Source organism: Arthrobacter sp. Leaf234 (assembly GCF_001422665.1).
In the GTDB taxonomy this organism is placed as follows: Bacteria; Actinomycetota; Actinomycetes; order Actinomycetales; family Micrococcaceae; genus Arthrobacter_D.
In genome coordinates, this window is record NZ_LMLU01000001.1 from 1,299,159 (window position 1) to 1,411,962 (window position 112,804).

A 112,804-nucleotide genomic window follows, 5' to 3' on the forward strand; every position below is an offset into this window, starting at 1 on the left:
GAGAAGACCATCGTCGTCGAGGTCGAGGACCGCGTGAAGCACGCACTGTACGGCAAGGTGCTTCGCCGCAGCTCCAAGGTCAAGGCGCACGACGAGAACAACACCGCCGGCATCGGCGACATGGTCCTCATCAGCGAGACCCGCCCGCTGTCCGCCACCAAGCGGTGGCGCCTGGTCGAGGTCATCGAGAAGGCCAAGTAGCACCTGAGCACCACCAGGGACCGGCGCGCCGGCTCCCGACCGGGATGCCCCGGACACGATTTCGTGTCCGGGGCATTCTCGCGATACCATGAGAATCTTGTCTGTCTGGTGGGTTGGCGCATGCCCTCACGAGGTTCCCTCGCGGGTGACCCTCACACCGGGCAAATAGGCAAAAGCCCGATGATCTTGTTCACCACCCCACGCAGGTATTCTGCAGGACCGTGCGCCCAGGCGCACGCGTGGTGAGGACCAGTATCTCGGGGCCCACCCATATCCGTTCCGCAAGGCTCGATGAGAGAACCGGCGCGACGACAGGAGTAATCAGTGATTCAGCAGGAGTCGCGGCTAAAGGTCGCCGACAACACGGGGGCCAAGGAAATCTTGACCATCCGCGTTCTCGGAGGATCCGGGCGCCGCTACGCAGGCATCGGCGACGTCATCGTCGCCACGGTGAAGGACGCCATCCCGGGCGGCAACGTCAAGAAGGGCGACGTCGTCAAGGCGGTCATCGTCCGCACCAAGAAGGAACGCCGCCGTGCGGACGGTTCCTACATCAAGTTCGACGAGAACGCAGCAGTGATCCTGAAGAACGACGGCGACCCCCGCGGTACCCGTATCTTCGGCCCTGTCGGTCGCGAGCTCCGCGACAAGCGTTTCATGAAGATCATCTCGCTGGCGCCGGAGGTGCTGTAGTCCATGGCACAGAAGACAAAGCTCAAGATCAAGAAGGGTGACCTCGTGCAGGTCATCACCGGAGCCAAGCAGGAACGCGGCGGAGACCGCGGCAAGCAGGGCAAGGTCCTCAAGGTGTTCCCCGAGTCCAACCGCGTCCTCGTGGAAGGCATCAACCGGATCACCAAGCACACCAAGGTCGGGCAGTCGCAGCGCGGCACCAAGACCGGTGGCATCGAGGTCGTCGAGGCGCCGGTGCACATCAGCAACGTGGCCGTCGTCGATCCGGAGACCAAGAAGCCGACGCGCGTCGGATACCGCACCGAGACCGTCGAGCGCGACGGCCGTGAGCGCGTTGTCCGCGTCCGCATCGCCAAGTCATCAGGGAAGGATCTGTAATGACTGTCGAGACCACAGAGACCAAGGTTCTTCCCCGTCTCAAGGCCCGCTACGCGGCCGAGATCAAGGCGACCCTGCAGGAGCAGTTCAACTACTCCAACGTGAACCAGGTCCCCCGCCTGGTCAAGGTCGTCGTGAACATGGGTGTCGGTGACGCCGCCAAGGACTCCAAGCTGATCGACGGGGCCGTCAAGGACCTCACGGCGATCACGGGCCAGAAGCCCCAGGTCACCAAGGCCCGCAAGTCCATCGCGCAGTTCAAGCTCCGTGAGGGAATGCCCATCGGTGCACACGCGACCCTGCGTGGAGACCGCATGTGGGAATTCACGGACCGCCTCATCTCCCTCGCACTGCCCCGTATCCGCGACTTCCGCGGCCTCAACGGCAAGCAGTTCGACGGCAACGGCAACTACACCTTCGGCCTCACGGAGCAGTCGATGTTCCACGAGATCGACCAGGACCGTATCGACCGTGTACGTGGCATGGACATCACCGTCGTCACGACCGCCAAGACCGACGCCGAGGGCCGCGCGCTCCTCAAGGCGCTCGGCTTCCCCTTCAAATCCGAAGATTAATCTAACTACGTTGCAGGTCCGCTCCAGCCGGCACCCTGAGTGCCGGACGGAGACCGGAAACCGTTTCGAGGAAGGGCAAGAGCCCACATGACAATGACAGATCCTGTCGCAGACATGCTCACGCGTCTGCGCAACGCAAACTCGGCTTACCACGACTCCGTGTCCATGCCGTACAGCAAGCTGAAGGCCCGCGTCGCGGACATCCTGAAGGCCGAGGGCTACATCGCCGGCTGGAAGGAAGAGGAAGCGGAGGTCGGCAAGAAGCTGACCATCGACCTCAAGTTCGGCCCGGACCGCCAGCGCTCCATCGCCGGCATCCGCCGCATCTCCAAGCCGGGCCTCCGCGTGTACGCCAAGTCCACCAATCTGCCGCACGTGCTCGGCGGACTCGGCATCGCCATCCTGTCCACGTCCTCCGGTCTGCTCACGGACCGCCAGGCATCCAAGAAGGGTGTAGGTGGGGAAGTCCTCGCCTACGTCTGGTAACGGGAAAGGGAACAGAACATGTCACGTATTGGACGTCTCCCCATCACCGTTCCTGCCGGTGTCGACATCACGGTCGACGGCAACGTCGTCTCGGTCAAGGCCGCCAAGGGCGAACTGAGCCACAGGGTGCCCAGCCCCATCGAGGTCACCCTCGACGGCGGGATCCTCACCGTCTCCCGGCCGAACGACGAGCGCGAGTCGCGCTCACTGCACGGCCTGACGCGCACGCTGATCTCCAACATGATCGTCGGAGTCACCGAGGGCTACAAGAAGAACCTCGAGATCGTCGGCACCGGTTACCGCGTGCAGGCGAAGGGCAGTGACCTCGAGTTCGCCCTGGGCTACAGCCACCCGGTGGCCGTCAAGGCTCCCGAGGGCATCACCCTGACCGTGGACAGCCCCACCAAGCTCTCGGTCGCGGGCATCAACAAGCAGCAGGTCGGCGAGGTCGCTGCAACCATCCGCAAGCTGCGCAAGCCCGACCCGTACAAGGGCAAGGGCATCCGCTACGCAGGCGAGATCATCCGCCGCAAGGTCGGAAAGGCTGGTAAGTAACCATGGGTCTGAGCATCAACAAGAAGCGCAGCTCGAAGAGCAAGTCCGCCTCGCGTGGACGTCGCCACCTCCGTGTACGCAAGCGCGTCTCGGGTACGGCCGTGCGTCCCCGCCTGGTCGTCAACCGTTCGGCCCGCCACGTCTTCGTGCAGGTCGTCGACGACACCAAGGGCATGACCGTCGCCTCGGCATCCACCCTCGAAGCGGACCTCCGGTCCTTCGACGGTGACAAGACCGCCAAGGCCAAGCGCGTCGGCGAGCTCGTCGCGGCACGGGCCATGGCTGCCGGCGTCGAGGCCGTCGTCTTCGACCGCGGTGGCAACAAGTACCACGGTCGGGTTGCAGCCATCGCAGACGGTGCACGTGAAGGTGGGCTGTCACTGTGACCGAGGAAACCAAGGCAAAGGAAGCCCCATTGAATACGGCTACAGAGCAGCCCGCGGCCGAAGCTCCGGCTGTAGGCGCAACCGACACCGCGTCGGCTGACGCCAACCGCTCCAACGCGCGGGGCAACTCGCGCGGCGGTGACCAGCGCGGCGGCAACGCCCGCGGTGGCGAGCGCGGCGGCCGTGGCGGCCGTGACGGCGGTCGGAACGACGACAAGGACAAGTTCATCGAACGCGTCGTCACCATCAACCGCGTCGCGAAGGTCGTCAAGGGCGGCCGTCGCTTCAGCTTCACCGCCCTCGTGGTGGTCGGCGACGGCAACGGCATGGTCGGCGTCGGTTATGGAAAGGCGAAGGAAGTTCCCTCCGCCATCCAGAAGGCCGTCGAGGAAGCCAAGAAGACGATGTTCCGCGTTCCGCGGATCGGTGGCACCGTCCCGCACCTGGTACAGGGCGAGGCCGCAGCCGGCGTCGTGCTGCTCCGTCCCGCGTCCCCGGGTACCGGTGTGATCGCCGGCGGTCCGGTGCGTGCGGTGCTCGAGTGCGTCGGCATCCACGACGTCCTCTCGAAGTCGCTCGGTTCGGCGAACGCCATCAACATCGTTCACGCGACCGTCGATGCCCTGAAGCGCCTCGAAGAGCCCCAGGCAGTCGCGGCCCGCCGTGGCCTGCCCCTCGACGAGGTCGCATCCCACCAGATGCTGCGCGCGATCGCAGCTCAGAAGGCAGGTGCGTGATGACCGCCATCACTCCGAAGCGCGTAGTCGTGAGCACCAAGCAGCTCTCGATCACACAGATCAAGTCCGCCATCGGCGGCAAGCAGAACCAGCGCGACACGCTGCGGTCGCTCGGCCTCAAGCGGATCGGCCACACCGTGGTCCGTGAAGCGGACGCCGTCACCGTCGGCATGGTCAACACGGTTCCGCACCTCTTGAAGGTTGAGGAGGCCAACTAATGGCAGAGAAGAACACTGCGGCTCCGGCCGCCAGCGAGGAGCGCGTCCACGCCCTCAAGGTCCACCACCTGCGTCCCGCCCCGGGTGCCAAGACGGCGAAGACCCGTGTCGGCCGTGGTGAGGGTTCGAAGGGTAAGACCGCCGGACGTGGAACCAAGGGAACCGCAGCGCGCTACCAGGTGAAGGCAGGATTCGCGGGTGGCCAGTTGCCCCTGCACATGCGCCTTCCGAAGCTGCGCGGTTTCAAGAACCCGTTCCGCGTGGAGTTCCAGGTCGTCAACCTGGACAAGCTGTCCGAGCTGTACCCCGACGGCGGCGACGTCACGGTGGACAGCCTGGTGGCGAACGGTGCGGTCCGCAAGAACCAGCCCGTCAAGGTGCTGGGCACGGGCGAGATCACGGTTTCCGTGAACGTCTCGGCCGACGCCTTCTCCGCCTCCGCTGCGGAGAAGATTGTCGCTGCGGGCGGAACCGTCACCGAACTGTAGGCCACTGGCCGTCTCCTTTCCCGTGTGTCGGGGGAGGGGACGGCTGTGATCGACAGCACTGAGGAACTAGACTTCTGGTGGGCAGGACCGAATCGGCCCACCAGGAGTCTTTTTTCGGCTCCGGCCACCCCAGGGCCGGCGTGAGTCTCGCGCCGGCGACCAACCGTTAGACTCGGTTGTTGTGCACGGTCCGCCACAGGACCAACAGACCTTCAGGAGGACGCTTGCTTAGCGCTATTGGCCGGGCATTCCGGACGCCAGACTTGCGGCGCAAGCTGTTGTTCACGCTGGGAATCATCACCATCTTCCGCCTCGGGGCCTTCATCCCCGCCCCGGGAGTCGACTACGGCAACGTCCAGCAGTGCCTGGACCTCGGCAACACCGACGGCGGCCTGTACCAGTTCGTCAACCTCTTCAGCGGCGGAGCCCTCCTGCAGGTCTCGATCTTCGCGCTGGGCATCATGCCGTATATCACCGCGAGCATCATCACCCAGCTCCTCCGGGTGGTCATTCCCCGCTTCCAGGAGCTGCACCAGGAAGGCGCCCAGGGCCAGTCCAAACTGACCCAGTACACGCGTTACCTGACGATCGCCCTCGGTCTCCTCAATGCCACGACCCTCGTCTCGCTGGCGCGCTCGGGAGCATTGCTCGGCAACTGTCCCGTCCCGCTGATCCCGGACGATTCGCTCATCACGATCATCCTCCTGATCATCACCCTGACTGCCGGCACCGGCCTGATCATGTGGATGGGCGAGCTCATCACCGAGCGCGGCGTCGGCAACGGCATGTCGCTGCTCATCTTCACTGCGATCGCGGCCGGGTTCCCGACCTCGCTGGGTGAGATCTTCCGTACCCAGGGTGCCACCGTGTTCGCGTTCGTGCTCCTGATGGGCGTCGTCGTCGTCGCCCTCGTGATCTTCGTGGAGCAGTCGCAGCGCCGCATCCCGGTCCAGTACGCCAAGCGGATGGTCGGCCGCCGCACGCTCGGCGGCAGCAGCACGTACATCCCCATCAAGGTCAACATGGCGGGTGTCATCCCCGTGATCTTCGCGTCGTCGATGCTGTACCTGCCGAGCCTGATCGCACAGTTCAACACGCCGCAGGACGGGACACCGCCCGCCGACTGGGTCAATTGGATCACCACGTACCTCACCAGTGGCGACCACCCGCTCTACATGGCGATGTACTTCCTGCTGATCGTCTTCTTCACGTACTTCTACGTCGCCATCACGTTCAACCCGGACGAGGTCTCCGACAACATGAAGAAGTACGGCGGCTTCATCCCGGGCATCAGGGCAGGCCGGCCCACGGCCGAGTACCTGCAGTACGTGCTCTCCCGCATCACCCTGCCGGGCGCCATCTATCTCGGTCTCGTGGCGCTCATCCCGCTGATCGCCCTCGTGGCGATCGGCGCCAACCAGAACTTCCCCTTCGGCGGCACGTCGATCCTGATCATGGTGGGCGTGGGGCTGGAGACCGTCAAGCAGATCGACGCGCAGCTCCAGCAGCGTCACTACGAAGGGTTGTTGCGTTGACGAGAATGCTCATCATCGGTCCTCCGGGTTCCGGCAAGGGAACCCAGGCGGCCCGGATCTCGGAACGTCTCGCCGTCGTGGCAATCTCGACCGGGGACATCTTCCGCGACAACGTCAAGCGCGAGACCCCGCTGGGACTCGAGGCGAAGAAGTTCATGGACGCCGGGGACTTCGTTCCCGACAGTGTCACGAACAGCATGGTGCGCGATCGGCTCGCGGCGGAGGACGTCCGGGAGGGCTTCCTCCTCGACGGGTACCCGCGCACCGCCGTCCAGGTGACGGAGCTCGACGACATCCTGCGGGAGAACGCGCTCGACCTCGACGTCGTCCTCCAGCTCACGGCCGATGACGAGGAACTGGTCACGAGGCTCCTCGGACGGGCGCAGCTCGACGGACGGTCGGACGACAACGAGCGGGTCATCAGGCACCGCCTCGGGCTCTACCACGACCAGACCGAGGCCGTCGTGTCGAGGTACGAGGAGCGGGGGATCGTGACGAAGGTGGACGGGATCGGCTCGATCGACGAAGTCACCGAGCGCGTCATGGCAGCGCTCAAGGTCGCGAGCTAGGACCGCATGTTCCGTCAGCCGAAGGTCGAGTACAAAACCGGCGAGCAGATGCTCGTCATGCGCGATGCCGGCCTGGTGCTGTCCAGGGCGCTCGACGAAGCAGTCGCCGCCGTGCGGGTGGGCGTGACCACGGCGGAGCTCAACGGGGTGTTCGAGGCCGTCCTGCAGGAGGAGGGCGCGACGTCGAACTTCCTCGGGTACCACGGGTTCCCGGCCAGCATCTGCACCTCGGTGAACCACGAGGTGGTCCACGGGATCCCGGGCGGATATGCACTGCAGGACGGGGACATCATCTCGATCGACGGCGGCGCCGTCGTCAGGGGCTGGCACTCCGACTCTGCGCGGACCGTGATCGCGGGGACGCCTCGGCCGGAGGACGTCCGGTTGTCCCGCATCACCGAGGAAGCCATGTGGCGGGGTATCGCAGCGCTCGCCTCCGCGCGGTTCGTCGGCGACATCGGCGCGGCGATCGACGACTACGTCTCGTCCGTCCCGGGGCCGGCACTCGGCATCCTGGAGGACTACGTGGGGCACGGAATCGGCACCCAGATGCATCAGGCGCCGGACGTCCTCAACTACAGGAGTTCGAATCGCGCGCCGAAGGTGCGGCCGGGCCTGTGCCTGGCCATCGAGCCGATGCTCGTGCAGGGCGGGTTGCAGACCACAGTGCTCGACGACGACTGGACGGTCGTGACCACGGACGGCAGGCGCGCCTCGCAGTGGGAGCACAGCGTCGCCGTGCACGACGCCGGCATCTGGGTGCTCTCCGCGCCGGACGGCGGAGCTTCCCGCCTGGAACCGCTCGGCGTCACACCGGTTCCCCTGCACGCGTGAGACAGGGGCTGCGCTCCGGCGCAGCTCGGCTCGATCCGCACGCCGCTCACTCCCCAAGGCCCTGCAGCCCGCTGCAGGGCCTTCGTCGTCCGCAGCGCGAGCCCCGGACGTGATTTAACCATTCGTGAAGAATGGAGTAGAGTCGTCTGTTGGTTGTCTCTGCTTTTCGTGCCCAATGGGCCCCGGAGACCGTTCTGCGGGACGAGCCCAGGCTCCCCGCAGGTCAGGCGATCAAAACCCCAAACCCGCCCACCGTACAAGTGGTGGGCATCGACGTTAGCGGAGGATATGGCCAAGAAAGACGGTGTCATTGAGATTGAAGGCACTGTGAACGAGGCGCTGCCCAATGCGATGTTCCGCGTTGAGTTGGCCAACGGTCACATTGTTCTCGCCCACATCTCGGGAAAGATGCGCCAGCACTACATCCGGATCCTTCCTGAGGACCGGGTCGTAGTGGAACTCAGCCCGTACGACCTCACCCGGGGCCGTATCGTCTACCGCTACAAATAAGAATCAACTCGAAGGAAAACCATGAAGGTCAACCCGAGCGTGAAGCGGATCTGCGAGAAGTGCCAGGTGGTTCGCCGCAAGGGCAACGTTCTCGTCATCTGCGAGAACCCGCGCCACAAGCAGCGCCAGGGCTGAGAACCTCTTCCAGAGGTTCTTCCCGCGCGTAGAAGTACATTCAACGGCAGAACAGCGTCCCGCAGGGGACGTACACCCCCGGCTCGGAGGCCGGGGACCGGAACGCAGGTTCCGGGCACGTTCTGCTCCACACCTCCGGCACCACTGAAGGAGCACCGCCACCATGGCACGTCTCGCTGGCGTAGACATCCCCCGCGAAAAGCGGGTAGTCATCGCGCTTACCTACATCTACGGCGTGGGCAAGACCCGTGCGGAGAAGACGATCGTCGACACGGGGATCTCCCCGAACACGCGCGTCAAGGACCTCTCCGACGTCGAGCTCGTCCAGCTCCGCGACTACATCGAGGGCAACTTCAAGGTCGAGGGTGACCTCCGCCGTGAGGTCGCCGCCGATATCCGCCGCAAGGTCGAGATCGGCAGCTACGAAGGCATTCGGCACCGCCGCGGCCTTCCCGTACGCGGACAGCGTACGAAGACCAACGCTCGCACCCGCAAGGGCCCGAAGCGCACGGTCGCAGGCAAGAAGAAGGTCGGACGCTAGATCCCCACCGGCTCCCTAACATGACTCGCTAGCGCTCGTCAGGCCAGGGGACCCTCGCCGGCGGAGGCCCCTGTTTGCGGGACCTCCAGCAGGATTCGATCCGACTCAATGCTTTACCCAATACCTTCGTAGGAGAAGTAATGCCCCCCAAGACTCGTGGAGCGGTGCGTAAGCCGCGTCGCAAGGACAAGAAGAACATCGCGCTCGGCCAGGCGCACATCAAGAGCACGTTCAACAACACCATCGTCTCCATCACGGACCCCAGCGGAGCAGTCATCTCCTGGGCCTCCGCCGGTGAGGTCGGTTTCAAGGGCTCGCGCAAGTCCACCCCGTTCGCTGCACAGATGGCTGCAGAGGCCGCTGCCAAGCGTGCGCAGGAGCACGGCGTCAAGAAGGTCGACGTCTTCGTGAAGGGTCCCGGATCCGGTCGCGAGACCGCGATCCGCTCGCTGCAGGCCACGGGCCTCGAGGTCGGATCCATCCAGGACGTCACCCCCAGCGCCCACAACGGATGCCGCCCGCCGAAGCGTCGCCGCGTCTGATCGGCCTGCCGTCACCGCACCGCCTTGCAGGAACGAGAGTTCCGGCAGGGCGGTTCGGTGCCGTTCCCGGTGGCTCCAGAGCCGGCTGACCAGCAGTCCCGCCCCACTGAGAAGCGTCATATAGCGGATGCTTCCTGAAAGGAAATGTACGTGCTCATTGCACAGCGCCCCACCCTGACTGAAGAAGTCGTCGCCGACAACCGCTCGCGGTTCGTCATCGAGCCCCTCGAGCCCGGCTTCGGTTACACCCTCGGCAACTCGCTCCGCCGCACGCTCCTGTCCTCGATCCCCGGCGCAGCCGTGACGAGCATCCGGATCGACGGCGTGCTGCACGAATTCACCACGGTTCCCGGTGTCAAGGAAGACGTCACCGAGATCATCCTGAACATCAAGAACCTTGCCGTCTCCTCGGAGCATGACGAGCCGGTCGTCGCCTACCTGCGTAAGCAGGGTCCCGGCGTCGTCACCGCGGCGGACATCGCGCCTCCCGCCGGCGTCGAGTTCCACAACCCGGACCTGCACATCGCGACGCTCAACTCGAAGGGCAAGTTCGAGCTCGAACTGACCATCGAGCGTGGCCGTGGCTACGTGTCCGCCTCGCAGAACAAGTCCGGCGACTCCGAGATCGGCCGGATCCCGGTCGACTCGATCTACTCGCCGGTCCTGAAGGTGACCTTCCGCGTGGAGGCCACCCGTGTGGAGCAGCGCACCGACTTCGACAAGCTGATCGTCGACGTCGAGACGAAGGATGCCATCGCCCCCCGCGACGCCGTCGCGTCCGCCGGCACCACCCTGGTGGAACTGTTCGGGCTCGCCCGCGAGCTGAACACCGCCGCCGAAGGCATCGAGATCGGCCCGTCGCCGACGGACGCCGCCCTGGCCGCCGACATGGCGCTGCCCATCGAGGACCTCGAACTGACGGTCCGCTCGTACAACTGCCTCAAGCGTGAGGGCATCCACTCCGTGGGTGAACTCGTTGCACGCTCCGAGGCCGACCTCATGGACATCCGCAACTTCGGTGCGAAGTCCATCGACGAGGTCAAGGCGAAGCTCGTCGAGCTCGGTCTGTCCCTGAAGGATTCCCCTCCCGGGTTCGACCTTGCCGCCCGCGCTGCCGCCATCGAAGAGGACGACGCCGCCTACGGCGACGAAGAGCTCTAACAACGCTATCTGCCCGCCCGCTGCTCCCCGGAGCGGCGGGCGGACACCCTAATGAGGAGAAAGAACCATGCCCACACCCACCAAGGGCCCACGCCTCGGAGGCGGTCCGGCGCACGAACGCCTGATGCTCGCCAACCTGGCCGCCTCACTGTTCGAGCACAAGCGCATCACCACCACGGTGACGAAGGCCAAGCGCCTCCGCCCCTACGCCGAGCGTCTGATCACGTTCGCGAAGAAGGGTGACCTCGCGTCGCGTCGCCGCGTCCTCGGCGTCATCAGCAGCAAGAGCATCGTCCACGAGCTGTTCACGGACATCGCGCCGGCCGTCGCCAACCGCGAGGGCGGCTACACCCGCATCACGAAGATCGGCAACCGCAAGGGCGACAACGCCCCCATGGCCGTCATCGAACTGGTGCTGGAGCCCATGTCGGCCAAGCAGTCCGTGGTCGCCGAGGCCGAGCAGGCCAAGGCTCCCGCCGCTGCCGCGCCGGTCGCCGAATCCGTCGACTCGCCCGAGTCCGCTGATTCCGTCGACTCGGTGGATTCCGCCGAGTCCGCTGAGTCCGCCGCATCTGCCGAAGAGGTAGCTGCGGAGGACACCACGGTCGACGCCGAAGCCGGCACCGCCGACGAGGTCGTCGTCGTCGAGGGCACCGTCGAGGACGAGAAGAAGTAATTCTTCCCACCCGACGAACGCCATGACCAGCCAGGAGCCCGCCGTACCCGAGAGGGACGGCGGGCTCCTGCGTGTCCGCCTCGATATCGCGTACGACGGATCGCCGTTCTCCGGCTGGGCACTGCAGCCCGGGCTCGTCACCGTCCAGGGCGTCCTCGAGGACGCCCTCTTCACACTGCTGAGGCGTCCCGTCCGGCTGACGGTCGGCGGGCGTACGGACGCGGGCGTCCACGCACGGGGGCAGGTGGCCCACGCCGACCTCACTGCCGGGGAATGGACCGGCATGGGGAGGGGACGTGAGGTCGACCCGGCGGACGCCTTCCGCCGCCGCCTGACCGGGACGATCAACCGCGTCCTCACCGACGGCATCAGCGGCAGGGGACGCTCCGTGCGGAACTCCGTCCCCGTCGTCGTCGTGCGTTCCGCTTCGCGTGCTCCTGAGGGATTCGACGCTCGCTTCTCGGCACTCTGGCGCCGGTACAGCTACGGGATCGCCGACGCGATGACGGGCCAGGACCCGCTCCACCGGCACACCACCCTGTGGTATCCGGCACCGCTCGACGTGGAACTGCTCAACGAGGGCGCCGCCCACCTGCTCGGCATGCAGGACTTCGCGGCCTTCTGCAAGCCGCGGGAGGGGTCCACGACCATCAGGGAACTGCAGCGCTACGAGTTCGTGCGGGGGCACGACGGAGCCATCACGGCGACTGTCCAGGCCGATGCCTTCTGCCACAACATGGTGCGCGCGCTGATCGGCTCGACGCTGCGGGTGGGTTCGGGGGAGATGCCGCCGGTCTGGCTGGCACAACGGCTCGCCGCCCGCCTCAAGGACGCACGGTCCATCCTCGCTGCCCCGCACCCCCTCGTGCTGGAGGAGATCGCCTATCCGGGGGAGGGCGAGCTCGCCGGCCGGGCCGCACTGACGCGTGCGCGCCGTACCTCCGGACACCTCTCCGACGGCTCATCGCAGGTCGTCGACCCGGACCAGGACTGAGACCGCCGGGGGCCGTTCCACTTCTTTTCGTCATCCTGCATCCAGGGCGGCCCTCCGGCCGGTAGTACGGGTGTAAGGATCAATCGGAGGCTCCACGGAGCCCGAACGAGGAGAAGAACATGCGCAAGAGCTTCTATGCCGTCGGTGCGGTCGCAGCACTGGGTGTCGCCGGTGTCGCCAGCCCCGCGATCGCGGCGGAGACGGCGGACACGGCCCAGCTGTCCGTCCTCCACGCCGTCCCCGATCTCACGGTGGACGTCTACGTCAACGGCGACCTGACCCTCGACGACTTCGCACCCGGAACCCTCGCCGGGCCCCTCGAGCTCCCCGCGGGCGACTACGAACTGGCCGTGACGGCAGCGGATGCCGCCGACGCCAGTGCCCCCGTCATCGGCCCGGTCACCGTGACCCTCGCAGCCGGCGGGAACTACACCGCCACGGCCAACCTCGACGCCGAGGGCGCGCCCACCGCGAACTTCTACACGAATGACGTCTCCGCGGTCGAGGCCGGGAAGTCGCGCCTCACCGTGCGGCACACCGCCGCCGCTCCCGCCGTCGACGTGCTGGCCGGCGGCGCGCCCGTGGTCGAGAACCTGAGCAACCCCGATGAGGCGACGCTCACGACGGATCCCGGCACGATCTCTGCAGCAGTCGCCGCCACGGGAACCACCGCGCCCGTGATCGGCCCGGCCGACCTCACGCTCGCCGAGGGCACCGCGACGATCGTGTACGCGTGGGGCAGTCTCGAGGACGGCAACCTCGCCCTCGCCACGCAGGCCATCGAGGGGCTCCACTCCGATCCCGCCGCCGTTCCGGGCGCCCAGGCAGGACCGGCGCAGGACAGCTCGGGGATGCTCCTGGGAGCGGGCGCGGTAGGCCTCGTACTGCTCTCCGGCGCCTTCGTGGCAGCTCGCGTGCGGGGTTCGCGCACGGCCGCATGAGCCGGCCGGCGGGGCTGGAGGCCCCTCCATCCTCCCGCCCCGCCTGGTCGCCCCTTCCTCGACCGAAAGTGAAGTCCGTGACTCGACTGCCCCATCGCATCGCCGTCCTGCTGCTCAGCGCCGGCCTCGGCCTGCTCTCCGCCGGATGCGCACAGCCCGCTGCGGCACCCCAGCCCACGCCGTCGTCGGCGGACGGCGCAAGGCAGGACACCGGCACATCGCCAGCAGCCGACGCAGTACCGGCTCCCGGCGGGACGCAGGGCCCGGAAGCGGAGAAGGACGCCTCCGCGTCCGCCGCTGCGGTCCCGGGCGGGACGTCGGCGGCCGGCATCACCCTCTGGCCCGCCACCGCAGCGCAGACGGAGGCCGCTCCTCCACCGGTCTCCCTGGACATCGAGGGCACGGACATCCAGGTGGACGTGATCGACGTGGGGATCGCGGACGACGACGAGATGGAGATCCCCTCGAGCTTCTACGAGGCCGGCTGGTACCGGTACGGCCCCGCACCGGGCGCCTCGTCGGGCAACGCCGTTCTCGCCGCGCACATCGACATCGGCACGGAGCAGATGCCCTTCGCGCGGCTCAAGGACGTCGCGATCGGTACCGAGATCACCGTGGGGCGTGAGGACGCCGAGCCCGTGCGCTACCGGGTCACGGATGTACGCAACGAGCCGAAGGCGGCCCTCGACACCGACGAGATCTTCCGGCGCGACGGCGACCACCAGCTCGTCATCGTGACCTGCGGCGGGGACTGGCTCTCGGACCGCGCGGACTATGAGGATAATGTGGTCCTCACGGCAACGCCGCTCTGAAACGCCCCGACATCGAGATGTGGACGGGCGCGACGGAGTCGACGCAGGAGGCCGTCGTCCAGCGTCCCCGCCCGAAGGAGAGCACCGTGGCATCCTCAGGTCGAGGGCCGGCCGGGACTCCCGAGCTGCAGTTCGCGACCGGTGGTGAGGAAGGGCTGGCCCTGGCCTACCGCGCTCATGCGCCGCTGGTGTTCAGCGTGGCCCTCCGCGCTCTCGGAGACCGCCAGGCCGCATCGGACGCGACGCAGGAGGTCTTCATCCGGGCGTGGCGCTTCCGGTCGGGGTTCGACCCCGAGGCCGGGAGCCTGCCCGCCTGGCTGCTCGGCATCAACCGGAACGTGATCGCCGATGCCCTCGCTGCGCGCCGCCGGCGCGAGCGCCTGGACCATCTGGCGACCACCGTGGCCGATCACCGCTCCGCCGGTCCGGGCAGCGAGATCATGGATGGACTGGCGGATCGGGTGGTCCTCGATTCCGAGCTGGAGATGCTCGGGGAACCCCAGCGGTCGATCCTGAAGCTCGCCTTCTACGACGACCTCACGCACCAGGAGATCGCCACGCGGCTGCGGCTGCCCCTCGGGACCGTCAAGAGTCATATCCGCCGAAGTCTCACCCACCTACGACGCCGATTGGAGGCCTGGCATGCAGCACCTTGACCCCGAGTCCATCAGCCTGGCCGCCCTCGGGGAGGACCTCGACGAGTCCGGCCGTGCCCACCTCGAGGGATGCGACACCTGTGCCATGGAGGTCGAGGATCTCCACGAGGTCGTCCGGCTGGCCCGCGCCGGCGATGACGACCCCCTCGAGTCGCCGGATCCGGCGGTGTGGGCAGGCATCCACGCGGAGCTCGGCCTCGAGCCGGCGCAGCTCGGGGACCCCCTGACGCGGACGGTTCCGACCCATGACGCACTCCGGGCCGTCGGGGCGGGCTCGCGGACCGCGGACGGCGCGTCGATGAGGGGCCGATCGTCCCGGCGACCCCTGGGTGTGCGTCACCTGGCGGCCGCGGCCGCGGTGGGCGTGCTGGTCGGCGGTGGCGCACTGTGGGCCGTCCAGGTCTTCGCGTCCCCACCCGGACCGGAGGTGCTCGCGGAGACGGTGCTCGAACCCCTCGACGGATCCACGGGGGAGGGGACGGCGACCGTCGTGTCCGGCGAGGGCGGCGTGCGCTCGCTCGACGTCCGGTCGACGGCGGGCGAGGCCGGCGGCTTCGAGGAGGTCTGGCTGATCGCACCCGGACTGGACCGCATGTACAGCCTGGGTGTGCTGCACGGCGGTGACGGCTCACTGACGATCCCCGACAGCGTGGACCTGGCGGAATTCCCCATCGTCGACGTCTCGGACGAGCCGCTCGACGGCGATCCCACCCACTCGGGGGTGAGCGTGCTCCGGGGGACACTGCCGGCCGGATCTGACCGGCAGCAGGACTAGCCGAGGAGGACGAGCCCGGCGAATGCCGCAAGGAGCATGCCGGGACCGAAGGGGAAGGTGGTGCCGCGGGTGCCGCGCCGTAGCGCCAGGACGAGGACGCCCGCGAGGCCACCCAGCAGGAATCCGCCGAGCAGCGTGCACATCCACGCCGCGTAGCCGGCCCACCCGCCATAGAGGCCGAGGACCGCGGCGAGCTTCACGTCGCCCATCCCCATGCCCGCGGGTGAGACGAGCGCCAGCAGGAGGTAGACCGCGAACAGGGCCAGCCCTCCGCCGAGGGCGCCGAGCAGGCTCCACCACGATCCGCTCGCGACAGCCGCCACGAGCAGGACCGCGAGCGTGCCGAGGGCGAAGGGCAGGACGAGGGCGTTCGGCAACAGCTTGGTCCGCGCGTCGATCGCTGCGAGCACGACGGCGAAGGCGGCGAACACCGTCACCAGGAGATCGTCCCACCACGCCTCGAGGAGCAGGCTCCCGCAGGCGGCGGCCAGTCCCGCGAAGGCGGCGAGCGGAGCCCGGCCCGAGGGCGGGAGCGCCGTACGGGGATCGCGTCCAGCGCGGTCGACGACCACCAGGGCCAGCAGCGAGGCGAGGACTGCAGCGAGGACCGCCCCGAGGACCGATGCGTCGAGAACCTGCACCTAGGCCGATTCCTCCAGGGAGTGTTGGTGCACCCGACCCACCTCACCGTTGACCGGGAGCGTCACCGTGAAGCGGCTGCCCTTGCCCGGTGAACTCGCGCAGCGGATGGAGCCGCCATGGCTCTCGACGATGGACCGGGTGATGGCGAGGCCCAGGCCCGCGCCAGCTATGTCCGCGCGCCGCGCGGACGGGGTGCGGTAGAAACGCGAGAACACCTGCTGGGCCTCCTGCTCGGTCATGCCCATGCCGCGGTCCTCGACGTGCAGCGCGATGGCCGACTCCGACTCCTCCGCGTGCACCGTCACGATCCCGCCGTCGGGCGAGTACTTGATGGCGTTGGACAGGAGGTTGTCGAGCACCTGGGAGATCCGCAGCGGGTCGAGGAGGGTCCAGAGCGGCTCCTGGACGTCCGACCGCAGCTTCACCCGGTTCTTCTGCGCCCGCAGGCGATTGGAACGCACACTCATCTCGATGAGCGCCGCGAGATCGACGGGCCGAGGGTGCACCCGGACCTGGTCACCCGCGGTGGAGAGGAGATCGGCGACGAGGTGCAGCACACGCTCCGCGTTCCGGCCGGCGACGTCGACGTAGCCGCGGAGGTGCGGCGGCAACGGGTGCTCGTCCTCGAGGACCAGCTCGAGGTAGCCGAGGACCGAGGTCAGCGGCGCATGGAACTCGTGGGAGATGTTCGAGATGAAGGTGTCCTTGGCGGTCACCGCCTCCACCAGTTCGGTGACGTCGCTGCAGGCGATCAGGGCGCCGGTGAGCTCGCCCTGCGCATTCGTGATCGGCCGCGCGGCTGTCGAGAGCGCACGCTGGGCGTCGCCGTCGCCCACCCACACCAACTCGTCGGCGAAGGTCTCACCCGTCAGGGCTCGGTAGATCGGCCGGCGGTTCGCCGGCAGACAGGTGGTCCGGTCCGCGCCGAAGACCAGGCTGGGCGCTGTGCCGCCGTCGTCGTCGGGCCCGGCAGCGAGCCGGTTGAACAACTCCTGCTGACGATTGGTCATGGTGGTGGTGCCCTGCGCATCCACGGCGGTGAGCCCGACGTCGACCGTGTTCAGGATGGCCGTGAGGACGCGTTCGCGGTCGATGGCGGCGCGCAGGAGCTCATTGAGCTCCCGGTCCTTCTGCTCGATCTCGATCTCGCGGGCCCAGGCGTTCAGGCTCATGATGCGCACGATCACGCCGATGCAGAGCATCACGATCGGGAGCAGGAGCACGCCAAGGTAGGAGTGGGCAAGGGCTGGGTCGAAGGCGCCGAGCAACGGCCAGGCCGTGATCAGCAGCGAGCCCCCGCTGGCCAGAGCCAGTGCCGCCCACGTGGGGAGCGACGAACGCATGAGCCAGAGGACCGGGAAGATGGCGAGCACGCCGAGCGCGGGCTGGGACTCCATCGCCCCTGCCCGGATCAGCGCGATCGCAGGGAAGTCGAGGACGGGTATCAGCAGGAGGCTCCCGCGCGGCAGCTCTCGCCACGGGACGAGGACGGAGACCGCCAGGAGCACGAGGATCGCCGAGAACCCGAGTTCGAAGGTCGGATCCGACATGAGCCCTGGCCGGAGGATGGGGCCGGTGATGCCGATGACGACCACGATCACGGACAGGGGGATCTGGCAGAGCACGATGGATCGGTGGACGGTGATCTTCGACGCGACAGCGCGCAATCGAAGCGCCGTGGTGTCGCTAGGCACGTGTTGGCCGGGGGTAGGGGGAGAACCGCATGTGAGAGACCTTTGGACGCTGAGACCTACGTACTGCGTACCATTATGTAGCCGACTCGGCATTTTGCGGCAGTAGCCGACACCAAGAGGGGATGACGGCAGGCACAATGGGGTTCATGACGAGTCGACAGAGCCTCAGCGCAGGTCAGACGGGGGGCGCCGCGTGAGTGATCCGGGAGTGGCGGTGGTCATCGAGGACGATGCCGACGTACGGAATCTCGTGAGCGCGGTCCTGCGGCAATCGGGGTTCGACGTCCATGTGGCGCCCGAGGGGAAATCCGGGGTGGACCTGGTCCGGCAGCATGAGGCGACGGTGGTGACGGTCGACGTCGGTCTGCCCGATATCGACGGGTACGAGGTCCTGCGGCGGATCCGCAATTTCAGCAACTGCTATGTGGTGATGCTGACCTCGCGCGGTGATGAACTCGACACGCTGACGGCGTTGCAGTCCGGGGCCGACGACTACCTGACGAAGCCCTTCCGGCCGCGTGAGCTCCGGGCCCGCATCGCAGCGATGCTCCGCCGTCCGCGCGCCGTGCCCGAGACCCCGTCCGCCGTCGTTGTCCCTGCCACCCCAGCTGTTCAGGCCGCCGCCCCTGCTGCCCCGTCGTCGGTCCTGCAGCACAATGGGCTGGCGCTGGATGCCTCGGCGCGGACCGTGGTCGTCGACGGGCGGGACCTGCTCCTCACCCGTAGTGAGTTCGACCTCCTCCACGAGATGCTCCGCAGCAACGGCGCCGTGCGGACGAAGTCCGACCTGGTGCGTGTGGTGCGGGGCGACTACTACGGCGAGGACACCTACATCAGCGACTCCGACGAGCGCGCCATCGAGGTGCACGTCGGTAACCTGCGGCGGAAGCTCGAGGAGGATCCGAAGAGCCCGCGGTGGCTGCAGACCGTCCGCGGTGTCGGCTACCGGTTGACGCCCGCCCGCGCGTGATCGCCGTGTCGGCGGTCAGGCCGGGGCGAGGTATCGTTCCTCGAGCTCGCTGATGGTCGCCAGGCCGCACAGTTCGATGGCGGGCAGGGTGCGCCGCGCGGTGTCCAGATCGGCGGAGACGACGGCGAGCTCGAACGTCTCGGCCATGGCGGAGAGCCGGGCCGCGCCCACCATCGCCGACGAGTTGCGCAGGCTGAGCGCGGCGTCGAGCGCCGACGGGAGGTCCCGGTTGCCGATGGCCCGCGTCAGGCGCAGGAACCTGTCCTGGAAGCCGGCGATGTAGTCGCGGGCGAAGGCGCGGGCGGGCCGGGGATCGTTGAGCTGGCTCTCGAGGAGGGAGAGGACGGCGAGGTCCACGATCGGGAGGACCATCGGGGCGGCGTTCACTGGCACTCTGTCAGGCTACGGCCACTGTCTGACCATCTGCAGGGCATTCGCTGATACTGAGCGATAACTGCGCCTTCCCTTGAGCATGTCAACCGTTCAGCGTAGTGACGACGTTGATCGCAGCCGGTCCGAGCAGCGCGATGAACAGCACCGGCATGATGCACACCATGAGAGGGAACAGGACCTTCACCGGTATTTGCATCGCCTTCTCCTCGGCGCGCTGGCGGCGGCGGATGCGCATCTCGCTTGCTTGCGTGCGGAGCACCGCCGTAATCGAGATACCGTACTTGTCCGCCTGCAGGATGGCGTTGACGAAACGACGCAGATCCGGTGCAGATGTTCTGTGCGACAGAGCCAGGTAGGCCTCACGCCGTGACATGCCCAGCTGCATGTCCTGGAGCGTGCGGACCAGTTCCGCAGCCAGCGGGCCCTTTCCGTTCTGCCCGGTCCTGGCCATGGCGCTGTCGAAGCCTAACCCGGCCTCGACGGCGATCGTCATCTGGTCCAAGGTGTCCGGGAGCTCCTGACCGATCTGCACCTGGCGTTCGTTGCCCTTGCTGTAGATAAGCAGATCGGGGACGAAGTAGGCGACGACGACCACGAAGAGGGCGAGGACATTGGTCCGTGGGCCGGGGCTCGCGTTGACAAGGAGCGTTGCGATCAGGGCGGCACACAGGGCGGCCAGGATCTTGGCCACAATGAGCCGTCTTAGGGGCCAGGCAGCGGGCCGTCCGGCGAGCGCCAGCCGCCGCTCGAGATTTGCGGTCAGGCGCGCCGGGGTGAATCGCTCCGCCGACGCCGACAAGCGGCCTGCCGACTTCGGGGGACGCCGGCTTTCCTCCCTGACGCCGCTCCGGAGGTGCTTCCGGATGGCTGCCCGGTAAGGCGTCCGAGACGCTATGAGCAACCACGTGCCCAACGCGAGGCCGAGAAAGATCGACATCGAAGCGATCATGATGAGGGGATCCACGGGTCCGCCTTCCTGCCGGCTCCTCCTAGAAGGAGAAGCTGACGACTTTCTTGAGCCAGAGGCCACCGAGGATCAGGAGGACGGCCGATACGACCATCATGATGAGCCCGAGCGGGTGTTCGAACATCGGGTTCATGTATCCGGGACTGATGACCAGGAGAATCCCTGACAGAGCGAACGGGAGGGCCATGAGGATGAGCGCCGAGATCTTGCCCTCGGCGCTCAGGGCCTTGACCTGTCCCCGGACCTGATTTCGTTCCCTGATGGTGTGCCCCACCTGGTCGAGGACGTCGGCCAGGTTCCCGCCGACCTCACGGTGGATGGCGATCGCCTGGGCCACCCAGGAGAAGTCGAGCGACCGCATCCGTGCTGAAGCGTCCTCGAGGGCCTCACCGAGATCGCGCCCCAACCTCGTCTCGTTGATGATCCGGGTGAATTCCTCGGACGTAGGGGCTTCGGACTCGTCTGCGGCGGCATCGATGGCCCGCAGGAGACTGTGTCCGGCACGGAGTCCGCCGGCCAGGAGCTGCAGCGTCTCGTCGAGCTGGTCCGCGAACCGGCCGCGTCGACGACCGGAGAGGACCTGGAGGAGCACACGGACGGCAAGGGGGGACGCGATGCAGACGACGACCGCGAGGAACGGATTGGTCAGCATCAGGGTGGCGAGCCCGGCAAGGGTCGTTCCGACCACGGCGAAGACGATGAACTCCGCGGGTTTCACCTTCAGCCCGGCCTGCTCTAGGGAGGTTGCAAGGGAGACGGAGAGGTTCCGGCGACGCAGGATACCGGCGATCCGGTCAGTGATGAGCTGCCCGAAACCCGCCGATGGCGTCCCTGCGACGCGGAAGGGCGCGTCCTTCCGCGTGAGCAGGTTGGCCCGCCGGGGACCGAGCATGATCAGCCAGCCGGCGAGCCCGATCGATCCGTACATCATGAACATCCCGAGGGCCAGAAGCGTCATAGTTTCTACCGGCCCTTTCCGATGGGAACGGCGCCGAACACAGCGGGGGACAACTCGATGCCCAGGTCACGGAACCTGTCGGTGAAGCGTGGGCGCACACCCGTTGCGACGGGCTTTCCCAGGAAGCGCCCGTCTGCATCGACACCGGCGCTGTAGTCGAACACGAAAGCGTCCTGCAGGGTGACGATCTCGCCCTCCATGCCCTGGACCTCCGTAACGTGTGTGACTCGTCGCGTGCCGTCCCTGAGGCGCGTCAGCTGGACGATGACGTCCACCGCCGAGGCGATCTGCTCGCGCACCGCCCGTAACGGAAGATCCATGCCCGCCATGAGGACGAGTGTCTCGAGCCGAGCGACGGCGTCGCGGGGCGAGTTGGAGTGGACCGTCGAGAGGGATCCGTCATGGCCGGTGTTCATCGCCTGCAGCATGTCGAGGGTTTCCCCACCCCTCACCTCGCCCACGACGATGCGGTCGGGGCGCATTCGGAGCGAGTTGCGCACCAGGTCGCGGATCGTGATCTCGCCCTTGCCCTCGATGTTGCTCGGGCGGCTCTCGAGGCGGACGACATGCTCCTGTTGCAGTTGGAGCTCCACGGCGTCCTCGATCGTCACGATGCGCTCGCCGACGGGGATGAAGGACGACAGCACGTTGAGCAGGGTCGTTTTACCGGTGCCTGTGCCGCCCGAGACGATGATGTTGAGCCGCGCCTCGACGCAGGCATGCAGCAGCTCGGCCATCTCCGGGCTGAGAGTGCCGAAGTTGATGAGGTCGCTGACCTGGAAAGGATCGGTCGCGAACTTACGGATGGTGAGGGAGGACCCGTTCACGGCGAGAGGCGGTACGACGGCGTTCACCCGTGAGCCGTCCGCTAGCCTGGCGTCCACGAGTGGTGACGATTCGTCGATGCGGCGCCCTACCCGCGCGACGATGCGTTCGATCACCTTGCGGAGGTGTGATTCCGATGCGAATCGGACAGGGCTGCGCTGTAGTTTCCCCTTCTGTTCCACGTAGATCATGTCCGGTCCGTTCACCATGATCTCGGTCACGGTCTCGTCGTCGAGCAGTTGCTGCAGCGGCCCGTACCCGAGGACGTCGTCACTCACGCCGCGTATGAGCCGCTGCCGTTCCTCGCGGGAGAGAGGCACTTCCTCGGCAGCGACGACGTCGACGAGTTCCTCCTGCACGAGGGCGTGCAGTTGCTCCTCGGAGAGGTTCGTGTCGAGCAGCCTCGATCCGAGGCGCTCGAAGAGAATTGTTCCCGCCCGATCCTTCAGCTTGGCCAGCGCGTCCTGCGCGGGTACCGCTTCGAGCTGCGGCTGCGGCGTCTTCTGCAACCGCGGCGGCCCGGTGATCCGCTGGTCGGGCGACGGCGTGCGGCGCGCTTGCTCGCCGGCAGCGGAGGATCGTGCGGGCGCGACGGGAACAGCAGGGGACGGTGGTACCGGAACCGGTGCTGTCCCGGGTCCACGGGCTGCTTCGAGACGTTGTGCGAGATTCATCAGGTCCCGACCCGATGCCTGGCGCCGTGCCTGCGCACGACGGCAGGAGGACTGGAGAAGCGCTGGACGAGGGACCGCATGGCTCGCGCGGCGGTGTCCTTGCTCCGGCCCTGCAGGAGGGGCACGCCCTGGTTGGTGGACAGCCTGACCGCCCGCGACGATGGGACGACACAGTCCACGTCGACGCCGAGCGCATCGCGCGCGTCCTTCACCGTGACGCCGTCACGAGGGTTGACGTGGTTGAGAACCATGTGGCGGGTGGCGGGAATCATCTGCAGTTCGTTGAGCACATCGATCTCCTTGCGCATGCCTCGGATGCTGGGCACATCGATGCCGCTGACGAGGACGACGTCCGTTGCCTCGTCGAGGGCGGCCAGTGTGTGGTCCGACAGGCCCGGCGAGGTGTCGACGACGACGAAGCGGTATTCACCGGCCAGCTGGGTGAGCAGGTGCGAGATGTGGTCGGCGGTGAGCGACTCCGCCGCGTCGGGCTGCGGCGGAGCGCACAGCGCGTAGAGATCGGTCGGGTGTGCGCTGAGGAAGGATTTCAGGACCATGGTGTCCTGCCGTGCGGGGCCGTGCACGGCGTCGTGCACCGAATGCTCGGGAATCAGGGAGAGAGCGGTGGCGACATCGCCGAATTGGAAGTCGAGATCGACGAGAACGACGCCGTGCGGGACCTGCTGGGCCAGACCCACGGCGATGTTGGTCGCGAGGGTCGTCTTGCCGACACCTCCTTTGGGTGACGCGACGACGATCACCCGTCCGCGGGACGAAGCGGCCCTGGCTTGTGGATCGAGTGCCGCGCGACGCGTTTGAGTGCTCCTCACCGCCCGGTTCAGGAAGACCCCGATCTCGGCGGGCCCGCTCTCGGGCTCGACGATGTCACGGATTCCTGCGCGGATGGCCGTGAGAAGGACCTCGGGCGTGGGTTGAGCCACGAGCAGCACGGCGATATCGGGTCGCTGCATCTCGAACTCGCCGGCCAGTCGGTACGCCTGGTCCAGAGGGATTCCTGGTCCGAGGACAAGCACGTCTAGGAATGCAGGGTGCGCGAGCTGGGCAATCACCTCGTGGGGATCCCGAGGGAACTGGGTGCCTGCCCAGACATGGACCTCGCCGGAGAGGACCCCCGTAGTGACGAGGGCGAGGCGGTCGGCGAACGACGGCTCGGTGGTGATGACGACGTAACGACTCATTGATGCACGTTCTCCCTGGTGATCTGCTGGGTGCCGTCCTCGATGGCGTCCTCCGGCTCGAGTGAGAGCCAGATGGTGCCGAACTCCTGTCCCCACACGACCTTCTCCGCTTCAGCGCTGGTGAGGGCCAGCGTGAACATGAGCGCGTTCGAGGGCAGGGCGTCACTCGGTGCTGTGGGCCCCTCTGCCGTCGGCTCCGGAGCGGCATCCTCACCGATGAGGGGTGACGATCCGCCCTGGATGTCCGTGATGAGGACCTTGTGCAAGGTCAGATGGGTTGCCGTCGGACCGGTCTCTGTTTTGTTGCCGATCGAGATGAAGACGCCGACTGTGTCTCCCGCGGCCAACTTCCCGCCTACGGTGCGTTCGGCGTCGAGGCTGATCGACAGCTCCTGGTGCCCGGGCGGCAGGTCGACCACGGGTGCCTCTGCCTTGTCGTCCGCCTCCTCAGGGAGAGCGAAACGCGTGGAGAGGAGCTGCTCCCCGGGGACGAGATCAACCGTGGTGATCTGCCCGGCGAGTGACGCCGTGTCCACGACGACGCCCTCGGCAATGGCTTTGGCGGGAAGCTCCTGCTGCTCGACGGAGCGGAGCGCGACGTCGGACGTGGTTCCGGCAGGCACGGCCTCGGTCACCACGAGCACGGCCGTCGTCTCGACGCCCGCCCAGGCGCGCTCTTCCGCCCCGCTGACGTAGGTCATCATCAGCCAAGTGCCGAAGACGGCCAGCAGTACTGCTACGCCGGCTCCGAGTACACGGGATCTCACGGTACTGCTCCTAAAGATTCAAGCTGACGAAGAACGCGTTATACGACTCGCCGCCGAGCTCCTCGACACCGTAGGACTGGAGGTCCGCCAGTGACACGAGGGTGATGAACGTGCCACGGATCCCCGTGCACCTGTTACAGCCGGAGACCGTCAGCTGCTCGCTTGGCCAGCTGTGAGCGGTGACCTTGAAGGCCGCGAAACCGCTGATGGTGTAGTAGACGTTGTTGCCCTGTTCGGCCCGCGAGTCGTAGACAGGCAGCAGGATCGTTTTCCCGTCTACGTCGCAGTCGGGTCCGCTCTTACCTGGTTCGCCGGTGATGATCTGGTCGACGTCGACCGTCGCTTGGCAGCTCTTCTTGCTGGTCTCGTCCAGCCAGCCGAAAGCGCCGGGCAGCCTCTTCGTGGGCGGACCGCAGGATGTGGTGCTCGTGATCCATAGCTCGGTGTTCTGCGCTGCTTCCGTGAACACGCATTCGGGCGCGGTAAAGGGGAAGACTGTCGCACGGGACGGGCTGCCCCACGACGCTTTCGACTTCGCCGCGACGGCCGTCGAATCGATGCCGATGATCGGCGCGAACCAGTGCTTCACCGCCGGATTCCCCTTGGCGTCCAACGCCCGGGTGGTGACGCTGATGGTGTTTCCGGCGCGCGTCGCCTCGGCCCTGGCGCTGCCGTCATTGCTGTTGGCCCGGGCGTACTTCATGGCTTCGGACGCAAGGTCCGGACACGTACCGGCGGCACACTGCTGAGCGATAGCCAGGGCGGCGGCATCAGCCCCGTTCTGAAGCTGATTGCGTTCGAAGTAGACCATCCCAACATCGACGACGATGGCGGTGATGCCGAGGAGGACGACCATGAGTAGGGCGGTCATGACCGCAACAGCCCCGTGCTCCTGGTCCGCCAGCCGGCGTCCTGTCAGCCGCCGCATCGCATGACCGCCTTAGCCTGCAGGGGAATCGTCTTGACGAACAGGCCCGAGATGAGGCTGACCGAGTAGGTGATGGTTACCGTCGCATCGGGTGTGCCGCTGCATGGAGTCGCAGGGATGACGATGTTGCTGTCGGTGAGGCGAGGATTGAGGTTCGGGGCGGCCAGCTTGGCCGTCGAAATGGCAGGATCACGCTGCTTCTGGATGGCGAGTACGCGCACCGATTCCCGGGCCGCCGACGTGAGTTGCAACTGTGCGTTGAACACTCGGCCGAATTCCACGATGCCCAGGAGAAGGAGGAGTAGCAGCGGGACAACCAGAGCGAACTCGACCGCTGATGCTCCTCGCTCGCCTCGTAGTCGCAGCATCTGAGATTCTTCCCTGACTGATAATCGATGGACTTCGATTCGCCGGCGCGTTCTGGCGCCGATGAAGCAGTGGGAGTGCATCAATGATCCGTAGCACTCCCACCACTTCTGTTCCGCTACGGCGCGGCGGGTGCTGCGGGCGCGATGTTCAGCTGCGCACCGAGCCCCTGGAAGAAGCCGCTGAGCTGCGGCCCGAAAACGGTGAGGCCGCCGATAAGGACAACAGCAATGAGCCCGACCATCAGGGCGTACTCGACGGCCGTGGCGCCCGTCTGCTCGCTGCTGAGACGGTGACGTGCAGCTGCGACGAAGGTGGCGAAGAATGCGGCGACGTGATCGAACATTATGAGACTCCTGAGGGGGACGGTGCGGCTGGCCCAGCGCCAGCACTGCCAGAAAAGTAGCAACGCGATGCCGGCAGGAACCGGATCTGCCCTGATCCTGAGTGAACGCTCGCAAAGCTGCACTGCTCCTGAGCAGAACCTGCGCTCGCGCTGCCCAAGCATCGTCGTCCGGCTCCTCGCAGCCGCGCGCGGCTGTGAAGCCCACCGCCTCCCGCCTTCTAGGGCTCCCGGGTAGGGCAGACGCACCCGCTGTTTTGCCTATGGGAGCGGGGCACGCTAATCTTGGTAGTCGTTGTGCGTATCCCTGCTCGATACGTCTGCGCCCACCGGAGCGGTTCAGTTGCAGAACCACCTGGCCCGGGGGCGGAGCCGAGTTTTACGGGATGACTGGTCGTATTTCAGCCCTCACCTGAAGTTCCGGTAGCGCATGAATAAGCTGAGCCCTCGGGCACGGAGCACTCCGTGGATGTGGGCGACACCGAAATAGAAACGAAGGCCATAACCGTGCGTACGTACACCCCGAAGCCAGGCGATATCTCCCGCCAGTGGCACGTAATCGATGCAACCGACGTTGTGCTCGGCCGCCTCGCCAGCCAGACAGCCATCCTGCTGCGCGGAAAGCACAAGGCGACGTTCGCCCCCCACATGGACATGGGCGACTTCGTCATCATCATCAATGCCGAGAAGGTGGCCCTCACCGGCTCCAAGCTCGAGCAGAAGCGCGCCTACCGCCACTCGGGTTACCCGGGCGGCCTGAAGTCGACCAGCTACGTCGAGCTCCTGGACAAGAACCCGGAGCGCGCGGTCGAGAAGGCCATCCGCGGCATGCTTCCCAAGAACTCGCTCGCCGCTCAGCAGATCGGCAAGCTGAAGGTCTACCGCGGCGCGGAGCACCCCCACGCTGCGCAGCAGCCCACCACGTACGAAATCACCCAGGTCGCCCAGTAGTCCTGGCCACCAACACTAAGAAATCACTTCAAGGAGAACCGTGGCTCAGAACACTGAAGAGCTGAACGAACCGACTGAGGAGCTCACGAGCTACACCTCAGAGTCCACCGAAGGCAGCGAGACCGCCGTCAAGGAGCGCCCCGCCCTGACCGTCGGCGGCGGAGCCGTCGGACGCCGCAAGGAAGCAGTCGCCCGCGTGCGCCTCGTCCCCGGCACGGGCAAGTGGATCGTCAACGGGCGCGAGCTCGCCGACTACTTCCCGAACAAGCTGCACCAGCAGGAAGTCAACGATCCCTTCAAGCTCCTCGAGCTCGACGGCGCGTACGACGTCATCGCCCGCATCCACGGTGGCGGCCCCTCGGGCCAGGCCGGTGCGCTGCGTCTCGGTGTCGCTCGCACGCTGAACGAGATCGACCGCGAGAACAACCGCCCCGCCCTCAAGAAGGCAGGCTTCCTGACTCGTGACGCCCGCGTCATCGAGCGCAAGAAGGCCGGTCTCAAGAAGGCCCGCAAGGCGCCCCAGTACTCCAAGCGCTGATTTTTTCACCGCATTTCGATGCCCGTCCGGGCCTTCCGGGCGGGCATCGTGCTTTAACCTGATGGAGGCCCACCTGAGCGGTCTCGAGTTCCTCACTTAGGATGATCAACGATGAGCAAGTTATTCGGCACCGATGGCGTGCGAGGTCTGGCCAATGGCCTGATCACCGCCGAACTGTCCCTGCAGCTGGCACAGGCCGCCGCGGTCGTCCTCGGGCACAACGTGGTCGACGGCGGTCGCCGGCCCACCGCGGTGATCGCGCGTGACCCCCGCATCAGCGGTGAATTCATCGCGGCCGCCGTCGAGGCCGGCCTCGCGAGTTCCGGGGTCGACGTGTACGACGCCGGGGTCCTCCCCACACCGGCAGCCGCGTTCCTCGTCGCGGACCTGGACGCCGATTTCGGCGTCATGATCTCCGCTTCGCACAATCCCGCGCCGGACAACGGCATCAAGTTCCTGGCCCGTGGCGGCAAGAAGCTCAGTGACGCGCTCGAGGACGCCATCGAGGCGGAGATGGCCAACGAGAACCGTCGTCCCGTCGCCGGCGACGTAGGACGCATCCAGCGGTTCGCCGACGCCGAGGACCGCTACGTGGTGCACCTCCTCCAGACCCTCCCGCACCGCCTCGACGGACTGACCGTGGTGCTGGACTGTGCCCACGGTGCTGCGAGCGGCTGCTCGCCCGAGGTGTTCCGCAACGCGGGCGCCGAGATCGTGGTCATCGGCGCGGATCCCGACGGCGTGAACATCAACGACGGCTACGGCTCCACCCACCTCGAGAAGCTGCAGGCCGCCGTCCTCGAGCACGGCGCAGACCTCGGGATCGCCCACGACGGCGACGCCGACCGCTGTCTCGCGGTCGACCACGAGGGGAGCATCGTGGACGGCGACGAGATCATGGCCGTCATGGCGCTGGCCATGCGGGACGCCGGGAAGCTCCGCGACGACACCCTCGTCGCCACGGTCATGAGCAACCTGGGCCTCAAGATCGCGCTGCGCGAGGCCGGCATCACCCTGAAGGAGACCGGCGTCGGGGACCGTTACGTCCTCGAGGGGATGCGCGACGGCGGCTACAGCCTCGGCGGTGAACAGTCCGGCCACGTGATCTTCGCCGAGTATGCGACGACGGGCGACGGCGTCCTCACGGGCCTCCAGCTCGCGGCGCGGATGGCCGGTACGGGCAAGACGCTCAAGGAACTCGCCGCCGTCATGACCAAGCTCCCGCAGGTGCTTATCAACGTCAGGGGCGTGGACCGGACGGCGGCCGGCTCCGACGAGGGCGTCCAGGACGCGGTGCGCGAGGCCGAAGCGGTGCTGGGGGAGACGGGACGCGTCCTGCTGCGACCCTCCGGCACGGAGCCGGTGGTGCGTGTCATGGTCGAGGCCGCGGACACGGACACCGCGCAGCGCATCGCGGAGGACCTCGCCGCGACGGTGCAGGAGCGCCTGTCCCTCGAACCGGTCGCCTAGCAGCGCCGCACCACCCGTGCGCAGGCGGGCACGGAGGGGCGAACGCACATCTGCTGCCCGGGATGGACCGACCTGCTGCCCTCCGTCCCGAGTCGGCCGGCGTACCGGCGACCCAGGACAGGGTCGGTGCTGCTGCGGGCCAGGCCACGGCAGCCGTCGCCCTCGCCACGGCCGGCGCCGCCCAGCGGACTACAGGGCGGCGAGCACCTGCTCCATCGCGTCGATCTCGGCCTGCTGGGTCTCCACGATGGTCGCTGCGAGTTCGAGAGCCTCGGGGTACCGGCCGTCGTCGAGCTGGTCCTGCGCCATCCCGATCGCGCCCTCGTGATGGGCCGTCATGGACTCGAGGAAGAGGCGTGACGCGTCGGGACCGTCAGCCGAAGCGAGCTCGGCCATCCGGTCCTCGCTCATCATGCCGTTCATGGTTCCCGAGCCACCCATGTCACCCATGTCGTGGCCTTTCATGCCGTCCTCGGATTCCAACGGCTCSCCCCAGGCCCCGAGCCAACCCGTCATCGTTTCGATCTCGGGGTCCTGGGCGTTCCTGATCGTGGTCGCCAGCCCGGTGACCTGCGGCTCGAGGCCGTCCTTGGCGAGGATCATCCCGCTCATCTCCACTGCCTGCCGGTGATGCGGGATCATCATCTGCGCGAACAGGACGTCCGCGTCGTTGTGCTCGGTCGAGGCCTCGTCAGGGGCACCCGACGAAGCCCCGGCGCCGGACCCGGCGGTGGGGGCGGCGGAACTCTCCTGGGCCATGTCCATCCCCTCCATGGTTCCGCCGGAGGAGGAACCGCAGGCGGAGAGGGTGATCAGGGCGGTCAGGGACAGGGCTGTAAGGGGGAGTGGACGCTTCACGATGGTCGGATCCTTCGATGGTCACGGGAAGGGATGACCGGCCTGGGCCGCCGCGGCACCTGCGGCATTTGAGGCTACTGAGCGACGAAGGCGCCGAGCCCGGCCAGGAGGCGGTCGACGTCGTCGTCGTCGTTGTAGGGAGCCACGCCGATGCGCAGCGCGGCGCTGTCCTCGAGATCCAGCCGGCAAAAGGCCTCGTAAGCGTAGAAGGACCCTGCCGGCGCGAGGACGTCGCGATCCGCGAGATATCGGTAGGCGTCGGCGGAGGACCGCCCCGGGAATGTCACCAGCAGCGTCGGTGTCCGCTCCCGTGCCCGGCTGTGCAGCGTGACGGCCTCGCCGAGCTCGGCCAGCCCTGCCTCCAGGCGGTGCCGCAGCGTGAGTTCGTGCGCGTCGAGTACCTGGGCGGAGGCGAGGAGGCGCGCGCGGCGCCCGGTCGCCGTGCCCGGCGCGATCGCGGCGAGGAAATCGACGGTGGCCGTGACCCCGGCCATGATCTCGTACGGGAGGGTGCCGAACTCGAACCGCTCGGGCACCTCGTTCGTGGAGGGCAGCAGCTTGTCCGGCCGCAGCGACCCCAGCAGTTCCGGGTCGGCCACCAGGACCCCGCAGTGCGGCCCGAGGAACTTGTAGGGCGAACAGGCGAAGAAGTCGGCTCCCAGCTCCTGCACATCGACCGCGGCATGAGCGGTGTAGTGCACGCCGTCGACATAGACCAGGGCGCCGACCGCGTGCGCGGCATCCGCGATGCGGGGCAGCGGCGGTTTGGTGCCGAGGAGGTTCGACGCGGCGGTGACGGCCACGAGCCTGGTACGCCCGGTGATCGCGGCTGCGACGGACGCTTCGTCGATCTCCGTGGTCCCCGGATCGAACTCGATCCACCGTACGGTGGCGCCGACCGCCTCGGCGGCCTGCAGCCAGGGGCGAATGTTCGAGTCATGGTCCAGGCGCGACACGACGACCTCGTCACCGGGCCCCCAGGACTTGGCGAGGTGGCGGGAGAAGTCGTAGGCGAGCTGCGTGGCGCTCCGCCCGTAGACGACGCCGCGGGGATGGGCGCCGAGCAGGTCGGCCATCGCCTGCCGGAATCCGCCGACCGCTGCGTCTGCGTTGGTCTCCGAGAGCACGCCGGAGCCGCGGTTGGACAGCGGCCCGGTGATGGCCCCGGCCATCGCCGCTCCCACGGCTGCGGGGGCCTGCGTTCCGCCCGGCCCGTCGAAGAAGGCGATGCCGGTGAGCAGGGCGGGGAAGTGCGCACGGAATGCGGCGATGTCGAGGTTCATCCCAACACTGTGTCAGGTGGGGGCCGGCGCGGGAAGGAGGGCGGGGTGGCGTGGCTGATGCCGGCGCTGATTCCTCGGACACGCCCGTGCCCGGGGAGCGAAGATCGGCGCCGGGGTGTCAGGCGGTCTGCAGCGCTGCGCTGCGCACGCAGGTCGGGACCAGCGCGCGGCAGGGACGTGGACAGGGCGTCGTCGCGCGGGCCGGACCGGGGATGAGCGCGACGGCGTCGTCGTACCGCGCCACCGCGAGCTCGGCGAGGAGGGGGCTCGGCAGCAGGGGAGCGGTGACGACGTCGGCCTGTGCCCGGGCCAGCTGGTCGTGGAAGTATCCGGGAGCCAGGAGGTAGGAGGCGAGCGCCACCCGTTCCTGCCCGGCCGATCGGAACGCGGCGACCGCCGCCGGCACGGACGGCGAGGCCTTCGACCCGAAACCGGCGCTCACCGGCCCGGTCCGGAGGCCGGCGAGGACCGCGAGCACCTCGCCCACGTCCTCCGCCGCGCAGGCATCCGAGGATCCGGCGGCAGCGAGGACCACGGCGGCATCGTCGGGCACCCCCGCGTCGGCGAGCCGCTCCTGCAGGACCCGGGCCAGGCGAGGGTCCGGGCCCAGCGGCAGGGCGGAGACCGTTCCCGGCCTGCGGGCGGCCGCCCGCGCGATGTCCACCTTCACGTGGTAGCCGACCGAGAGGAGCAGGGGGACGATGACGGCGGACCGCCCCTCGGGGAGCGCGGCGATGACGTCCACGAGGTCGGGCTCCTGCACGTCCACATAGGCCTCGACGACGTCGAGGTCCGGTCGGAGGGCGGAGATGCCGGCGCGGACGGCATCGATCTCGCGGCGTCCCTGCGCGTTGTCCGTCCCGTGCGAGCAGGCGATGAGGACCGGCGGACCGGCGGCGTCGAGGATCATGGGTGACATTCAAGCATCCGGCCCGGCATCACGCAGCGCGGCCGACCTGGACGACGCCGTCCACGCTCCGGACGGGATAGGTCAGGAGGCCCTCGCCGCCCGAGAGGCAGGCGCCGGTCGCGAGGTCGTACACCTCCTTGTGCAGCGGAGAGGCGATGGTGGGTGCTGCGCCCCTGGACCCCACGATCCCGCGGGCCATCACCGCCGCGCGGGTCCGGGGGTCGATGTTGCCGACGGCGTGGAGCCTGTCGCCGGGCAGCCGGAACAGGGCGATCTGCTCGCCGTCCACGAGGGCGGCCTCGCCCCAGCACTCCTCGAGGTCGTCGAGGCGGCACACCGGACGCCAGGTGGGCTCCGTGGTTCCCGCGTCCACGGCACGCTGCAGGACGAGTTCGGTCATGTCGGTTCTCCTGTCGGGCAGAGGTCGGGCAGAGGTAGGGCTGCATCCCACGCTAGGCACCGCGCGTGTCGGGTGCGTCCCGCCGCTGTTGCGCGCGGGTAACTTCGGGCTCACCGCGGTCGGGCTGCCGCGTGAGCCGGAAGTTAACGTTGCGACACATCGGTGACACACGGGAGAAATTGCCCGTTCGTACTGTGGGAGCCAAGGAACGGGACACCAGGTCCGGACGGAAGGCACCCATGAGCGAGACGCGATCACCACGGCCCGCCGGGGACTCCCCGCAAGGAGCGGAGCGCCGCATCGTCGTCGTCGGTGGCGGCCCGGCGGCCCACCGCTTCGTCGAGGCGCTCTGGCGGCGCGGCACGGACGGACTGCACATCACCGTCCTGACCGAGGAGGAGCACGCGCCCTACGATCGCGTGGCGCTGAGTTCGGCGCTCACGGGCGACGTCGATCTCACCCTCGGTGAACCCCTCATGTGGCGCGAACCCACCATCCGCCTCGTCACGGGTGAGCGCGCCGTGCGGCTCGACACGGCGGCACGCTGTGTCATCGGCGCGTCCGGGACGGTCTACGCGTACGACGACGCCGTCCTCGCCACAGGCTCCGATGCCGTGCGGTTGCCGGTGCCCAACGGCGAGCACGCTGCCGTCTACCGCACGCTCGACGACGTGCAGTGGCTGCGGACTGAGACGGCGAGACTCGCGGAGGACCTCGGGCGGCCGCCGCGCGCCGTCGTGGTGGGCGGCGGGCTCCTCGGGCTCGAGGCCGCGGGCGGGCTGCAGGTCCTCGGCGCCGACGCCACGGTGGTGAACCGCGCCGGCTGGCTCATGAACGCACAGCTCGACCAGGGCGGCGGCCAGGCCCTCGGCCGCCTCATCGCCGCCAAGGGGCTCGGCCTCCACTGCGGCGGGGCTCCGACCTCGATCGACAGGGACGACGACGGCCGGGTCACGGCCGTGGGCCTCAGCGACGGGGCGGTGCTCCCCGCGGATCTGGTGGTCTTCGCCGTCGGTATCCGCCCCCGGGACGAGCTGGCCCGCGATGCGGGCCTGGCCACTGCACCGCGCGGCGGCGTGGTCATCAGCGCCTCCTGCGAGACGTCGGTGCCGGGCGTTTGGGCGATCGGCGAGGTGGCCAGCTACGGTGGCGTCAGCATGGGGCTGGTGGCGCCGGCGAACGCCATGGCCGAGGTCTGCGCCGACGGGATCCTCGGCGGGGTCTCGAGCTTCGCGGGCTTCGACACGGCGACCAAGCTCAAACTCTCCGGCGTGGAGGTGGCGAGTTTCGGGGATGCGCTCGCCGACACCGAGGGCAGCCTCGAGATCGTCTACGCAGATCCCGCACGCGGGCTCTACCAGAAGCTCGTGGTCACCGACGATGCGAAGACCCTGCTCGGCGGGATCTTCGTGGGCGACGCGGCCCCCTACTCGGCGCTGCGACCGCTCCTCGGACGCGAACTCCCCGCCGAACCCGGCGCGTACCTCTCCTCCGCGGGCGGCAGCGAGGCGCCGCAGTCCGAGCTGCCGGACGACGTCGTGCTCTGCTCCTGCAACAACGTGACGGCGGGGGCCTGCCGTTCGGCGGTCCATGGGACGGCGGAGGACGGCTCGGCGGTGGAACCCGCCCTCGACCTGCCGTCACTCAAGGCCTGCTCGCGGGCGGGGACGCAGTGCGGCTCCTGCGTCCCGATGCTCAAGAAGCTCCTCGACGGTGAACTCACGAAGGCCGGGCGGACGGTCTCCCGGGGGCTGTGCGAGCACTTCGGGATGTCCCGGCCCGAGCTGTTCGAGGCCATCCAGGCGCTCGACCTCAGCTCCTTCACCGACATCATCCGGCGTTTCGGCACCACCGACGAGGCGAGGGCCGGTCACGGCTGCGACATCTGCAAGCCGGCCATCGGGTCCATCCTCGCGACCCAGCGTGGCGAGTACGTGCTCGACGGCGGCCGCGGCACGCTGCAGGACACCAACGACCGGGCGCTGGCGAACATGCAGCGCAACGGCACCTACTCCGTGGTGCCGCGCATCCCGGGAGGTGAGATCACCCCGCAGAAACTCGCGGTGATCGCGCAGGTCGCGGAGCAGTTCGGCCTGTACGTGAAGCTGACGGGCGCGCTGCGCATCGACCTCTTCGGCGCGCGGCTCGAGCAGCTGCCGGACATCTGGAAGATCCTCGTCGAGGCCGGGTTCGAGTCCGGCCAGGCGTACGGCAAGGCGCTGCGGAACGTGAAGTCCTGCGTCGGGTCCACCTGGTGCCGGTTCGGCGTCCAGGACTCGGTGGCCATGGCGATCGACCTCGAACTGCGGTACCGCGGGCTGCGCGCGCCGCACAAGTTCAAGATGGGCGTCTCGGGGTGCGCCCGAGAATGCGCCGAGGCCCGCAGCAAGGACGTCGGCGTGATCGCTACGGACCAGGGCTGGAACCTCTACGTGGGCGGCAACGGGGGGTTCCAGCCGGCCCACGCACAGCTCCTCGCCCAGGACCTCGACGGGGAGACCCTGATCCGGTACATCGACCGCTACCTCATGTACTACATCCGGACGGCGGACCGGATGCAGCGCACCGCCCGCTGGATGGACGACCTCGACGGTGGTCTCGACCATGTGCGCAGCGTCGTCGTCGAGGATTCCCTCGGTATCGGCGAGGACCTGGAGGCGGCCATGGCCCGGCACGTGGAGCACTACGAGGACGAGTGGGCCGCGACGCTCAGGGACCAGGACCGGCTCCGCCGTTTCCGGTCCTTCGTCAACGCGCCGGACGCCGCGGACCAGTCGATCGTCCTCGTCGAGGAACGCGGCCAGCGACGCCCGGCCACGGAGGCGGAACTCGAGGCCCGGGCGCGGCGGACCGATCTCGGCTCCGCGATCCCCGTACGCGCCGGGGCCGGCCCCATGCCACGAACGGAAGGCTGACCATGCAGCTCGACGTCGATCTGGCCGGGCAACGCGTCGTGGTCGTCGGTACCGAGCAGGCCTCGCGCCGGGTCCTGGCGCGGTATCGCGCTGCCGGGGCCGACGTCGAGCGCGTGGGCGGTGTGGCGGCGCTCCATCGGGGCGCGTTGGCGGGCGCGCGCCTCGTCGTCCTCGTCGAGGGCGCGGCCGGGGGCGGATGCACGCCTTCGGCCGCGGACGTTCCGTCCGTGGCTGCCGGATCGGGGCCGGCGGGACCGGACCGGACCGACGTCGCCGGGGATCTGCGGGAACGCTGCCGGCACGCCGGTGTCCTGGTCGTCCGGGAGGAGGCCGCAGCCGGGGGGCCCGGCCACGTGACGCTGATCGGCGGCGGTCCGGGAGCGCTCGGCCTGCTCACGCTCGACGCCGCGGCCGCCCTCCGCGAGGCCGACGTCGTGCTGTACGACAGGCTGGCACCCACCGAGGACCTCGCCGTCCTCGCCCCGGCCGCGGAGCTGATCGACGTCGGCAAGCTGCCGGGGCACCACCGCGTCCCGCAGTCCGGCATCAACGACCTGCTCGTCCGGCACGCGCTGGAGGGGCGGCACGTGGTGCGGCTGAAGGGCGGGGACCCGTTCGTCTTCGGGCGCGGCAGCGAGGAGCTCGCTGCCTGCCTGGAGGCACGCGTCCCGTGCCGGGTGGTCCCCGGCGTCAGCTCCGCGATCTCGGTGCCGGCCGCGGCGGGCATCCCGGTCACGCACCGGGGCGTCAGCCACCTGTTCACGGTGGTCTCGGGCCACGCGCCCCTCTCCGAGGAGGAGCACCTGCACCTCGCCGGGCTCGGCGGGACCATCGTGGTCCTCATGGGCGTCTCGACGCTGCCCCAGCTGGTCGCGGGCCTCGGCCGCGCGGGGATGCGGCCGGACATGCCGGTCGCCGTCGTCGAGCGCGGCTACAGCGCGTCGCAGCGGACGACGGCGGGGACGCTCGCCACGATCGTGACCGCGGCGGGTGCCGCGCGCTGCCAGTCGCCGGCGGTGCTCGTGATCGGTGAGGTGGTGCGCGTGGGTCTGGAGCTGCAGGGCGGAGCGGCGCACCTGGCCCGCCTCACGGAATCGCTGGCCTCATGACCGAGACCCTCCGCATCGACACGTCCGGCGGACAGCTCGCCGGGTTCCGGATCGGGGTCACGTCCGACCGGCGCTCCGGCGACCTCATCGACGCCCTGGAACGGCGTGGGGCCTCCGTGTTCCACGCCCCCGCGCTGAAGATCGCGCCCATCGCCGAGGACGTCGACCTGCTCGCCGACACGGCCGCCATCGTCGAGGCCCGGCCCGATCTCTTCCTCATCACGACGGCGTACGGCATGCGCCGGTGGTTCGAGGCCGCGGACGCCGCGGGCCTCGGTGACGATCTCCTGGACGTGCTCGGGAGCGGCCGGATCTACGTCCGCGGCCCGAAGGCGCGGGGTGCGGTGCGCGCCGCAGGGCTCGACGACGTCGGCATCAGTTCCGACGAGACCACGGCGACGCTCGTGGACGAGCTGCTGGAGCAGGACCTCGCCGGGCTGACGATCGGCGTGCAGCTGCACGCCTACGCGGATGCGCATCAGCTGGAACGCCTGCGGTCAGCCGGCGCCGCCCTCCTCACCGTGACGCCCTACCGGTGGATCAAGCCCGAGGGATCCGAGCGGTTGCCCCGCCTCATCGAGGCCGTGTGTGCGGGCCGGCTGGACTGCGTGACGTTCACGAGTGCACCGGCCGTCGACGCGCTGTTCAGCACCGCTGCGGAACAGGGGCTGCAGGAGGAACTGATCCAGCGTTTCCGGCGGAGCGTCCTCGCCGCCGCCGTGGGCCCGGTCACCGCGCAGCCCCTGGTCGATGCGGGGATCGAGCCGATCGTCCCCGAGCGCTTCCGTATGGGCGCGCTGATCCGCCTCGTGTGCGACCACCTCGCGGAACACCACGTGGAGCAGCTCCGCACGCGCGCCGGATACGTGGAGGTGCGCGGCCGGTCCGTGCGGGTCGACGACGTCGAGGTGGACCTCGCCCCCGCGCAGCTGGTGCTGTTCAAGGCGCTGCTCTCCGCCCGCGGCGCGGTGCTGAGCCGGGACGCGCTCACTTCCCTGCTCGCGCACACCGGGGCCGGGCACGCACTGGACATGAACGTGAACCGCCTGCGGAAGTCGCTGCCCGACCCGCACCTCGTCGAGACGGTGGTCAAGCGCGGGTACCGGCTGCACGTCTGAGCACCCGTTGCCCGCTCACGGGGCCACTGCCGCCGCGTAATGCTGCTCGATCGCCGACCGGATGTCCTCGTGGCAGCCTCCGCACCCGGTGCCGGCACGCGTCCCCGCGGACACCTCCTGTACCGTCGTGCAGCCCGCGCGGACGGAGGCCTCCACCGTGCCCCGCGTGATGCCGGCGCACCGGCACAGCGTCGCCTCCGGTCCCGGACGGAGGGCCGGTGCCCCTCCCTCCACACCGTCGAGGCGCAGGAGGCTCGAGCGGTCGGCCGGCAGTTCGCTGCCCCGCTCGAAGAGCAGCACCAGTTCGGCGCCGGTCCGCGGCATGCCCACGCAGACCAGTCCCGCGAGGACGCCGTCGCGCGTCACCATCTTCGCGTAGCGGCCGTGGCCCGGGTCGGTCCATACGGCGACGTCGAGGCCGGGCTCCGTGGACCAGGGATCGGCGTCGGTCTCCCCGGCGGTCACGGCGTCGACACCGCGGGCCTTGAGGAGCAGGAGGGGGTCCCGCCGATCGGGCGGCCCGGCGGCGGCGGACGGGAGGGCGCCGGTGAGCTCGGCGGTGAAGGCCGCCCCGAGCTGGTCCGCCTGCTGCCAGCCCGGCCCGATCAGCCCCTGCGGCACGGTGGTTCCGGAGCATCCCGCGCAGGAGGGATCCCAGCAGCGCACTTCGGCGCAGTCGCCGATGGCCCAGATGTCCCCGGTGTCGAGCGCGCGGAGGTCGTGGTCCACGAGGATGCCGGCGGCGGTGTTGAGGTCGCAGCCATCCGCGAGCTCGGTCCGCGGACGGACACCGCAGGCGATCACCAGCGCCCCGCCCTCGACCTGCAGGCCGCCCTCGAGGGTGAGGCCCGAGAAACGCCCGTCCGTCAGGGTGATCCCTGTCGAGGCACCGCCCGTCACGGTGATACCGGTCCGGGCGAGCGCCGCTCCGAGGACGCGGGCGCCGTCGCCGAGATGGCGTTCCAGCGGAGCGCGGCCGGAGTGGACGAGCGTGACGCGTGCTCCCTCCTCGGCGGCGGCGAGGGCGGCCTCGATGCCGAGGATCCCGCCGCCGAGCACCACGATGCGCCGGTCCGCGGCCATGGCCGAGGAGAGCGCCCGCGCGTCGGCGAGATCCCGGAGGAAGCTGACACCGGCAGGCAGCAGAGCGTCGTCGATCCCGGCGAGCCGGGGGAGGACGGGGCGCGAGCCGGTCGCGAGGACCAGGCGGTCGTAGTCGACGCTCCCACCGTCGTCGAGCAGCACGCGCCGGAACGGCCGGTCCACCCGGGTGACGCGCGCACCGAGCCGGACGTCGATGCCGAGGGTGGCCAGTGCCGCGGCGTCCGCGAGCCGGATGGCCCCCTCCCGGGTGCGGCCGACGGCGACATCCGCGACCAGGACGCGGTTGTATGCAGCCTCCGGCTCCTGGCCGATCACGGTCACCGCGACGGCGCCCGCAGCGACGAGCGGTTCGAGGTGTTCGAGAAGGCGTGCGGCGACGGGCCCGAAGCCCACGATCACGATGCGCTCGGCAGCGGATCCGCCCATGGCCGTCATGCGTAGACCTCCTGTACCTGATCGTCCCCCTGGGCGCGCGCGAGGAGGCGGGTCACCCGTACCGGCGTCGTCTTGAACTCCGGCATGCCCGAGACCGGGTCGGTCGGCCCGCCCGTCAGGAGGTTCGCGCTCCCGGCGCCGGCGAAGTGGAAGGCGAGGAACACCGTGTCCTGGCGGATGTCCGGGGTCAGGTGGGCGGTGGCCTGCGCCTCCCCGTGCGTGCTGGTGACGAGGACGGGGTCTCCCTGGCCGATCCCGAGCCCCTGCGCCGTGGCGGGGTGCAGGTCCAGGCGGGGCCCTGGCCGGGCGGCGAGCAGCTCGGGCACGCGGCGCGTCTGCGTACCCGACTGGTAGTGCTCGAGCAGGCGGCCCGTCGCGAGGAGCAGGGGCGCCGGGATGCGGGCCGCCGCACTGTCGGCGCGCGGGGTGACGGGGACGAGGACGGCCCGGCCGTCGGAGTGGGCGAAGGTGTCGAGGAAGAGCCGGGGCGTGCCGGTGCTGCCGGTCGGATAGGGCCAGTAGGCGGGGGAGCCGCCGTCGAGCACGGCGTAGTCGAGGCCGGAGTAGTCGGCAGGGCCGCCGGCACTCGCGCGCGCCAGCTCGTCGAACATGGTCTCCGGGTCCTCGCTGAACACCGAGGGGGCCTCCAGCAGGCGCGCGAGTTCCTGCAGGATCCACAGCTCGCTCCGGGCGCCGGCCGGCGGCGTGACGGCGGCGCGGCGGCGGAGGACGCGTCCTTCGAGGTTCGTCACGGTGCCCTCCTCCTCGGCCCACTGCAGCACCGGGAGCACGATGTCGGCGAGGGCAGCGGTCTCGGAGAGGAAGAAGTCCGAGACGACCAGCAGGTCCAGGGACTCCAGGCCCGCGATGACCGCGGAGGCGTCGGGTGCCGAGACCGCCACGTTGGCTCCGTGGACGAAGAGGCAGCGCGTGGCGTCGGGTCGCCCCAGCGAGGCGAGCAGTTCGACCGCCGGAAGTCCCGGTCCGGGGATGGTGTCCTCGGGTACGCCCCACACGGATGCCACGTGCGCGCGGGCTACAGGGTCGGTGATCCTGCGGTAGCCCGGCAACTGGTCCGCCTTCTGTCCGTGCTCGCGGCCGCCCTGCCCGTTGCCCTGGCCCGTCAGGGTGCCGTACCCGTTTCCCGCGGTGCCGGGCAGGCCGAGGAGCAGAGCCAGGTTGATCGCGGCCGTGGTGGTGTCCGTGCCGTCGGCGTGCTGCTCGATGCCGCGCCCCGTGAGGATGTACGCACCGGGTCCGCCGGCCGTCCCGCTGCGGGCGCCGCGGGCGAGGAGCCTCGCCGTCGCGCGGATCAGCGGGGCCGGGACGCCGGTGACGGCCTGGACGCGCTCGGGCCACCAGCGCGCCACTTCCCGGGTGACGTCCCCGTACCCCCGCGTCCGGGACGCGAGGAAGGCGCGGTCCTCGAGACCCTCGGCGACGACGACGTGCGCGAGTCCGAGCAGGAGGGCGAGGTCCGTCCCCGGGGTGGGCTGGAGGTGGAGGCCCTGCCCCTGTCCGGTCAGGCGTGCGGTGGCGGACCGGCGGGGGTCGACGACGATCAGTCCGCCCGCCGCCTGTGCGCCGCGGAGGTGCTGGATGAAGGGCGGCATGGTGTCCGCCGCATTGGATCCGAGCAGCAGCACCACCGACGCGTCGTCGAGGTCGGCCAGGGGGAACGGCAGGCCGCGGTCGACGCCGAAGGCACGGTTCCCGGCGGCTGCCGCGGAGGACATGCAGAACCGGCCGTTGTAGTCGATCCTCGAGGTGTGCAGGGCCAGCCGCGCGAACTTGCCGAGGGTGTACGCCTTCTCGTTGGTGAGCCCGCCGCCGCCGAAGACCGCGACGGCATCCTGACCGTGCTCGGCCTGGATGCTCCGGACGCGTCGGGAGATGAGGGGGAGCACGGTGTCCCACGTCGATTCCCGGAGCACGCCGTCCGGTCCACGCAGCAGGGGAGCGGTGAGCCGGTCCGGGTGGCGGAGGAGGTCGGCGGCCGACCAGCCCTTCCGGCAGAGCCCGCCGCGGTTGGTGGGGAAGTCGCGGCCCGCGATCGTGGCGTCGTCGTGCCGTCCGGTGTCCCCGCGGACGCTCCGGGAGCCCGCCGTGACCGTCATGGCGCACTGGAGTGCGCAGTAGGGGCAGTGCGTCTCGGTTCCCACCTGGGTCAGCACGAATCAGACCTTGCCGACCGTGGACGAGCGGCGGAGGTAGAAGAACCAGGTGACGGCGAGCATCAGGACGTAGCCGGCCACGAAGCCGTAGAAGGCGTTGTCATAGCTGCCGGTCGCACTGTTCGACGCGTTGAGCACCTGGGGGATCAGGAAGCCGCCGTAGGCACCGACGGCGGAGATGAGGCCGAGGGCCGCGGCTGACTTTCGGGCGGTACTGACCGACTCACGGACCTCCCCTGCCTGTCCCGCTGCGCCGCGCCGGGCGAAGATGATCGGGATCATCCGGTACGTGGCACCGTTGCCGGCGCCGGCCGCCGTGAAGAGGACCAGGAAGAGGCCGAGGAAGAGCCAGAAGTTGCCCAGGGGCAGCGTCCAGACCACGGTGAGGGCAATGGCCGCCATCACGGCGAAGGCGCACACCGTGATGATCGCACCGCCGAAGCGGTCCGCGAGACGCCCCCCGAACGGGCGGGCGAGCGAGCCGACCAGCGGGCCCAGGAAGGCCAGGGTGAGGCTGATCCCCATCATGTCGATGGTCCTGAAGGCCGGGAAGGAATCGGCGATCAGCTTCGGGAAGACGCCCGCGAAGCCGATGAACGAGCCGAACGTCCCGATGTAGAGGAGCGCCATGATCCAGAGGTGTGGCTCGCGGACCGCCGCGAGGGATCCGGCGAGGTCGCTCCTGGCGCTCGACAGGTTGTCCATGTACTTCCAGGCGCCGAACGCGGCGACCAGGATCAGCGGGACCCAGACCCACCCGGCGAGGGGGATGCCCAGGGAGAAGGCCGCTCCGAGGCCGATCACGACGGGGACCACGAACTGCGCGACGGCGGCACCGAGGTTGCCGCCCGCGGCATTCAGCCCGAGCGCCCAGCCCTTCTCGCGGGCAGGGTAGAAGAAGGTGATGTTCGCCATCGAACTGGCGAAGTTGCCGCCACCGAGACCGGCGAGGGCGGCGACGGCGAGCATCACGCCGAACGGCGTCTCCGGGTTCGAGACGCACAGGGCCAGTCCGACGGCCGGGATGAGCAGGAGCAGGGCCGAGATGATGGTCCAGTTGCGTCCGCCGAATCTCGGCACCATGAAGGTGTAAGGGATGCGCAGCGTCGCACCGACGAGGGACGGCATGGAGATCAGCCAGAAGATCTGCGACGTCGTGAAGGTGAAGCCCGCCGCCGGCAGGTAGACGACGACGATGGACCAGAGCTGCCAGACCACGAAACCGAGGAACTCGCAGGCGATGGACCACTGCAGGTTGCGTCTCGCGATGGACCTGCCGACGCCGTTCCACTGCGCGGTGTCCTCGGCATCCCAGCCGTCGATCCAGCGGCCGGGGCGATGGGTCAGCGCGGTGACGCCCGATGGTGGTGGGGCAAGGGTGGGGGATGCTGCCTCGTCGATGCTCACGGAGTCCTCCAGGGATGGTGTTCGAGCGTTTCCCCGAGGCTAGTGAGGCCGCGTTTCAGGTCTTAGCGCGCTGCGTGAACGACTCGTGACGATCACCTATCCGCGGCGCAGGTGCATCGTGAGAAGTTCCGGCGCGGTCCTCCTCCGGCGTCGACCCGTGTGCCGTGCCGGCCGGCTGGAGGCACCGGGGCCGGCAGCCGCTGGACGCGAAGAAGCAGGATCAGGGGTCTTGTCCTCGATGAGCCGTGCCGACCGGATCCAGGAGGGTGCGGCCGTGAGGAAGGAGTGCCTGTCGCAGGTCAAGAACCTGCTGGCGGGCCTGAACGCCCTCGGTGAGCACGGGCCGTTCGGCCAGCGGACTCCGAAGCAGCTCCCGCTCACCTCGTCCTGCATGCTTGTGGCGTGCCGTTGAGCGTCTCAAGCCACTCGACGATGGCGGCGCGCGCAATCAGTAGCGCTGGATTCGGTAAGATCGACTGTCGAGCATCGACCGCCGACGAATCCGCTACGACGAACAGATCGGCTACTACGTAGGGATCGCTGATCAGGCACTGTCGAAGAGGTGCCGATCGTGGGGCCTCAGACGATGCGCTGGCGGTCACCCGGCGTCACCAGGGTCCACCCCGCGTCCTGTGTACCTCGAGGCCGCGGTCACCATCGACCGACACCAACACGCCAGCTGTCGTGAAGACGCACTGATGCCTCATCTGTACGCCCACAGCCTGCCCACACCCCGCCCTTTTCAAGGAGAATCATGCGCACCGTCAACGCCGTCGCGGCACCGTCCGCCACCGAACCACTGATCAGGACCACCATCGAGCGCCGCGACGTCGGCCCCAAGGACGTCCTGATCGACATCGCCTACTCCGGCGTCTGCCATTCCGACATCCACACCGTGCGCGGCGAGTGGGGCGACATCCAGTACCCCCAGGTCGTCGGCCATGAGATCGTCGGCACCGTGAGTGAGATCGGCTCCGAGGTCACCAAACACGAGGTCGGCGACCGCGTCGGCGTGGGCTGCATGGTCAACTCCTGCGGTGAGTGCGAATACTGCGTCCGCGGTGACGAGCAGTACTGCAGCAAGGGCAACATCCAGACGTACGGCGGCGTCGATCCCGCCGACGGCACCATCACCCAGGGCGGCTACTCGCAGGCCGTCGTCGTCACCGAGGACTTCGTGCTCCGCGTCCCCGAGAGCCTCGACTTCGAGAAGGTGGCCCCGCTGCTCTGCGCCGGGATCACCCTTTATTCGCCGCTGCACCACTGGAAGGCAGGCCCGGACACGAAGGTGGCCATCGTGGGCCTCGGCGGTCTCGGCCACATGGGCGTGAAGATCGCCGCTGCCCTCGGCGCCGAGGTCACGGTGCTCTCGCAGACGACCTCAAAGAAAGAGGACTCCCTGCGGTTCGGCGCGAAGGCCCACTACGCCACGAAGGAGCCGGAGACCTTCACGGAGCTCGCCAACTCGTTCGACCTGATCATCAATACGGTCTCGGCGAAGGTGGACATGGGTGCCTACCTCGGCCTCCTCAAGGTGGACGGGACCCTCGTGAACGTGGGCGCTCCTTCCGAGCCCCTCGGTGTCCCCGCGTTCGCCCTGATCCCGGGCCGCCGCAGCTGGGCAGGTTCGATGATCGGCGGAATCCGCGAGACGCAGGAGATGCTCGACTTCTGCGCTGAGCACGGCATCCACCCCGAGACGGAGCTCATCGGTGCCGACGGGATCAATGACGCCTACGAGCGTGTGCTGAACTCTGACGTCCGCTACCGCTTCGTCATCGACGCCGCCACCTTCGCCTGACGCGTGCGAAGGAGGAACGGGTCACCTTCACCCCCCCCCTCGGTGAAGGTGACCCGTTCCGCCACCACACACGCGGGGCTGATACCCCCACGGATGACGACCACTTCAGACGGCGGAACCTATCGCTGCGCCCGTCAACTCTCGGCAGCGTCGACCTGCCTGATGAGGAAGTGGACACTTCAGCCATGGACGGAGTGGTGTGCGCGGGTAGAACTGCCGGCGAAACCTTCTGGGGCATGACTGCCCGACAGCCCGTTCCGGAGGGTCAAGGCACGCCGGCTGCGGTGCCGGTCCTAGGTGAGCCGTTCCTGCGTGGCTGGATCCGGACGTCGGGTGTTGACTGCTTCCATGACAGATGAACAGGGTCTGGTAGAGCCCCATGACAGTGGTGTTGCGGCACGGTTGAACTGGCTGCGGGCTGCCGTGCTGGGAGCTAACGACGGGATCGTGTCCACAGCGGCCACGGTGATCGGAGTCGCCGGCGTGACGAACATCCTCGCGCCGATCCTGGTCGCCGGCACCGCCGCGGTGGTGGGCGGCTCCGTCTCGATGGCCCTCGGCGAGTACGTATCGGTCAGTAGCCAGAAGGACAGCCAGGAAGCCCTGATCGAGAAGGAGAGGCAGGAGCTGCGGGAGGATCCCGACGGTGAGCTCGACGAGCTGGCCGGATTGTACGAGGCCAAAGGCCTCACGCCCGCCACGGCCCGGCAGGTTGCTGTCGAACTGACGGGTCATGACGTCCTGGCCGCCCACCTCTCAGCCGAACTGAACATCGACGAACTCGAGGTCGTCAACCCCTGGCATGCAGCGTTAGCTTCCGCTGCAGCGTTCGCGGCTGGTGCCGTCCTACCGCTGCTCGCGATCCTCCTTCTGCCGAAGGAGGTCCGCATACCACTGACCTTCGTCGCGGTCCTGGTGGCGCTGACCATCACCGGGGCTGTCAGCGCCCACGTCGGCGGGAGCTCCCGGCGGCGTGCCATGCTCCGCCTCGTCCTCGGCGGCGCACTGGCGATGGCGTTCACCTACCTCGTCGGCGCCCTCCTCGGCACCACCGGCATGGTCTAGCCGCGGCATGCTCTCCGCGTTGGCGCCGTCGAGATGGCGAACAGGGACGGCAATGTCGACCGATTCCCCCTGTCAACCGAGGGGGAGGATGAGCAAGGACCCTGTGGCGGTCGCCACCAGCGCGCCACTGGCGTCAGTGACGGTGCCATCAGCGAAGGCGACCCGCTGTCCCGGCTTCGTCACGACCCCGACACAGGTCAGTTGACCGCTATCGGACCGGGCCGGCCGCAGATAGTTCACTCTGATCTCGATCGACGTGTGGCCGACTCCTTTTGGGAGAGTCGTCTGCACAGCACAACCCAGAGCGGAGTCGAGGAGAGTGCACACCAGTCCGCCGTGAACCGTGCCGATCGGGTTGTCATGCGGTTCGTCCGGCGGCAGGTGAAGGGAGCCGTTCCGGGAGCCGCCTCGACGAGCGTCACACCCATCACGTGGTTCATCGGCGGCGGAGGGAGTTCCTTCCCCATCATCGAGTGCAGGTAGTCGATCCCGCTCACCCCCGGCATTGCTTCGGCGCCGACAGACGGATCTTCCCACGTGATGTGCCGTCACGTTGTGTCACGCTGCTCCTCGATGTGTGCGATGTGTGCGATGTGTGCGATGTGTGCGATGTGTGCGATGTGTGCGATGTGTGCGATGTGTGCGATGGGTGCTCCGGGTGCTCCGGGGATGATCTGCGTCCTACTGACATTCGCCGACAATTGATCTTCTGTCCGGTGCCTCAGCACCTGACAGGCTGCCCGAGCGAGTGGGATGCGCTCGGTACTGTGCATGACCGAACCCAGACACCTCGACGACAGGTGTCTGGGTTCACGCCGTTTTATCGTGCTCACAGGCGAGAGCCGGTAGCCCGTGTGTGGGCTACCGGCTCTCGCCTGTGGTGTTACCGATGATTCGAAGGACTGCGGCGCCTCCTCCTTGCAGCTACTTCTTCGCCTTCTGCACCACGACGGTCTGCTTGGTCGTCTCCGTTGCTCCCTTGCTGTTGGTGAGCACTGCGGTGTACACGTACTTGCCCGGCGCCCGGTTGGTGATGTCCACGATGGCGTTCTGGGGCTTCGGGGTCGCCCATGCGAGCTTCTGGGTGTGGATCTGCTCGCCGTTCTCGTACAGGGTGAAGCTGCTGCCGTTCTCCCCGCTCTTCAGGTCCATGGTGACGGTGTAGTTGCCGTCGTGGGGCCCTTTGTCCTTGCCGTGGTCGATGGACAGTTTGGCTTTACCAGGCGCCGTGGAGGCGTTGTCCTCGGGCTTCTCCGGTACTGGTCCGTGCCACATGGCGGGTGTCAGGGGGGTCACGGTCAGGCCCTCGAGGGTTGCTGTGCCGCCGGAGGAGAACAGGCCTATCTGGTTGGCGCCGACGTTGGGGAAGACCTGGTCGGTGATGGTGGTCAGCCCGTCGTTGGCGAAGACTTCGACGGAGGCCCGGTCGACGTAGACGCGCATGGCGACCTGGCCGTCTTTCAGCGGGACGGGGGCGTCCTCGATGGAGGAGAACGCGGGGTGGAAGCCTTCGTTGCCGGAATTGGTGCGATCCACGAAGAGCCTGCTGGTCTGTGCGTTGTAGCCGATCTTCGTGGCTTCGGTTCCGTCGCCGAGGACGCTGAGGCCGAACGTTTCGGCGTCGCCCGGACTGAAGACGGCATCGATCTGGACGACGTCGCCTGAGACGGGGAGGGTCTCGGCGCCTTCGGCGATGGTCCGGGGTCCGGTGGTGTAGGCGGCATCGTCCTCGCGCAGGATGTCGATCTGGTCAACGACTTTCTGGACCAGGCGGGGGCCGTCTGCTGTTTCGGTCAGGTTCACTTCGCGGGGCAGTGACATGGAGCTGCGCCATGTGGTGGTGGGGATGTCATTGGCGTAGTCCCAGTTGCTCATCCAGCCGAGCATGATCCTCTTGTTGTCGGGGACGTTGCTGAAGGAGACGGCTGCGTAGTAGTCCTTGCCCCAGTCGAGCCAGTCGTAGTCCTCCAGGCGGGATACGGCCGGTTCGTCGGAGAGCATGAATTCGTCGGCGAGGATGTGGCCCCAGCCGCCGCGGTTGTTGTCGACGACGGTGATGCTGGCTTCTCGTCCCTCGAACTCGCTGACGTTCCAGCTCTTCCAGTCCAGGGTTTCGCTGTTGTTGCCGGTTGCGGTTCGGACGACTTCTCCGTCTACGACGAGGTTGACGGAGGTTTCATCGCTGCGGGTGAGGGCGGGTTCCTCGCCAAGGACGACGTGGTCGAAGGTGAGGTGTCCCCATCCTCCGGAGGCATTGTCGACGATTCGCAGGGTTGCTTGCTTGCCGGTGTAGGCGGTGACGTCCCAGTTCTGCCAGTTGAGCGATCCGGAGTTGTCTCCGGTAGCGGTGTGGACGACCTGGCCGTCGATGACGAGTTCGGCCTGCAGTGTTCCATCGGTACGTCGTCCGCCGCCGATCAGGAAGCTCAGATTCGTGTTGTCGATGGTGAACTCGGGAGATGTTAGTGTCCCGGAGTTGTTGTCACCGTCAGGTCCGGCTTCAAAGGTGTTGATGCGGCCGGTGCCGATGAAGTTCTCGCCGCCGGCTGTGGAGGGGTTGCGGGCGGCTTCGAAGTCTCCGTCGATGATCCACCCTTGATCGGTCAGGGTGCCTTGGGCGTATTCGAAGCCGTTGAAGAGGAGGGTTCCGGGTGCTGGGGTGTTTTCGAGCTGGCCGCCGGGGACGTGGGGGTGGTTGCCGCCGCCGACCAGGAAGTTGATGTGGTCCTGGCTTCCGACGGTGAAGGTGGGGGATTGGATGGTCCCGACGGGCCAGTCGCCGTCGTTGAAGCCGTTGATCAGCCCTGTCCCGGTGTGCCCGGAGACCGTGGTCTGGCCAGGAAGCGCGCCGGAAGCGGGGGTATCGGACCAGGGGCCGTTCTTCCAGTTCCCGGGTTCGTTGTTGACCGTCCAGCCGTTGTACGTTCCGTCGTTGAAACCGGCCAGTGTCGTGCCCTCGGGCACGGAGTCCACGGGTTCGGTCGTGTCCGAGGTGAAGGTGGTGCCGTCGAAGTCTCCGACGAAGTACTGGCCGCCGCTTCCTCCCGCGACAGCTCCCGGGTTGAGGTTGACGATCATCACCCATTTGATGTTGTTCGGGTCGCCGTCCACCGCGATGGGGAAGAGGTCGGGGCATTCCCAGATGCCTGCGGTGGAGTTGGCGGGGCCGAAGTCGCTGAGGTGGGTCCAGTCCTTCAGGTTGTCGCTCTTGTAGAGGACGACCTTATGGTCGGTTGCCTCGACGGTTGTCATTACCCAGTACGATCCGGCAGGGCCGTCGTAGCGGAACACCTTGGGGTCCCGGAAGTTTGCCGAACTTCGGTCCAGAACGGGGTTCCCGTCGTACTTTGTCCAGGTCTGTCCCTCATCAATGCTGTAGGCGAGGGACTGGGCCTGCCGGCCGGCGAGGGTGGGATGCGCACCGGTGTAGGCACTCGTGTAAATCGCGAGTAGGGGCGGGTTCTCTGCGGTGCCGAACCCCGAGGAATTCGTTTCGTCGACGACGATCGAGCCCGAGAAGATGTCCTCGATCGCTACCCCGTCGGCATTGACAGTCTGCGGGATGGCCAGGGGCTGTTCTTCCCACTGCAGCAGATCCGTGGACGTGGCGTGCCCCCAGCTCATGTTGCCCCACGTCGTCCCGTAGGGGTTGTGCTGGAAGAACAGGTGGTACTGGCCCTTGTAGTAGACCATGCCGTTCGGGTCGTTCATCCAGTTCTTCTCGGGACTGAAGTGGATGAACGGGCGGTACTGCTGGCTGGCAGGATCAATCGGTGCTTCTTCGGCCAGAGCGGGGCCGCTGGCGGCCAGGAGCGATGCGGCAAGAGCGGCGATCACACCTGCTGTGAGGGTTTGGCTGCGGGTTCCGGACTTCATGGTCTAGGTACGCCCTTCATTGCGCGTGTCAGCTGTCCTGACAACGTTGTCAATTGGTGAGTGTGATGCTACGCACTGTCTACCGGACAATTCAAGGACGACGTTCCGGCTTCATGGGCCGAGGATTGGGGGCCCGATACAGCCAGAGATCCGAAGCCATGTTCTTAACGAAATCTGCGGCGAGGCGTAGAGGGTGGCGGCGCTCAAGGCTGCCGCAGGAGGGCGCCGGGCTCACGGCAGGTGGCGGCTGCGATGAGCATTGCTTCCGCCAGCGCGGCTCTCGTCTCGGAGGCTGCCCCGGGCATTCCGTGTCGGACGAGTGTGGACACCATGGACGCCAGGGTGGCGTCACCGGCGCCCATGGTGTCGATGATCGGTCCCTCGCCAGGGGCTATGGGTTGGTGGACCGCGGGCTCATTGGCGCGCAGGAGCCAGGCGCCCAGCGGCCCGGCGGTGGCGAGGATGGTGGGCGCTCCGGCGTCGAGGAGGCGCTGACTGAATGTGTGGAGGTCTTCGGCGGCGAGGAGGGCTGCGTCGTCGTCGCCGACTTTGCTGAGGAAGCTCCGGGTTGCCATGGCCGTGAAGTTGGCGAGGAAGAGCTCCCTGTTGGCCATCATGCCCGAGCGAGGATTCGGGTCGATGACAAGGCGGCGCTCGGGCCGGCTGATCAGGGCCGTCAGCGCATCGACTTCCCTCTGGTTGTCGAAGGGGAAGCAGCTGACGGCGATGAACTCTGCCTGCGCCATGGCCACACGGTGTGCGTCCTGGTAGAGCAGGGTTCGGTGCCTCGCGGCGTGGTTGAAGGCGTAGCGGGGCTCACCGTCGGTGCGATCCGAGACGGCACGGGAGGTGCCGTAGGGCGCAGGTGTTGCGAGCAGCTCGACACCGTGAAGGTCCAGGAACCCTTTGATACGCCGGCCGTCCTCGTCGTCGCCGACCATGGCGATGAGTGTTGTCGGTACTCCGAGCAGGGTCAGCCCGACGGCGACATTCAGAGCTGCGCCGCCCACGAAGGACTGCGACCCGCCTGGCTCGCGTAATTCATCGATCAGCGCGTCGCCGACGACGACCACGCGCGAGGCACCAGGGCCTCCAGGATTTCCAGGGCGTGCGGCGGGTCGATGCTCGGTGCGCGGTGAGGATTGGGCGACGTCCTTCAGGGCGTGAGTGGTCATGGGTTTTCCTTCTGTTCTCAAGGCTGCACGGAGCGGATCTCGCCGCTGCCGCGGACGATCAGGGTGGTGGGCACGATGCACGTGCGCGCCGGCGTCGCTTCTCCGTCGAGCCGGCCGATGAGGCGCTGAGCAGCTGTCCGTCCGATTTCCTCCGGGTCCTGGGCGACGACGGTGACACCGGGATCGAGAAGATCGGAGAGCTGGAAGTCGTCGAAGCCGACAAGTGCTGTGCGGCGGTGCGCCTCACGGGATCTCAGTGCCCGTATAGCGCCGATAGTCACAAGGTTCTGGCTGGTGAACACGGCCGAGGGGGGTGTGGCGGAGTCAAGGAGGGCGAGCATGGCCTGCGCTGCGGATCGCTCGTCGTGGAGGTTCTCGATGACCGGGATGTCTCCGGTCGGGATTCCCGCGCGGCCGAGAGCGTCGAAGAACCCGGCGCGGCGCTGAGCGGCGGTATAGATGTCGCTGCGGTCTCCGAGGTAGGCGATCCGCCGGTGACCGTGATCGAGCAGGTGGTTGGTGGCTGTGGTGGCCCCCGCGCGGTTGTCGCTCATGACGCAGTCGCCGGTGATCCCGGCGGGCTCCCGGTCCACGAAAACGATCGGGGTGCCGTGACGCATCTCGGATGCGAGATAGGACTGGTCACGGGAAATCGTCGTGAGGATCAGCCCGTCGACCCGTCGGCGTAGAAACGCCGCTACTGATGACTGCTCCCGTTCGGCATCGTCGTCGAGACTCGAGGCGAACACTGCAATCCCCCGTTCCAGGGCGAGGTCCTCGATGGCCCTATGCATGGCCCCGGCGAAGGGGTTGTCGACGCTGCTCACCAGAAGGCCGAGAGTCCTGGTCCGCCCGTCTGCTCGCCTCAGGTTCCCCGCCTGCTCATCAGGGTGGTAGTCCAACGACCGTGCGGCGTCCATCACCTTCGCGATGGTCGCGGCTGAAACGTTCGGTTCCTGATTGATGACCCGCGAGACCGTCTTGATCCCTACGCCGGCCAGGGCGGCGACGTGGCGCATCGTGGGGCGCGAACGCGGCGCGTGCGCTGAGCTTTTACCTGACATCGATGTCACGTTCGAATCTCCATCGTTCCGGAAAGGGTTGACTGTGAGCCAGATCATAGTCTATACCTGAAATGACATCGTTGTCAGGGAGGATGCCTCCCGCCACCAAAGGAGATTCAAGGATGAATCGCATGACATCCCATCCGTCCCACTCGACCCGCCGGCGTCTGATGACAGCGGGTTCCGTCGTGACCCTGTCGCTCCTGGCTCTGACGGCCTGCGGGGGAGGAGACGCGTCGTCCTCGTCGGGCGACAGTGCTGGCTCCGGTGACGGTCCGATCGGTGTCTCACTGATCGTCAAGACCACCACGAACCCCTTCTTCGTCGCGATGCAGGAAGGCGCCCAGGCAGCAGCCGAAAGCGAAGGAGTCGAGCTGACCCTCGCTGCCGGCGAGGAAGACGGCGACGAAGACACCCAGATCCAGGCCATTGAGAACGCCATCTCCAAGGGCGACGCCGGCATCCTCATCACGCCCAACGGCCCGGCCGTCGAGGATGCGCTCACAAAGGCCCGCGACGCCGGCCTGTTCGTCATCGCGCTCGACACCCCACCGTCGGATCCTGAAGCCGCAGACATCACCTTCGCAACCGACAATTTCGTCGCCGGGCAGGAGATCGGCAAGTGGGCTGCTTCGAAACTTGCCGGTGAGAAGGCGACCATCGCCATGATCGACCTGTTCGACGACAAGATCGTCTCGGTCGACTACAACCGTGACCAGGGTTTCCTGGATGGGATGGGTATCGACACGGCCGATGCCGAGACGAACGGGGACGAAGAGAAGACCGGTTCCTACAGCGGCGGCGACTACGAGATTGTCGGCAACGAAGCTTCCCAGGGCGCCGAGGACGGCGGCCGTACTGCAGCTGAAACCCTTCTGAGCGCCAACCCCGACATCAACGTCGTCTACACGATCAACGAACCGGCCGCCTACGGCGCCTACGAGGCCTTCAAGGCCGCCGGCAAGGACGACGTGATCGTCGTGTCCATCGATGGGGGGTGCGCCGGCGTAGGTCAGGTCGATGAGGGAATCATCGACGCGACCAGCCAGCAGTATCCCGTGAAAATGGCTGAGCTCGGAGTCCAGGCGATCGCTGACCTGGTCGAGACGGGTGAGGCTCCCGAGCCTACCGACGGCAAGGACTTCTTCGACACCGGCGTAGCGCTGGTCACCAACGAGCCGCAGGATGGCCTCGAGTCCATCGATGCCGCTGCCGCCAGCGACATCTGCTGGGGATAAGACACCCCTCGACATAGTCGGTCCGCGGGTCGACACTTTCCCCGCGGACCGACTATCAGCACCGACCAACGGAGTTCTTCCATGAACCAGACAGTGAAAGCGGCTCCTTCAGCGGGCAGCCACGATCTTGCCGGCGAGTTCCTCGACCGCACAACACCACTTACCCGAGTCCGCAACACCCTCCACCGCTACCCTGCCCTCAGCCCCGCCATCGTGCTGGTCATCGCCATCATAGTGTTCGGGCTCCTCAACGAACGCTTCCTCGCTCCGGCTAACCTCTCACTGATCACCCAGCAGGTCGCAGTCGTCGGCACCCTCGCCATCGCGCAGACGCTCATCATCCTGACCGCCGGCATCGATCTCTCCGTCGGGGCAGTCATGGTCCTCACCTCCATGGTGATCGCCCAGACCAGCTCACAGAACGGCATCCCCGGGTTCGTCGCACTGATCCTGGGACTCGTCGTAGGCCTCGCCGCCGGCGCATTCAACGCCTTCCTGGTCACCAAGTTCAGATTGCCCCCGTTCATCGTCACCCTCGGCACGTTGAACATCTTCATCGCCCTGACCTTGCTGTACTCGGCAGGCGCCACCGTCCGCGGAGCCGAGATGCCCGGCGTGCTCACCGCCACCGGCACGACCTTCAGCCTCGCAGGCGTGAACATCACCAACGGCGTCGTTCTCATGCTCCTGCTCTACGTCGCCGTCGCCTTCATCCTCGGCAAGACCGCCTGGGGCCGCCACGTCTACGCCGTCGGCGACGACAAGGAAGCTGCGCGCCTTGCAGGCATCAGCGTCAACCGCGTCCTGGTCAGCGTCTACCTCGCCGCAGGCGCCATCCTCGCCGTCGGCGCCTGGATCCAGATCGGCCGCAGCAACGCGGCGTCCCCCAACGCCGGCGCCGACCTGAACCTGGACTCCATCACCGCCGTCGTCATCGGCGGAACAAGCCTCTTCGGTGGCCGCGGCACCATCTGGGGCACCCTCCTCGGGGCGCTGATCGTCGGCGTCTTCCGCAACGGCCTCTCCCTCGCCGGACTGGACGTCCTGTGGCAGACCTTCGCCGTGGGTGTCCTGATCATCATCGCCGTCTCCGTCGACCAGTGGATCCGAAAGGTACGCAAGTGACCGACACAGCAAGCACGACCCTCCCAGCACCGGGCAACGATCCTAACCGCCGGCCCATCCTGGAAGCCCGCAACCTGGTCAAGACCTTCGGCAAGGTCGTCGGCCTCGATGGAGTGTCCCTGTCCCTCTACCCGGGAGAAGTCCTGGCGATCATCGGGGACAACGGCGCCGGTAAATCGACCCTGATCAAATGCCTGACCGGAGCCGAAGTCCCTGACCAGGGCGAACTGCTCCTCGAAGGACAGCCCGTCCACTTCAAACGGCCCCAGGACGCGCGGCAAGCCGGCATCGAGACCGTGTACCAGAATCTCGCCGTCTCACCAGCACTCGACGTCGCCGCGAACCTCTTCCTCGGACGCGAAGAACGCCGCAAAGGGATCCTCGGTTCCGTGTTCCGCATGGTCGACACCAAAGGCATGCGCCAGAAAGCCCGGGCTGAACTCACCGAGCTCGGCATCAGTACGCTTCAGGATGTCACCGTGCCGGTCGAAAACCTCTCCGGCGGCCAACGCCAAGCCGTCGCCGTCGCCCGCGCAGCGGCCTTCGGATCCAAGGTCGTCGTCCTCGACGAACCCACCGCGGCCCTCGGCGTCCGGGAATCGAAGCAGGTCCTCGAACTGGTCAAAAACCTTCGGACCCGGGGAATTCCGGTCATCCTCATCAGCCACAACATGCCGCACGTCTTCGAGGTAGCTGACCGCATCCACATCCAGCGCCTCGGAAAGTGCGCCACGACCATCACCCCGCAAAGCCACACCATGACCGAAGCGGTGGCGATCATGACCGGAGCGCAGACAGCATGACCCCACGGACCCAGGCAACCGTCGCCCTCTACGCCGAGTTCACCGCCCAGGAGGGCAAGGCCGAGGAAGTTCAGGCGCTTCTGCTGGACCTCACCACCAAGGTGCGGGCTGAGCCGGGGAACATCACCTTCGACCCCCATCGCCGCAAGGAGTCGCCCAACGACTTCTTCGTCTACGAGATCTACAGCGACCAGGAAGCATTCACCACACACATCAGCGCCGACTACGGCAAGGTCTTCAACGAAGCACTCACCGAACTGATCGTAGGAGAAGGGTCCGCCCTGACTTTCCTCACACCCCTTCAGTAGGCGCTGGGAGAAGCCCCGAGGTTCGCGATGGGGACCTCGGGGCTTCGTCATGCCCAACGACATCTGTCATCCCGGGACGAGACTGGGGCTTGGCAAAGCACCTTGGTGAATGGCCGATACTTTACCTTCTGTAAAGCTAGCTTGACGGGACGGAACCACGATAAAACTTGTTTCGATCGACTACCGCTGGTCAAGGCGCTGGGGATATCTCTCTGGGCTGCCAGCCATTGCAGCGTCGAGTTGCGAGCCTCTGCAGAAAGTACCCGGATGGATGATCTGGATCAGTACGACGGCGCCGCCGGCAGCCCGAAGTGCTCCTCGAGGGTCCGGGTCCCGGCGTCCTGCATGGCGAGCGAGACGTCCCGTCCCACGAAGCGGAAGTGCCACGGCTCCGCCGAGAACCCGGTGGTCCCGTCGGAGCCGAGCGGGTAGCGGAGGATGATCCCGTACTCGGCGGCGTTCTCGGCCGCCCACCGGGCCGCCGCGGTGCCCGCGAAGCAGGAGACCAGCGTGCACGCGCCGTCCGCCTGGCCGATGTCGAACGCGAGCCCGGTCTGGTGCTCCGAGTGCCCCGGCCGCGCGGAGACGGTGTCCGCGCCGGCCTGGTCACCGTACTGACCCACCCAGTACGCGTAGGTGGACTCCTGGTTCGCGTAGGACCGGTACCCGCTGACCAGGACGAGGCCGACGCCGTCGGCCGACGCGGCCGCGAACATCTCCTCCACGGCAGTGGCGGTGTCCGGCCGGAGCAGGCCGTTGTCGGTGGCCGTCGCGACGTCCGGCTGCCGCAGGCCTGACGGCGCGAAGTCGACGGGGACCAGGGGCCGGCGCTTGTTGACGACGACGTCGGTGGCTGCCGGATCCAGGTGCGTGTCGGAACTGCGGGCGGGAGCCGCCGGCGACGGCGTCGCGGGTCCTGCGGCCGCCGTGTCCTCCGTCACGGCGGGACCCGGGGTGCGCTGCGCGGGCGCGGGGAGCACGCCGGGTGGCGCCGGCAGGTCTGCCGCGCCCTGGGGGATGCCGGCCGGGGCGGACGCGGCCGCCGTCGAAGTATCGGCCGCCAGGACATCAGCGGCGGGGGAGGCGCAGGCCGAGAGGCCGACGGCGAGCACGAGTGCCGCCGCCAGCGGTGCCGCCCGCACCGTCAGGTCTTCCGCAGGAGCATGCGGCGGACGGAGTGGTCCGCATCCTTGGTGAGGACGAGCTGGGCGCGCCCGCGCGTGGGCAGCACGTTCGCCACCAGGTTGGGCTCGTTGATGCGCTCCCAGATGTCGGTGGCCTTCAGCCGTGCTTCCTCGTCGGTCAGTGTGGCGTACCGGTGGAAGTAGGACTCCGGGTCGGCGAACGCGCTGGAGCGCAGCGACTGGAAGCGGTTGACGTACCACTGCCGGATGTTGCTGGTCTTCGCATCGACGTAGATCGAGAAGTCGAAGAAGTCGCTGAGGGCGAGCCCGGTGATGCCGTCCGGCCTCGGCCGGGCGGGTGCGAGCACGTTGAGCCCCTCGACGATCAGGACGTCCGGCCGCCGCACCACGACCTCCCGACCGGGGACGATGTCATAGGTGAGGTGCGAGTACCAGGGCGCGGTGACCTCGGCGGCGCCGCTCTTGACCTCGCTGACGAACCGCAGCAGGCGGCGCCGGTCGTAGGACTCCGGGAAGCCCTTGCGCTGCATCAGGCCGCGCCGTTCGAGTTCCGTGTTCGGGTAGAGGAAGCCGTCCGTGGTGATCAGTTCCACGTCGGGGGTGTCCGGCCACCGCCTCAGGAGCTCCCGCAGCACCCTCGCCGTCGTCGACTTGCCGACCGCCACGGACCCCGCGACGCCGATCACGAAGGGCGTGCGCGTCGTGGTCTCGCCGAGGAAGGTGTTGGTGGCCTCGTGGAGCCGACCGGCCGCCGCGATGTAGAGGTTGAGGAGGCGGGAGAGCGGGAGGTAGACCTCCCGGACCTCGTCGAGGTTCAGCGCGTCGCCGAGACCGCGCAGGCGCTGCACGTCCTCCATGTTGAGCGGGCTCTCGATCTCATGGGAGAGCCGGGACCACATCTGGCGGTCCAGTTCGACGAACGGTGTGAAGGATTCGGCACTGGTGGCCTGCTGCGTCCCCGTGCTTCTGTCACTCACCCGACGATTCTGCCCGGTGGCCTGCGCAAGAACAAACACGGCCCCCGGTACGCTTGGACCCATGTGTGGAATTGTGGGGTATGTAGGCCGGGACCACGGCCAGGGATCATCGGCTCTCGAATCGGTCGCTCCGGCGTTCGATCAGGAAGCGGCGGACGCGCGGCACGGGGCGCTCGACGTCGTCATGGAGGGGCTCCGGCGCCTGGAGTACCGCGGGTACGACTCGGCAGGCGTCGCCGTGATCACGCCGGCCGGCATCGAGTCGCGGAAGAAGGCGGGGAAGCTCACCAACCTCGTCGCGGAACTGGCAGCGGACCCGTTGCCGCGCTCGCTCACCGGGATCGGCCATACGCGCTGGGCGACCCACGGCGGACCGACGGACCAGAACGCGCACCCGCACCTCGCGGACGGCGACCGGCTCGCGCTGATCCACAACGGCATCATCGAGAACTACGCCGAGCTGAAGGCCGAGCTGACCGGTGAGGGGCTGACCTTCCTGTCCGACACCGACACCGAGGTGGCTGCCGGCCTCGTCGGCTACATCTACCGCGGACTCGTCGACAGCGGTGTCCAGGGCGACGTCCTGACCCTCGCCCTGCAGCAGGCCTGCCAGCGCCTCGAGGGCGCCTTCACCCTCCTCGCCATCCACCAGGACCAGCCGGGCGTCGTCGTCGCCGGCCGCCGCAACTCGCCCCTCGTGGTGGGGCTGGGCGACGGCGAGAACTTCCTCGGGTCCGACGTCTCGGGCTTCATCGACTTCACGCGCCGCGCCGTCGAGCTCGGCCAGGACCAGATCGTGACGATCACGCCCGACGCCGTCGCGATCACCGACTTCTTCGGCGCGCCCGCCGAGGGCACGGAGTTCCACGTCAGCTGGGACGCCGCGGCCGCCGAGAAGGGCGGCTTCGACTCCTTCATGGAGAAGGAGATCCACGACCAGCCCGACGCCGTCGGCCAGACGCTCCTCGGCCGCTCCGACGTCTCCGGGAACCTCGTCCTCGACGAACTGCGCATCGACGAGTCGATCCTCCGCTCGGTCGACAAGATCGTGGTGCTCGCCTGCGGTACCTCCGCGTATGCCGGCCAGGTCGCCAAGTACGCGATCGAGCACTGGTGCCGCATTCCCACCGAGGTGGAGCTCTCCCACGAATTCCGGTACCGCGACCCGATCGTGAACGAGAAGACCCTCGTGGTGGCCATCTCGCAGTCGGGCGAGACCATGGACACGCTCATGGCCGTCCGCTACGCCCGCGAGCAGGGTGCCAAGGTGGTCGCCATCTGCAACACCAACGGGTCCACCATCCCGCGCGAAGCCGACGCCGTCCTCTACACGCATGCCGGACCGGAGATCGCCGTCGCCTCGACGAAGGCGTTCCTCGCCCAGATCACCGCCGCCTACCTGCTGGGCCTGTACCTGGCGCAGCTGCGCGGCAACAAGTACCGCGACGAGATCGCCGACGTGCTGACCGACCTGTCCGCCATCCCGGCGAAGATCCAGGCGATCCTCGACGACGCCGACAAGATCAAGCAGCTCGGCGTAGACATGGTGAACGCGAAGTCGGTGCTGTTCCTCGGCCGCCATGTCGGCTTCCCCGTGGCCATGGAGGGTGCGCTCAAGCTCAAGGAGCTCGCGTACATCCACGCAGAGGGCTTCGCCGCCGGCGAGCTCAAGCACGGACCGATAGCCCTGATCGAGGAGGGCCAGCCCGTCGTCGTGGTCATGCCGTCCTCGAGCGCCCGCGACTCCCTGCACGCCAAGGTCGTCTCCAACGTCCAGGAGATCCGCGCCCGCGGCGCCGTGACGATCGTGATCGCCGAAGAGGGCGACACCTCGGTGGAGGCCTATTCCGAGCACGTCTTCTACGTGCCGGCCTCGCCGACGCTGCTGGCACCGCTGCTGACCACCGTCCCGCTCCAGATCTTCGCCCTGGCCCTGGCCAGCGCGAAGGGCTACGACGTGGACCAGCCGCGCAACCTGGCGAAGTCGGTCACGGTTGAGTAGATCCATCGGGATGCCGCCGCGGCTCCGTGCCGCGGCGGCACCGTGCGGGGCGTCCCGGTGATCGTCGGGATCGGCGTCGACGTGGTGGACATCGAGCGCTTCCGGAAGCAGCTCGAACGTACCCCCGCCCTGCTGGAGCGGCTCTTCGTACCGTCCGAGCGACTGCTGAACACGCGGTCCCTCGCCGCGCGCTTCGCCGCCAAGGAGGCCATCGCGAAGGCGATCGGCGCTCCCGTGGGGATGAACTGGCAGCACTGCACCATCGACGTCGACGCAGCGGGTGCGCCCTCGGTCGTCGTCGACGGGACAGTGGCCGACGCCGCCCGCGCCCGCGGGGTGGAGACGTGGCACCTGTCCATCAGCCACGACGGCGGCCTCGCCACGGCGATGGTCGTCGCAGAAGGCCATACACCGTCGGGCACCAGATAGTAACCGTACTGATGACCGGCCCGCGAACCGCTAAGCTCGACCATATGCTTGAAGCTTTCTCCGGGGGAGACGTCCGCGCCGCGGAAGCTCCCCTCATCGACGCCGGGCAGGGTGACGCCCTGATGCAGCGGGCGGCGCACGGGCTGTTCGGCGTCGCGCTCGGGCTGCTGCGTGAGGCCGGCCGCAGCACCTACGGCGCCACGGCCGTCGTCCTCGCAGGCAGCGGCAACAACGGTGCGGACGCCCTGTACGCGGGTGAGCGGCTCGTCCGCCGCGGCGTCGGCGCCACGGCCGTCCTCCTGTCGGACCGCGTGCACACCGCCTCGCTCGATGCCTTCCTCCGTGCCGGGGGCACGAGCGTCAGGCTCGACGACGGCGCCGACGCGGAAGCGCTCGCCGTCCACGCCGCCAGTGCCGACCTCGTCCTCGACGGCATCATCGGCACGGGCTCGGGCGGGAACCTGCGCGGCACCGCCCGGAGCTTCGTCGAAGCCTTCACCACCGTCGCCGGACCCCGAGGACGGCGGACTGCCCTCGTGATCGCCTGCGACCTGCCGAGCGGGATCGGTGTCGACACGGGGCGCGTCGACGGACCGGTCATCGCCGCGGACGCCACCGTCACGTTCGGTGCCGCCAAGCCCGGACTCCTGCTCGGGGACGGTGCCCTGGCGGCGGGGGAGCTGAACGTCGTCGACCTCGGGCTGGATCTCTCCGCCCTCACCCCCGCGGTCCGGAGCCTGCTCGACGCCGATGTCGCCGCCCTCCTGCGCCGTCCCACGGCCCAGGACCACAAGTACTCCCGCGGGGTGCTCGGCGTCGCCGCCGGCTCGGCCCGCTACCCCGGCGCTGCGGCCCTGGCCGTCGGCGCGGCGCTCGCCATGGGCCTCGGCATGGTCCGCTATCTCGGTCCCGACGCCGTCGCGGCCCTCGTCCACCAGCGCAACCCCGAGGTGGTGGCCTCCGGGGGTTCCGTCGGCGAGGCCCGGTCGCAGGCCTGGCTCGTGGGTCCGGGCGCCGTGGACGACGAGGACCAGCGCGTGCGCGCCGTCGAGGCGATCGCCGCCGGACTGCCCGTGGTGGTGGATGCCGGTGCGCTCTCCGAGGTGCCCGAGCGCGTGGGACCCCAGGTGATCCTGACTCCCCATGCCGGTGAACTCAGCCAACTGCTTGCCGGGCGCGGTGTCGACGCCGACCGGGCGGCCATCGAGGCCGAGCCCGCGCACTATGCTCTCCGCGCAGCCGAGATGACCGGCGCCACGGTGCTGCTCAAGGGCTTCACCACCGTCGTCGCGGCGCCGTCGGGCACCCTGTTCGCGCAGACCGACGCGAGCCCCTGGCTGTCCACCGCGGGCTCGGGTGACACCCTCGCGGGCATCATCGGGGCGCTCGCCGCGACCCTGGCCGAGGACGACGGCGCCGCCGGTCGCGTCGGCGTCGCGCAGGAGGACCTCTGGGCGGCGGCCGCGGCCGCCGGGGCACTGCTGCACGGCCGTGCCGGACAGCGGGCCGCGCTGCGCGGACCCGTCGTCGTCTCGACCCTCCCGGCGGACATCGGAGCCGTCGTCGCCGACCTCCTCGAAGGGCGTCGCCTAGCCGCCGTCCCGTAGGAGAGGGTCGACGCCGTTAACCGCGTCGACAGACGAATGCGCTATGTATGGAGCAGGCGCTCCGGGGCACCAGGACCCCGGAGACTGCGAGCACCACCGCCACGGCCCCGAGGGGATCGTGGCGTATGACACCAAGGAGAACCAATGGAACTATGGCCCGGCGATGCTTACCCCCTGGGAGCCACCTATGACGGCACCGGCACGAATTTCGCGCTGTTCAGCGAGATCGCGGACTCCGTGGTCCTCTGCCTCTTCGACGACGACGGCACCGAGACGTGCGTCGAGCTGAAGGAGGTCGACGGCTACGTGTGGCACGGCTACCTGCCGCACGTGACCCCGGGCCAGAAGTACGGCTACCGCGTGCACGGCCCCAACAATCCGGCCGAGGGACACCGCTGCAACCCGAACAAGCTCCTGCTGGATCCCTATGCGAAGGCGATCTCCGGTGACCTGGACTGGGACCAGGCCCTGTTCGGCTACAACTTCGGTGACGAGCACTCGGTCAACAACGAGGACTCCGCCGCCCACATGATGCTCGGCGTCGTCGTGAACCCGTTCTTCAACTGGGACGGCGACCGCATGCCGCGGACGCCCTACCACCAGTCCGTCATCTACGAGGCCCACGTCAAGGGCCTCACGCAGCTGCACCCGGACATCCCCGAGGAGCAGCGCGGTACCTACGCCGGCGTGGCGCACCCGTCCGTCATCGCGCACCTGCAGAAGCTCGGCGTCACGGCGATCGAGCTCATGCCCGTGCACCAGTTCGTGAACGACAGCACGCTGCAGGAGAAGGGCCTCTCGAACTACTGGGGCTACAACACCATCGGCTTCTTCGCGCCGCACAACAAGTACAACTCCTCCGGCGACCAGGGTGAGCAGGTCCAGGAGTTCAAGGCGATGGTGCGCGAGCTGCACCTCGCCGGCATCGAGGTCATCCTCGATGTGGTCTACAACCACACCGCCGAGGGCAACCACATGGGCCCCACCATCTCGATGCGCGGCATCGACAATGCGGCGTACTACCGCCTGGTGGAGGACGACAAGCAGTACTACATGGACACCACCGGCACCGGCAACTCGCTGAACGTCGGCAACCCGCACTCCCTGCAGCTGCTCATGGACTCGCTGCGCTACTGGGTCACCGAGATGCACGTGGACGGTTTCCGCTTCGACCTCGCCTCGGCCCTGGCCCGCGAGTTCTACGAGGTGGACCGGCTCTCGGCCTTCTTCGAACTCGTCCAGCAGGACCCGATCGTCTCGCAGGTGAAGCTCATCGCCGAGCCGTGGGACGTCGGCCCCGGCGGCTACCAGGTGGGCAACTTCCCGCCGCAGTGGACCGAGTGGAACGGCAAGTACCGCGACACCGTGCGCGACTTCTGGCGCGGCGAGCACTCGAGCATCGGCGAGTTCGCCTCGCGGCTCACCGGCTCGGCGGACCTGTACGAGCACTCGATGCGCCGCCCCGTCGCGTCCATCAACTTCGTCACGGCCCACGACGGCTTCACCCTGCGCGACCTCGTCTCCTACAACGAGAAGCACAACGAGGCCAACGGCGAGGACAACAACGACGGCGAATCGCACAACCGCTCCTGGAACGGCGGGGCCGAAGGGCCCACCGATGATCCCGAGGTCCTCGCGATCCGGGTGCGCCAGCAGCGCAACTTCATCGCCACCCTCCTGCTCTCGCAGGGCGTGCCGATGCTGCTGCACGGCGACGAGCTCGGCCGTACGCAGGAGGGCAACAACAACACCTACTGCCAGGACTCCGAGCTCAGCTGGGTGCACTGGGACAAGATGGACCAGCCGCTGCTCGAATTCACCGCGGCCGTCAACCGGCTGCGGTCCGAGCACCCCACGTTCCGCCGCCGCCGCTTCTTCGACGGACGCCCCGTGCGCCGCGGCGAGGGCGAGGCGCTGCCGGACATCGTGTGGCTGGACACCGCCGGCGAGCTCATGGCCCCCGAGGACTGGGACAGCGGCTTCGGCCGTTCGATCGGTGTCTTCCTCAACGGCCAGGGCATCCAGGGGCGTGACGCCCGCGGCCAGCGGATCGTCGACGCCAACTTCCTGCTGTACTTCAACGCGCACGACGAGGCCGTGGACTTCACGATCCCCTCGGACGAGTACGGGACGTCGTGGGACGAGGTGATCGACACGGCCGGCAAGTACGCGGACAGTGAGGCGATCCCGGCCGGCAAGACCATCGCGGTCGAGGGGAAGTCGATGGTCGTCCTGCGGGCGCACTCGGAGGTCGAGGACCTCGACCACTCGGTCGCGGCGTCCCTGGCCATCCTCGCCAACGAGGTCACGGCGAAGACCGGCACCCCCTAGCACCACCCGGCACCACGCAGCACCACGGGGTGCACCCGCGCAGTCCAGCCGGGTGCACCCCTCGCGCTCGACCCGAGCGCACCACCGCCTTCACCACCGCCCGTCCAGGAGGACCACCACCGTGCTGACACCGACATCGACCTACCGGCTGCAGATCCGGAGCGAGTTCGACCTGCACCGGGCCGCGGCCCTGGTGCCGTACCTGCACGACCTCGGGGTGGACTGGGTCTACCTCTCCCCGATCCTGACGGCGGAGAAGGGCTCCGGCCACGGCTACGACGTCACCGACCCCACCGCCGTCGACCCCGACCGCGGTGGACCCTCGGCCCTTGCCGCGCTCAGCGGGGCCGCCCGGGCCGCCGGGATGGGTGTCCTCGTGGACATCGTCCCGAACCACATGGGCATCGAGACCCCCGCGGACAACGCCTGGTGGTGGCAGCTCCTGAAGGAGGGCCGCACCTCGCGCATGGCGGAGGCTTTCGACGTCGACTGGGACGCCGACGGCGGCCGCCTCCGCGTGCCGGTCCTCGGTGACGGTGACGGCGAGCTCGATCAGCTCACCGTCGTCGACGGCGAACTGCACTACTACGACAACCGCTATCCCATCGCGGACGGCACAGCACACCCCGGTGACACCGGCGCCGCGGTGCACGACCGCCAGCACTACGAACTCGTCAACTGGCGCCGGGCGGACAGCGAACTGAACTACCGGCGCTTCTTCGGCGTCAACAGCCTGGCCGGGCTCCGGGTCGAGGTGCCCTGGGTCTTCCAGGAGAGCCACAGCGAGGTGAAGCGGTGGTTCGACGAGGGACTCGTGGACGGCCTGCGCATCGACCACCCGGACGGCCTCGCCGATCCGAAGGGCTACCTCGACGACCTGCGGGCCCTCACCGGCGGCGCCTACGTGCTGGTCGAGAAGATCCTCGAGCCGGGGGAGAAGCTCCCCACCGACTGGGCCACCGAGGGGACCACCGGATACGACGCCCTCGCGGACGTCGACCGGCTCTTCACGGACCCGGCCGGCGAGCACGCGCTCACGGCCACCGTCCCCGTCGACCCGTTCCACGAGATGATCCACGGGACCAAGCGCGGCATCGCCGACGGCATCCTGCGCTCCGAGGTGCTGCGCCTCGCACGCCTCGTGCCCGCCGAGGCAGGGCTCGACGCCGCGGCGACGGCGGATGCGATCGCCGAACTGCTCACCTGCTTCCCGGTCTACCGCAGCTACCTCCCGGGCGGCGCCGAGTACCTCGCCGAGGCCGTGCGCGATGCGCAGGTCCGCCGTCCGGACCTCGCCGACACCATCGCCGCGCTGCACCCGCTGCTGAACCCCTTCCTCGAGGGCGACGGTGTGTGGACCGAACTCGCCCAGCGCTTCCAGCAGACCTCCGGCATGGTCATGGCGAAGGGCGTCGAGGACACCGCGTTCTACCGGTACTCGCGGCTCGTCTCGCTGAACGAGGTGGGGGCGGACCCCGCGATCTTCGCGATCGACCCGCTCGAGCTGCACCGCCGGCTGCTCGAACGCCAGACCGAGGCTCCCCTCGCCATGACGACGCTGAGCACGCACGACACCAAGCGCAGCGAGGACACGCGGACCCGGATCTCGGTCATCTCCGAGCTCGCCGACGAATGGACCGGTGTCCTCGCGCAGCTCGAGGAGCTGGCGCCCATCGGCGACCCCACCTTCGCGCCGCTGCTGTGGCAGTCGCTCATCGGCGCCTGGCCGCTCACGCGCGAGCGGGCCCATGCCTACGCGGAGAAGGCCTCCCGCGAGGCAGACCTCAGCACGCACTGGACAGCACCGGACGAGGACTTCGAGCGCGGGATGCACGCGGCCGTCGACGCCGCGTTCGACGACGGCGCCGTCTCGGCCCTCGTGTCCGCCTTCGTCGAGCGCATCCGGCAGGCCGGCTGGTCCAATTCGATCGGGCTGAAACTGCTGCAGCTCACCATGCCCGGCGTACCGGACGTGTACCAGGGCACCGAGTTCTGGGACACCTCGCTCGTGGACCCGGACAACCGCCGCGAGGTGGACTACGACGCCCGCCGGAAGGTCCTGACCGACCTCGCCTTCGGCGCGCTGCCGCAGCTCGGTGAGGACGCCCACGCCAAGCTGCTCGTCGTCACGCGGGCGCTCACCCTGCGCAGGGACCGTCCCGAACTGTTCACCGGGTACGCCGCCGTCGTCCCGTCCGGCGAGGCCGCCGACCACGTGTTCGGCTTCGACCGTGGCGGGGCGATCACGCTCATCACGCGCCTGCCCTACGGGCTCGACCGGCGTGGTGGGTGGGGCGACACCACCGTCGACCTGCCCGCCGGCAGCTACACGTGCGCGCTCACCGGGGCCTCGGTCTCCGGGGGGACCGTCCGCGCGGCAGACCTCTTCTCCACCTTCCCCGCAGCCCTACTGGTCCAGGAGGACGCAGCATGAGCCCCTTCGATGTCTGGGCGCCGCGCGCCCGATCCCTCATCCTCGTCGTCGAGGGGACGCAGTACCCCATGACGCAGGGCGACGGCGGCTGGTGGCAGCCGGCCGAGCCCCCCGCGTCGAGCGACGACGTCGCCTACGGGTACTTCGTGGACGGGTCCGACACCCCGGTCCCGGATCCGCGTTCACGCCGGCAGCCAGAGGGCGTCCATCAGCTGTCACGGACCTTCGACCCCTCCGCGCACGCGTGGCAGGACGGCGCCTGGCAGTCGCCCGGGATGAACGGCGGCGTCATCTACGAGATGCACCTCGGCACCTTCACGCCCGAGGGCACGCTCGACGCCGCCATCGGGAAGCTCGACCACCTGGTGGACCTCGGGGTGCAGTACGTGGAGCTGCTGCCCGTCAACGCCTTCAACGGCACGCACAACTGGGGCTACGACGGCGTGCTCTGGTACGCCGTGCAGGAGACGTACGGCGGTCCGGCGGCCTACCAGCGGTTCGTCGACGCCGCCCACCAGCGCGGCCTCGGAGTCATCCAGGACGTCGTATACAACCACCTCGGTCCCAGCGGCAACTACCTCGGGCTCTTCGGTCCCTACCTGACCGAGGGTATGTCCAACACCTGGGGCGATTCGCTGAACCTCGACGGCCCGCAGTCCGACGAGGTACGGGAGTACGTCCTGCAGAACCTGCTCATGTGGTTCACCGACTACCATGTGGACGGGCTGCGGCTCGACGCGGTGCATGCCCTGCACGACGAGCGCGCGGTGCACATCCTCGAGGAATTCGGTGCCCGGACGGACGCCTGCGCCGAGGAGCTCGGGAAGCCCCTGTTCCTCATCGCCGAATCCGACCTGAACAACCCTCGACTGATCCAGACCCGTGACGTCGGCGGGTACGGCCTCGCCGGCCAGTGGAGCGACGACTTCCACCACGCGGTGCACGTCAACCTGACGCGGGAGACCGAGGGGTACTACCTCGATTTCGATTCTGTCGGCGCGCTCGCCAAGGTCCTCGAGAAGGGCTTCTTCCACAACGGGACCTACTCCTCGTTCCGCGAACGCCACCACGGCCGCGAGATCGATCCGGCGCGCGTCACACCCCTCCAGCTCGTCGTCTGCACGCAGAACCACGACCAGATCGGCAACCGGGCCGCAGGGGACCGCATCAGTGCCACGCTGAATCCGGCACAGCTGGCCCAGGCCGCGGTCCTCAACATCCTCGGGCCGTTCACCCCGATGCTGTTCATGGGTGAGGAGTACGGCGCGTCGACGCCCTGGCCGTTCTTCACCTCCCACCCGGAGCCGGAGCTCGGCAAGGCGACGGCGGAGGGACGGCTCAAGGAGTTCGAACGCATGGGCTGGCGCCCCGAGGACGTCCCCAACCCGCAGGACCCTGCGACGTTCGCCTCGGCGAAGCTCGACTGGGCCGAGGCGGAGCAGGGACACCACGCCGAGCTGCTCGCCACCTACCGGCACCTCATCAGCCTCCGCCGTGACCGCGCGGAACTCCGGGATGCCGATTTCACCACCGTCTCCGTCGAGTTCGACGAGGACAGTCGCTGGATCGTGCTGCACCGGGGGCACACCTCGGTGCTGCTGAACCTCGGTGAGCACCAGGCGTCGGTCCCCGTGCGCGCAGCCGGCGCCGAGGTCCTCCTGTCCACCGTCGACGGGGTCGGACTGCTCGATGACATGGTCCAGCTCCCGCCGTACGCCTCCCTCGTGCTGGCGCGGGCGGAGGCCTAGCCCGCGGGCTCAGGAGAACGGCAAGGTTGGGGCAGGACCGTCCGCCGCGGGCCGTGAGGGTCGGTGCGCTCCTGCATACTGGGCTGGAGATTCCTCCCGGCTGGGGGGCGGACCGCGTGGCCGAGTGTCGGCCGGGTTCGGGAGAGGCGAGGCGGATCACATCATGACCCTGGACATCACGACCCTGCGGGTGGCTTTCGGAGCCGTTTCCGTCACCCTCTTCGTGCTGTTCTACACGGTGTCGTTCCGCCAGACCCGCTCCGCGTACAGCGCCTGGTGGTGTGCCGCGATCGCGTTCTTCTTCACGGGGTCCACCGGCTACCTGCTGGACGGCACGGTCCACCAGGTGTGGGCGAACCCCCTGTCCAACACGCTGCTCGTCATGGGGACGGTCAGCGTCTGGGCCGGCGCGCGGACCCTCAGGACCAGCAAGCCGGCCTGGCTCCAGCTCTCCGTGGCACCGCTGCTGACACTGCTGGCGTCGGTGGTGGACACTCCGGCAACGAACACGTGGTCGGGCGGGCCGGTCTTCCTCGGGATGATGTCCCTGACCATCGGGCTCGCCTCCTGGGAGCTCTGGCGCCTGCCGAGCAGCTACAGCCGTGTCGAGGCACCCCTCGCGGTCGTCTCCGCGCTGGTGTCCGTGCTGTACCTCGTCCGGTGCGTCGTGTTCATCGCCGAAGGGCAGAACGGCGACGTCTTCACCACCTACGTCGGCTCGGGTGTCACCACGCTGATCACCCTGGTGCTGCTCGTGGTCGTCTCCTTCAGTGCCGCCGCCCTCAGCGCCGAGCAGATCGCCACCGACCTGCGGACGCGGGCTGACCGCGATGCCCTCACGGGGCTGCTCAACCGTTCGGGGTTCCTCGATCTCGCAGCGCTGCACACCGATCGCCTCGCGCGGACCGCCCGTCCGGGCGCCCTCATCCTCGCGGACCTCGATTTCTTCAAGGCCGTCAACGACACGTACGGGCATGCTGCGGGCGATTCCGTGCTCAGGGCCTTCGCCGAGGCCTCGACCGAGACGGTGCGTTCCACCGATCTCGTGGGCCGTTACGGCGGCGAGGAGTTCATCTTCCTGCTGCCCGGCGCGTCGGCCGCGCGCAGCGAGGACATCGCGCGGGACGTCAGTATGGCCCTCCAGGGCCGCAGTGCGCCGGACGGATTCGAGATGCCGACGGTCAGCTATGGCATCGCCGCCCTCGACGCCCTGAACTACGATCTCGACGCCGCCATCGCGGCGGCCGATCAGGCCCTGTACGCGGCGAAGGCGGGTGGCAGGGACAAAGCGGTCCGCGCCATCCGCCCCGCGGACACCACCGGAGGGTCTTCCGCCGAACCACCGAACGGTCCAGTCCGCACCCCCTGAGGGGTGACCTCCGAAGACGGTGGGCGACGTACCGCTCACCTAGGATGAGGACATGACCTTCCACCCCGCCGAAGACCGCTACGACTCCATGCCCTACCGCCGCGTGGGGAAGAGCGGCCTGCAGCTCCCCGCCGTCTCCCTCGGCCTGTGGCACAACTTCGGGGACGACAAGCCCTTCGACGTTCAGCGTGACATCCTCCGCCGGGCCTTCGACCTCGGCGTCACCCACTTCGACCTCGCCAACAACTACGGACCGCCCTACGGCAGTGCCGAGACGAATTTCGGCCGGCACCTGAAGGACGACTTCCGCCCGTTCAGGGACGAGCTCGTGATCTCCAGCAAGGCCGGCTATGACATGTGGCCCGGACCCTATGGCGATTTCGGGTCCCGCAAGTACCTGCTGGCGAGCCTCGACCAGTCGCTCGGGCGCATGGGCCTCGAGTACGTCGACATCTTCTACAGCCACCGCCCGGATCCGGCGACGCCCCTGGAGGAGACGATGGGTGCCCTCGACACCGCGGTCCGCTCCGGGCGCGCGCTCTACGCGGGGATCTCCTCCTACTCGCCCGAGCAGACCCTGCAGGCGGCGGCCATCCTGCGGGACCTCGGGACGCCGCTGCTCATCCACCAGCCCTCCTACTCCATGCTCAACCGCTGGGTGGAGAACGGCACCCCGAACCTCCCCGAGGCCCTCGAGCAGGTGGGCGCCGGGTCCATCGCCTTCTCGCCGCTGGCCCAGGGGCTCCTCACGAACCGCTACCTGCACGGTGTCCCCGCCGACTCCCGCGCGGCCGCGCACAAGTCACTGTCCGAGGACTCGCTGTCCGAGGACAACCTGCGGCGCATCCGGGGGTTGAACGCGATCGCCGAGGGCCGCGGGCAGACCCTCGCGCAGATGGCCATCGCCTGGATCATCCGTCCGCAGCCCAAGGGCACCGCCGTCACCTCGGCGCTGATCGGCGCGTCCAGCGTCCGCCAGCTCGAGGACAGTCTGACGGCCGTGCAGAACCTCGACTTCACTGCGGAGGAGCTGCACGCGATCGACGAGTTCGCGGTGGACTCGGACATCAACACCTGGACGAAGGGCCGCCAGGGCTGATGCTTCGCTTCCGGGAGGCAACGGCCGGGGACTGGCCGGCCGTTTGGGCCCTGATGGAACCCGTGGTCCGGGCAGGGGAGACCTACTGCTGGGACCGGGACATGGACGAGGAAGCCGCCCGGCGGGAATGGCTCCCCGGACCTGCGGGACCCGATCCGACCCTCACGGTGTTCGTCGCCCTCGACCCGGCCACGGACCGTGTCCTCGCCACCGCCCAGGTGCATGCCAATCGCGGCGGACCGGGGGCGCACGTCGCCAACGCCTCCTTCCTGGTCGCAGCGGAGGCGGCAGGCCGAGGCGTCGGACGGGCCCTCGCCGGTCACGTGCTGGCAGAGGCCCGGACCAGGGGGTACACGGCCATGCAGTTCAACGCCGTGGTGCAGACCAACGAGCGGGCGGTGGCCCTGTGGACGTCGCTCGGGTTCGGCGTCATCGGTACCGTGCCCCGTGCGTTCGATCACCCCGTCCTCGGCCCCACGGGCCTGCACATCATGCATCGCTTCCTCGAGTCGCCTGTACCGGCCGGCGGGGCGGGCTGACCGTCACGCTCGGAGTCCGTGGCGGTGGGGGCCACAATGGGAGCATGACTGCCGATGCGACCGTCCATGATCCGCTGCTGGGTGTCTGGGCGACACTCGGCGAAGCCCGCCTGACTCGCGAACTCGCCGGCGCGGGCGCCGGCTGGGTAGGGCTCGACGCGCAGCACGGGCACTTCGACGACCGCTCCCTCCGCGAAGCGCTTCTCCACCGCCCTGCGGGCTCCGCCCCGATGCTCGTCCGGGTCGGGGCGAACGATCCCGCCCTGATCGGGCGTGCCCTGGACGCGGGCGCCGACGGCGTCGTCGTCCCCCTCGTGGACAGTGTCGCCGACGCCCTGGCAGCGTCGTCCGCCAGCCACTATCCGCCGCTCGGTACCCGGAGCTGGGGTCCGCTCCACGGCAGCCTGCCCGTCCATGCGCCGGGTGGCGACGCCGGGCCTCACGCGGTACCGCTCTGCGCCGTGCTGATCGAGACCGCCGCGGGACTCGACGCGGCCGGGGAGATCGCTGCGCTCGACGGCGTGGACATGCTGTTCGTGGGGCCGTTCGACCTGTCCCTGGCCCTGGGGCTGCAGGTGGACGAACTCCTGGCGGCGACCGACGACGACGCGCCGCTGCCGAGGATCCTCCGGGCCTGCCGCGACGCCGGGATCACCGCCGGCGCGTACGCCGGCTCGCCGGAACGGGCAGCGCTCCTCGCGGCGTCGGGTTTCCACTGGATCGCCTCCACCACGGACGCGGCCCTGCTCGCGCTCGGCGTGTCGGGTCTCCGCGAGAAGCTGCGCCGGGCCGCCTCCGATCAGTCGGTCCAGAACTCCGCCAGTGCGGGGAACGCCCTCTCGTAGCCCGCGAGGACGGCCGTCGCGGCGTGGAACGAGTCGATCAGTGGATGGCCCGCGAAGGCACGGAGGGCCGCCGTTCGATCGCGGTGCACCGCAGCCCGGACGGTGTCCTGCTCCACGGCCTTGACGGCGGCCATCAGCCCCAGCTGGTGCGCGGTCAGCGGAGCCGCGGGACGCGGCGCGGCCCCTGAGGCGTCGACGACCGCCGGCACCTCCACGACAGCGGTCTCCGGCAGTTCGGGGAACGTGGTCCCGTTCCGCACGTTGAGCACGAGTTCGGCCGGCCTGCCGGTCAGTAGTGCCCGCATGACCCGCAGCGCCACGCGTTCGTAGCCGCCACCGGCGAGATCGGCCTCGTCCCGCTGCTCGCCGGCGGGACGCGCCTCGGCGAGGTAGCCGGATTCGCGCTCGCGGCGCGCATCCTCCCAGGCACCGAACGGGTCGACGGCCTCGGCGAGGCGGGGGTAGAGGCCCTGCTGCTGATCACGGAGGATCTCGCCGCGCGTCCTGTCCGCACCCCGGATGGCGCGCAGGGCCTCGCGGTGGAAGTAGTAGTAGAACAGGTACTCGTTCGGCAGGGCGCCGAGACTGCTCAGCAGGCTCGGTCCGAACAGCCGGCCCTCCTCGAAGGAGCCGAGCCGCAGGGGATCCGCGAGCAGGGCCGGCAGCCTGTCGCCGTCCCGTGCGGCGGGCGACGGCGATCCGCCGTCGTGCCCGCGTTCCTGCCCGGCGGACGCGCCGCCGTCGAGCCTGCGCAGCCACCCGAGATGGTTCAGGCCCACGTAGTCGACGCCTGCGAGCGAGTCCCCGAGGTCCAGGCCGACGGCGCGGGCGGCACGGGTGACGAGCCCCGAGGCGGAGTCGCAGATGCCGATGACCCGGTGGCACAGGACGCCCGAGACCGCCTCGGTGACCATCCCGGCGGGGTTCGTGAAGTTGATCAGCCAGGCCTCCGGGGCGAGCTGCCGCATCGCGGTGGCCAGCCGCAGCATGTCGGGGATGGAGCGCAGGGCGTAGGAGATGCCGCCTGCTCCGACGGTCTCCTGGCCGAGCAGGCCCGCCTCGAGGGCCACGCGTTCGTCCAGCACGCGCCCGTCCGCCCCGCCGCTGCGCACGGCCGCGAAGACGATGTCCGCGCCGGGGAGGGCGTGCGCGAGATCGGTCTCCACGCGGACCGCCGGGGCGGGGCTCCCCGTCGGCGGGGGCATCGCGTGCAGCACCCGGGCGATCGCGCGCGCCCGTTCCGCAGAGGCGTCGAGCAGGACGACGTCGGACACGAGGCCGGCGAACGGCCCGTCCGCCAGCGCCCGGTACACCAGTGGCACGCGGAAGCCGCCGCCGCCGACGATCACGAGGGTGGCTCCCGGTCCGGTCGATGAGCGCACTGCTGGACCCGCTTCCGTCATCGTGGGGGGCGGCCGGTGCTCCGCCGCCCGTGGTGGTGCGGGCGTTCATGGCCCGCTGCCCGCGTCTTGCAAGTATTGTGCCGTACATGTCCCCACAGCACCGGTTCGATCCGCTGGCGGCCACGCGTGGCTCGGACGGCCCCGAGTTCGACCTCCTCCTCGCCGGGCAGGTGTTCTTCGACATCATCTTCACGGGCCTCGAGCAACTGCCGTCACCGGGGACCGAGGTGTGGACCGACGGGATGGGGTCCGGGCCCGGGGGGATCGCGAACCAGGCCATCGCGGCGAGCAGGCTGGGCCTGCGCACCACACTCGCGGCTGCTTTCGGCGATGACGGGTACGGACAGTTCAACTGGGACGTCCTGCAGGACCAGGAGCACGTGGACCTGTCGCGGTCGCGGGTGTTCGGGCACTGGCACTCGCCCGTCACGGTGTCGCTCTCGGTGCACCAGGACCGGTCGATGATCACGCACGGGCACCCGTCGCCGCTGCGCGCCTCGGAACTGATCGGGACGCCGCCGTCGTGCCGCGCCGCCGTCGTCGGTGTGGAGCAGGAGGTGGAGCCCTGGGCGCGTGCCGCCGCAGCTGCGGGGACGAAGCTGTTCGGCGACGTGGGCTGGGACCCGGAGGGGGAGTGGGCGCCCGAGACGCTGGCTTCGCTCGAACACTTCTACGCGTTCATGCCGAACGCCGTGGAGGCCATGGCGTACACGCGGACCGAGGACCCGTGGGCCGCGCTCTACTCCCTCGCCGATCGCGTGCCGGTCGCCGTGGTGACGGTGGGCCAGCAGGGCGCCATCGCGATCGACTCGCTGACGGGTGAGGAGGAGTGGGTGCCGGCGCTCCCGGTCTCTGCCTACGATCCGACCGGAGCGGGGGACTGCTTCGGGGCGGCATTCGTCATGGGCGACCTCGCCGGGTTCCCCCTGGCGGACCGGTTGAGCTTCGCCAATCTGTGCGCCTCCCTGTCGGTGCAGCACGTGGGCGGTTCCCTGGCGGCGCCCGGGTGGGGCGACATCGCCGACTGGTGGCACCGGGTCAACACCGGGCGCGACGGCGTCCGGAAGCAGTGGCTGCGGCGCTATGCCTTCCTCGAGGACCTGGTGTCCGACGTCCCCACGGAGGCCGTGCGCCGGGCTTCGGCGACCATCGCCCGGCATTCCGACGCCGCGCCGTCGTCGGGCCCGGCGGAGGCGAGGCGTGAGGGGATCGCCGACCTGGGCTGAGCGGTGGCGCCCCGGGGGCCGAGCCGTGCCGGGCGTGGATCGACGGCCGAGGGAGTACCGCCCACCGGTCGGCCGACGGAAGGCGTCGGCACGGACCGTCGCGTCTCCCGGGTCCTAGGACTCGTCGAGGACCTCTCCCACGTACTGGATGGTCAGCACCGGCGATTCCAGTTCGTCGATGCCGGCCACCAGGGCGACATAGGCCTTCTCGCCCTCGAAGCCGGGCGCGATGTAGTGATAGCTCTTCCAGGCCGGGTGCTCGGCCGCCCCGTGCCATGCGATGTACAGGAGGAGGTCCTCCCACTCGGAGTCGGGCGGGAGTCCGGTGAAGTCCAGGGCGTCCAGGACGGCCTGCTCGACGGCGACGGGGCACAGGAAGTAGTGCCGCGAGGCGTAGGGGCTGATGTCGACGAGCTCACCGTTCCTGAGCGCCACCTGCCGCGAGGTCCCGGGGTACTTCTCGGGCACCTCGCTGGTCACCTGGTGCTCGAGGAGGTCGATCTGCTCCGTGCTGGGCTGTCCCTCCGGATGGAGGTACGGATTCACGCGGGCCGCGGCGTCGTAGGGCGTGAACCACGATGACGCCGCGTCGTCGTCGCCGGACGTGCGCTGGTAGGTCGCCTGCAGCGCGTCCGTGTCCTCCAGGAGCCCGCTCACGATGCGGTCGATCCCGATCGCCCCGAGCTTCGTGCCGTACTCGGCGTCGGCGTGCCGGACCCCGCTGCGGGCGAGACAGTAGACGGCAAGGCCGTGCGCGAACGTCCGCGCCCGGTCCCAGCCCAGCTCGAACTCCGCGGCGACCTCGGAGAGCACGACGGCGAAGCGCTGCAGGAAGCCGGAGGTGTAGTGGGACCGGTACGCGCGGGGCAGGGTGTCCACCATGCGGGCCGCGGCCGAGGTGACGTAGGCGCCTACGTCACCGTCGGTGGTCTCGAGGGTGCGCAGGGCGAAGATGTCCTCGAAGATGCCGTCGAGGACGATCGGGATGGATCGGCGGAGGGCGCCGCGCAGCAGTTGCGCCTGGACGAGGGCGTGGAGCCGATCCTCCGGGGAATCGTAGTTCGACGCGGGCAGCTGCCCGTCCTCGTCGAGCTGCATGCGGCCGATGCACGCGCCCTGCAGTTCCGGTCCACCGAAGTAGCCGAAGAGGGTGATGTCGATCCCCTCGAGCCTCCGGCCCTCGTTGATCAGGTCGATCTGCCGGGGCGGCAGGTTCTGCGGGTCGATCTCGGGTACCACTGTGCTCCTTGCTCGGCGTGGCGTCAGACTAGCAGCAGCAGGGCCCGTCCTTCGGGCTCCGGGTCGACGCAGCCGGGCCACGGGGCTGGGTCGTGACGTGTGGGAGGATGCGCCCGTGAGCGGAAGGGGACGTCATCCGTCGCCAGGTCCAGTGGTTCCGCGTCGCGGACCACCGGCTGAGCCGCTGCCGCTCACGGGCGGCAGGCATGCCGATCCGCCATTCGTGGGCCGTCCCGCACCTCCGATCCCGGCCCGCGTCCGATCGACAGGGCGGGCCGGGAGGAGCCGGCACCAGCAAGCGTCCGACCGGACCGGTCGATCAGGGCCCGAGGTCCTCCTCCAGGTCGGCACCGCGGGGAACGGCTCAGCCTCGCAGGGCCGCCGCTTCGCCGAGCCAGCGCGCATACAGCGCCCAGGGATCGACGACGCCGGCGGACAGGCGCCCCACATGGGCCTCGAGGTCCGGGGTGGTGGTGAACCATTCCGACCTGTCGCGTCGTGACGCCGCGAACTGTGCGTGACGGCGGTGTTCCACGAGCCGGTCGCCCCGTTCGAAGGCGAGGAGCTCGTCGTGCCAGATCCGCGCCAGGCGTCGGCGCGGGCTCGCCGTGGTGCCGATCTTGATGCGGTCCCGGAAGCGGAGGTAGTAGACGACGTCCACCCTCGGGGGTGGGAGGCCGTCGTCGAGGACCGCGCCGACGGGCCATTCGCAGGCAGCGCACACCCAGCCCGACGGATACCGGACGCCGAGCCGAGACCCGCAGGCACGGCAGGCGGAGGGCAGGAGGTCGGTGATTCCCGACGTCGTGTCCGACCATTCGGCGACGAGGGCCACGTGCACAGCACAGAGGGCGAACGGTGCATCCTCCACCGGACGCCCGCAGAGCCCGCCGCCGCCGTCCGACAGGACGCAGCCGGGTGGGGATTCGACCACGTCGTCGATCTTCCCGGCCGGTGGCAGGGAATGCAAGGTCGCGTCGAGCAGCGGCCCGAGCCGAGGTGGCGGCATTACTGCTTGCCGTACTTCCGGTGCACCGCCTGCTTGCTGACGCCGAGGGACTGGGCGATGGCTTCCCAGGAGAGACCGGCCTGACGGGCCCTGCGGACCAGCCCCGCCTCCGCCCGCCCGATCTCCCTCTGCAGTTCCGCGACCGCCTGCAGTGATGCGGCAGGTCCTTCCCCGTCCATCGCGCCGATGAGTGTCTTCATGTGCTCCACCTCCATTCGTCAACATTAGTTGACAAATGGCAGGAAGGGCAAGGGTGCCGTACGGGTATCGGGCGGCGGGCCGGGGAGGGCCGGCGTCATCCCTGGCCGCGCGGCACGTCGTCCTCGTGAAGCGACCGGACCATGCGCTGCAGCGCATGGAGGGCGTGCGACTGCTCCTCCCGCGTCATGCCCCGGAGCATCCGTGCCTCCACCGACCGGACGGCCGTGCTCGCCTGCTCGAGGCGGCGCCTGCCCAGCGGGGTGAGCGTGACGGGGAGGGTCCTGCCGGCTGGAGCCTCGGCCGGCCGCGTCACGAATCCGTCCCGTTCCAGCGCATGCAACAGGACGTTCATCGACTGTCGAGTCACGAAGGCCCCGCGGGCGAGGTCGGAGTTGGACAGGCCGGGGCGCTGGGCGAGGAGTTCGAGGCAGGAGTAGTGCGTGACGGTCATGTCGAGGGGTCGGAGGACGGCGTCCATGGCCGCCCGGAGGCTGCTCGATGCCTCCTTCAGCAGGTACCCCACGGAGGATTCGAGTTCGATCCGGTCTTGACCCATGTCAGAATTCTGACATACATTCTTTTATGTCAGATAACTGACATGAGAGAAAGCAGTTCCCATGCCCGTCACCGGCCCCGATTTCATCTCCCTCCAGGTCCAGCACCTCGACGCCTCACGGGCGTTCTACGAGCAGTACCTCGGTCTCGTCAGGTCCCCGACGGGACCACCGCACGCCGTCGTCTTCGAGACGACGCCCATTGCCTTCGCGCTGCGCAGCGTGATGCCTGGAACCGATCTCGCCTCCGCGTCGCACCCCGGGGTCGGAACGGCCGTATGGCTCCACTCCACCGATGTCCAGGCCATCCACGACGCCCTGGTGGCCGACGGCCACACCATCGTCACGAGTCCCGAGAGCGGGCCCTTCGGCCTGACCTTCACCCTCGCCGATCCCGACGGATACCGGATCACCCTCCACGACCGCGCGTGAGGCAGGCCGCGCGGTCCACCCGGATCTGCGGCGGCACACCACCCCACAGAGCCGGCGACCGTCCCGGCGGTCGTCACCGGGCAGCGCGGGCACAAGCTGGCAGAATGGACCGCGTGAGTTTCCCCGAGCGTGTTGCAGAGATCGATCTCGATGCACTGCGACACAATGTCCGCCAGCTGCGCGATGTGGCGCATCCAGCCCGCGTGATGGCTGTCGTGAAGGCCGATGCCTACGGACACGGTGCTGTCCCGGTGGCCCGTGCGGCCCTCGAGGCCGGCGCCGCCTGGCTCGGTGTGGCCCACGTCAGCGAAGGGGTGGCCCTGCGCAGGGCCGGGATCGAGGCGCCGATCCTCGCATGGCTGCACACCGCCGGGACCGATTTCACGGCCGGTGTCGAGCACGGGCTCGATCTGGGCATCTCGGGCTGGGAACTCGAGCACATCGTGGCATCGGCGAGGGAGCTGGAGCGCCCCGCCATCGTGCACCTGAAGATCGACACCGGGCTGGGCCGGAACGGCTGCCCGCCGGACAAGTGGGACGCCCTGCTGAGCCGTGCGGTGGAGTACCAGGAGGAGGGGCTCATCCGCGTGGTCGGGATCTTCTCGCACCTCGCGGTCGCCGACGAGCCCGCCCGCCCGGAGACGGACCTCCAGGTCCACGCGTTCCGGGAGGCCGTCGCTGCCGCCGAGAACGCCGGGATCGACGTCGAGGTGCGGCATCTGGCCAACACCCCGGCCACGTTCTCCCGGCCGGACTGCCACTTCGACCTCGTCCGGGTGGGGCTCGGCATCTACGGGCTCTCGCCGTTCGCGGACCAGGGCTCCGCCGATCTCGGGCTGAAGCCCGTCATGACCTTCAGCACCGTGGTCTCGCACTGCAAGGAGGTGCCCGCCGGCCAGGGGGTCTCCTACGGCTACGCGTACCGCACGCAGAAGGCGACCACGCTGGGCCTCATCCCCGTCGGCTACGGCGACGGCGTGCCACGCATCGCCACCGGAGCACCCGTGCTCGTCGAGGGACGGATGTATCCGGTGGTGGGCAGGATCGCGATGGACCAGCTCGTCGTCGACTTCGGTGCGACGGGCCTCGCCGACACGCCGAACAGCCTGCTGGGCCGGCGGGCCGTCCTCTTCGGCGGAGCGGGGGCGCCCGCCGTCGAGGATTGGGCAGCGGCCGCCCAGACCATCAACTACGAGATCGTCACGCGGATCAGCGACCGCGTGGAGCGCGTGTACCTCGAAGCGTCCCGGGAGAGCGATGACGACGCCTGAGTGGTCCGTGGCGTTCGAGGTCGCGTCGGCCGCGGAACTGCAGGCACTCGCGGAGCAGCTCGCGCACCAGCTGGCTCCGGGCGACCTGCTGGTCCTCTCCGGGGAGCTGGGGGCGGGCAAGACCACGTTCACGCAGGGGCTGGGGCGCGGGCTCGTCGTCGAGGAGCGCATCATCTCGCCGACCTTCGTCCTCGTGCGCCAGCACCCCTCCACCGTGTCCGGACCGGGGCTCATCCACGTCGATGCCTACCGCCTCGAGAGTGCTGCCGCGGTGGACGACCTCGACCTCGAGGCGACCCTCGCGGCGAACGTCACCGTGATCGAGTGGGGAGCGGGCCGCGTGGAGCACCTCAGCGACAGCCACCTGCTCGTGGACATCGTCCGTCCCACCGGTGGCGCGGCGGCCGGCAGCGCGGGGGAGGCCGCCGTCCTGACCACCCACTTCGACGACGACGGCGAGGACGAGGTGCGCGGCGTCACCCTGGCGGGCGTCGGCCCGCGCTGGCGGGGCGGGCCCTCGGCACTCGCGCTCGACTAGGCTGGACCGGTGCTTCTCCTCGCCCTCGACACGTCCGCCGCGGCCACCGTCGCGCTCCTGGCCGACGACGCCGTCGTCGGCCGGTTCAGCAGCGGCGACACCCGCTCGCACGCCGAAGTGCTCGCGCCCGCCATCCAGGACATCCTGGCGGCTGCCGGCGTCTCCGGAGCCGATCTCGACGCGGTCGTCGCCGGCGTGGGGCCGGGTCCGTTCACCGGGCTGAGGGCCGGCCTCGTCACGGCGCGGACCCTGAGCTTCGTCTGGGACGTCCCGCTGCACGGCGTGATGAGCCTCGACGCCCTCGCCCTCGATGCCGTGGCGGCTGGCGCAGTCGACGCCGGAAGCACGTTCCTGGTGGGCACGGACGCCCGTCGGGGCGAGGTGTACTGGGCGTCCTACCGCGCGGGCGCCCCGCAGGGCAGGGACGCGGCGACACCGGAGCTGCTGGACGGCCCGCACGTCGGCGCGGCCGGTACCCTCCCGCCGGGCGTGCCGCTGGTCGGACGGGCGGCGAGCCTGTACCCGGCCGACGTCGTCGGTGTCCCGGCCTTCGCCGCGGCTGATCCGGACGCCGTGTCCCTCGGCCGCGTCGCCCGGTCGCGGATCCTCCTGGGTCTGCCGTCGCTGGACACCACGCCGCTCTACCTGCGCGAATCCGATGCGCGCGTCCCCGGACCCCGGAAGCGGGCGACGGCGTGAGCTTCACCCTGCGCGGCCTCGCCTTCGAGGACATCGGGACCATCGGGCGGCTGGAGAACGAGCTGTTCCCCACCGACGCCTGGCCGCTCGAGATGTTCTACACCGAGTTCTTCCAGCCGGACACGCGGCGCTACATCATCGCCGAGGTCGACGGTGCGGCGGTGGGTTACGCAGGGGTGATGGTCATCGACACGACGGCGGACATCCAGACCATCGGCGTGCTGCCCCGCTTCGAGGGGCAGGGCATCGGGCGGGCCATGCTGGCGGAACTGCTCGACGAGTCCCGACGGCGAGGTGCGGAGACGGTGATGCTGGAGGTCCGCGCCGACAACCCGCGCGCCCAGCAGCTCTACGCCAGGTTCGGCTTCGAGCAGATCCACACCCGGAAGACGTACTACCGGGACGGGGTGGACGCGTGGGTCATGCGGCTCGTCCTGGCCCCCGCGGGAGGGGCGGCGTCATGAGCGCGCAGCCGCTCGTCCTCGGGATCGAGTCCTCCTGCGACGAGACCGGCGTCGGCATCGTCCGCGGGACCGAGCTGCTGACCAACACCGTGTCCTCGTCCATGGACGAGCACGTGCGCTTCGGCGGCGTGATCCCCGAGATCGCGTCGCGGGCCCACCTCGAGGCCTTCGTGCCGACGCTGCGGGCCGCACTCGACGACGCCGGGGTGACGCTCGGGGAGATCGATGCCATCGCCGTCACCGCGGGGCCGGGCCTCTCCGGAGCCCTGATGGTCGGTGTCTCCGCGGCCAAGGCGCTCGCCGTCGCGACGGGCAAGCCGCTCTACGCGATCAACCACCTCGTGGCGCACGTCGGCGTCGGGGTCCTCGGCGGGACGTTCCCCGAGGGGCTGCCGCCGAACCTCGGCGCCCTCCTCGTCTCCGGCGGCCACACGGAGATCCTCCGCGTCGGTGACCTGGCGCACGACGTCGAACTGCTCGGGTCCACGATCGACGACGCGGCGGGCGAGGCGTACGACAAGACCGCACGGATCCTCGGGCTCGGTTATCCGGGCGGTCCTGCCATCGACCGGGTCGCTCGAGACGGTGACCCCAGGGCCATCAGGTACCCTCGCGGGCTGTCCCAGCCCAAGTACATGGGGACGGCCGACGAACCAGGGCCGCACCGCTACGACTGGTCCTTCAGCGGACTCAAGACCGCCGTCGCCCGGAGTGTGGAGCAGTACGAGGCCGCCGGACGCGACCTGCCGGTCGCGGACATCGCCGCGTCCTTCCAGGAGGCCGTGGTGGACATCATCACGTCCAAGGCCGTCCTGGCCTGCCGCGAACACGGGATCACGAACCTCCTCCTCGGCGGCGGGGTCGCCGCGAACCGTCGGCTGCGCGAGCTCGCCGCCGAGCGCTGCGACGCTGCAGGGATCACGCTGACGGTCCCTGCACCGTCGCTGTGCACCGACAACGGGGCGATGGTCGCAGCGCTGGGAGCGCAGATCGTCCTGGGAGGCCTACCGCCGAGCGGCATCACCTTCGGGACCGATCCCTCGCTCCCGGTCGCGCGCATCGCCCTGCCGGATGGGAACCATCAGTAGGCGTACCGCTAGGCAAACTAGCTTTACATAAACTGTACTAAGGGCTAGGTTGGGTGCAGGTCGAGAAGACGGCCTGACCCCCTTTGACCACTGGTGACGCCATGACCATTGCTCCAGCCTCTTCACACCCCTCCACCATCGCTGCCGGTGCTCCGGCCGACCTCCTCGAGATGTCCTCGCAGACCACGCACGGCGACGACGCCGGCTTCGATCGGTGGCCGGGGATGGCCTCGACGGGCGACCTCGGGGCCGTGTCCGCCGAGGCCGAGCCGACGACCCTCCCGTGGTCGCTCGATGATGCGACGACGCGCCAGCTCCGTCGGTGGAGCAACCAGCTCTACAGGATCCTCGATTCCGATACCCCGCCCTTCTGGGCCTCCGACGACTACGAGCGGGTCGTCGACGAGCTCGGACGCCGCGAGGAGCAGGCGCGTGAGGGGTCGGCCGGGACCCGCCGTCGGGATTCCTTCCGCGACAATCCGCTCAACCGCCGCTTCGAGCTGTTCCAGGACGGCATCCTGGCCGGCTACGTGTCCTACTCCATGCGGGCCGGGTGCCTGCGGCTGCACCGGACGGTCGTCGCCGAAGCCTTCGAGGGGGCCGGGCTGGAGCAGATCCTCATCCGCAACGTCCTGCTCGACGCCCATAGGCGGCGCCTGTCCGCCCTGCCCTACTGCGGCGAGGTGCAGGCCTTCCTGGCGGGCAACCCGCAGTACAGGGCGCTGCTCGCCGGTTGACCACAGCGTTCCCGAGGGATCTGCCGGCCAGGATGCGGCCGCCGACCACGAGGGCGCGAGACGGGCAAGCGCACGGCAGGGACGCTGCCATGACGGACCCCGTAATCCCGACAGCGTTCCGGGCACCGGGCGGTCCCGTCGGGTGAAGGCACGTAACCTGGGGTGCTGCACCCCAGGAAGCGAGCAGGCCGTGTCCACCCGCGATGATCCCGCCGTTGCGCGCGACTACCCTGTCAGCGCGGCGATCCTGTCGATGGGCCACGGCCAGCGGGCTCTCGCGGCGTCGTACCTGGGCGGCCTGGGTCTCTTCCCCGGACAGGAACTTCTTCTCATGCAGTTGTGGGAGGAGGACGGGCTGTCCCAGAAGGCGCTCGGGATGCCTCAGGGACTGGACCACTCGACCGTCGCGAAGTCCGTCCGCCGGCTCGAGGCCGGGGGACTCATCACCCGGTCGCGGTCTCCCCGGGGCGGCCGGGTCACCTTCGTCCATCTCACCGAGGCCGGCCGCGCACTGCGCGGACCGGTCACCGCGGCCTGGGCAGAGCTGCAGGCGGCTGTCGCCGCCGAGCTGACAGTCGCGGAACAGGTCGACGTCCAGCGGCTCGCCCGGAAGATTGTGGTCGGGATCGACCGGGATCGACCGGGCGAGTGCCGGACGGGACCCTCAGGGTCCCTGAACCACGACCTTGCCGCGCAGGTGCCCACCCTCGCTGAGGCGGTGGGCGTCGGGGAGCGCGGCGAGGGCGAAGGTGGCGGCGATCGACGTCGTGAGAACTCCCCGTGCGGCGAGATCGAGTGCGTCGGCGAAGCCGTCCGCCGTCAGCCGCATGGGGTCCCCGGCCGCCACCGCGACGCCCAGGCCCGGGGCAACATAATTCCGCGACGGCCAGTTCATGGAAGAGGACCGGCCCCCGAGGGGGTCCGGTCCTCTTCCGGCGTTGCGGTCCGTGCCGCATCCCTACCGGCAGGCGGCTACAGCGTGCCCCTGCGGTCGGTGCCGTTCCCGTCGAGGACGGTGCCGTCCTGCAGGCCGCCGGTCTCGGACGGGACCCCGGTCCCGGGGATGCCGTCGACGGCGGGGACGGGATCGACATCCACGACGTCGTCGTCCGCGACGATCGGCGTGGTCTCGGGCACGACCGGGGCGGTCTCGGGGACCACCGGCGCGGCATCGACCACGGGCGTGACCTCCACCGTGGTGTCCTCGTCGTCCTTCTTGTTGGCTGCTGCCGCTGCGACTCCTGCGACCGCGGCGGCCGCGGCGACGCCCACTCCGGCGGCAACCTTGCCGGATACGCCGGCCTTGCCGCTGTCACCACGCGACGAGTCGGCGTCCTCGACCGTCGGCGTGCCGCCGATGCCCGGGACGGTGCCGCGCCACGCGCCGGTGGCGTAGCTCTCGGACTCGATGAACTCCTTGAAGTTCTGCAGGTCCTTCTTGGCCTGGTTCTCGACGACGTTCAGCTTGTCGCCGACCTTCTCCACGAGCCCCTCGGGCTCGTACTCCAGGACGAGGTTGATCCGCGTGGTCCCGCCGAGGTCCTCGAAGGACACGGTGCCCGCGTTGGTGGCACCCTCGGTCGCGGCCCAGGAGACCTTGCGATCGGGGACCTGCTCGACCACCCTGGCTTCCCACTGGCGGCGGATCCCGCCGATCTCCGCGACCCACTCCATGCGGTCGTCGCCGAGCTGGGTGATCTGCTTGACGCCACCCATGAAGTGCGGGAATTCCTCGAACTGCGTCCACTGGTTGTAGACCGTGGTCACTGGAAGATTCACTACGACGGTTTCTTCGACCTTGGTGCTCATTGTGCCTCCCTGGCGTTGTGCGTGCGGTCGCCGACAAACATCATCAGCATGCTTAGCTTATGGGTTGGGCACGCGTCCCGCCAGTACTTCACGCCGGAACAGGGGGGAGCGATCCGGCTCGGGAGCTGGGCGGTGGGGTGTCCCCACGCGTCGACGAGCCCCTCGGCGCCTCAGGGCAGATCGCCCACATCCGCGTACTTCCGGCGCCAGTCGCGGCCTTCCTCGCCGCCGTACATCGTCCAGTACTCGCGGCCGGAGGTGATGACGTCGTCCGCTACGGTCCAGAAGGAGACCACGCGGAAGATGCCCACGTCCTCCTGCGGGACCTGGACCTCAGAGACCACCGCCTCCCCGGCGTCGTACACGTTGAGGACGTCGATGCTCCAGCCGTTCGGGTGCTCGGAGTTCACGGCCACCATGTTCGCGCGTCCCCGGATGATCTCGCGCGTGACGGGCCAGAAGACCTCGACATCCTCGGCGAGGGTCCGTCCGACGGACCCCCAGTCCCTGCTCCAGACGGACTGCCAGTACTGCCGCACGACCTCGGTGGATTCCATACGCCGATGCTACCGGCGCAGACCCGCAGGCTGCTCGGCGAGGTGGGGTGCGACGGCCTGCTGGAAGCCCTCGACCGTCCGCGCGACGGCGGTGGCGGGGGCGGTGTCCCAGATCTCCTGGTTGAAGATCTCCACCTCGACATCGCCCGCGTAGCCGGCACGCTCCACCTCGGCCGTGATCGCGGCGAAATCGATGACGCCGTCCCCGGGGTAGTGGCGGGAGAGCAGCACGTCCGCCGCCAGGGGAGTGCGCCAGTCGCACACCTGGTAGCTCGCGATCCGGTCCTCGCGCCCGGCGCGGACGATCTGCGCCGCGAGGTCCGGGTCCCACCACACGTGGAAGGTGTCGACGACGACGCCCACCACGGCTGGGTCGAACGGGGCGGCGAGATCGAGCGCCTGCCCGAGGGTGGAGATGACGGCCCGGTCCGCGGCGTACATGGGATGCAGCGGCTCGAGGGCCAGCCTCACTCCTGCTGCGCGCGCTTCCGGCGCGAGCTCGGCGAGGGCATCCCCCACCATGGAGCGGGCGCCGGCCAAGTCCCGCGATCCCTGCGGCAGGCCGCCGGCGACCATGACCAGGACGGCGACAGACCCCGGAGCGCCCGCGGCGGCGAGCTGCGCGGTCTCCTCGATGGCCCGGCGGTTGTCGTCCATGGCGGTGCGCCGGGCAGGTCCCTCCGGCACGGTGAAGAACCCTCCACGGCAGAGGCTCGAGAAGCGGAGCCCGGAGCCGGCGAGGAGCCGGCCGGCCTCGGGCAGGGAGGCGGCCTGCACCGAGTCCCGCCACAGTCCGATGCTGCCGATCCCCGCGGCGGCGGTGACCTGCAGGGCCTCGGCGAGGGGTGCGTACTTGATGGTGGCCTGGTTGATGGACAGCCGTGGATCCGGCGCGTGGGTCATGCCTGGACCCCGCTGACCGACAGGAGCCCGTGCCAGCGCTTACGGGCGAGCTCCGGCTGCTCGAGTGCACCGCAGTCGTTCGCCAGCCGGACGATCTCCGAGAGGTGCGGCAGGCTGCGGGCCGCGTGCAGTCCGCCCACCATCCCCACGCCGGGCTGGTGCCCGTTGAGCCAGCTGAGGAACGCCACGCCGGTCTTGTAGTAGAACGTCGGCGTGCTGAAGATCTGGCGGGACAGCGCCTCGGTCGGCCCGAGGATGCGCTGGTACGCGTCGTGATCGCCGGCGTCGAGCGCCTGGACCGCCGCGGAGGCGTGCGGGCCGAGCGCCGCGAAGGCGCCGAGCAGGGCATCCGAGTACCCCGAGGAGTCGCCGCCGATGAGCGAGACGTAGTTGAAGTCGTCGCCGGTGAACATGCGCGTCGGCGCGTTCAGCCGGCCGCGGACCGCACGCTCCGAGTCGGCGTCCAGCAGGCTCATCTTCACGCCCGCCACCTTGTCGGGGGCGTTGGCGATGATCTTCAGGAGGGTCGAGGATGCGGCGTCGGTGTCGGGGGACCCGAAGTAGCTGCCGAGTTCAGGATCGAACGCGGCGCCGAGCCAGTGGAGGATCACCGGGGCGCCGGCGGCGGCCAGGACCTCGGCGTACACGCGCTCGTAGTCCTCCGCGGAGCGCGCCGCCCTCGCCAGGTGACGGCTCGCCATCAGGACCACCGACGCACCGGCGTCCTCGGTCAGGTGCAGCTGGTGCTTGTAGGCGTCGACGACGGCATCGAGGGTGATGACGGCGTCGTCCACGTGATCCGTGTTCACCCCGACCACGAGGCCACCGCCCACGGACTGCGCCTCGGCGGCACTGCGGGTGATCAGCTCGCGCGTCGCGGCGGCATCGAGGCCCATGTTCCGCTGCGCGGTGTCCATGGCGTCGGCCACACCGAGTCCCCAGGACCACAGGTGGTGGCGGAAGGCGAGGGTGGCGTCCCAGTCGAGGTCGGCGGGAGCGCCCGGGACGTTGTCCGCCGTCGTCCGCGGCACCACGTGGGCGGCAGCGTAGACGGTGCGGCTCGCGAGGGGCGCCGTGGGCCGGGCGAACGACGGCGCGGCGTTGAGTTCGACGGCGGAGGTGCGCCCCGCCGCATCGACGAGCGTGATCATGCGGAGGCGACCGCATCCTCGAGGGGGAGCGGGGTGGTGCGGACGTCCTCGAGTTCGAGGCGCCGGCCGGAGCGGGAGCTCTCGAGTCCCTGTTCCGCGAGGTACATGCCGCGGGCGCCCGCGAGGAAGTCGTACGGGTGGGGGCCGTCCTCGAGGACATGGCGGAGGAAGTCCTCCCACTGCGTCTTAAAGCCGTTCTCGAACACCTCGTTGGTGGGGACGTCGATCCAGTCCGCGTCGTAGTCGTGGGTGTCCTCGAGGTCGGGGTTCCACACGGGCTTCGGTGTGGCGTTACGGGGTTGGATCTTGCAGCCGAACAGCCCGACGACGGCGGAACCGTGGGTGCCGTCCACCTGGAACTGCACCAGTTCGTCGCGGTTCACGCGGACCGTCCAGCTCGAGTTCAGCTGGGCCACGATGCCGCCCTCCAGCTCGAACACGGCATACGCGGCGTCGTCGGCCGTGGCGCGGTAGGTCCGGCCCTGCTCGTCGACGCGCTCGTCGATGTGGGTGACGGCGCGGGCGTACACGGACTCCACCCTGCCGAAGAGGTTCTCCAGGACATAGCTCCAGTGCGGGAACATGTCGACGACGATCCCGCCGCCGTCCTCGGCGCGGTAGTTCCAGCTGGGACGCTGGGCGTCCTGCCACCCACCCTCGAAGACCCAGTACCCGAACTCGCCGCGCACCGAGAGGATCTGCCCGAAGAAACCGGAGTCGATGAGGCGCTTCAGCTTCTGCATGCCCGGAAGGTAGAGCTTGTCGTGCACCACGCCGTTCTTGATGCCGGCCGCCTCGGCCAGGTCGGCCAGCTCGAGGGCGTCCGCCGCCGTCTCCGCGGTGGGCTTCTCGGTGTAGATGGCCTTGCCCGCGGCGATCGCCTTGCGGATGGCGGCCGAACGCGCCTTGGTCACGAGGAAGTCGGCGTAGACCTCCCATGTCGGGTCCGCGAGCACGCTGTCGAGATCGGTGGACCAGTGCTCGATCCCGTGCTTCGCGGCGAGTTCTGCCAGTTTGGCCTCGCTCCGGCCGACCAGGATGGGCTCCACCTGGACGCGGGTACCGTCCGAGAGCAGCACCCCGCCCTGGTCGCGGATGGCGAGGATGGAGCGCACCAGGTGCTGCCGGTACCCCATGCGCCCGGAGACGCCGTTCATGATGATCCCGATTGTCCTCGTTGACATTGATGCTCCTTGGCTTGCGGCGCGGCTGCTGTTCCCAGCGGCCTTGGAAAACGCTTACCGCGAGTGTAGGTCAAGATCGTGGGAGCGGCAATAAGCCCGGTTCCGGCGGGGTGGCGCAACGGCCGGGGCAGCAGTAGCCGGACGCGGAGGGCGCGTCAGATCCCGGGCGCGGACCGACGCGGGATCTCACGCCGGGTGCACTGGTCCGGACGCACCCAGGCCTCGCGGGCTATCGAGAACTCGATCCACTGGGCCAGCACCGCGGTCCGCGTCCACGCCATCGCGAACCCGCGGACGGTCTGCCGCGACCCGTCGGGGTACTCGAGGTCCACCCAGAGGGCGGGCGCGGGCGGGACGGACTCCGTGATGCCTTCGGTGGGCGTCTCGAGCTGCACCGGCGGGAGGTACTGGTGTGTCGTGGGCGGCAGCCCGTGCCATCCGGCCGCCTTAGCCACGGCGTCGTCCCGTCGGCTGTCCTCCGCAGCGGACCGTGCGCCGCGGGGCGGGCGGCCGGCCGGACGGGCTCGACGGCGGTGCGGTGCTCGTCGTCGTCCGGTCCATGGCACCACTGTACGAGGGGGCGGGAGGCGGCAGGGGGAGGGTCCGTCAGGCCGGGTGGGTGGTGCGCGTGGCCAGGTCCCGTCGCCGGCAGCGCGTGGCCTCGACCCACGCCTCCCGCGCCCGCGAGTACTCGATCCACTGCGCCAGGACGGCGGATCCGGTCCATGCCATCGCGAAGCCCTTCATGGTCCGCCTCGACCCGTCGGGATAATCGAGGTCCACCCACAGCGCCGGCGACGCGGGCGGCTCGGTGACGTGCCCGCCCGGCGTGTCCAGCTGCAGGGGAGGGACGTAGCGGTCAGCGCTCGGTGGGATGCCGTGCCACCCCGGTCGTTCGGCCATGCCACGAGGGTACGCCGCTGGTCCGACACCCTGGCAGGGCCCTCCGGTGTCCCGCCGCACGCCGCTCGCCGGGACCGCTGGTTCCGAGCGGCCGGCCCGGCTCGCGACGGCGCTACTGCTCTGTGTCGTCCTCGGAAGCCGAGTGGGCCCGGACCAGGTCGTCGCAGAAGCGCGCCCTCCGCCTCGGCGGCAGGTCGTCGACCATCTCGTTCACGGCGAGCGCGAGCAGATCGCACTCGAGCGGCGGCAGGGGGATCAGACCGGCCAGGTAGGCCTCGACCTCGTACTCCTCGACCTCGCCGCTGAGCGAGAAGTAGCGCAGCCACACCTCACCGGTCGAGAAGCCGGCCTCGACGATGGCGGCGTTGATCGATGCCCGCTGCTCCTCTGCGTAGGGGAATCCGGCCACTAGGCGTCACTGCCCTCGGAGGTACCGTGGCCGTTCACGATCTCCGCGGTGAGCCGGCGGAACGGAATGCCGGTGCTGCGGGCGCGGGCCGTCAGGGCGGCGAGCGCCTCCGCCTCCGTCAGGCCCTCACGCTGCATGATGATCCCCTTCGCGATGCCCACGAGGTCCCGCGATCGCAGGGACTCCCGGAGCTCCCTGCTGATGCGCGTGGACGTATCGGTGGTCTGCACGTGACCGAGCAGCGCCGAGGCTGCGACGGACCGGCTGCGGAGCCGGGTGCGGTCGGACTCGTCGAAGGCCGCCGGGGTGGTGGAGTAGACCTTCATGGCGCCGATCGCATCGCGTCCCCGCATCAGCGGAACGCTGAAGCAGGCCCTGATGCCCGCGGCGTCCGCGGCGACGCTCCACGCCGGGAAGCGGCTGTCCGAGGCGGTGTCCTCGACGGTGACGGGCGACCGGGTGGCCCAGGCCGCCAGGCACGGGCCCTCACCCAGGCTGTACTGGAGGTCGTCCGCCGTGCGCACGAGGGCGTCGGTGGCACCGACGCTGGTGCGCTCCGCGTCGTGGATGAGGGAGACGCCGGCGCCGATCGCGTTGGGCGTGGTCTCCTGCGCGACCTGCGCGAGGACGTCCACGGCATGCTGCGCGGTCTCCTGCGTCAGCGTCAGGCCGCGGATGCGGCCCAGGGTGGCACCCAGCTCGCTGGAGAGGGGAAAGGAATCCATCAGTAGCCTCGAACGTCATGCCAGGCTTGATCCTGGCGCTGCGGGCCTTCTGCTGGACCACGATCGCACGTTTCCGGCGATCAGCTGACCCCATCGTAACCGTGCAGGTGCCGGGACCCGTCGCCGCTGGGAAATTGCTCCCCGAAAGCCGCGATCGTCTGGTTAGGATTGTCGCGACGACGCCACGGTCGCCGTGCCCACGGTCCCTGACCGATGGAATGGACGTGTCGGCGTCGTGCCGTCCCCAACGAGTGTGAGGTGCTCCGCGCCATGACGAACGACGATTTGCAGAAGATCCGCGTGGCCGCGGCGGACAAGGAGGACGTCGAGTTCGAGCTCGACCGCGCCGAGCTGGTCCTGCAGGAGGCGGTGGCAGAGGCGCTCGTCCACGGTGAGGACATCGCCGTCGTCGCGGAGCTGGCAGAACTCCCGGTCGAGGACGTCGCAAAGCTCGCGGCACAGGAGGCTGCCCCGGGCTCCGTCCTGCCCTTCTGACGGGATCCGGCCGGGGCCGGACGTGCCCTACCGCGGCGGAGTGCTCTCCCGGATGACGGTCTCCGTCGGAATCGCGCCAAACCCTGCCGAAGCGCCGGTCCCATCGCCGTCGTGGGCGGTACCCGTGGCGAGCCGGAGGGCGCGGCGTCCCACGTCCTCCAGGGGGATCCGCACCGTGGTGAGCGCGGGCGTGATGTCACGGACGGTCGGGATGTCGTCGTAACCTGCCACGCCGATGTCCTGTCCGGGCACCAGGCCCGCATCGCGCAGTGCCGAGACGACGCCCACGGCCATGACGTCGTTGACCGCGAAGATGAGGTCCACGCCGGCGCCGGCGGCCAGGAGTTCCTGCGTGCCGCGGTATCCGCCGTCCCGCGTGAAGTCGGCGTGGATGATGCGCTCGGCCGGCAGCCGGACGCCGTGCTCCGCGAGCCCGGCCGTGAAGCCTGCGAGCCGCTCCTGGGCGGTCCTGATCTCGGCGGGCCCGGCGATCACGGCGACGTCCCGGTAGCCGAGGCCGGCCAGGGCGACGGCGAGGTCCCGCGCGCCTCCGTGGTTGTCGAGCAGCACCGTCGCGAACGGCGCCGCGTCCTGGCTGATGAAGGCGACCTTGCCGCCCGTGTCCTCGAAGGAGGACAGTTCCGCGCGCAGGTGCTCCTCGAAGGGCGATCCCGTGGTGCGGGACCCCGCGAGGATCATCACCCGGGGACGCTGGCCGCGGAGGGCCCGGACGGTATCCAGTTCGCGCTGCGAGTCACGGCCGGTCACGGCGATGGTCACCACGAGGTTCTCCTCGCTCGCGGCGTCGATCACCCCGGCCGCGATGCTCGAGAAGTAGGGATCGGCGATGTCCGCCACGAGGAGCGCCACGGTGGTGGTGCTGCCCTTGGCGACCGCCTGGGCGAACAGGTTGGTGGTGTAGCCGAGCCGCTGCGCGGCCTCCACCACGCGGAGCCGGTAGGACTCGTTCACCTTGCGCGCGCTGCCGTTCAGCGACCGGGATGCCGTGGCGAGGGAGACGCCTGCCTCGCGGGCGACGTCGTGCAGCGTCGCGGGACTCTTGCTGGCCGGTGCCGACATCGCTCGTACTCCTGGGGGTCCGGGCTCCGGCCGTCCGGCCGCACCCTGGTGGATCTTCCGCGTCAAAGGGCCATTCTTGCACGGTGCGAGGCCGGCCCTCCGAGGCTGGTAAGCGCTTTCTCTGTTACTGTTCCGAGAACCGTACTGCCGACCGACCAGGGAGGATCCATGCCCCAGCCCGTCCCGATCGGAGCGCCTGTACCGTCCGCCGACCCCACTGGGTCCGGCAGGGCCGATGGCCCGGCCCCGCTGCTCCGGGCCGCCATCCTGGGGACGGGCGGCGTGGCGCATCTCCACGCAGCTGCGCTCGCGGGCCTCGACGGGGTGCACCTCGTGGCCGCCGCGGACCCTTCCGGGCAGCACCTGACGGACTTCGCCGACGCCTACGGCGTGCCCTCCCGGTTCTCCTCCCTCGAGGAGCTCCTCGAGGGAGGCGGCGTCGACGTCCTGCACATCTGCACGCCGCCCGGCGGTCATGCCGAGCAGACCGCCGCCGCCGTCCGCGCGGGTGCGCACGTCGTCGTCGAGAAGCCCGCGGCCCTGAGCCTCGACCAGCTCGACACCATGCTCGACGCCGCCCACGCCGCACGCCGCGGACTCGCCGTCGTGTTCCAGCAGCGGTCCGGGTCGGCGGCGGCCAGGGTCAAGGAACTGCTCGACTCCGGTGTCCTCGGCAGGCCGCTGTCCGCGCTCTGCCAGACGCACTGGTACCGCACACCCGAGTACTTCGCCGTGCCGTGGCGCGGTACCTGGGCCACCGAGGGCGGCGGCACCACCCTCAGCCACGGCAGCCACCAGATCGACCTGCTCGCATACCTCCTCGGTGAGTGGGAGTCGGTGCACGCGACGCTCTGGCGTCAGCAGCACGACATCGAGACCGAGGATCTGGCGCACGCATCGCTCGTCTTCGCTTCCGGGGCCGTGGCGTCGGTGGTCACCACCGTCCTCGGGCCCCGTCAGTCGAGTCTCATCAGGATCGACACCGAGCACGCGACCATCGAGCTGGAGCACCTGTACGGGCACGCGCACGCCGACTGGACGATCACCCCGGCGGCCCATGTCGACGAGGAGACGTCCTCGGCATGGGTCCTGCCCGAGCTCGAGATCCCCAGCGGGCACGACGCGCTCCTCGCCGAGATCTACGCATCACTGCGCTCGGGTGGGGGCATGCCCCCGATCGTGTCCCACCCGAGCCGGGCGCTCGAGATCGTCACGGGGATCTACGCGTCGGCGCGCGAGGGTCGCTGGCTGGCCCGCGCGGACCTCGCCGATCCGGCGCTGCGGGGGCCGCTGGCCGCCCCGGTCACGGATGGCAGGCGACGCGCGGACGGGACCGGCGGGACGACGGCGTGAGCGCCTCCGTCCCCCTCTCGGTCGGTGGGCGCCGGGCGGGACTCCTGCACGACGGCACCGACGAGCCCGCCGTCCACTCACCGCGCCCCTTCGTCCACCCGCTCCTCACGCCCGGCGGGCTGACGGTCTCCGGTGATCGGCCGTCCGACCACCCCTGGCACCACGGCCTGGGGATCGCCGTCTCGACGGTGACGGTCACCGGGCAGGCCCATCCCGTCAACTTCTGGGGAGGCCCCACCTTCCTGCGGGGCGAGGGCTACGTCCAGCTGCCGAACAACGGTGTCCAGCAGGTCGGCTCCGCCGACAGCGCTTCCACCGACGGCGCTTCCACCGACAGCGCTTCCACCGACGGCACCGACGGCCGCGTGCGGCAGCAGCTCGTCTGGCGGGCGGCGGACGGCACCGAGGTCCTCGCCGAGGAGAGGACCTGGCGCGTGGACACCATCGGGGCCGGCGGCGTCGACTGGTTCCGCACCACGGTCAGCAGTCGCTGGACCAACACCGGCGGGGGCGGCCTGGCGTTCGGGAGCCCGACCACGTCGGGACGGCCAGCTGCCGGCTACGGCGGATTCTTCCTGCGGCTGGCGCAGACCTTCGACGGTGCGACCGTCCTCGGCGCCCCCGATCCGAGCCCCGCGCGTGACCCGGACCGGGGCGCCGGGGGAGTAGGGCCGCCCGCGCCCACCGCCGTCGAGCTGGACGAGGCGGAGGCCATGGGGCGCCGGGGGTCCTGGCTCGGCGTCCGTGCAGCGACGGCATCGGTGCTCATGGTCGCCGGGCGGGGTGCTCACGGCGGGCCTACGCCCTGGTTCGTGCGGACCACCGGTACCCCGATGCTGTGTGCGGCGCCGTTCTTCCACGAGGAGGTCCCGCTCGCCCCGGCGGCCACGGTGGACTGGACCTGGTCCGTCCTCGTCGCCGACGGTGCCGTCCCGGGCACGGCCTTCGCGGCGGCGGCGCGCGTGCCGTTGCCGGCGGTCGGCCGGGTGGATCCACCCGGCATCTAGGCTGGGCCCATGGCCCTCATCCACGACGTCACCCTGCGCCCCTCCAAGCTCGAGCTCCTCGTCGGGTGGCTGCCGCAGCAGCCCTGGGCGTCCGGGCTGTCGGGGGCACCGGCCCGCGTGGCATCCTTCCGCTTCGACGATCCCGAGGGTGAGGTGGGCGTGGAGACCCTGCTGATCGGCGTGGGGCCGGATCTGTTCCAGATTCCCCTGACCTATCGTGGCGCCCCGGTGGACGCGTGGACCGGGCACCTCGTAGGCACGCTCGATCATCCCGCACTGGGGCAGCGCTGGGTGTACGACGGCGTCGCCGATCCCGTGTACCTCGCCACCCTCGCGGAGGCGGTGTACGACGGCGCCCCGCAGGCCGAGCAGTTCCAAGAGGTCGAGGGCCGGCGGTTACCGATCGAGCCCACCCTCACGCTCGCGTGGTCGGAGGGCGGGGACCGCCGCACGGAGTCCGCGGCGGACCGTGCCGTCGCCCGCCTGGAGACGGCCCGCGGACCCGTGCTGCTGTTCCGTACCCTCGACCCGCGCGCCGAGGTCGTCGGCCGGACAGCTCTGCTCGCCTCACGGGAGGACTGGACGGTGCAGCTCGCAGCCGCAGGCTAGACGACAGCGAAGGAGCGCGGCAGCGCCGCATACGCCCCGACCGCCGTCCCGGGGGCTAGAGGCCGAGCTTCTCGAGCACCGGCAGTTCCGCCCGTGCGCGGGTCTTCGCCTCGGCCGCCGTGGGAGCGGCGACCGCGATCCCGGCGATCCGCTGGGCGTCGGCGAGCGTCACGCTGGCGAGCACGGCGCCCACCCCGGCGAGGGCGCGCGGCGTCATCGACAGCGTCGAGACGCCGAGCCCCACGAGCACGACGGCGAGAGCGGGATCCGCCGCAGCCTCGCCGCACACACCCACCGGCTTGTCGTGACCCTCCGCGGCGGAGCCCTGCACGGTCAGCTGCACCATGCGGAGCACCGCGGGCTGCCACGAGTTGTTGAGGGCCGCGAGTGAGCCGAGCTGGCGGTCGGCCGCCATGGTGTACTGCGTGAGGTCGTTGGTGCCCAGGCTCGCGAAGGCCACCTCACCGAGGATCGCCTCCGCCATGACCGCGGCGGAGGGGACCTCCACCATGACGCCCGGGGTCTGCAGACCGGCGGCGGCGCACATGCGGGCGAAGTCGGCCGCTTCCTCGGCGGTCGAGATCATCGGTGCCATGACCCACACGTCGGCGGTGGCCTGTGCTGCGGCATCGGCGATCGCCGCGAGCTGGCGCTCGAGGACACCCGGGGAGGTGAGGTCGGTCCGGTAGCCGCGGACGCCGAGGGCCGGGTTCGGTTCGGAGGCGTCGGTGAGGAAGGGCAGCGGCTTGTCGGCGCCCGCATCGAGCGTGCGCACCACCACCTTCCTGCCGGGGAACGCGTCGAAGACACCCTTGTACGCCTCGATCTGCTCCTCGGCCGTCGGTTCCGTGTCGCGTTCCAGGAAGCAGAACTCCGTGCGGAGCAGGCCGACTCCCTGGGCGTTCGCCTCGGCTGCCTTGACGGCGTCCTTCGCTCCGCCCACGTTGGCGAGCAGGGGGACCTCGTGACCGTCGGAGGTGACGCCCACGCCGTCGAACACGGTGAGGGCGGCGGCCGCCGTCCTGTAGGCCTCGGCGGCGGCTTCCTCCTCCGCGCCGGGATCGAGGGCGATGGTGCCCGCGGCGCCGTCCACGTAGACCACGGCGTCCTTCTCGATCCCGTCGACACCCGTCGCGGCGACGACGGCGGGCAGGCCCAGTGAGCGCGCGATGATCGCGGTGTGGGACTGCGGACCGCCACCCGAGGTGACGAGGGCGAGGACCATGGCGGGATCGAGTGTGGCGGTGTCGGCGGGGGCGAGGTCCTCGGCGACGAGGACGAAGGGCGTGTCGGAGGAGGGGATGCCGGGTGCTGGCAGGCCGCGCAGTTCGGCGACGATCCGCGCCCGGACATCCAGGACGTCGGCCGTCCTCTCGGCCATGTAGCCGCCGAGGTTGTGGAGCATCTCGGCGACCGATGCGCCGGCCTCCCACACGGCGCGGGCCGGGGACGTCCCCTTGGTGATCAGCTTCGTCGCGGACTTCAGCAGCATGGGGTCCGCAGCCATGAGTGAGGTCGCCTGGAGCACGGCCTTCGCGTCGCCCTTGGCGATGCCGGCGCGGCGCTTCAACTCCTCCTGCACCGCCTTCGACGCGGTCTTCAGTGCGGCGACGGCCTCGTCGGGAGCGTCCGGGGAGTCGTGGCGTTCACCTGCGGGAGGTTCGCTGACGGGTGTCGGCATGTGGCGGACGGGTCCGATCACGCGTCCGGGACTGACTCCGACCCCTGCGAAATTCTCCATTGAACGTCCTCGTTTCCTTGCCGGTGGTGGTCTCGGTCTAACACCATTGTGCCGCCGGACGCAAAGGGCTTGTGTGAGCCACTTCATATAACAGTGCTATAGGTGTTACGGTAGCAGGCATGAAAAAGGTAGGCGAACCCGCGCCTAAGACCAGGCTGCTCAGGGCCGCTGCGGCATTGCTCGCGGAGTCCAACGGCGAGCCCGTCTCGACCCGGCAGATCACGGAGGCCGCCCGGGTGTCGGCGCCGACCCTGTACCACCACTTCGGTGACAAGGAGGGCCTGTTCGACGCCGTCGTCGCGGAGGGCTTCTCCGAGTATCTCGACGGAGAACGATCCCTCCCCACCTCGGGCCAGCCCATCGAGGACCTCCGGATGCACTGGGACAACCATGTGCAGTTCGGGCTCGACCACCCGCATCTCTATCTCGTCATGTTCGGCAACATCCGCCCGGAACGCCGCCCGTCGATGGTGGCGAGTGCCGAGGCGTTCCTCGAGGAGGTCCTCGCCCGCGCCGCCGAGGCGGCCCGCCTCGTGGTCTCGCCCCACGAGGCTGCACGGAGCATGCTCGCGGCCAACATCGGCGTCACGCTGATGCTGATCGCGGAACCGGCCGCCAAACGCAACCTCGAGCTCTCCGCCATGACACGGGAGGCCGTGATCTCCGCGGTCGCCACCGATTCGGAAGCGGACCCGGTGACCGACACCGAGGGGACGCCGTCGGTCGTCGTGGCCGCGATCGCCCTCAACGCGGCGCTCCAGTCCTCACATCCGGACCAGCTCTCCAGTTCGGAACTCAAGCTCTTCCTCGAATGGCTCCAGCGGATCTCCAGCAGATCCGGGAGCTGACGCACTTCACCCACCACCCATCCCTCCCGGCAGAGTTGCGGGGACAACGGTAAGGAAAGAATGTGGCAATACAAGTAGAGGCACGATCCGGCACCAGTGCCCGGGTCCGCGTGCAGAAGTTCGGAGCCTTCCTCTCCGCGATGATCATGCCCAACATCGGTGCGTTCATCGCCTGGGGCCTGATCACTGCGCTGTTCATCGAGGCCGGATACTTCCCCGTGGGCGTCCTCGGCGGTTTCGGGGAGAACGCGGCGGGGGATCCGAACGTGGGGCTGGTCGGCCCGATGATCACCTACCTGCTGCCGCTGCTCATCGGCTACACCGGTGGCAAGATGATCTACGAGACCCGCGGCGGAGTCGTCGGCGCCGCTGCCACGATGGGCGTGATCGTCGGGACGAGCATCCCGATGTTCATCGGTGCCATGATCATGGGCCCGCTCACCGCGTACCTCATGAAGAAGCTCGACTCCATCTGGGACGGCAAGATCCGCCCCGGCTTCGAGATGCTCGTCAACAACTTCTCCGCGGGAATCTTCGCGGCGCTCATGGCGGTCTTCGGCCTGCTGGCCGTCGGCCCCGTGGTGACCCTGTTCAGCGACGCCGCGGGCAGGGGCGTGGACTTCCTGGTCAGCAACGGCCTGCTGCCCTTCACCAGCATCCTGATCGAGCCGGCGAAGATCCTCTTCCTCAACAACGCCATCAACTACGGCGTGCTCACACCCCTTGCCACGCAGGAGGCCACCGAGACGGGGAAGTCGCTGCTGTTCCTGCTCGAGGCCAACCCCGGCCCCGGTCTCGGCCTCCTGCTCGCCTACGCGATCTTCGGCCGCGGCATGGCCAAGGCCTCCGCTCCCGGCGCCATCATCATCCAGTTCCTCGGCGGCATCCACGAGATCTACTTCCCCTACGTGCTCATGAAGCCCCTCATGGTCCTCGCCGTGATCGGCGGCGGCATGGCCGGGATCTTCACGCTCGTCCTCACGGGAGCCGGCCTGCGTTCGCCCGCGGCGCCGGGCAGCATCATCGCCGTCTACGCGGCGACGGCGTCCGACAGTTTCGTGGGCATCACACTGTCCGTCCTCATGGCAGCAGCGGTCAGCTTCCTCATCGGCTCCGTCATCCTCAAGACCTCGAAGGCCTCGGACGACGACATCTCGGGTGCCGCAGCCAAGATGGAGGGCCTGAAGGGCAAGAAGAGCTCGGTCGCCGTGAACTTCGCGTCCTCGTCGGCCACCGACGGTCCCATCCGCTCGATCGTCTTCGCCTGCGACGCCGGAATGGGCTCCTCCGCCATGGGCGCCTCGGTGCTGCGCAACAAGATCAAGGCCGCCGGTTTCCCGGACGTCAAGGTCACCAACTCCGCCATCGCCAATCTGAAGGACGACTACGACGTCGTCGTCACGCACCAGGACCTCGCCGCACGTGCCGAGCCCCTGACGCGGAGCGCCACGCACGTGGCCGTCGACAACTTCATGAACAGCCCGCGGTACGACGAGATCGTCGAACTGGTCCGCGCCAGTGCGGCGGCCGAGGGCGGCGTGGACCCGAAGGCCCCGATGCCCGCAGCAGCGGCATCCGAGGTCGACGACGTCAGCGACGGCGATGCAGCCGGGGGCGGCAACGACGTCCTGGCCGAGGAGAGCGTCGTCCTGCACGGCAGGGCCACGACGCAGGAGGACGCCATTAACGAGGCGGGCCGCCTGCTGGTGGATCGCGGCGCGGTGGATGCCACCTACGTCGCCGCCATGCACGAGCGCGAGAAGTCGGTCCCGACCTACATGGGGAACTTCCTCGCCATCCCGCACGGTACCAATGCGGCGAAGGACCTGATCAAGCGCTCGGCCGTGTCGATCGTGCGCTACCCGGAGGGCATCGACTGGAACGGCAAGCAGGTGAAGTTCGTGGTGGGCGTCGCAGGCGTCAACAACGAGCACCTGTCCATCCTCTCGGCGATCGCCCGTGTCTTCTCCGACAAGGACCAGGTGGCCAAGCTCGACGAGGCCACCTCGGTGGACGAGGTCCTCGCCCTCTTCGGAAAGGTCAATGCGTAGTGAAGGCAGTACATTTCGGTGCCGGCAACATCGGACGCGGCTTCGTGGGGCTCCTGCTCCACGAAGCCGGGTACGAGGTGGTCTTCGCCGACGTCGCGGACGCCCTGATCGATCAGCTGGCCTCGACGCCCGGCTACGAGGTCCACGAGGTCGGCGAGGAGCCCGCGGTGAAGACGGTGGACAACTACCGCGCCCTGAACTCGCGCTCGCAGGAGGAGGAGGTGGTCGCGGAGATCGCCTCGGCCGAGATCGTGACCACCGCCGTGGGACCCAATGTCCTGAAGTTCCTGGCCCCGGTCATCGCCCGGGCCATCGCCCAGCGCGGAGCCGGGTCGGCACCCCTGCAGGTCATGGCGTGCGAGAACGCCATCAACGCGACGGATCTCCTGCGGCGCGAGGTGGAACAGGTCTACGAAGGTGCTGACCTCACGGCCCGGGCGGTCTTCGCCAACACGGCCGTCGACCGGATCGTGCCGAACCAGGCCGAGGGTCAGGGTCTCGACGTGACGGTGGAGACCTTCTTCGAGTGGGTCATCGACCGCACGCCGTTCGCGGGCCGGGCTCCGGAGATCCCGGGGGCCACCTACGTGGACGACCTCGCCCCGTACATCGAGCGCAAGCTGTTCACGGTGAACACCGGACATGCCTCGGCCGCCTACTTCGGCTACGCGGCCGGTGTGGACAAGATCGCCGACGCGATGGCGGACGAGGGGATCGCGGGCAAGGTGCGCGCGGTCCTCGACGAGACCAAGCAGCTGCTGGTGTCGAAGCACGGCTTCGACGAGGCGGAGCAGGAAGCGTACGTCCAGAAGATCCTGCGCCGTTTCACGAACCAGCACCTGCCGGACACGGTGGTGCGCGTGGGACGAGCGCCGCTGCGGAAGCTGAGCCGTCATGAGCGCTTCGTGGGACCGGCTGCCGAACTGGCTGAGCAGGGCGTCCACCCGGCAGCCCTGCTCGAGGCGATGCGGGCGGCGTTGACCTTCACGGCGCAGGACGATCCGGAGGTCGCGGCGCTGGCCGAGATCCTCGTATCCCAGTCCCCGGACGAGGCGACGACGTCGATCACCGGCCTCGGGGCGGATCACCCGCTGTACGCCCCGGTGCGGGACCTGATCGCGCAGCACGTGCCGGGGCACCACCCGGCGTAGGGCCCGGACCTGCATCGCAGGGAAGGGGGAGAGGGGGCGGCTTCGGCCGCCCCCTTTTCGCGTGCCTGCCCTTGACGGATCCCGGGGGGACTCCTAGCGTGTTAAGGAAAGCGTTTTCCAAATAGAGGATTCAATGATGAGTTCGGTACAGAAAACAGCACGGCCCGTCTGCGTCGCCCTGACCGCCGGAGTCCTCCTCACCGCCGGCCTGTCGGTCCCCGCCCTCGCCCAGGGCGGGGGGAAGGCGAACGCGGCGCCGATCGGCGGGGTCCAGCTCGAATACCTCGACCGCGGCCTGGTCGCCGCCGCCACGCCGCAGGGCGTCTTCCTCAGCTGGCGCCTGAGTGCCACCGAGGCGGCGGAGGGAGCGGCCGGCGCCGGCGGACCCGACTTCACGGTGTACCGGGACGGACGACCGATCGCGACGGTCACGGACAGCACGAACTTCCTGGATCCCTCCGTCACCGGGCCCGCCGCAGCGGGTGCTGCGCGCTACAGCGTCGCAGCCGTCGTCGACGGACTCGAGGTGGACCACAGCGCCGAGGTGGACCCCTGGGCCCAGGCGTACACCGACCTCCCGCTGGACCGACCGGCCGACGGTGTCACGCCGGCAGGGGAGGCCTACACCTATGCGGCGAACGACATGAGCGTCGGGGACGTGGACGGTGACGGCTCCTACGAGTACTTCGTGAAGTGGGACCCCTCGAACTCGAAGGACGTGTCGCAGGTCGGGTACACGGGCAACACCTATGTCGACACGTACGCCGCGGACGGTCGACTGCTCAGCAGGATCGACCTCGGGGTGAACATCCGCTCCGGCGCCCACTACACGCAGTTCATGGTGTCCGACTTCGACGGCGACGGCCGCTCGGAGCTGATGCTGAAGACGGCGCCCGGCACGAAGACCACCACCTACGGCCCGGACGGTGGCGTGCTCTCCGAGGAGTACGTCACCCTGCCCCAGGCAGACGTCGCTGCAGGTTTCGGCGACACCGACGACTACCGGCTCAGTGCCGCGGGGTACTACGAGCACGTCGTCGACCTCTTCTCCGGCTGGAAGGACCACCCCGAGGTGGCCGCCGGGAACTGGCCCGCCACCCTCGAGGAGGCCTTCGGGATCGAACCCCGGTACGAGTACCCGCTCTCCGACGCCGACGCGCGGGCCATGGCCGACTACTTCATGGACGTCTACGCTCCGTTCCGCAGTGCCCGCAATAACCTCCGCGGGTTCGAGGGCTTCATCGTGGACGGGCCCGAGTACCTGAGCGTGTTCGAGGGGGCCACCGGAGCCGAACTGGAGACCGTGCCCTACGAGCCCGGCCGCGGTGACGACGGCCTGATGTGGGGCGACTACGCGATGGCGCGGATCGAGCCGGGTAACCGCGTGGACCGCTTCCTCGCGGGCGTGGCCTACCTCGACGGTAAGAACCCGTCGGCCGTTTTCGCACGCGGCTACTACACGCGGGCCACCGTCGTCGCCTACCGCTGGGACGGTGAGCAGCTGACGCGCGACTGGTCCGTGGACTCGGGCCACGTCCCCATGTCCAACCCCTTCAACGACGGACCGCACGGTGGCACGGGCACCAGCCCCGACTTCGGGACCCTCACCGGGCAGGGCTTCCACTCCCTGAGCGCAGCCGATGTGGACGGCGACGGGCGGCAGGAGATCGTCTACGGCAGCGCGACCATCGACGACGACGGCTCGCTCCTCTACAGCTCCTTCGACACCCTCCCCGCCGGGAGCGCCGCTCCGGGCACGGTGGCGAAGCTCGGTCACGGCGATGCGATGCATGTCACGGACATCGACCCCGACCGTCCGGGCCAGGAGATCTTCTCGGTCCACGAGGGCGCCACGGGTGCACCCTACGGATGGACCATGCGTGACGCCTCGAACGGCGAGGTGCTCTTCGGGGGGTACACGGGCAAGGACACCGGACGCGGCATGATCGGTGACGTCGATCCGGCCGTCCGGGGCCTGGAGAACTGGGCCGTCGGACTCCGCTCGGCCTCGGGCACGCTCCTGCAGCCCGCCGGGTACGGCACCAACATGAGCATCCGCTGGGCCGGGGACGGCACCACGCAGCTCGTCAACGGATCGGGGAACCAGACCCCCACCATCGACGACGCACGCCGTGGCCGGCTGCTGACGGCGACCGACACACGGACCAACAACGGAACCAAGGGCAATCCGTCGCTCGTCGCCGACGTGTTCGGTGACTGGCGCGAGGAACTCTTCGTCCGGACGGCGGACAGCTCGGCGATCAGGATCTTCACGAGCACCGAGGTGACGGACCGCAAGCTGTACACGCTGATGCACGACCCCCAGTACCGCGCGGAGATCGCCCGGCAGAACACGGCCTACAACCAGCCCGCGTACACGAGCTTCTACCTGGCCTCCGACACCGACCTCGCGTCGGTGCCGGTGGCGGACGCCTTCCTGCCCGGCGCCCTGCCGGCCCTGCAGCGGCAGCTCGAGGAGTTCATCGCCTCCGGCCGGGTCACCGGGCCGGCCGCGCAGCAGCTCCGCGCCCCGCTCGATCAGGCACGGCGCGCGGTGGACCGGGACCAGGCGGGGCAGGCCGCTCGTGCCGTGGAGAAGTTCATCGACCGGCTGGGCAGGGACAAGCCGGGCTCGGTCGAACGACAGGCGCGCACGACGCTGGAGCGCTCGGCGTCCCTGGTCCTGCCGACCCTGCACTGACGGGGGCGGACGGAAGTGTCCGGCAGGGCCGCGTGCGGACGGGTACGCGGCCCTGCCGGATCCATGCCCGGAGGAAGTGGCTCGTTCCACGCCGTGATTGTCGGTTAGATTGGCAGGTGTGACCAACGCTTCCCGTGACCTGCTGTCGATCGTCTACTCCAGCAGCGCTGCTCATCCCTACGACGACGAGGGCCTCGGCGCCCTGCTCGCGCTGTGCAGGGCGAACAACGCCCGTCACGAGCTCACGGGCATGCTGCTCTACCGCAACGGGCGTTTCCTGCAGGTCCTCGAAGGGCCGGAGGACCAGCTGCGGCGCCGGATGTCCATCATCGCCGCGGACCCCGAGCACACGGACGTGCGGGTCCTGCTGCAGGAGACCATCGACGAACGCCAGTTCCCCGACTGGACGATGGGCTACGAGCCCGTGTCGGAGACCCTCGAGGAGGACGTGCCGGGCTACCGGAGCACGTTCTCGGATCTCGAGCGCGAGCAGGAACCCACGCACTCGCTGCAGGCGCTCAAGGAACTGATCCGCTGGTTCCAGGACCGTGCCGTCCAGCTGCGCTGATGGTCCCGACGGCGCCGGAGTCCTGACCCATGGGCGATCCCGTCGCGCGACCCACCGCTGAGGACCCCGCGGCCTTCCTCGCAGCCGTCCAGCACCCCGTCCGCCGCGGGGACGGGGAGGCGCTCGCAGCCCTGATGGGCGCGGTGACCGGTGCGCCCGCCACGATGTGGGGACCGTCCATCGTGGGCTTCGGCTCCTACCACTACAGATACGCCTCCGGCCACCAGGGTGACGCCGCAGCCGTCGGATTCTCCCCGCGGAAGGCGCACCTCGTCCTGTACGGACTGACCTACGGCCCCGGCGCGGGGGAGTTGCTCGCGCGCCTCGGGAAGCACCGGCGTGGAGCGGGATGCCTCTACGTGAACACCCTGGCCGACGTCGATCCGGGCGTGCTGCGTCTCCTGGTCGCGGGTGGCTACGACCACGCGACGACGGTCCTGCACGTACCCCGGCAGTCCTGAGGACCGCTCGCAGCACGCCGCACGTTCAGCCGGCCACGATCTCACGGACGAACGCCAGGTGCTCGACGTCCTGGAAGGCGCCGCCCTGCTCGTGGCCGTTGTACGGGTAGACCTTCATCCGGGTAGGGCCTGCATAGTGGTTGTGCGCCGCGAAGACGCACGACGGCGGGCACACGTCGTCGAGCAGTCCCACGGAGAACAGTGCGGGCATGGTGCTGCGCGCAGCGAAGTTCACGCCGTCGAAGTAGCTCAGCGTCCGGAAGACGGCGTCGACGTCGTTGCGCCTGGTCCCGAGGTATCTCGAGATCTCCGCGTAGGGCGCCGTGTCCACGATCTCGGTGGCGCGCCGCATGTGCGCGAGGAAGGGGACGTCGACGATCGCGGCCACCGGAGGGACGCCGTTCACACGCTGGGTGAGTGCCGCCGTGGCGAGGGTGATACCCCCGCCCTGGCTCCCGCCCGAGATGACGATCCGCGACGCATCGATGGCGGGGTGGGCCTGCGCCGCCGACACGGCGTGCACCGCATCCACGAAGAGCCGCCGGTAGTAGTAGGTGTCGGGGTCCTCGATGCCCAGGGTCATGAAGCCGCCGGAGTGCGGCCCGGCGAGGGGGCCGTCCTTCGTGTCCCCCGTCCTGTGCCCGGCACCCTGGCCGCGCAGGTCCATCACGAAGTGGGCGTAGCCGGCGCTCGGCAGGCTCGTCCATTCGCCGAGGAGGCCGCGGCCGCCACCGTACCCGATGTACGTGATGACCGCCGCCAGCGGGCCCTCCACGTGCCGGGGTCGTAGCAGCCAGCCTTTCACGGGCTGACCGTCGAAGCCGGCGAAGGTCACGTCCTCGGTGACGAGCTGCGAGTACCCGGCATCGACCTCCTCGAACACCGGGGGTGCCAGATGGATGCGCTGCTCCCCGAGCGTGCGGTCCCAGAAGGAATCGAAGTCGGCGGGCTCGTCACGCTCGGGGCGGTATCGCTGCAGTTCGGCGAGCGGCATGTCGAATTGGGGCATGGGGTGCATCCTTTCACGTGCCGGATGAGCGAGGATAGTGGGCGACGATGTCCCGCCCTCATCCGACTGTTGACCATTGATACGATTCAATCTACGCTGTGGGATAACGCTTTCCCGAAGCGTCCCACGATGGCTGACGATGAAGTTTTCCAGGAGGACAACGATGTTCCGCACTCTTACACGGCGCACCCTGACGGGTGTCGCGGCCCTCGCGGCCACCGGGTTGGTCCTGACCGGTTGCGGCGGTGGCGGGAATGAGCCGGCCGCCCTCGACACCGAGGAGCAGATCACCCTCAACTACACCTTCTGGGGTAACGACGACCGCGCTGCGCGGTACGACAAGGCGATCGCCGCGTTCGAGGAGGAATACCCGAACATCACGATCAACGACACCTTCACCGACTACCCCTCCTACTGGGAGAAGCGTCAGACCGAGGCTGCCGGTGGTGGCCTGCCCGACGTCATGCAGTTCGACTACACCTACCTCCGCCAGTACGGCGACAACGGCCTGCTGCTGAACCTCGAGGACTACTTCGGCAACGGCGTCACGACCGACGCGATCGACGAGACCCTCCTGGCGACCGGCACGCTGGAGGACGGGACCTTCGCCATCCCTACCGGCTACAGCGCCTGGTCCGTGTTCCAGAACCCGGGTCTGCTCGCGGACACCGGGGTGGAACCCTACGAGGGTGGCACCAGCTGGGAGGACTACGACGCCTACATGGCCGCCGTGACCGAGGCGGGTGGCGGGACCGTCTACGGCGGCACCGACACGACCCAGCGCATCCAGGACCTCGAGCTGAAGCTGCGGCAGCAGGGCCGTGAACTGTTCACCGAGGAAGGTGAGCTCAACTTCACGCAGGAGGAGCTGGCCGAGCACTGGACCGAGGGCCAGGAGAACCGCGACAGCGTCACCGTCCCGCAGAGCAAGCTGGAGGAGATCAACCCGGTCTCCGGCTTCGGCGGATCCATCACGACCAGCGAGATGAGCTGGAGCAACTTCCTTGGCGGTTACCTCGGCGACTCGGGGGCCGAGGAGATCACCATCGTGGCCCCTCCCACGAGCAACCCCGACGAGAAGGACCTGTACCGCAAGGTCGGCCTCATGCAGGCTGCGTCCGCCCAGACGGAACATCCCGAAGCTGCCGCAGCATTCGTGGACTTCCTCATCAACAGCCCCGAGGTCGGCGAGATCTTCGGTGCGACGCTCGGTATCCCCGCCTCGGAGACCCAGCTCGAGGGAGCGAACCTCGAGGGACCCGACCAGGCCGTGAAGGACTACCTCGACTCGATCGAGGACCGCATCGGTGACGCCCCGGCGGCACCCGTCAACGGCTTCGGCGCCATCGAGCAGACCTTCTGGGACCTCGGCAAGTCGATCGGCCTGGGCGCAGTCACGCCGGAGGACGCCGCGAAGCAGTTCTTCGACGAGGCCGCCGTCACGCTCGGTAACTAGCAGGACAAGGAGTCAGCCCGTGACCACGGATTCGGCGCATGCGCCGGCAACACCACGCACCGCCGCATCCGGTGCCCGTCCGGCGGACCATCGCCGGACGGGCTCGCCCCGGCCCCGCCGCAGGAACCGGGACACGGTCGCCGGCTACGTGTTCCTCTCGCCCTGGCTGCTCGGCTTCGTCGGGCTCACCCTCGGTCCCATGCTGGCCTCGCTGTACCTGGCCTTCACGGACTACAACCTCTTCACCGCCCCGGAGTGGACGGGCCTCGAGAACCTCACCCGGATGGCCGGCGACGAGCGGTTCTGGGCTTCGGTGAGGATCACGCTGATCTACGTGCTCGTCGGGACGCCGATCAAGCTCGCAGCCGCGCTCGCCGTGGCCATGCTGCTGAACTACAAGGCCCGGGGCACGGGATTCTTCCGCTCCGCGTTCTACGCGCCGAGCCTCATCGGTGCCAGCGTGAGCATCGCCCTCGTGTGGCGAGCCATGTTCTCCACCGAGGGACCGGTGGACAGCACGCTGAACCTGTTCGGCATCACCATGGGCGGCTGGATCGGTAACCCGTCGCTGATCATGCCGATGATGATCCTGCTGGCCGTGTGGCAGTTCGGCGCCCCCATGGTCATCTTCCTCGCCGGGCTCAAGGGCGTCCCCGCAGAACTGTACGAGGCGGCGTCGGTCGACGGCGCGAAGTCCTGGCGCAAGTTCATCAGCGTCACGGTGCCGATGCTCTCGCCGGTGATCTTCTTCAACCTGCTGCTGGAGATGATCAACGCCTTCCAGATCTTCGCCTCGGCCTACATCATCGGCTCCGGGACCGGCGGACCCGGGGGAGCCACGAACTTCTACACCGTGTACCTCTACACCCGGGCCTTCGCGAACAACCAGATGGGCTATGCCTCGGCCATGGCCTGGGTCCTCCTGCTCGCCGTCGGAGTCCTGGCCTTCATCCTCTTCCGCACCTCCAAGAGCTGGGTCCACTACGCAGGAGACTCCAAGTGACCACGATCGAATCGAACCCCGCCGTCCCGGTGCCGGTGGACCCGGACCACCGGAGGCAGTCCGGGCCGCGCCGGCGGCCCATGCGCCGCCACCTCCCGACAGCCCTCTGGATCGTAGGGATCCTGGCGCTGACGGCTGTCGTCCTCTATCCTCTCCTGTGGATGTTTTCGGCGTCGTTCAAACCCAATGCGGAGTTCGGCAGCAACCAGGGGCTCCTCCCGGAGAACCCCACCTTCGACAACTTCGTGAAGGTCATGCAGGGCATCGCCGGCATCCCCACGTGGAAGTTCTTCCTGAACTCGCTGATCCTCGCCATCGGCGCCGTGATCGGTACCGTCATCTCCTCGTCGATGGCCGCCTACGCGTTCTCGCGCATCACCTTCAAGGGCAGCAAGATCCTGTTCGCCGCCATGATCGGGACGCTGCTCCTGCCGTTCCACGTGCTGATCATCCCGCAGTACATCATCTTCCGGAACCTCGGCCTGATCGACACCTTCTGGCCGCTGCTCGCCGGCAAGTTCCTCGCCACCGAGGCGTTCTTCGTCTTCCTGATGGTGCAGTTCATCCGCAACCTGCCCCGTGAGCTCGACGAGGCCGCGCGCATCGACGGCTGCGGCCACGGGCGGATCTTCCTGTCCATCACGCTGCCGCTCATCAAGCCGGCCCTGATCACGTCGTCGATCTTCGCGTTCATCTGGAGCTGGAACGACTTCCTGGGTCCGCTCCTGTACCTGAACTCCCCGGACAAGTACCCCCTGCCGCTGGCACTGAACATCTTCAACGACCAGACGAGCACGTCCGACTACGGCGCCACGATCGCCATCTCGGTGCTGGCGCTGCTCCCGGTCATGCTGTTCTTCATCATCTTCCAGCGGTTCCTCGTGGACGGCGTCGCCACCCAGGGCCTGAAGGGATGACCCGGGGCCGGCGGGACGCTGCTGCCGAGCGCGGGCGCCTCTCGGCCGTCCGCGACGGCAGCGCCGTGCGCTGGCCCGGGGCGACGGCGAGGTTCGCCCTGTTCGGCGAGGTGCTCTGGGTCGGCGTCCTGTGCTGTGTCGCCGCCCTGGGGATCATCACGCTCCCGGCGTCCCTCGCGGCCGGGTCCGCGCATCTCCACCGCTTCCTCCGCGCAGAGGACTCCACGGTGCGGCAGTTCGTGGCCGACTTCACCGCAGCGCTGCGCACCGGCTGGCCGGCGGGGATCGGCGTGCTGGTCGCGGCGGGGCTGCTCCTGCTGGACATCGTCGTCGCCGGCTCGGGCCTCCTGCCCGGCGGGCCCCTCGTCCTGGGGGCCGGGATCCTGCTCCTCGTCGGGCTGCTCTGCGGCGTCGCGGGCACCACGGCGCGCTGGTACGCGACGCGCTCCTGGCGCGCCGCGGTGCTCCTGTGGCTCAGCGACGCACGCCATGACCCGGCGGGGATCCTGTGGCTCGCCGCCGCCGTCGTGCTCACCGCCGTGGTCGCCTGGCAACTTCCGCCGCTGATCGTCCCGGGTGTAGGCTGCCTGGTCTTCGCGGCCCTGGCGACGTCCGTGCGGGAGCGCCGGCGACGCTCCTGACGGGCCCGGCGGCACCGCGTTCCGATCCGACCCGGATCCGACCCCGTCCACCCGATCCGACCCGGATCCGACCCCGTCCACCCGATCCGACCCGGATCCGACCCCGTCCACCCGCATCATCCGCAGCACCGGCAGATCACAGGAGACCACGTGCACTACGGCGCCGATTACAACCCCGAGCAATGGCCCGAGGAGGTGTGGCCCGAGGACGTCGCCCGGATGCGCGAGGCCGGCGTCACCCTGGTGAGCCTCGGCATCTTCTCCTGGGCGCGCATCCAGCCCTCCGAGCACGAGTTCGACTTCGCGTGGCTGGACCGCGTCATCGGGCTGCTGCACGAGGGCGGCATCGCCGTGGACCTCGCCACGGCCACGGCCTCACCGCCGCCCTGGGCGACCGTCGCGTACCCGGAGATGCTCGCGGCCGACGAGAACGGGACACCCTACTGGCACGGCAGCCGGCAGCACTATGCGCCGTCGTCGCCCGCCTACCGCAGGCTCGCTGCGGCCCTCGTGACGAGGATCGCCGAACGCTACGCGGGACACCCCGCCGTGGTCCTCTGGCACGTGAACAACGAGTACGGCTGCCACCTGGACACGGACTACTCCGACGCCGCGCGTGACGCGTTCCGCGGGTGGCTCCAGCAGCGCTACGGCTCGATCGACGCCGTGAACGAGGCCTGGGGCACGATGTTCTGGTCACAGCGCTACGGCACCTTCGCGGAGATCTTCCCGCCGCGGCACGCGCCGTACAGCCACAACCCGGGCCAGCTGCTCGACTACCGCCGCTTCACCTCGGACATGCTCCTGGAGTGCTATCGGATGGAACGGGACATCATCCGGGCGGCCGGGGCCACGCAGCCCGTCACCACCAACTTCATGGGCGCGTTCAAGCCCGTGAACTACGCGCAGTGGGCGGCGGAACTCGATGTCATCAGTGACGATCTCTACCCGGACCCGAACGACCCCGAGAGTTTCCGCGAGGGGGCGTTCCACGGCGACCTCATGCGCTCGCTCAAGCCGGGGACGCCGTGGCTGCTCATGGAACAGGCCTCGAACGCCGTGAACTGGCGGCCCACCAATGCCCCGAAGGCACCGGGCCAGCTCGCCGCGCAGAGCATGCAGGCGGTCGCACGCGGGGCGGACGGCATCCTGTTCTTCCAGTGGCGGCAGTCGAGGGCCGGATCCGAGAAGTTCCACTCCGGCATGCTGCCGCACGCCGGGACGCGGACGCGCACGTGGGGCGAGGTGACGGCCCTCGGCCGCACCCTCGCGAGCCTGCCCGATCTGCCGGCCGGCGACGGCTCGGCGCACGTCGCGCTCCTGATCGACTGGGAGAACTGGTGGGCGATCGAGAACCCGGACCACCCCGTACCGCTGGACTACCTGTCGCTGCTGCGTGGCTGGTACGACGCCGCCCACCGCCTCCACGTGCAGGTCGACCTCCTGCCGCCGACGGCGGACCTCGCGCCGTACGACGTCGTCCTCGCGCCACACCTCTATCTCCTCACCGCGCAGGCCGCCGCCAACCTGCAGGGCTTCGTCCACGCGGGTGGGCATCTGCTGGTCACGGCGTTCTCCGATGTCGTCGACGAGCACGACAGGTTCCGCCCCGGCGGCTTCGGCACCCAGCTGCGGGACCTGCTGGGGATCGTCGTCGACGACTTCGGCGCGCTGGTGCCCCCGGGATCCGCGGGTCCCGGGCAGCAGCATGCGCGGGTGCGGGGCGAGGCCATCGCCTTCGAGGGCTCCCTCCTGGCGGAGGAGGCACACGCGGCGGATGCCGACGTCCTGGCACGGTTCGACGGCGGGCGTGAGGGGGGCCGTCCTGCCTTCACCGTCGCGGCCCGGGGGGACGGCCGCGCCTACTATCTCGCGACCGTCCCCGACGCCGGCGGCGCGCGCCAGGTGCTGCAGCAGGTGTTCGCCGGTGCCGGGGTGGAACCCGTACTGCCGGACCTGCCACCGACGGTCGAAGCCATCCGGCGCGGCTCGCTGCTGACCGTGATCAACCACGGGAACCGGACCGCGGAGGTCGGCCTCCGCGGCGAGGACGTCCTGGGCGGCGGAGCGGTGGACGGCGTGAGCCTGCAGCCCTTCGGGTACGCCGTCGTCCGCACCGGCGACTGACCGGACGGGAGAGCCGGGTCCGCGCCGGAATTCCGGTCGATCGCTGCTGCCGAGGCGGGTAGATTTCTCGTTGGGCCCGCAGGACGGACGCGTGCAGCCCATCGTGGGCCACGCGAGCGGATCGGGCAGGAGGCAGGACATGGTGGACGAGGTGGTCATCGGCGATCCCCATGGTCTTCATGCCGCCCTCGCCCGACGGATGGCGGACCTCGTGGAGGGATCGGGCTGCGATGTGCGCCTCCACCGATCCGCCGAGCCGCAGAACGCCGCCGACGCTGCCCGGCTGCTGGATGTCCTCGGGCTCGGCCTCGGAGCGGGAGAGACCGTCCTGGTGACGTGCTCCGGTCCGGGGGCGGAGGGAGTCCTCGCCGGGGTCGTGGCCCTGCTCGTGGCAACTCCACCCGTCACCTAGGCGCATCACCCCACCGGTCGATGCCGGCACGTCCCACAGAGTGCCGGTGGGCGCAACGACCTCGTGGGCGGCCGTCCGCCCTGCGGCCGGACGGTGCTCCGGCCTAGGCTCGGTGGATGGAACAGCCGAGCGGGAACCACCATCTGAAGGACCTGGGCAGCACCGAGGGGATCGATCCGACGGACGTCGGCCAGATCCAGGACGGGCCCCTCACGGCGGCCGACGAGGTCGACCTCATCGCGAACCAGGCCGTGCCCGACGGCGACCCCTTCCCACAGACGGCCGCCGGCAATCTCGGCCTCGAGGATGCTCCGGCGGACAACCCGACGACCGACGACCGCTTCACCGGCGGACGATAGGGCCACCGGCAGGCCACGGCAGGCCACGGCAGGCGGGCGACCGGCGGGCGACCGGCCGACAGCTCCTGCAGGACCGGCCGCGCGGACACTAGGCGCGCAACTGCTCCACCATGTCGAGCACGACGGCGCGGAGGTCGCCGTCGTTCTCCTCGGCGATCCGCCGTTGGCGCTGGTAGCCGGCTCCGCGCCGCATGATGTCCTCGACGTCGGCGAGTTCGCTGCTGCAGCCGAGCTCGGCGGCGATGGGCTCGAGCCGGTTCAGGACCTCGACGAGGTGCTCCGTGACGAGCTGCTCGTTGCCGTCGGCGTCGAGGATGATGATCGCGTCCAGGCCGTAGCGGGCAGCCCGCCACTTGTTCTCCTGGATGTGCCACGGCTGCATGGTGGGGATGGTGCCGCCGGCGTCGAGCGCCCGCGAGAACTCGTGGACCAGGCACTGGGTGAGGGCAGCGACGGCCCCGACGTCCTGCAGGGTCGAGAGGCCGTCGCACACGCGCATCTCCACCGTCCCGAGGTTGCCCACGGGGCGGATGTCCC

At 69.2% G+C, this 112,804-nt stretch carries 116 protein-coding genes and 2 pseudogenes (2 of these 118 only partly in view); 74 read left to right on the plus strand and 44 right to left on the minus strand.

The features are described from left to right. From rpsQ to ASF21_RS06190, 24 genes are all read left to right on the plus strand, one after another. Nucleotides 1-201, plus strand: partial view of a 30S ribosomal protein S17 gene (rpsQ, locus tag ASF21_RS06075; RefSeq protein WP_055768082.1) — the 3' portion only. The gene continues 111 nt to the left of window position 1, outside the view; only the last 201 of its 312 coding nucleotides appear in the window; its start codon lies beyond the left edge, outside the window; its stop codon occupies nt 199-201. A 324-nt stretch (nt 202-525) separates the two neighbouring features. Then, a complete protein-coding gene (rplN, locus tag ASF21_RS06080; protein ID WP_049829173.1) occupies nt 526-894 on the plus strand; it encodes a 50S ribosomal protein L14 in 369 nt (122 codons plus the stop codon). Between the two features lie 3 nt (nt 895-897). Continuing rightward, nucleotides 898-1,272 (plus strand): 50S ribosomal protein L24, encoded by a 375-nt coding sequence (gene rplX, locus ASF21_RS06085; protein ID WP_055768085.1) that lies wholly within the window; start codon nt 898-900, stop codon nt 1,270-1,272. Further along, nucleotides 1,272-1,847: a 50S ribosomal protein L5 gene (gene rplE / locus ASF21_RS06090; protein ID WP_055768087.1), complete on the plus strand. Its 576-nt coding sequence runs from the start codon at nt 1,272-1,274 to the stop codon at nt 1,845-1,847. The genes rplX and rplE overlap by 1 nt, the downstream gene beginning before the upstream one ends. Before the next feature lie 87 nt (nt 1,848-1,934). Beyond that, nucleotides 1,935-2,333, plus strand: a complete 399-nt coding sequence (rpsH, locus tag ASF21_RS06095) for a 30S ribosomal protein S8 (protein ID WP_043440638.1) — start codon at nt 1,935-1,937, stop codon at nt 2,331-2,333. Between the two features lie 18 nt (nt 2,334-2,351). Further along, on the plus strand, nt 2,352-2,888 hold the full coding sequence (gene rplF, locus ASF21_RS06100; RefSeq protein WP_055768089.1) for a 50S ribosomal protein L6: 537 nt from the start codon (nt 2,352-2,354) through the stop codon (nt 2,886-2,888). A 2-nt stretch (nt 2,889-2,890) separates the two neighbouring features. Then, nucleotides 2,891-3,274: a 50S ribosomal protein L18 gene (rplR, locus tag ASF21_RS06105; RefSeq protein ID WP_055768092.1), complete on the plus strand. Its 384-nt coding sequence runs from the start codon at nt 2,891-2,893 to the stop codon at nt 3,272-3,274. A gap of 29 nt (nt 3,275-3,303) precedes the next feature. After that, nucleotides 3,304-4,011: a 30S ribosomal protein S5 gene (rpsE, locus tag ASF21_RS06110; protein WP_157365753.1), complete on the plus strand. Its 708-nt coding sequence runs from the start codon at nt 3,304-3,306 to the stop codon at nt 4,009-4,011. Next, nucleotides 4,011-4,229: a 50S ribosomal protein L30 gene (rpmD, locus tag ASF21_RS06115; protein WP_055768095.1), complete on the plus strand. Its 219-nt coding sequence runs from the start codon at nt 4,011-4,013 to the stop codon at nt 4,227-4,229. The genes rpsE and rpmD overlap by 1 nt, the downstream gene beginning before the upstream one ends. Then, nucleotides 4,229-4,717: a 50S ribosomal protein L15 gene (gene rplO, locus ASF21_RS06120; RefSeq protein ID WP_055768097.1), complete on the plus strand. Its 489-nt coding sequence runs from the start codon at nt 4,229-4,231 to the stop codon at nt 4,715-4,717. Before rpmD ends, rplO begins: the two co-directional genes overlap by 1 nt. 224 nt (nt 4,718-4,941) lie before the next feature. Continuing rightward, nucleotides 4,942-6,252 carry a preprotein translocase subunit SecY gene (gene secY, locus ASF21_RS06125; RefSeq protein WP_055768099.1) on the plus strand — a complete coding sequence of 437 codons (1,311 nt, stop codon included), beginning with the start codon at nt 4,942-4,944 and terminating at the stop codon, nt 6,250-6,252. A gap of 5 nt (nt 6,253-6,257) precedes the next feature. Continuing rightward, nucleotides 6,258-6,821, plus strand: a complete 564-nt coding sequence (locus tag ASF21_RS06130) for an adenylate kinase (protein WP_055768102.1) — start codon at nt 6,258-6,260, stop codon at nt 6,819-6,821. Nucleotides 6,822-6,827: 6 nt separating this feature from the next. Then, nucleotides 6,828-7,655, plus strand: a complete 828-nt coding sequence (gene map / locus ASF21_RS06135; RefSeq protein ID WP_055768105.1) for a type I methionyl aminopeptidase — start codon at nt 6,828-6,830, stop codon at nt 7,653-7,655. 288 nt (nt 7,656-7,943) lie between these two features. After that, nucleotides 7,944-8,165 carry a translation initiation factor IF-1 gene (gene infA, locus ASF21_RS06140; protein WP_019481515.1) on the plus strand — a complete coding sequence of 74 codons (222 nt, stop codon included), beginning with the start codon at nt 7,944-7,946 and terminating at the stop codon, nt 8,163-8,165. A 21-nt stretch (nt 8,166-8,186) separates the two neighbouring features. Next, on the plus strand, nt 8,187-8,300 hold the full coding sequence (rpmJ, locus tag ASF21_RS06145) for a 50S ribosomal protein L36 (protein WP_043440658.1): 114 nt from the start codon (nt 8,187-8,189) through the stop codon (nt 8,298-8,300). A gap of 163 nt (nt 8,301-8,463) precedes the next feature. After that, nucleotides 8,464-8,841: a 30S ribosomal protein S13 gene (gene rpsM, locus ASF21_RS06150; RefSeq protein ID WP_043440660.1), complete on the plus strand. Its 378-nt coding sequence runs from the start codon at nt 8,464-8,466 to the stop codon at nt 8,839-8,841. Nucleotides 8,842-8,981: 140 nt separating this feature from the next. Beyond that, entirely contained in the window at nt 8,982-9,383 is a 402-nt protein-coding gene (gene rpsK, locus ASF21_RS06155; protein WP_019481517.1) for a 30S ribosomal protein S11, read from the plus strand. 150 nt (nt 9,384-9,533) lie between these two features. Then, nucleotides 9,534-10,544, plus strand: a complete 1,011-nt coding sequence (locus ASF21_RS06160) for a DNA-directed RNA polymerase subunit alpha (protein WP_055769255.1) — start codon at nt 9,534-9,536, stop codon at nt 10,542-10,544. A 67-nt stretch (nt 10,545-10,611) separates the two neighbouring features. Beyond that, nucleotides 10,612-11,220: a 50S ribosomal protein L17 gene (gene rplQ, locus ASF21_RS06165; RefSeq protein ID WP_055768108.1), complete on the plus strand. Its 609-nt coding sequence runs from the start codon at nt 10,612-10,614 to the stop codon at nt 11,218-11,220. A gap of 22 nt (nt 11,221-11,242) precedes the next feature. Continuing rightward, nucleotides 11,243-12,214, plus strand: coding sequence for a tRNA pseudouridine synthase A (locus tag ASF21_RS06170; RefSeq protein ID WP_055768111.1), 972 nt, complete (start codon nt 11,243-11,245; stop codon nt 12,212-12,214). Nucleotides 12,215-12,333: 119 nt separating this feature from the next. After that, nucleotides 12,334-13,155: a DUF4397 domain-containing protein gene (locus ASF21_RS06175; RefSeq protein WP_055768116.1), complete on the plus strand. Its 822-nt coding sequence runs from the start codon at nt 12,334-12,336 to the stop codon at nt 13,153-13,155. A 77-nt stretch (nt 13,156-13,232) separates the two neighbouring features. Next, complete coding sequence (locus tag ASF21_RS16345; RefSeq protein WP_235498666.1) at nt 13,233-13,967, plus strand: class F sortase; 735 nt, start codon at nt 13,233-13,235, stop codon at nt 13,965-13,967. An 86-nt stretch (nt 13,968-14,053) separates the two neighbouring features. Continuing rightward, complete coding sequence (locus ASF21_RS06185) at nt 14,054-14,623, plus strand: RNA polymerase sigma factor (protein WP_055769261.1); 570 nt, start codon at nt 14,054-14,056, stop codon at nt 14,621-14,623. Next, nucleotides 14,610-15,398 (plus strand): anti-sigma factor, encoded by a 789-nt coding sequence (locus tag ASF21_RS06190; protein WP_055768118.1) that lies wholly within the window; start codon nt 14,610-14,612, stop codon nt 15,396-15,398. Before ASF21_RS06185 ends, ASF21_RS06190 begins: the two co-directional genes overlap by 14 nt. On the opposite strand, the gene ASF21_RS06195 is transcribed toward ASF21_RS06190, so the two are convergent. Both ASF21_RS06195 and ASF21_RS06200 read right to left on the minus strand, forming a co-directional pair. Further along, a complete protein-coding gene (locus ASF21_RS06195; RefSeq protein ID WP_055768121.1) occupies nt 15,395-16,039 on the minus strand; it encodes a prepilin peptidase in 645 nt (214 codons plus the stop codon). The genes ASF21_RS06190 and ASF21_RS06195 overlap by 4 nt on opposite strands. Next, entirely contained in the window at nt 16,040-17,734 is a 1,695-nt protein-coding gene (locus ASF21_RS06200; protein ID WP_162237515.1) for a sensor histidine kinase, read from the minus strand. 193 nt (nt 17,735-17,927) lie between these two features. Here ASF21_RS06200 and ASF21_RS06205 point away from each other — a divergent pair, with 193 nt between their 5' ends. Then, nucleotides 17,928-18,704 (plus strand): response regulator transcription factor, encoded by a 777-nt coding sequence (locus tag ASF21_RS06205; protein ID WP_055768127.1) that lies wholly within the window; start codon nt 17,928-17,930, stop codon nt 18,702-18,704. Between the two features lie 15 nt (nt 18,705-18,719). On the opposite strand, the gene ASF21_RS06210 is transcribed toward ASF21_RS06205, so the two are convergent. The 10 genes and pseudogenes from ASF21_RS06210 to ASF21_RS06250 all read right to left on the minus strand — a co-directional run bounded on the left by ASF21_RS06210 (nt 18,720) and on the right by ASF21_RS06250 (nt 26,127). Next, the gene (locus tag ASF21_RS06210; protein WP_157365754.1) at nt 18,720-19,097 is read right to left on the minus strand and encodes an Hpt domain-containing protein; all 378 of its coding nucleotides are present in this window, start codon (nt 19,095-19,097) and stop codon (nt 18,720-18,722) included. Between the two features lie 82 nt (nt 19,098-19,179). Further along, nucleotides 19,180-20,061 (minus strand): type II secretion system F family protein, encoded by an 882-nt coding sequence (locus ASF21_RS06215; RefSeq protein ID WP_235498667.1) that lies wholly within the window; start codon nt 20,059-20,061, stop codon nt 19,180-19,182. A 25-nt stretch (nt 20,062-20,086) separates the two neighbouring features. Continuing rightward, the gene (locus tag ASF21_RS06220; protein ID WP_200914774.1) at nt 20,087-21,022 is read right to left on the minus strand and encodes a type II secretion system F family protein; all 936 of its coding nucleotides are present in this window, start codon (nt 21,020-21,022) and stop codon (nt 20,087-20,089) included. 5 nt (nt 21,023-21,027) lie between these two features. Beyond that, nucleotides 21,028-22,521, minus strand: a complete 1,494-nt coding sequence (locus ASF21_RS06225; RefSeq protein ID WP_055768133.1) for a CpaF family protein — start codon at nt 22,519-22,521, stop codon at nt 21,028-21,030. Further along, entirely contained in the window at nt 22,521-23,720 is a 1,200-nt protein-coding gene (locus ASF21_RS06230) for an AAA family ATPase (RefSeq protein WP_055768136.1), read from the minus strand. Before ASF21_RS06230 ends, ASF21_RS06225 begins: the two co-directional genes overlap by 1 nt. After that, a complete protein-coding gene (gene cpaB, locus ASF21_RS06235) occupies nt 23,717-24,487 on the minus strand; it encodes a Flp pilus assembly protein CpaB (RefSeq protein WP_055768139.1) in 771 nt (256 codons plus the stop codon). Before cpaB ends, ASF21_RS06230 begins: the two co-directional genes overlap by 4 nt. Nucleotides 24,488-24,497: 10 nt before the next feature. Next, nucleotides 24,498-25,415: a pilus assembly protein TadG-related protein gene (locus tag ASF21_RS06240; protein WP_082471271.1), complete on the minus strand. Its 918-nt coding sequence runs from the start codon at nt 25,413-25,415 to the stop codon at nt 24,498-24,500. Beyond that, nucleotides 25,403-25,681 (minus strand): pilus assembly protein, encoded by a 279-nt coding sequence (locus ASF21_RS17520; protein ID WP_235498713.1) that lies wholly within the window; start codon nt 25,679-25,681, stop codon nt 25,403-25,405. Before ASF21_RS17520 ends, ASF21_RS06240 begins: the two co-directional genes overlap by 13 nt. 9 nt (nt 25,682-25,690) lie before the next feature. Further along, nucleotides 25,691-25,864, minus strand: a pseudogene (locus ASF21_RS17525) (TadE/TadG family type IV pilus assembly protein); the annotation flags it as partial. 35 nt (nt 25,865-25,899) lie between these two features. Beyond that, nucleotides 25,900-26,127, minus strand: a complete 228-nt coding sequence (locus ASF21_RS06250; RefSeq protein ID WP_055768148.1) for a Flp family type IVb pilin — start codon at nt 26,125-26,127, stop codon at nt 25,900-25,902. 504 nt (nt 26,128-26,631) lie between these two features. Here ASF21_RS06250 and rplM point away from each other — a divergent pair. From rplM to glmM, 3 genes are all read left to right on the plus strand, one after another. Further along, complete coding sequence (gene rplM, locus ASF21_RS06255; RefSeq protein ID WP_055768152.1) at nt 26,632-27,075, plus strand: 50S ribosomal protein L13; 444 nt, start codon at nt 26,632-26,634, stop codon at nt 27,073-27,075. A 40-nt stretch (nt 27,076-27,115) separates the two neighbouring features. Further along, nucleotides 27,116-27,613, plus strand: a complete 498-nt coding sequence (gene rpsI, locus ASF21_RS06260) for a 30S ribosomal protein S9 (protein WP_055768155.1) — start codon at nt 27,116-27,118, stop codon at nt 27,611-27,613. 111 nt (nt 27,614-27,724) lie between these two features. Then, nucleotides 27,725-29,083, plus strand: a complete 1,359-nt coding sequence (glmM, locus tag ASF21_RS06265; protein ID WP_055768158.1) for a phosphoglucosamine mutase — start codon at nt 27,725-27,727, stop codon at nt 29,081-29,083. A 189-nt stretch (nt 29,084-29,272) separates the two neighbouring features. Here the strand turns inward: glmM and ASF21_RS06270 are convergent, their stop codons facing one another. From ASF21_RS06270 to nirD, 4 genes are all read right to left on the minus strand, one after another. Continuing rightward, a complete protein-coding gene (locus ASF21_RS06270; protein WP_055768161.1) occupies nt 29,273-29,941 on the minus strand; it encodes a DUF305 domain-containing protein in 669 nt (222 codons plus the stop codon). Nucleotides 29,942-30,015: 74 nt separating this feature from the next. Further along, entirely contained in the window at nt 30,016-31,224 is a 1,209-nt protein-coding gene (locus tag ASF21_RS06275; RefSeq protein WP_055768163.1) for a cysteine desulfurase-like protein, read from the minus strand. 118 nt (nt 31,225-31,342) lie between these two features. After that, nucleotides 31,343-32,134 (minus strand): sirohydrochlorin chelatase, encoded by a 792-nt coding sequence (locus tag ASF21_RS06280; protein ID WP_157365755.1) that lies wholly within the window; start codon nt 32,132-32,134, stop codon nt 31,343-31,345. Nucleotides 32,135-32,162: 28 nt separating this feature from the next. Further along, nucleotides 32,163-32,534, minus strand: a complete 372-nt coding sequence (gene nirD, locus ASF21_RS06285; protein WP_055768170.1) for a nitrite reductase small subunit NirD — start codon at nt 32,532-32,534, stop codon at nt 32,163-32,165. A 239-nt stretch (nt 32,535-32,773) separates the two neighbouring features. Between nirD and nirB the strand changes: the two genes are divergently transcribed. Genes nirB through ASF21_RS06300 form a run of 3 tightly spaced genes read left to right on the plus strand, consistent with a single transcriptional unit; the run spans nt 32,774 to nt 37,676 of the window. Beyond that, entirely contained in the window at nt 32,774-35,449 is a 2,676-nt protein-coding gene (nirB, locus tag ASF21_RS06290; RefSeq protein WP_055768173.1) for a nitrite reductase large subunit NirB, read from the plus strand. A 2-nt stretch (nt 35,450-35,451) separates the two neighbouring features. Next, nucleotides 35,452-36,558 carry a uroporphyrinogen-III C-methyltransferase gene (gene cobA / locus ASF21_RS06295; RefSeq protein ID WP_055768174.1) on the plus strand — a complete coding sequence of 369 codons (1,107 nt, stop codon included), beginning with the start codon at nt 35,452-35,454 and terminating at the stop codon, nt 36,556-36,558. Continuing rightward, nucleotides 36,555-37,676 (plus strand): uroporphyrinogen-III synthase, encoded by a 1,122-nt coding sequence (locus ASF21_RS06300; protein WP_055768177.1) that lies wholly within the window; start codon nt 36,555-36,557, stop codon nt 37,674-37,676. Before cobA ends, ASF21_RS06300 begins: the two co-directional genes overlap by 4 nt. 15 nt (nt 37,677-37,691) lie before the next feature. Here ASF21_RS06300 and ASF21_RS06305 read toward each other — a convergent pair whose 3' ends face one another. Genes ASF21_RS06305 through ASF21_RS06315 form a run of 3 tightly spaced genes read right to left on the minus strand, consistent with a single transcriptional unit; the run spans nt 37,692 to nt 42,796 of the window. After that, nucleotides 37,692-39,215, minus strand: coding sequence for an FAD-dependent oxidoreductase (locus ASF21_RS06305; protein ID WP_082471272.1), 1,524 nt, complete (start codon nt 39,213-39,215; stop codon nt 37,692-37,694). After that, the gene (locus tag ASF21_RS06310; protein ID WP_414826603.1) at nt 39,212-41,389 is read right to left on the minus strand and encodes a molybdopterin oxidoreductase family protein; all 2,178 of its coding nucleotides are present in this window, start codon (nt 41,387-41,389) and stop codon (nt 39,212-39,214) included. The genes ASF21_RS06305 and ASF21_RS06310 overlap by 4 nt, the downstream gene beginning before the upstream one ends. A gap of 3 nt (nt 41,390-41,392) precedes the next feature. Beyond that, a complete protein-coding gene (locus tag ASF21_RS06315) occupies nt 41,393-42,796 on the minus strand; it encodes an MFS transporter (RefSeq protein WP_055768180.1) in 1,404 nt (467 codons plus the stop codon). Nucleotides 42,797-43,034: 238 nt separating this feature from the next. Between ASF21_RS06315 and ASF21_RS06320 the strand changes: the two genes are divergently transcribed. The 3 genes from ASF21_RS06320 to ASF21_RS06330 all read left to right on the plus strand — a co-directional run bounded on the left by ASF21_RS06320 (nt 43,035) and on the right by ASF21_RS06330 (nt 45,662). Beyond that, a complete protein-coding gene (locus ASF21_RS06320) occupies nt 43,035-43,208 on the plus strand; it encodes a hypothetical protein (protein ID WP_157365756.1) in 174 nt (57 codons plus the stop codon). A 342-nt stretch (nt 43,209-43,550) separates the two neighbouring features. Continuing rightward, entirely contained in the window at nt 43,551-44,597 is a 1,047-nt protein-coding gene (locus ASF21_RS06325; protein WP_055768186.1) for an NAD(P)-dependent alcohol dehydrogenase, read from the plus strand. A gap of 348 nt (nt 44,598-44,945) precedes the next feature. After that, a complete protein-coding gene (locus ASF21_RS06330; protein WP_055768189.1) occupies nt 44,946-45,662 on the plus strand; it encodes a VIT family protein in 717 nt (238 codons plus the stop codon). 72 nt (nt 45,663-45,734) lie between these two features. On the opposite strand, the gene ASF21_RS17475 is transcribed toward ASF21_RS06330, so the two are convergent. The 4 genes from ASF21_RS17475 to ASF21_RS06350 all read right to left on the minus strand — a co-directional run bounded on the left by ASF21_RS17475 (nt 45,735) and on the right by ASF21_RS06350 (nt 51,732). After that, on the minus strand, nt 45,735-46,214 hold the full coding sequence (locus ASF21_RS17475) for a PaaI family thioesterase (RefSeq protein WP_321166884.1): 480 nt from the start codon (nt 46,212-46,214) through the stop codon (nt 45,735-45,737). A 372-nt stretch (nt 46,215-46,586) separates the two neighbouring features. Further along, entirely contained in the window at nt 46,587-49,538 is a 2,952-nt protein-coding gene (locus ASF21_RS06340) for a GH32 C-terminal domain-containing protein (RefSeq protein WP_082471274.1), read from the minus strand. Between the two features lie 203 nt (nt 49,539-49,741). Then, a complete protein-coding gene (locus ASF21_RS06345; protein ID WP_082471275.1) occupies nt 49,742-50,713 on the minus strand; it encodes a PfkB family carbohydrate kinase in 972 nt (323 codons plus the stop codon). A 17-nt stretch (nt 50,714-50,730) separates the two neighbouring features. Further along, nucleotides 50,731-51,732, minus strand: coding sequence for a LacI family DNA-binding transcriptional regulator (locus ASF21_RS06350; protein WP_055769272.1), 1,002 nt, complete (start codon nt 51,730-51,732; stop codon nt 50,731-50,733). A gap of 167 nt (nt 51,733-51,899) precedes the next feature. Here ASF21_RS06350 and ASF21_RS06355 point away from each other — a divergent pair, with 167 nt between their 5' ends. The 4 genes from ASF21_RS06355 (at nt 51,900) to ASF21_RS06370 (ending at nt 55,251) form a co-directional block, all read left to right on the plus strand. Beyond that, the gene (locus tag ASF21_RS06355) at nt 51,900-53,015 is read left to right on the plus strand and encodes a substrate-binding domain-containing protein (RefSeq protein WP_082471276.1); all 1,116 of its coding nucleotides are present in this window, start codon (nt 51,900-51,902) and stop codon (nt 53,013-53,015) included. 81 nt (nt 53,016-53,096) lie between these two features. After that, a complete protein-coding gene (locus ASF21_RS06360) occupies nt 53,097-54,140 on the plus strand; it encodes an ABC transporter permease (protein WP_055768197.1) in 1,044 nt (347 codons plus the stop codon). Then, nucleotides 54,137-54,943: an ATP-binding cassette domain-containing protein gene (locus ASF21_RS06365; RefSeq protein WP_055768200.1), complete on the plus strand. Its 807-nt coding sequence runs from the start codon at nt 54,137-54,139 to the stop codon at nt 54,941-54,943. The genes ASF21_RS06360 and ASF21_RS06365 overlap by 4 nt, the downstream gene beginning before the upstream one ends. Next, on the plus strand, nt 54,940-55,251 hold the full coding sequence (locus ASF21_RS06370) for a putative quinol monooxygenase (protein WP_055768203.1): 312 nt from the start codon (nt 54,940-54,942) through the stop codon (nt 55,249-55,251). Before ASF21_RS06365 ends, ASF21_RS06370 begins: the two co-directional genes overlap by 4 nt. A gap of 281 nt (nt 55,252-55,532) precedes the next feature. On the opposite strand, the gene ASF21_RS06375 is transcribed toward ASF21_RS06370, so the two are convergent. Both ASF21_RS06375 and coaA read right to left on the minus strand, forming a co-directional pair. Then, on the minus strand, nt 55,533-56,393 hold the full coding sequence (locus tag ASF21_RS06375; RefSeq protein WP_055768206.1) for a D-alanyl-D-alanine carboxypeptidase family protein: 861 nt from the start codon (nt 56,391-56,393) through the stop codon (nt 55,533-55,535). A gap of 2 nt (nt 56,394-56,395) precedes the next feature. Next, a complete protein-coding gene (gene coaA, locus ASF21_RS06380) occupies nt 56,396-57,373 on the minus strand; it encodes a type I pantothenate kinase (protein WP_055768210.1) in 978 nt (325 codons plus the stop codon). A 61-nt stretch (nt 57,374-57,434) separates the two neighbouring features. Here coaA and glmS point away from each other — a divergent pair, with 61 nt between their 5' ends. From glmS to ASF21_RS06430, 10 genes are all read left to right on the plus strand, one after another. Beyond that, complete coding sequence (gene glmS, locus ASF21_RS06385; protein WP_082471278.1) at nt 57,435-59,375, plus strand: glutamine--fructose-6-phosphate transaminase (isomerizing); 1,941 nt, start codon at nt 57,435-57,437, stop codon at nt 59,373-59,375. A gap of 57 nt (nt 59,376-59,432) precedes the next feature. Then, nucleotides 59,433-59,804 carry a holo-ACP synthase gene (locus ASF21_RS06390; protein ID WP_055769276.1) on the plus strand — a complete coding sequence of 124 codons (372 nt, stop codon included), beginning with the start codon at nt 59,433-59,435 and terminating at the stop codon, nt 59,802-59,804. 44 nt (nt 59,805-59,848) lie between these two features. After that, nucleotides 59,849-61,411 (plus strand): bifunctional ADP-dependent NAD(P)H-hydrate dehydratase/NAD(P)H-hydrate epimerase, encoded by a 1,563-nt coding sequence (locus ASF21_RS06395; RefSeq protein WP_055768213.1) that lies wholly within the window; start codon nt 59,849-59,851, stop codon nt 61,409-61,411. Nucleotides 61,412-61,555: 144 nt separating this feature from the next. Then, on the plus strand, nt 61,556-63,742 hold the full coding sequence (glgX, locus tag ASF21_RS06400) for a glycogen debranching protein GlgX (RefSeq protein ID WP_055768216.1): 2,187 nt from the start codon (nt 61,556-61,558) through the stop codon (nt 63,740-63,742). A 121-nt stretch (nt 63,743-63,863) separates the two neighbouring features. Beyond that, nucleotides 63,864-66,176 (plus strand): malto-oligosyltrehalose synthase, encoded by a 2,313-nt coding sequence (treY, locus tag ASF21_RS06405; protein ID WP_055768219.1) that lies wholly within the window; start codon nt 63,864-63,866, stop codon nt 66,174-66,176. Beyond that, nucleotides 66,173-67,924 (plus strand): malto-oligosyltrehalose trehalohydrolase, encoded by a 1,752-nt coding sequence (gene treZ, locus ASF21_RS06410; protein ID WP_055768222.1) that lies wholly within the window; start codon nt 66,173-66,175, stop codon nt 67,922-67,924. Before treY ends, treZ begins: the two co-directional genes overlap by 4 nt. Nucleotides 67,925-68,087: 163 nt before the next feature. After that, nucleotides 68,088-69,293: a GGDEF domain-containing protein gene (locus ASF21_RS06415; RefSeq protein ID WP_055769278.1), complete on the plus strand. Its 1,206-nt coding sequence runs from the start codon at nt 68,088-68,090 to the stop codon at nt 69,291-69,293. 52 nt (nt 69,294-69,345) lie between these two features. Further along, nucleotides 69,346-70,392 (plus strand): L-glyceraldehyde 3-phosphate reductase, encoded by a 1,047-nt coding sequence (mgrA, locus tag ASF21_RS06420; protein WP_055768225.1) that lies wholly within the window; start codon nt 69,346-69,348, stop codon nt 70,390-70,392. Between the two features lie 53 nt (nt 70,393-70,445). Next, nucleotides 70,446-70,931 (plus strand): GNAT family N-acetyltransferase, encoded by a 486-nt coding sequence (locus ASF21_RS06425; protein WP_235498669.1) that lies wholly within the window; start codon nt 70,446-70,448, stop codon nt 70,929-70,931. Nucleotides 70,932-70,975: 44 nt separating this feature from the next. Next, on the plus strand, nt 70,976-71,776 hold the full coding sequence (locus ASF21_RS06430) for an HpcH/HpaI aldolase family protein (RefSeq protein ID WP_055768233.1): 801 nt from the start codon (nt 70,976-70,978) through the stop codon (nt 71,774-71,776). Here the strand turns inward: ASF21_RS06430 and ASF21_RS06435 are convergent. Then, nucleotides 71,731-73,158, minus strand: a complete 1,428-nt coding sequence (locus tag ASF21_RS06435) for a 6-phospho-beta-glucosidase (protein WP_235498670.1) — start codon at nt 73,156-73,158, stop codon at nt 71,731-71,733. The genes ASF21_RS06430 and ASF21_RS06435 overlap by 46 nt on opposite strands. 107 nt (nt 73,159-73,265) lie before the next feature. Between ASF21_RS06435 and ASF21_RS06440 the strand changes: the two genes are divergently transcribed. Further along, nucleotides 73,266-74,405 carry a PfkB family carbohydrate kinase gene (locus ASF21_RS06440; RefSeq protein WP_082471279.1) on the plus strand — a complete coding sequence of 380 codons (1,140 nt, stop codon included), beginning with the start codon at nt 73,266-73,268 and terminating at the stop codon, nt 74,403-74,405. 114 nt (nt 74,406-74,519) lie between these two features. Here ASF21_RS06440 and ASF21_RS06445 read toward each other — a convergent pair whose 3' ends face one another. The 4 genes from ASF21_RS06445 to ASF21_RS06460 form a co-directional block, all read right to left on the minus strand. After that, entirely contained in the window at nt 74,520-75,644 is a 1,125-nt protein-coding gene (locus ASF21_RS06445) for a hypothetical protein (RefSeq protein ID WP_055768238.1), read from the minus strand. A gap of 364 nt (nt 75,645-76,008) precedes the next feature. Then, a complete protein-coding gene (locus ASF21_RS06450) occupies nt 76,009-76,653 on the minus strand; it encodes a GIY-YIG nuclease family protein (RefSeq protein ID WP_414826604.1) in 645 nt (214 codons plus the stop codon). Next, a complete protein-coding gene (locus ASF21_RS06455) occupies nt 76,653-76,868 on the minus strand; it encodes a hypothetical protein (protein WP_055768241.1) in 216 nt (71 codons plus the stop codon). The genes ASF21_RS06450 and ASF21_RS06455 overlap by 1 nt, the downstream gene beginning before the upstream one ends. 80 nt (nt 76,869-76,948) lie before the next feature. Beyond that, nucleotides 76,949-77,410, minus strand: coding sequence for a MarR family winged helix-turn-helix transcriptional regulator (locus ASF21_RS06460; protein ID WP_055768242.1), 462 nt, complete (start codon nt 77,408-77,410; stop codon nt 76,949-76,951). 61 nt (nt 77,411-77,471) lie between these two features. Here ASF21_RS06460 and ASF21_RS06465 point away from each other — a divergent pair, with 61 nt between their 5' ends. From ASF21_RS06465 to ASF21_RS17530, 8 genes and pseudogenes are all read left to right on the plus strand, one after another. After that, entirely contained in the window at nt 77,472-77,840 is a 369-nt protein-coding gene (locus tag ASF21_RS06465; RefSeq protein ID WP_055768245.1) for a VOC family protein, read from the plus strand. 104 nt (nt 77,841-77,944) lie between these two features. After that, on the plus strand, nt 77,945-79,111 hold the full coding sequence (gene alr / locus ASF21_RS06470) for an alanine racemase (protein WP_055768249.1): 1,167 nt from the start codon (nt 77,945-77,947) through the stop codon (nt 79,109-79,111). Then, nucleotides 79,098-79,649, plus strand: a complete 552-nt coding sequence (gene tsaE, locus ASF21_RS06475; protein ID WP_055768252.1) for a tRNA (adenosine(37)-N6)-threonylcarbamoyltransferase complex ATPase subunit type 1 TsaE — start codon at nt 79,098-79,100, stop codon at nt 79,647-79,649. Before alr ends, tsaE begins: the two co-directional genes overlap by 14 nt. Nucleotides 79,650-79,658: 9 nt before the next feature. Further along, nucleotides 79,659-80,348, plus strand: a complete 690-nt coding sequence (gene tsaB / locus ASF21_RS06480; protein WP_055768254.1) for a tRNA (adenosine(37)-N6)-threonylcarbamoyltransferase complex dimerization subunit type 1 TsaB — start codon at nt 79,659-79,661, stop codon at nt 80,346-80,348. Beyond that, nucleotides 80,345-80,812, plus strand: a complete 468-nt coding sequence (gene rimI, locus ASF21_RS06485; RefSeq protein WP_055768257.1) for a ribosomal protein S18-alanine N-acetyltransferase — start codon at nt 80,345-80,347, stop codon at nt 80,810-80,812. The genes tsaB and rimI overlap by 4 nt, the downstream gene beginning before the upstream one ends. Continuing rightward, complete coding sequence (gene tsaD, locus ASF21_RS06490) at nt 80,809-81,900, plus strand: tRNA (adenosine(37)-N6)-threonylcarbamoyltransferase complex transferase subunit TsaD (RefSeq protein WP_055768260.1); 1,092 nt, start codon at nt 80,809-80,811, stop codon at nt 81,898-81,900. The genes rimI and tsaD overlap by 4 nt, the downstream gene beginning before the upstream one ends. Before the next feature lie 101 nt (nt 81,901-82,001). Beyond that, nucleotides 82,002-82,637 carry a GNAT family N-acetyltransferase gene (locus ASF21_RS06495; RefSeq protein WP_055768263.1) on the plus strand — a complete coding sequence of 212 codons (636 nt, stop codon included), beginning with the start codon at nt 82,002-82,004 and terminating at the stop codon, nt 82,635-82,637. A 253-nt stretch (nt 82,638-82,890) separates the two neighbouring features. Then, nucleotides 82,891-83,136 (plus strand): annotated as a pseudogene (locus ASF21_RS17530) (MarR family transcriptional regulator); the annotation flags it as partial. Nucleotides 83,137-83,301: 165 nt separating this feature from the next. Here the strand turns inward: ASF21_RS17530 and ASF21_RS06500 are convergent. The 10 genes from ASF21_RS06500 to ASF21_RS06545 all read right to left on the minus strand — a co-directional run bounded on the left by ASF21_RS06500 (nt 83,302) and on the right by ASF21_RS06545 (nt 90,278). Further along, entirely contained in the window at nt 83,302-83,466 is a 165-nt protein-coding gene (locus ASF21_RS06500) for a zinc-binding dehydrogenase (RefSeq protein WP_162237516.1), read from the minus strand. Between the two features lie 143 nt (nt 83,467-83,609). Then, complete coding sequence (locus tag ASF21_RS06505; protein ID WP_414826605.1) at nt 83,610-84,416, minus strand: SRPBCC family protein; 807 nt, start codon at nt 84,414-84,416, stop codon at nt 83,610-83,612. A 200-nt stretch (nt 84,417-84,616) separates the two neighbouring features. After that, the gene (locus tag ASF21_RS06510; RefSeq protein WP_055768268.1) at nt 84,617-85,003 is read right to left on the minus strand and encodes a nuclear transport factor 2 family protein; all 387 of its coding nucleotides are present in this window, start codon (nt 85,001-85,003) and stop codon (nt 84,617-84,619) included. Between the two features lie 9 nt (nt 85,004-85,012). Further along, nucleotides 85,013-85,906, minus strand: coding sequence for a sugar phosphate isomerase/epimerase family protein (locus ASF21_RS06515; protein WP_055768270.1), 894 nt, complete (start codon nt 85,904-85,906; stop codon nt 85,013-85,015). Further along, nucleotides 85,903-87,057 (minus strand): dihydrodipicolinate synthase family protein, encoded by a 1,155-nt coding sequence (locus ASF21_RS06520; protein ID WP_055768275.1) that lies wholly within the window; start codon nt 87,055-87,057, stop codon nt 85,903-85,905. Before ASF21_RS06520 ends, ASF21_RS06515 begins: the two co-directional genes overlap by 4 nt. Continuing rightward, nucleotides 87,054-88,241 (minus strand): Gfo/Idh/MocA family protein, encoded by a 1,188-nt coding sequence (locus tag ASF21_RS06525; RefSeq protein WP_055768278.1) that lies wholly within the window; start codon nt 88,239-88,241, stop codon nt 87,054-87,056. Before ASF21_RS06525 ends, ASF21_RS06520 begins: the two co-directional genes overlap by 4 nt. 155 nt (nt 88,242-88,396) lie before the next feature. Continuing rightward, nucleotides 88,397-88,696, minus strand: coding sequence for a hypothetical protein (locus ASF21_RS06530; protein ID WP_055768281.1), 300 nt, complete (start codon nt 88,694-88,696; stop codon nt 88,397-88,399). Between the two features lie 151 nt (nt 88,697-88,847). After that, nucleotides 88,848-89,144 carry a hypothetical protein gene (locus tag ASF21_RS06535; protein WP_055768284.1) on the minus strand — a complete coding sequence of 99 codons (297 nt, stop codon included), beginning with the start codon at nt 89,142-89,144 and terminating at the stop codon, nt 88,848-88,850. 112 nt (nt 89,145-89,256) lie between these two features. Further along, nucleotides 89,257-89,553, minus strand: coding sequence for a hypothetical protein (locus ASF21_RS06540; protein ID WP_055768287.1), 297 nt, complete (start codon nt 89,551-89,553; stop codon nt 89,257-89,259). Further along, nucleotides 89,553-90,278, minus strand: a complete 726-nt coding sequence (locus tag ASF21_RS06545) for a GAF and ANTAR domain-containing protein (RefSeq protein WP_055768291.1) — start codon at nt 90,276-90,278, stop codon at nt 89,553-89,555. Before ASF21_RS06545 ends, ASF21_RS06540 begins: the two co-directional genes overlap by 1 nt. 270 nt (nt 90,279-90,548) lie before the next feature. Between ASF21_RS06545 and ASF21_RS06550 the strand changes: the two genes are divergently transcribed. Further along, nucleotides 90,549-90,773, plus strand: a complete 225-nt coding sequence (locus ASF21_RS06550) for a hypothetical protein (RefSeq protein ID WP_157365757.1) — start codon at nt 90,549-90,551, stop codon at nt 90,771-90,773. A gap of 27 nt (nt 90,774-90,800) precedes the next feature. Here ASF21_RS06550 and ASF21_RS06555 read toward each other — a convergent pair whose 3' ends face one another. After that, the gene (locus tag ASF21_RS06555) at nt 90,801-91,853 is read right to left on the minus strand and encodes a LacI family DNA-binding transcriptional regulator (protein ID WP_055768297.1); all 1,053 of its coding nucleotides are present in this window, start codon (nt 91,851-91,853) and stop codon (nt 90,801-90,803) included. Between the two features lie 168 nt (nt 91,854-92,021). Between ASF21_RS06555 and ASF21_RS06560 the strand changes: the two genes are divergently transcribed. The 3 genes from ASF21_RS06560 to ASF21_RS06570 are packed head-to-tail and all read left to right on the plus strand — an operon-like array spanning nt 92,022 to nt 94,822. Continuing rightward, nucleotides 92,022-93,206 carry a Gfo/Idh/MocA family protein gene (locus tag ASF21_RS06560; protein WP_082471281.1) on the plus strand — a complete coding sequence of 395 codons (1,185 nt, stop codon included), beginning with the start codon at nt 92,022-92,024 and terminating at the stop codon, nt 93,204-93,206. Beyond that, nucleotides 93,203-94,213, plus strand: coding sequence for a DUF6807 family protein (locus tag ASF21_RS06565; protein WP_055768300.1), 1,011 nt, complete (start codon nt 93,203-93,205; stop codon nt 94,211-94,213). The genes ASF21_RS06560 and ASF21_RS06565 overlap by 4 nt, the downstream gene beginning before the upstream one ends. A gap of 9 nt (nt 94,214-94,222) precedes the next feature. After that, nucleotides 94,223-94,822, plus strand: a complete 600-nt coding sequence (locus tag ASF21_RS06570) for a maltokinase N-terminal cap-like domain-containing protein (protein WP_055768304.1) — start codon at nt 94,223-94,225, stop codon at nt 94,820-94,822. 55 nt (nt 94,823-94,877) lie between these two features. Here the strand turns inward: ASF21_RS06570 and ptsP are convergent, their stop codons facing one another. Beyond that, a complete protein-coding gene (gene ptsP / locus ASF21_RS06575) occupies nt 94,878-96,563 on the minus strand; it encodes a phosphoenolpyruvate--protein phosphotransferase (RefSeq protein ID WP_055768306.1) in 1,686 nt (561 codons plus the stop codon). A 119-nt stretch (nt 96,564-96,682) separates the two neighbouring features. Between ptsP and ASF21_RS06580 the strand changes: the two genes are divergently transcribed. The 6 genes from ASF21_RS06580 to ASF21_RS06605 all read left to right on the plus strand — a co-directional run bounded on the left by ASF21_RS06580 (nt 96,683) and on the right by ASF21_RS06605 (nt 104,343). Next, nucleotides 96,683-97,411: a TetR/AcrR family transcriptional regulator gene (locus tag ASF21_RS06580; protein WP_055768309.1), complete on the plus strand. Its 729-nt coding sequence runs from the start codon at nt 96,683-96,685 to the stop codon at nt 97,409-97,411. A 62-nt stretch (nt 97,412-97,473) separates the two neighbouring features. Next, nucleotides 97,474-99,462 (plus strand): PTS mannitol transporter subunit IICBA, encoded by a 1,989-nt coding sequence (locus tag ASF21_RS06585; RefSeq protein ID WP_055768310.1) that lies wholly within the window; start codon nt 97,474-97,476, stop codon nt 99,460-99,462. Continuing rightward, the gene (locus tag ASF21_RS06590) at nt 99,462-100,613 is read left to right on the plus strand and encodes a mannitol-1-phosphate 5-dehydrogenase (protein ID WP_055768313.1); all 1,152 of its coding nucleotides are present in this window, start codon (nt 99,462-99,464) and stop codon (nt 100,611-100,613) included. The genes ASF21_RS06585 and ASF21_RS06590 overlap by 1 nt, the downstream gene beginning before the upstream one ends. Before the next feature lie 136 nt (nt 100,614-100,749). Continuing rightward, nucleotides 100,750-103,314, plus strand: a complete 2,565-nt coding sequence (locus ASF21_RS06595) for a rhamnogalacturonan lyase (protein WP_055769286.1) — start codon at nt 100,750-100,752, stop codon at nt 103,312-103,314. A gap of 118 nt (nt 103,315-103,432) precedes the next feature. Beyond that, nucleotides 103,433-103,882, plus strand: coding sequence for a BLUF domain-containing protein (locus ASF21_RS06600; RefSeq protein WP_235498671.1), 450 nt, complete (start codon nt 103,433-103,435; stop codon nt 103,880-103,882). Nucleotides 103,883-103,911: 29 nt separating this feature from the next. Then, the gene (locus ASF21_RS06605) at nt 103,912-104,343 is read left to right on the plus strand and encodes a DUF1801 domain-containing protein (RefSeq protein WP_055768316.1); all 432 of its coding nucleotides are present in this window, start codon (nt 103,912-103,914) and stop codon (nt 104,341-104,343) included. 25 nt (nt 104,344-104,368) lie between these two features. Here the strand turns inward: ASF21_RS06605 and ASF21_RS06610 are convergent, their stop codons facing one another. Beyond that, nucleotides 104,369-105,352, minus strand: coding sequence for an acetylxylan esterase (locus tag ASF21_RS06610; protein WP_055768321.1), 984 nt, complete (start codon nt 105,350-105,352; stop codon nt 104,369-104,371). 163 nt (nt 105,353-105,515) lie between these two features. Between ASF21_RS06610 and ASF21_RS06615 the strand changes: the two genes are divergently transcribed. The 7 genes from ASF21_RS06615 (at nt 105,516) to ASF21_RS06645 (ending at nt 112,267) form a co-directional block, all read left to right on the plus strand. Continuing rightward, nucleotides 105,516-106,808, plus strand: a complete 1,293-nt coding sequence (locus ASF21_RS06615) for an ABC transporter substrate-binding protein (protein ID WP_055768323.1) — start codon at nt 105,516-105,518, stop codon at nt 106,806-106,808. Between the two features lie 19 nt (nt 106,809-106,827). Beyond that, nucleotides 106,828-107,811: a carbohydrate ABC transporter permease gene (locus ASF21_RS06620; protein ID WP_055768326.1), complete on the plus strand. Its 984-nt coding sequence runs from the start codon at nt 106,828-106,830 to the stop codon at nt 107,809-107,811. A gap of 29 nt (nt 107,812-107,840) precedes the next feature. Further along, nucleotides 107,841-108,728: a carbohydrate ABC transporter permease gene (locus ASF21_RS06625; RefSeq protein WP_235498708.1), complete on the plus strand. Its 888-nt coding sequence runs from the start codon at nt 107,841-107,843 to the stop codon at nt 108,726-108,728. Next, nucleotides 108,725-109,369 (plus strand): hypothetical protein, encoded by a 645-nt coding sequence (locus ASF21_RS06630; protein ID WP_055768329.1) that lies wholly within the window; start codon nt 108,725-108,727, stop codon nt 109,367-109,369. Before ASF21_RS06625 ends, ASF21_RS06630 begins: the two co-directional genes overlap by 4 nt. Before the next feature lie 150 nt (nt 109,370-109,519). Then, nucleotides 109,520-111,496 carry a beta-galactosidase gene (locus ASF21_RS06635; RefSeq protein ID WP_082471283.1) on the plus strand — a complete coding sequence of 659 codons (1,977 nt, stop codon included), beginning with the start codon at nt 109,520-109,522 and terminating at the stop codon, nt 111,494-111,496. 91 nt (nt 111,497-111,587) lie between these two features. Then, nucleotides 111,588-111,908: an HPr family phosphocarrier protein gene (locus ASF21_RS06640; protein WP_055768336.1), complete on the plus strand. Its 321-nt coding sequence runs from the start codon at nt 111,588-111,590 to the stop codon at nt 111,906-111,908. 116 nt (nt 111,909-112,024) lie between these two features. Beyond that, nucleotides 112,025-112,267, plus strand: a complete 243-nt coding sequence (locus ASF21_RS06645) for a hypothetical protein (RefSeq protein WP_055768338.1) — start codon at nt 112,025-112,027, stop codon at nt 112,265-112,267. A gap of 88 nt (nt 112,268-112,355) precedes the next feature. On the opposite strand, the gene ASF21_RS06650 is transcribed toward ASF21_RS06645, so the two are convergent. After that, nucleotides 112,356-112,804, minus strand: partial view of a glutamate--cysteine ligase gene (locus ASF21_RS06650; RefSeq protein ID WP_055768341.1) — the final stretch only. It continues 691 nt past the right edge of the window; the window shows 449 of its 1,140 coding nt (coding positions 692-1,140); its start codon lies beyond the right edge, outside the window; the stop codon is at nt 112,356-112,358.

Bases quoted from the DNA above. Each gene is read 5' to 3' on its own strand.
- ASF21_RS06610 (WP_055768321.1), bottom strand. From the start codon at position 105,352: ATGCCCCAATTCGACATGCCGCTCGCCGAACTGCAGCGATACCGCCCC.
- glgX (WP_055768216.1), top strand. From the start codon at position 61,556: ATGGAACTATGGCCCGGCGATGCTTACCCCCTGGGAGCCACCTATGAC.
- ASF21_RS06300 (WP_055768177.1), top strand. From the start codon at position 36,555: ATGACCGAGACCCTCCGCATCGACACGTCCGGCGGACAGCTCGCCGGG.
- ASF21_RS06450 (WP_414826604.1), bottom strand. From the start codon at position 76,653: ATGCCGCCACCTCGGCTCGGGCCGCTGCTCGACGCGACCTTGCATTCC.
- ASF21_RS06525 (WP_055768278.1), bottom strand. From the start codon at position 88,241: ATGTCAACGAGGACAATCGGGATCATCATGAACGGCGTCTCCGGGCGC.
- ASF21_RS06520 (WP_055768275.1), bottom strand. From the start codon at position 87,057: ATGATCACGCTCGTCGATGCGGCGGGGCGCACCTCCGCCGTCGAACTC.
- rplE (WP_055768087.1), top strand. From the start codon at position 1,272: ATGACTGTCGAGACCACAGAGACCAAGGTTCTTCCCCGTCTCAAGGCC.
- ASF21_RS06240 (WP_082471271.1), bottom strand. From the start codon at position 25,415: ATGCGGCGGCTGACAGGACGCCGGCTGGCGGACCAGGAGCACGGGGCT.
- ASF21_RS06220 (WP_200914774.1), bottom strand. From the start codon at position 21,022: ATGACGCTTCTGGCCCTCGGGATGTTCATGATGTACGGATCGATCGGG.
- ASF21_RS06305 (WP_082471272.1), bottom strand. From the start codon at position 39,215: ATGACGGCCATGGGCGGATCCGCTGCCGAGCGCATCGTGATCGTGGGC.
- ASF21_RS06230 (WP_055768136.1), bottom strand. From the start codon at position 23,720: ATGAGTCGTTACGTCGTCATCACCACCGAGCCGTCGTTCGCCGACCGC.
- ASF21_RS06615 (WP_055768323.1), top strand. From the start codon at position 105,516: ATGTTCCGCACTCTTACACGGCGCACCCTGACGGGTGTCGCGGCCCTC.
- ASF21_RS06190 (WP_055768118.1), top strand. From the start codon at position 14,610: ATGCAGCACCTTGACCCCGAGTCCATCAGCCTGGCCGCCCTCGGGGAG.
- ASF21_RS06550 (WP_157365757.1), top strand. From the start codon at position 90,549: ATGACGAACGACGATTTGCAGAAGATCCGCGTGGCCGCGGCGGACAAG.
- infA (WP_019481515.1), top strand. From the start codon at position 7,944: ATGGCCAAGAAAGACGGTGTCATTGAGATTGAAGGCACTGTGAACGAG.
- rpmJ (WP_043440658.1), top strand. From the start codon at position 8,187: ATGAAGGTCAACCCGAGCGTGAAGCGGATCTGCGAGAAGTGCCAGGTG.
- ASF21_RS06130 (WP_055768102.1), top strand. From the start codon at position 6,258: ATGCTCATCATCGGTCCTCCGGGTTCCGGCAAGGGAACCCAGGCGGCC.
- ASF21_RS06370 (WP_055768203.1), top strand. From the start codon at position 54,940: ATGACCCCACGGACCCAGGCAACCGTCGCCCTCTACGCCGAGTTCACC.
- alr (WP_055768249.1), top strand. From the start codon at position 77,945: ATGGACCGCGTGAGTTTCCCCGAGCGTGTTGCAGAGATCGATCTCGAT.
- ASF21_RS06170 (WP_055768111.1), top strand. From the start codon at position 11,243: ATGACCAGCCAGGAGCCCGCCGTACCCGAGAGGGACGGCGGGCTCCTG.
- ASF21_RS06545 (WP_055768291.1), bottom strand. From the start codon at position 90,278: ATGGATTCCTTTCCCCTCTCCAGCGAGCTGGGTGCCACCCTGGGCCGC.
- ASF21_RS06275 (WP_055768163.1), bottom strand. From the start codon at position 31,224: ATGAACCTCGACATCGCCGCATTCCGTGCGCACTTCCCCGCCCTGCTC.
- ASF21_RS06340 (WP_082471274.1), bottom strand. From the start codon at position 49,538: ATGAAGTCCGGAACCCGCAGCCAAACCCTCACAGCAGGTGTGATCGCC.
- map (WP_055768105.1), top strand. From the start codon at position 6,828: ATGTTCCGTCAGCCGAAGGTCGAGTACAAAACCGGCGAGCAGATGCTC.
- nirB (WP_055768173.1), top strand. From the start codon at position 32,774: ATGAGCGAGACGCGATCACCACGGCCCGCCGGGGACTCCCCGCAAGGA.
- ASF21_RS06355 (WP_082471276.1), top strand. From the start codon at position 51,900: ATGAATCGCATGACATCCCATCCGTCCCACTCGACCCGCCGGCGTCTG.
- ASF21_RS06595 (WP_055769286.1), top strand. From the start codon at position 100,750: ATGAGTTCGGTACAGAAAACAGCACGGCCCGTCTGCGTCGCCCTGACC.
- glmS (WP_082471278.1), top strand. From the start codon at position 57,435: ATGTGTGGAATTGTGGGGTATGTAGGCCGGGACCACGGCCAGGGATCA.
- ASF21_RS06510 (WP_055768268.1), bottom strand. From the start codon at position 85,003: ATGGAATCCACCGAGGTCGTGCGGCAGTACTGGCAGTCCGTCTGGAGC.
- ASF21_RS06495 (WP_055768263.1), top strand. From the start codon at position 82,002: ATGACCATTGCTCCAGCCTCTTCACACCCCTCCACCATCGCTGCCGGT.
- ASF21_RS06455 (WP_055768241.1), bottom strand. From the start codon at position 76,868: ATGGAGGTGGAGCACATGAAGACACTCATCGGCGCGATGGACGGGGAA.
- ASF21_RS06175 (WP_055768116.1), top strand. From the start codon at position 12,334: ATGCGCAAGAGCTTCTATGCCGTCGGTGCGGTCGCAGCACTGGGTGTC.
- ASF21_RS06645 (WP_055768338.1), top strand. From the start codon at position 112,025: ATGGAACAGCCGAGCGGGAACCACCATCTGAAGGACCTGGGCAGCACC.
- rpsH (WP_043440638.1), top strand. From the start codon at position 1,935: ATGACAATGACAGATCCTGTCGCAGACATGCTCACGCGTCTGCGCAAC.
- ptsP (WP_055768306.1), bottom strand. From the start codon at position 96,563: ATGGAGAATTTCGCAGGGGTCGGAGTCAGTCCCGGACGCGTGATCGGA.
- ASF21_RS06330 (WP_055768189.1), top strand. From the start codon at position 44,946: ATGACAGATGAACAGGGTCTGGTAGAGCCCCATGACAGTGGTGTTGCG.
- ASF21_RS06465 (WP_055768245.1), top strand. From the start codon at position 77,472: ATGCCCGTCACCGGCCCCGATTTCATCTCCCTCCAGGTCCAGCACCTC.
- ASF21_RS06605 (WP_055768316.1), top strand. From the start codon at position 103,912: ATGGGCGATCCCGTCGCGCGACCCACCGCTGAGGACCCCGCGGCCTTC.
- ASF21_RS06630 (WP_055768329.1), top strand. From the start codon at position 108,725: ATGACCCGGGGCCGGCGGGACGCTGCTGCCGAGCGCGGGCGCCTCTCG.
- ASF21_RS06320 (WP_157365756.1), top strand. From the start codon at position 43,035: ATGAGCCGTGCCGACCGGATCCAGGAGGGTGCGGCCGTGAGGAAGGAG.
- ASF21_RS06345 (WP_082471275.1), bottom strand. From the start codon at position 50,713: ATGACCACTCACGCCCTGAAGGACGTCGCCCAATCCTCACCGCGCACC.
- rplF (WP_055768089.1), top strand. From the start codon at position 2,352: ATGTCACGTATTGGACGTCTCCCCATCACCGTTCCTGCCGGTGTCGAC.
- ASF21_RS06560 (WP_082471281.1), top strand. From the start codon at position 92,022: ATGCCCCAGCCCGTCCCGATCGGAGCGCCTGTACCGTCCGCCGACCCC.
- ASF21_RS06425 (WP_235498669.1), top strand. From the start codon at position 70,446: ATGGAACCCGTGGTCCGGGCAGGGGAGACCTACTGCTGGGACCGGGAC.
- ASF21_RS06515 (WP_055768270.1), bottom strand. From the start codon at position 85,906: ATGACCCACGCGCCGGATCCACGGCTGTCCATCAACCAGGCCACCATC.
- ASF21_RS06570 (WP_055768304.1), top strand. From the start codon at position 94,223: ATGGCCCTCATCCACGACGTCACCCTGCGCCCCTCCAAGCTCGAGCTC.
- tsaE (WP_055768252.1), top strand. From the start codon at position 79,098: ATGACGACGCCTGAGTGGTCCGTGGCGTTCGAGGTCGCGTCGGCCGCG.
- ASF21_RS06250 (WP_055768148.1), bottom strand. From the start codon at position 26,127: ATGTTCGATCACGTCGCCGCATTCTTCGCCACCTTCGTCGCAGCTGCA.
- rpsM (WP_043440660.1), top strand. From the start codon at position 8,464: ATGGCACGTCTCGCTGGCGTAGACATCCCCCGCGAAAAGCGGGTAGTC.
- ASF21_RS06535 (WP_055768284.1), bottom strand. From the start codon at position 89,144: ATGGCCGAACGACCGGGGTGGCACGGCATCCCACCGAGCGCTGACCGC.
- tsaD (WP_055768260.1), top strand. From the start codon at position 80,809: ATGAGCGCGCAGCCGCTCGTCCTCGGGATCGAGTCCTCCTGCGACGAG.
- ASF21_RS06415 (WP_055769278.1), top strand. From the start codon at position 68,088: ATGACCCTGGACATCACGACCCTGCGGGTGGCTTTCGGAGCCGTTTCC.
- ASF21_RS06555 (WP_055768297.1), bottom strand. From the start codon at position 91,853: ATGTCGGCACCGGCCAGCAAGAGTCCCGCGACGCTGCACGACGTCGCC.
- ASF21_RS06325 (WP_055768186.1), top strand. From the start codon at position 43,551: ATGCGCACCGTCAACGCCGTCGCGGCACCGTCCGCCACCGAACCACTG.
- cobA (WP_055768174.1), top strand. From the start codon at position 35,452: ATGCAGCTCGACGTCGATCTGGCCGGGCAACGCGTCGTGGTCGTCGGT.
- ASF21_RS06280 (WP_157365755.1), bottom strand. From the start codon at position 32,134: ATGATCCTCGACGCCGCCGGTCCGCCGGTCCTCATCGCCTGCTCGCAC.
- ASF21_RS06460 (WP_055768242.1), bottom strand. From the start codon at position 77,410: ATGGGTCAAGACCGGATCGAACTCGAATCCTCCGTGGGGTACCTGCTG.
- treZ (WP_055768222.1), top strand. From the start codon at position 66,173: ATGAGCCCCTTCGATGTCTGGGCGCCGCGCGCCCGATCCCTCATCCTC.
- ASF21_RS06225 (WP_055768133.1), bottom strand. From the start codon at position 22,521: ATGAATCTCGCACAACGTCTCGAAGCAGCCCGTGGACCCGGGACAGCA.
- rpmD (WP_055768095.1), top strand. From the start codon at position 4,011: ATGACCGCCATCACTCCGAAGCGCGTAGTCGTGAGCACCAAGCAGCTC.
- mgrA (WP_055768225.1), top strand. From the start codon at position 69,346: ATGACCTTCCACCCCGCCGAAGACCGCTACGACTCCATGCCCTACCGC.
- rplR (WP_055768092.1), top strand. From the start codon at position 2,891: ATGGGTCTGAGCATCAACAAGAAGCGCAGCTCGAAGAGCAAGTCCGCC.
- rplX (WP_055768085.1), top strand. From the start codon at position 898: ATGGCACAGAAGACAAAGCTCAAGATCAAGAAGGGTGACCTCGTGCAG.
- rplO (WP_055768097.1), top strand. From the start codon at position 4,229: ATGGCAGAGAAGAACACTGCGGCTCCGGCCGCCAGCGAGGAGCGCGTC.
- nirD (WP_055768170.1), bottom strand. From the start codon at position 32,534: ATGACCGAACTCGTCCTGCAGCGTGCCGTGGACGCGGGAACCACGGAG.
- ASF21_RS06580 (WP_055768309.1), top strand. From the start codon at position 96,683: ATGAAAAAGGTAGGCGAACCCGCGCCTAAGACCAGGCTGCTCAGGGCC.
- ASF21_RS06350 (WP_055769272.1), bottom strand. From the start codon at position 51,732: ATGCGCCACGTCGCCGCCCTGGCCGGCGTAGGGATCAAGACGGTCTCG.
- ASF21_RS06430 (WP_055768233.1), top strand. From the start codon at position 70,976: ATGACTGCCGATGCGACCGTCCATGATCCGCTGCTGGGTGTCTGGGCG.
- glmM (WP_055768158.1), top strand. From the start codon at position 27,725: ATGAGCAAGTTATTCGGCACCGATGGCGTGCGAGGTCTGGCCAATGGC.
- rplQ (WP_055768108.1), top strand. From the start codon at position 10,612: ATGCCCACACCCACCAAGGGCCCACGCCTCGGAGGCGGTCCGGCGCAC.
- ASF21_RS06395 (WP_055768213.1), top strand. From the start codon at position 59,849: ATGCTTGAAGCTTTCTCCGGGGGAGACGTCCGCGCCGCGGAAGCTCCC.
- rpsK (WP_019481517.1), top strand. From the start codon at position 8,982: ATGCCCCCCAAGACTCGTGGAGCGGTGCGTAAGCCGCGTCGCAAGGAC.
- ASF21_RS06360 (WP_055768197.1), top strand. From the start codon at position 53,097: ATGAACCAGACAGTGAAAGCGGCTCCTTCAGCGGGCAGCCACGATCTT.
- ASF21_RS06440 (WP_082471279.1), top strand. From the start codon at position 73,266: ATGTCCCCACAGCACCGGTTCGATCCGCTGGCGGCCACGCGTGGCTCG.
- ASF21_RS06500 (WP_162237516.1), bottom strand. From the start codon at position 83,466: ATGCGGCTGACGGCGGACGGCTTCGCCGACGCACTCGATCTCGCCGCA.